Origin of the sequence: Alteriqipengyuania abyssalis (genome assembly GCF_019857185.1) — a bacterium.
Lineage (GTDB): Bacteria > Pseudomonadota > Alphaproteobacteria > Sphingomonadales > Sphingomonadaceae > Alteriqipengyuania > Alteriqipengyuania abyssalis.
The window spans coordinates 56428-169385 of record NZ_JAHWXP010000003.1 but is presented as its reverse complement, the minus strand read 5'-3'; the positions used below and the strand labels follow the sequence as shown (position 1 = coordinate 169385).

Annotated in this window: 106 protein-coding genes and 1 other RNA gene (2 of these 107 only partly in view); 52 read left to right on the top strand and 55 right to left on the bottom strand. The window is 65.4% G+C overall.

Annotated features, from left to right (window positions below; translation table 11 throughout):
* Positions 1 to 808, top strand: the 3' portion of a protein-coding gene (clpX, locus tag KYN89_RS10695; protein WP_054524909.1) for an ATP-dependent Clp protease ATP-binding subunit ClpX. Its footprint begins 467 nt before the window's first position; only the last 808 of its 1275 coding nucleotides appear in the window; its start codon lies beyond the left edge, outside the window; its stop codon occupies positions 806 to 808.
* 14 nt (positions 809 to 822) lie between these two features.
* Positions 823 to 1167: a hypothetical protein gene (locus KYN89_RS10690; RefSeq protein WP_222825069.1), complete on the top strand. Its 345-nt coding sequence runs from the start codon at positions 823 to 825 to the stop codon at positions 1165 to 1167.
* Positions 1168 to 1304: 137 nt separating this feature from the next.
* Here the strand turns inward: KYN89_RS10690 and KYN89_RS10685 are convergent, their stop codons facing one another.
* The 6 genes from KYN89_RS10685 to mtgA form a co-directional block, all read right to left on the bottom strand.
* The gene (locus tag KYN89_RS10685) at positions 1305 to 1901 is read right to left on the bottom strand and encodes a fasciclin domain-containing protein (protein WP_248285178.1); all 597 of its coding nucleotides are present in this window, start codon (positions 1899 to 1901) and stop codon (positions 1305 to 1307) included.
* A 92-nt stretch (positions 1902 to 1993) separates the two neighbouring features.
* Positions 1994 to 2728, bottom strand: coding sequence for an anti-sigma factor (locus KYN89_RS10680; protein ID WP_346727231.1), 735 nt, complete (start codon positions 2726 to 2728; stop codon positions 1994 to 1996).
* Positions 2725 to 3294 (bottom strand): sigma-70 family RNA polymerase sigma factor, encoded by a 570-nt coding sequence (locus KYN89_RS10675; RefSeq protein ID WP_222825068.1) that lies wholly within the window; start codon positions 3292 to 3294, stop codon positions 2725 to 2727. The genes KYN89_RS10680 and KYN89_RS10675 overlap by 4 nt, the downstream gene beginning before the upstream one ends.
* Positions 3291 to 4016 carry a polysaccharide deacetylase family protein gene (locus tag KYN89_RS10670; protein ID WP_222825067.1) on the bottom strand — a complete coding sequence of 242 codons (726 nt, stop codon included), beginning with the start codon at positions 4014 to 4016 and terminating at the stop codon, positions 3291 to 3293. The genes KYN89_RS10675 and KYN89_RS10670 overlap by 4 nt, the downstream gene beginning before the upstream one ends.
* On the bottom strand, positions 4016 to 4933 hold the full coding sequence (locus KYN89_RS10665; protein ID WP_222825066.1) for a cation diffusion facilitator family transporter: 918 nt from the start codon (positions 4931 to 4933) through the stop codon (positions 4016 to 4018). Before KYN89_RS10665 ends, KYN89_RS10670 begins: the two co-directional genes overlap by 1 nt.
* Before the next feature lie 182 nt (positions 4934 to 5115).
* A complete protein-coding gene (gene mtgA, locus KYN89_RS10660) occupies positions 5116 to 5787 on the bottom strand; it encodes a monofunctional biosynthetic peptidoglycan transglycosylase (protein WP_222825065.1) in 672 nt (223 codons plus the stop codon).
* A gap of 137 nt (positions 5788 to 5924) precedes the next feature.
* Here mtgA and KYN89_RS10655 point away from each other — a divergent pair, with 137 nt between their 5' ends.
* The gene (locus KYN89_RS10655) at positions 5925 to 6668 is read left to right on the top strand and encodes an SDR family oxidoreductase (protein ID WP_222825064.1); all 744 of its coding nucleotides are present in this window, start codon (positions 5925 to 5927) and stop codon (positions 6666 to 6668) included.
* A gap of 65 nt (positions 6669 to 6733) precedes the next feature.
* Here the strand turns inward: KYN89_RS10655 and rpoH are convergent, their stop codons facing one another.
* Both rpoH and KYN89_RS10645 read right to left on the bottom strand, forming a co-directional pair.
* Positions 6734 to 7639, bottom strand: a complete 906-nt coding sequence (gene rpoH / locus KYN89_RS10650; protein WP_222825063.1) for an RNA polymerase sigma factor RpoH — start codon at positions 7637 to 7639, stop codon at positions 6734 to 6736.
* Positions 7640 to 7773: 134 nt separating this feature from the next.
* Positions 7774 to 8724, bottom strand: coding sequence for an RluA family pseudouridine synthase (locus KYN89_RS10645; RefSeq protein ID WP_222825062.1), 951 nt, complete (start codon positions 8722 to 8724; stop codon positions 7774 to 7776).
* 144 nt (positions 8725 to 8868) lie between these two features.
* Here KYN89_RS10645 and KYN89_RS15490 point away from each other — a divergent pair, with 144 nt between their 5' ends.
* From KYN89_RS15490 to rnpB, 4 genes are all read left to right on the top strand, one after another.
* Positions 8869 to 9627 carry a Mov34/MPN/PAD-1 family protein gene (locus tag KYN89_RS15490; RefSeq protein WP_346727230.1) on the top strand — a complete coding sequence of 253 codons (759 nt, stop codon included), beginning with the start codon at positions 8869 to 8871 and terminating at the stop codon, positions 9625 to 9627.
* A 129-nt stretch (positions 9628 to 9756) separates the two neighbouring features.
* On the top strand, positions 9757 to 10449 hold the full coding sequence (locus KYN89_RS10630) for a histidine phosphotransferase family protein (RefSeq protein WP_222825061.1): 693 nt from the start codon (positions 9757 to 9759) through the stop codon (positions 10447 to 10449).
* Positions 10446 to 11180 carry an N-acetylmuramoyl-L-alanine amidase gene (locus tag KYN89_RS10625; RefSeq protein ID WP_429699544.1) on the top strand — a complete coding sequence of 245 codons (735 nt, stop codon included), beginning with the start codon at positions 10446 to 10448 and terminating at the stop codon, positions 11178 to 11180. Before KYN89_RS10630 ends, KYN89_RS10625 begins: the two co-directional genes overlap by 4 nt.
* A 50-nt stretch (positions 11181 to 11230) precedes the next feature.
* An RNA gene (gene rnpB, locus KYN89_RS10620) (RNase P RNA component class A) lies at positions 11231 to 11612 on the top strand.
* A 15-nt stretch (positions 11613 to 11627) separates the two neighbouring features.
* Here rnpB and KYN89_RS10615 read toward each other — a convergent pair.
* From KYN89_RS10615 to nhaA, 3 genes are all read right to left on the bottom strand, one after another.
* Positions 11628 to 12950 carry a UDP-glucose dehydrogenase family protein gene (locus tag KYN89_RS10615; protein WP_222825060.1) on the bottom strand — a complete coding sequence of 441 codons (1323 nt, stop codon included), beginning with the start codon at positions 12948 to 12950 and terminating at the stop codon, positions 11628 to 11630.
* 3 nt (positions 12951 to 12953) lie between these two features.
* Complete coding sequence (locus KYN89_RS10610) at positions 12954 to 13751, bottom strand: metallophosphoesterase family protein (protein WP_222825059.1); 798 nt, start codon at positions 13749 to 13751, stop codon at positions 12954 to 12956.
* 104 nt (positions 13752 to 13855) lie between these two features.
* Entirely contained in the window at positions 13856 to 15085 is a 1230-nt protein-coding gene (gene nhaA / locus KYN89_RS10605; protein WP_222825058.1) for a Na+/H+ antiporter NhaA, read from the bottom strand.
* 89 nt (positions 15086 to 15174) lie between these two features.
* Between nhaA and KYN89_RS10600 the strand changes: the two genes are divergently transcribed.
* From KYN89_RS10600 to KYN89_RS10580, 5 genes are all read left to right on the top strand, one after another.
* Positions 15175 to 16572 carry a glycosyl transferase family protein gene (locus KYN89_RS10600; protein WP_222825057.1) on the top strand — a complete coding sequence of 466 codons (1398 nt, stop codon included), beginning with the start codon at positions 15175 to 15177 and terminating at the stop codon, positions 16570 to 16572.
* A complete protein-coding gene (locus KYN89_RS10595; protein WP_222825056.1) occupies positions 16569 to 17738 on the top strand; it encodes a hypothetical protein in 1170 nt (389 codons plus the stop codon). Before KYN89_RS10600 ends, KYN89_RS10595 begins: the two co-directional genes overlap by 4 nt.
* A gap of 64 nt (positions 17739 to 17802) precedes the next feature.
* The gene (locus KYN89_RS10590) at positions 17803 to 18717 is read left to right on the top strand and encodes a sulfite exporter TauE/SafE family protein (RefSeq protein WP_222825055.1); all 915 of its coding nucleotides are present in this window, start codon (positions 17803 to 17805) and stop codon (positions 18715 to 18717) included.
* 2 nt (positions 18718 to 18719) lie between these two features.
* Positions 18720 to 19490, top strand: a complete 771-nt coding sequence (locus tag KYN89_RS10585; RefSeq protein ID WP_248285242.1) for a TIGR02186 family protein — start codon at positions 18720 to 18722, stop codon at positions 19488 to 19490.
* Positions 19491 to 19592: 102 nt separating this feature from the next.
* Positions 19593 to 21284: an ATP-binding protein gene (locus tag KYN89_RS10580; RefSeq protein ID WP_222825054.1), complete on the top strand. Its 1692-nt coding sequence runs from the start codon at positions 19593 to 19595 to the stop codon at positions 21282 to 21284.
* A gap of 123 nt (positions 21285 to 21407) precedes the next feature.
* Here the strand turns inward: KYN89_RS10580 and KYN89_RS10575 are convergent, their stop codons facing one another.
* From KYN89_RS10575 to KYN89_RS10565, 3 genes are all read right to left on the bottom strand, one after another.
* Positions 21408 to 22142, bottom strand: coding sequence for a 7-carboxy-7-deazaguanine synthase QueE (locus tag KYN89_RS10575; RefSeq protein WP_054522930.1), 735 nt, complete (start codon positions 22140 to 22142; stop codon positions 21408 to 21410).
* A 189-nt stretch (positions 22143 to 22331) separates the two neighbouring features.
* Complete coding sequence (locus tag KYN89_RS10570) at positions 22332 to 23147, bottom strand: M90 family metallopeptidase (protein WP_222825053.1); 816 nt, start codon at positions 23145 to 23147, stop codon at positions 22332 to 22334.
* A gap of 52 nt (positions 23148 to 23199) precedes the next feature.
* Entirely contained in the window at positions 23200 to 25938 is a 2739-nt protein-coding gene (locus tag KYN89_RS10565; protein WP_222825052.1) for a valine--tRNA ligase, read from the bottom strand.
* A gap of 93 nt (positions 25939 to 26031) precedes the next feature.
* On the opposite strand from KYN89_RS10565, the gene KYN89_RS10560 reads away from it, so the two are divergent.
* The 4 genes from KYN89_RS10560 to KYN89_RS10545 are packed head-to-tail and all read left to right on the top strand — an operon-like array spanning position 26032 to position 29587.
* Positions 26032 to 27144, top strand: coding sequence for an MlaE family ABC transporter permease (locus KYN89_RS10560; protein WP_222825051.1), 1113 nt, complete (start codon positions 26032 to 26034; stop codon positions 27142 to 27144).
* Positions 27141 to 27977 (top strand): ABC transporter ATP-binding protein, encoded by an 837-nt coding sequence (locus KYN89_RS10555; RefSeq protein WP_222825050.1) that lies wholly within the window; start codon positions 27141 to 27143, stop codon positions 27975 to 27977. The genes KYN89_RS10560 and KYN89_RS10555 overlap by 4 nt, the downstream gene beginning before the upstream one ends.
* Before the next feature lie 42 nt (positions 27978 to 28019).
* Positions 28020 to 28973 carry an MlaD family protein gene (locus KYN89_RS10550; protein ID WP_222825049.1) on the top strand — a complete coding sequence of 318 codons (954 nt, stop codon included), beginning with the start codon at positions 28020 to 28022 and terminating at the stop codon, positions 28971 to 28973.
* Positions 28974 to 29002: 29 nt separating this feature from the next.
* Positions 29003 to 29587 (top strand): ABC-type transport auxiliary lipoprotein family protein, encoded by a 585-nt coding sequence (locus KYN89_RS10545; protein WP_248285177.1) that lies wholly within the window; start codon positions 29003 to 29005, stop codon positions 29585 to 29587.
* Positions 29588 to 29634: 47 nt separating this feature from the next.
* Here the strand turns inward: KYN89_RS10545 and KYN89_RS10540 are convergent, their stop codons facing one another.
* From KYN89_RS10540 to crcB, 6 genes are read right to left on the bottom strand one after another with little or no spacing between them, the layout of a single operon-like run.
* Positions 29635 to 30336, bottom strand: coding sequence for an ATP12 family chaperone protein (locus KYN89_RS10540; protein ID WP_222825047.1), 702 nt, complete (start codon positions 30334 to 30336; stop codon positions 29635 to 29637).
* The gene (locus KYN89_RS10535) at positions 30333 to 30575 is read right to left on the bottom strand and encodes a hypothetical protein (protein WP_222825046.1); all 243 of its coding nucleotides are present in this window, start codon (positions 30573 to 30575) and stop codon (positions 30333 to 30335) included. The genes KYN89_RS10540 and KYN89_RS10535 overlap by 4 nt, the downstream gene beginning before the upstream one ends.
* Positions 30565 to 31224: an HAD-IA family hydrolase gene (locus tag KYN89_RS10530; protein ID WP_222825045.1), complete on the bottom strand. Its 660-nt coding sequence runs from the start codon at positions 31222 to 31224 to the stop codon at positions 30565 to 30567. Before KYN89_RS10530 ends, KYN89_RS10535 begins: the two co-directional genes overlap by 11 nt.
* Complete coding sequence (locus KYN89_RS10525) at positions 31221 to 31820, bottom strand: FMN-binding negative transcriptional regulator (protein ID WP_222825044.1); 600 nt, start codon at positions 31818 to 31820, stop codon at positions 31221 to 31223. The genes KYN89_RS10530 and KYN89_RS10525 overlap by 4 nt, the downstream gene beginning before the upstream one ends.
* On the bottom strand, positions 31820 to 32986 hold the full coding sequence (locus KYN89_RS10520; protein WP_054524888.1) for an RluA family pseudouridine synthase: 1167 nt from the start codon (positions 32984 to 32986) through the stop codon (positions 31820 to 31822). Before KYN89_RS10520 ends, KYN89_RS10525 begins: the two co-directional genes overlap by 1 nt.
* Before the next feature lie 3 nt (positions 32987 to 32989).
* Positions 32990 to 33400, bottom strand: a complete 411-nt coding sequence (crcB, locus tag KYN89_RS10515; RefSeq protein ID WP_222825043.1) for a fluoride efflux transporter CrcB — start codon at positions 33398 to 33400, stop codon at positions 32990 to 32992.
* Between the two features lie 224 nt (positions 33401 to 33624).
* Here crcB and rpsU point away from each other — a divergent pair, with 224 nt between their 5' ends.
* The 9 genes from rpsU to KYN89_RS10470 all read left to right on the top strand — a co-directional run bounded on the left by rpsU (position 33625) and on the right by KYN89_RS10470 (position 41202).
* Complete coding sequence (gene rpsU, locus KYN89_RS10510; protein ID WP_010239009.1) at positions 33625 to 33828, top strand: 30S ribosomal protein S21; 204 nt, start codon at positions 33625 to 33627, stop codon at positions 33826 to 33828.
* 162 nt (positions 33829 to 33990) lie between these two features.
* On the top strand, positions 33991 to 34599 hold the full coding sequence (locus KYN89_RS10505; RefSeq protein ID WP_222825042.1) for an FKBP-type peptidyl-prolyl cis-trans isomerase: 609 nt from the start codon (positions 33991 to 33993) through the stop codon (positions 34597 to 34599).
* Between the two features lie 39 nt (positions 34600 to 34638).
* Positions 34639 to 36333 (top strand): DUF4153 domain-containing protein, encoded by a 1695-nt coding sequence (locus KYN89_RS10500; protein WP_222825041.1) that lies wholly within the window; start codon positions 34639 to 34641, stop codon positions 36331 to 36333.
* 44 nt (positions 36334 to 36377) lie between these two features.
* Positions 36378 to 36680 carry an Asp-tRNA(Asn)/Glu-tRNA(Gln) amidotransferase subunit GatC gene (gene gatC, locus KYN89_RS10495; RefSeq protein WP_197636814.1) on the top strand — a complete coding sequence of 101 codons (303 nt, stop codon included), beginning with the start codon at positions 36378 to 36380 and terminating at the stop codon, positions 36678 to 36680.
* A 122-nt stretch (positions 36681 to 36802) separates the two neighbouring features.
* Complete coding sequence (gene gatA / locus KYN89_RS10490) at positions 36803 to 38284, top strand: Asp-tRNA(Asn)/Glu-tRNA(Gln) amidotransferase subunit GatA (protein ID WP_222825040.1); 1482 nt, start codon at positions 36803 to 36805, stop codon at positions 38282 to 38284.
* A gap of 22 nt (positions 38285 to 38306) precedes the next feature.
* Positions 38307 to 38462, top strand: a complete 156-nt coding sequence (locus KYN89_RS10485; RefSeq protein WP_222825039.1) for a hypothetical protein — start codon at positions 38307 to 38309, stop codon at positions 38460 to 38462.
* Positions 38462 to 39958: an Asp-tRNA(Asn)/Glu-tRNA(Gln) amidotransferase subunit GatB gene (gene gatB / locus KYN89_RS10480; RefSeq protein ID WP_222825038.1), complete on the top strand. Its 1497-nt coding sequence runs from the start codon at positions 38462 to 38464 to the stop codon at positions 39956 to 39958. Before KYN89_RS10485 ends, gatB begins: the two co-directional genes overlap by 1 nt.
* Positions 39955 to 40716: a GDSL-type esterase/lipase family protein gene (locus KYN89_RS10475; protein ID WP_222825037.1), complete on the top strand. Its 762-nt coding sequence runs from the start codon at positions 39955 to 39957 to the stop codon at positions 40714 to 40716. The genes gatB and KYN89_RS10475 overlap by 4 nt, the downstream gene beginning before the upstream one ends.
* A 15-nt stretch (positions 40717 to 40731) precedes the next feature.
* A complete protein-coding gene (locus KYN89_RS10470; protein WP_222825036.1) occupies positions 40732 to 41202 on the top strand; it encodes a tRNA (cytidine(34)-2'-O)-methyltransferase in 471 nt (156 codons plus the stop codon).
* Here the strand turns inward: KYN89_RS10470 and KYN89_RS10465 are convergent.
* The 4 genes from KYN89_RS10465 to KYN89_RS10450 all read right to left on the bottom strand — a co-directional run bounded on the left by KYN89_RS10465 (position 41183) and on the right by KYN89_RS10450 (position 47621).
* Positions 41183 to 41956: a hypothetical protein gene (locus tag KYN89_RS10465; protein ID WP_248285176.1), complete on the bottom strand. Its 774-nt coding sequence runs from the start codon at positions 41954 to 41956 to the stop codon at positions 41183 to 41185. The genes KYN89_RS10470 and KYN89_RS10465 overlap by 20 nt on opposite strands.
* A gap of 154 nt (positions 41957 to 42110) precedes the next feature.
* Complete coding sequence (locus KYN89_RS10460; protein WP_222825035.1) at positions 42111 to 42416, bottom strand: hypothetical protein; 306 nt, start codon at positions 42414 to 42416, stop codon at positions 42111 to 42113.
* Positions 42417 to 42486: 70 nt separating this feature from the next.
* On the bottom strand, positions 42487 to 45327 hold the full coding sequence (locus KYN89_RS10455; RefSeq protein WP_222825034.1) for a M16 family metallopeptidase: 2841 nt from the start codon (positions 45325 to 45327) through the stop codon (positions 42487 to 42489).
* A gap of 77 nt (positions 45328 to 45404) precedes the next feature.
* Positions 45405 to 47621, bottom strand: a complete 2217-nt coding sequence (locus KYN89_RS10450) for an acylase (protein ID WP_222825033.1) — start codon at positions 47619 to 47621, stop codon at positions 45405 to 45407.
* A 213-nt stretch (positions 47622 to 47834) separates the two neighbouring features.
* Between KYN89_RS10450 and clpB the strand changes: the two genes are divergently transcribed.
* Positions 47835 to 50414 (top strand): ATP-dependent chaperone ClpB, encoded by a 2580-nt coding sequence (gene clpB / locus KYN89_RS10445; RefSeq protein ID WP_222825032.1) that lies wholly within the window; start codon positions 47835 to 47837, stop codon positions 50412 to 50414.
* A gap of 455 nt (positions 50415 to 50869) precedes the next feature.
* On the opposite strand, the gene KYN89_RS10440 is transcribed toward clpB, so the two are convergent.
* Both KYN89_RS10440 and KYN89_RS10435 read right to left on the bottom strand, forming a co-directional pair.
* Complete coding sequence (locus KYN89_RS10440) at positions 50870 to 54049, bottom strand: TonB-dependent receptor domain-containing protein (RefSeq protein ID WP_222825031.1); 3180 nt, start codon at positions 54047 to 54049, stop codon at positions 50870 to 50872.
* Positions 54050 to 54340: 291 nt separating this feature from the next.
* Positions 54341 to 54865 (bottom strand): hypothetical protein, encoded by a 525-nt coding sequence (locus KYN89_RS10435; protein WP_222825030.1) that lies wholly within the window; start codon positions 54863 to 54865, stop codon positions 54341 to 54343.
* 221 nt (positions 54866 to 55086) lie between these two features.
* Between KYN89_RS10435 and KYN89_RS10430 the strand changes: the two genes are divergently transcribed.
* Positions 55087 to 58047: a TonB-dependent receptor plug domain-containing protein gene (locus KYN89_RS10430; protein ID WP_222825029.1), complete on the top strand. Its 2961-nt coding sequence runs from the start codon at positions 55087 to 55089 to the stop codon at positions 58045 to 58047.
* A gap of 252 nt (positions 58048 to 58299) precedes the next feature.
* Here KYN89_RS10430 and KYN89_RS10425 read toward each other — a convergent pair whose 3' ends face one another.
* Genes KYN89_RS10425 through KYN89_RS10415 form a run of 3 tightly spaced genes read right to left on the bottom strand, consistent with a single transcriptional unit; the run spans position 58300 to position 61656 of the window.
* Complete coding sequence (locus KYN89_RS10425; protein WP_222825028.1) at positions 58300 to 59214, bottom strand: class I SAM-dependent methyltransferase; 915 nt, start codon at positions 59212 to 59214, stop codon at positions 58300 to 58302.
* Positions 59180 to 60910 carry a 2OG-Fe(II) oxygenase family protein gene (locus tag KYN89_RS10420; RefSeq protein ID WP_222825027.1) on the bottom strand — a complete coding sequence of 577 codons (1731 nt, stop codon included), beginning with the start codon at positions 60908 to 60910 and terminating at the stop codon, positions 59180 to 59182. Before KYN89_RS10420 ends, KYN89_RS10425 begins: the two co-directional genes overlap by 35 nt.
* Positions 60910 to 61656 carry a 2OG-Fe(II) oxygenase gene (locus KYN89_RS10415; protein ID WP_222825026.1) on the bottom strand — a complete coding sequence of 249 codons (747 nt, stop codon included), beginning with the start codon at positions 61654 to 61656 and terminating at the stop codon, positions 60910 to 60912. Before KYN89_RS10415 ends, KYN89_RS10420 begins: the two co-directional genes overlap by 1 nt.
* 123 nt (positions 61657 to 61779) lie before the next feature.
* Between KYN89_RS10415 and KYN89_RS10410 the strand changes: the two genes are divergently transcribed.
* Both KYN89_RS10410 and KYN89_RS10405 read left to right on the top strand, forming a co-directional pair.
* Positions 61780 to 62952, top strand: coding sequence for an acetyl-CoA C-acetyltransferase (locus KYN89_RS10410; RefSeq protein WP_197636788.1), 1173 nt, complete (start codon positions 61780 to 61782; stop codon positions 62950 to 62952).
* 24 nt (positions 62953 to 62976) lie between these two features.
* Complete coding sequence (locus KYN89_RS10405; RefSeq protein ID WP_222825025.1) at positions 62977 to 63762, top strand: SDR family NAD(P)-dependent oxidoreductase; 786 nt, start codon at positions 62977 to 62979, stop codon at positions 63760 to 63762.
* Between the two features lie 31 nt (positions 63763 to 63793).
* Here KYN89_RS10405 and KYN89_RS10400 read toward each other — a convergent pair whose 3' ends face one another.
* Genes KYN89_RS10400 through KYN89_RS10390 form a run of 3 tightly spaced genes read right to left on the bottom strand, consistent with a single transcriptional unit; the run spans position 63794 to position 66142 of the window.
* On the bottom strand, positions 63794 to 64780 hold the full coding sequence (locus tag KYN89_RS10400; protein WP_222825024.1) for a lipase family protein: 987 nt from the start codon (positions 64778 to 64780) through the stop codon (positions 63794 to 63796).
* 13 nt (positions 64781 to 64793) lie between these two features.
* Positions 64794 to 65603: a glycosyl hydrolase family 18 protein gene (locus KYN89_RS10395; protein ID WP_222825023.1), complete on the bottom strand. Its 810-nt coding sequence runs from the start codon at positions 65601 to 65603 to the stop codon at positions 64794 to 64796.
* Positions 65600 to 66142 (bottom strand): hypothetical protein, encoded by a 543-nt coding sequence (locus KYN89_RS10390; RefSeq protein ID WP_222825022.1) that lies wholly within the window; start codon positions 66140 to 66142, stop codon positions 65600 to 65602. Before KYN89_RS10390 ends, KYN89_RS10395 begins: the two co-directional genes overlap by 4 nt.
* 350 nt (positions 66143 to 66492) lie before the next feature.
* Between KYN89_RS10390 and KYN89_RS10385 the strand changes: the two genes are divergently transcribed.
* Complete coding sequence (locus tag KYN89_RS10385; RefSeq protein ID WP_222825021.1) at positions 66493 to 67380, top strand: crotonase/enoyl-CoA hydratase family protein; 888 nt, start codon at positions 66493 to 66495, stop codon at positions 67378 to 67380.
* Complete coding sequence (gene mtnP, locus KYN89_RS10380) at positions 67377 to 68246, top strand: S-methyl-5'-thioadenosine phosphorylase (protein ID WP_197636781.1); 870 nt, start codon at positions 67377 to 67379, stop codon at positions 68244 to 68246. The genes KYN89_RS10385 and mtnP overlap by 4 nt, the downstream gene beginning before the upstream one ends.
* Before the next feature lie 126 nt (positions 68247 to 68372).
* Here the strand turns inward: mtnP and KYN89_RS10375 are convergent, their stop codons facing one another.
* The 7 genes from KYN89_RS10375 to KYN89_RS10345 form a co-directional block, all read right to left on the bottom strand.
* Entirely contained in the window at positions 68373 to 69401 is a 1029-nt protein-coding gene (locus tag KYN89_RS10375) for a type II secretion system F family protein (RefSeq protein ID WP_222825020.1), read from the bottom strand.
* Positions 69401 to 70372 (bottom strand): type II secretion system F family protein, encoded by a 972-nt coding sequence (locus KYN89_RS10370; RefSeq protein ID WP_222825019.1) that lies wholly within the window; start codon positions 70370 to 70372, stop codon positions 69401 to 69403. Before KYN89_RS10370 ends, KYN89_RS10375 begins: the two co-directional genes overlap by 1 nt.
* Before the next feature lie 59 nt (positions 70373 to 70431).
* Complete coding sequence (locus KYN89_RS10365; protein WP_248285175.1) at positions 70432 to 71715, bottom strand: CpaE/TadZ family protein; 1284 nt, start codon at positions 71713 to 71715, stop codon at positions 70432 to 70434.
* A 51-nt stretch (positions 71716 to 71766) separates the two neighbouring features.
* A complete protein-coding gene (locus tag KYN89_RS10360) occupies positions 71767 to 72411 on the bottom strand; it encodes a CpaD family pilus assembly protein (protein ID WP_222825017.1) in 645 nt (214 codons plus the stop codon).
* Positions 72412 to 72425: 14 nt separating this feature from the next.
* Entirely contained in the window at positions 72426 to 74000 is a 1575-nt protein-coding gene (locus tag KYN89_RS10355) for a type II and III secretion system protein family protein (RefSeq protein WP_429699543.1), read from the bottom strand.
* 20 nt (positions 74001 to 74020) lie between these two features.
* Positions 74021 to 75082: a Flp pilus assembly protein CpaB gene (cpaB, locus tag KYN89_RS10350; protein ID WP_222825016.1), complete on the bottom strand. Its 1062-nt coding sequence runs from the start codon at positions 75080 to 75082 to the stop codon at positions 74021 to 74023.
* A gap of 137 nt (positions 75083 to 75219) precedes the next feature.
* Entirely contained in the window at positions 75220 to 75714 is a 495-nt protein-coding gene (locus tag KYN89_RS10345; RefSeq protein WP_222825015.1) for an A24 family peptidase, read from the bottom strand.
* Between the two features lie 93 nt (positions 75715 to 75807).
* On the opposite strand from KYN89_RS10345, the gene KYN89_RS10340 reads away from it, so the two are divergent.
* Together KYN89_RS10340 and KYN89_RS10335 are read left to right on the top strand one after the other, a co-directional pair.
* Positions 75808 to 76773: an alpha/beta fold hydrolase gene (locus KYN89_RS10340; protein WP_222825014.1), complete on the top strand. Its 966-nt coding sequence runs from the start codon at positions 75808 to 75810 to the stop codon at positions 76771 to 76773.
* A gap of 9 nt (positions 76774 to 76782) precedes the next feature.
* Positions 76783 to 77880 carry an NAD(P)/FAD-dependent oxidoreductase gene (locus KYN89_RS10335; protein ID WP_222825013.1) on the top strand — a complete coding sequence of 366 codons (1098 nt, stop codon included), beginning with the start codon at positions 76783 to 76785 and terminating at the stop codon, positions 77878 to 77880.
* Between the two features lie 96 nt (positions 77881 to 77976).
* Here KYN89_RS10335 and rnhA read toward each other — a convergent pair whose 3' ends face one another.
* The 3 genes from rnhA to ispH are packed head-to-tail and all read right to left on the bottom strand — an operon-like array spanning position 77977 to position 80385.
* Entirely contained in the window at positions 77977 to 78411 is a 435-nt protein-coding gene (gene rnhA / locus KYN89_RS10330; protein ID WP_010238944.1) for a ribonuclease HI, read from the bottom strand.
* 11 nt (positions 78412 to 78422) lie between these two features.
* Positions 78423 to 79394 carry a homoserine kinase gene (locus tag KYN89_RS10325; protein WP_222825012.1) on the bottom strand — a complete coding sequence of 324 codons (972 nt, stop codon included), beginning with the start codon at positions 79392 to 79394 and terminating at the stop codon, positions 78423 to 78425.
* Between the two features lie 19 nt (positions 79395 to 79413).
* A complete protein-coding gene (gene ispH, locus KYN89_RS10320) occupies positions 79414 to 80385 on the bottom strand; it encodes a 4-hydroxy-3-methylbut-2-enyl diphosphate reductase (protein ID WP_222825011.1) in 972 nt (323 codons plus the stop codon).
* A gap of 122 nt (positions 80386 to 80507) precedes the next feature.
* Between ispH and KYN89_RS10315 the strand changes: the two genes are divergently transcribed.
* The 9 genes from KYN89_RS10315 to tatC all read left to right on the top strand — a co-directional run bounded on the left by KYN89_RS10315 (position 80508) and on the right by tatC (position 88163).
* Positions 80508 to 81158, top strand: coding sequence for a hypothetical protein (locus KYN89_RS10315; RefSeq protein ID WP_222825010.1), 651 nt, complete (start codon positions 80508 to 80510; stop codon positions 81156 to 81158).
* Positions 81159 to 81236: 78 nt separating this feature from the next.
* Positions 81237 to 82982, top strand: coding sequence for an arginine--tRNA ligase (argS, locus tag KYN89_RS10310; RefSeq protein ID WP_222825009.1), 1746 nt, complete (start codon positions 81237 to 81239; stop codon positions 82980 to 82982).
* A gap of 2 nt (positions 82983 to 82984) precedes the next feature.
* Positions 82985 to 83959: an SPOR domain-containing protein gene (locus KYN89_RS10305; protein ID WP_222825008.1), complete on the top strand. Its 975-nt coding sequence runs from the start codon at positions 82985 to 82987 to the stop codon at positions 83957 to 83959.
* 98 nt (positions 83960 to 84057) lie between these two features.
* A complete protein-coding gene (nagZ, locus tag KYN89_RS10300) occupies positions 84058 to 85080 on the top strand; it encodes a beta-N-acetylhexosaminidase (protein ID WP_222825007.1) in 1023 nt (340 codons plus the stop codon).
* A gap of 56 nt (positions 85081 to 85136) precedes the next feature.
* The gene (locus KYN89_RS10295) at positions 85137 to 85910 is read left to right on the top strand and encodes a segregation and condensation protein A (RefSeq protein WP_222825516.1); all 774 of its coding nucleotides are present in this window, start codon (positions 85137 to 85139) and stop codon (positions 85908 to 85910) included.
* Positions 85907 to 86530, top strand: coding sequence for an SMC-Scp complex subunit ScpB (gene scpB, locus KYN89_RS10290; RefSeq protein WP_222825006.1), 624 nt, complete (start codon positions 85907 to 85909; stop codon positions 86528 to 86530). Before KYN89_RS10295 ends, scpB begins: the two co-directional genes overlap by 4 nt.
* 99 nt (positions 86531 to 86629) lie before the next feature.
* The gene (gene tatA, locus KYN89_RS10285) at positions 86630 to 86890 is read left to right on the top strand and encodes a twin-arginine translocase TatA/TatE family subunit (protein ID WP_010238925.1); all 261 of its coding nucleotides are present in this window, start codon (positions 86630 to 86632) and stop codon (positions 86888 to 86890) included.
* A 23-nt stretch (positions 86891 to 86913) separates the two neighbouring features.
* The gene (tatB, locus tag KYN89_RS10280) at positions 86914 to 87366 is read left to right on the top strand and encodes a Sec-independent protein translocase protein TatB (protein WP_222825005.1); all 453 of its coding nucleotides are present in this window, start codon (positions 86914 to 86916) and stop codon (positions 87364 to 87366) included.
* 2 nt (positions 87367 to 87368) lie between these two features.
* Positions 87369 to 88163: a twin-arginine translocase subunit TatC gene (gene tatC, locus KYN89_RS10275; protein ID WP_222825004.1), complete on the top strand. Its 795-nt coding sequence runs from the start codon at positions 87369 to 87371 to the stop codon at positions 88161 to 88163.
* 87 nt (positions 88164 to 88250) lie between these two features.
* Here tatC and KYN89_RS10270 read toward each other — a convergent pair whose 3' ends face one another.
* From KYN89_RS10270 to KYN89_RS10255, 4 genes are all read right to left on the bottom strand, one after another.
* On the bottom strand, positions 88251 to 88505 hold the full coding sequence (locus KYN89_RS10270; protein WP_248285174.1) for a hypothetical protein: 255 nt from the start codon (positions 88503 to 88505) through the stop codon (positions 88251 to 88253).
* A 211-nt stretch (positions 88506 to 88716) separates the two neighbouring features.
* Positions 88717 to 88932, bottom strand: a complete 216-nt coding sequence (locus tag KYN89_RS10265; RefSeq protein WP_222825003.1) for a hypothetical protein — start codon at positions 88930 to 88932, stop codon at positions 88717 to 88719.
* A 155-nt stretch (positions 88933 to 89087) separates the two neighbouring features.
* Positions 89088 to 89303 carry a hypothetical protein gene (locus KYN89_RS10260; RefSeq protein WP_222825002.1) on the bottom strand — a complete coding sequence of 72 codons (216 nt, stop codon included), beginning with the start codon at positions 89301 to 89303 and terminating at the stop codon, positions 89088 to 89090.
* A gap of 195 nt (positions 89304 to 89498) precedes the next feature.
* The gene (locus KYN89_RS10255) at positions 89499 to 91154 is read right to left on the bottom strand and encodes an amidohydrolase (RefSeq protein ID WP_222825001.1); all 1656 of its coding nucleotides are present in this window, start codon (positions 91152 to 91154) and stop codon (positions 89499 to 89501) included.
* Positions 91155 to 91297: 143 nt separating this feature from the next.
* Here KYN89_RS10255 and KYN89_RS10250 point away from each other — a divergent pair, with 143 nt between their 5' ends.
* The 6 genes from KYN89_RS10250 to KYN89_RS10225 all read left to right on the top strand — a co-directional run bounded on the left by KYN89_RS10250 (position 91298) and on the right by KYN89_RS10225 (position 100844).
* Positions 91298 to 92536 (top strand): threonine ammonia-lyase, encoded by a 1239-nt coding sequence (locus KYN89_RS10250; RefSeq protein WP_222825000.1) that lies wholly within the window; start codon positions 91298 to 91300, stop codon positions 92534 to 92536.
* Positions 92537 to 92684: 148 nt separating this feature from the next.
* A complete protein-coding gene (locus tag KYN89_RS10245) occupies positions 92685 to 93506 on the top strand; it encodes an arginyltransferase (protein ID WP_222824999.1) in 822 nt (273 codons plus the stop codon).
* 1300 nt (positions 93507 to 94806) lie between these two features.
* Positions 94807 to 95685: an autotransporter assembly complex protein TamA gene (locus KYN89_RS15510; protein WP_429699550.1), complete on the top strand. Its 879-nt coding sequence runs from the start codon at positions 94807 to 94809 to the stop codon at positions 95683 to 95685.
* Entirely contained in the window at positions 95685 to 99872 is a 4188-nt protein-coding gene (locus KYN89_RS10235) for a translocation/assembly module TamB domain-containing protein (RefSeq protein WP_222824997.1), read from the top strand. The genes KYN89_RS15510 and KYN89_RS10235 overlap by 1 nt, the downstream gene beginning before the upstream one ends.
* 115 nt (positions 99873 to 99987) lie before the next feature.
* Positions 99988 to 100194, top strand: coding sequence for a helix-turn-helix transcriptional regulator (locus tag KYN89_RS10230; protein ID WP_054524850.1), 207 nt, complete (start codon positions 99988 to 99990; stop codon positions 100192 to 100194).
* Positions 100191 to 100844, top strand: coding sequence for a hypothetical protein (locus tag KYN89_RS10225; protein WP_222824996.1), 654 nt, complete (start codon positions 100191 to 100193; stop codon positions 100842 to 100844). The genes KYN89_RS10230 and KYN89_RS10225 overlap by 4 nt, the downstream gene beginning before the upstream one ends.
* A gap of 77 nt (positions 100845 to 100921) precedes the next feature.
* On the opposite strand, the gene glnA is transcribed toward KYN89_RS10225, so the two are convergent.
* From glnA to KYN89_RS10200, 5 genes are all read right to left on the bottom strand, one after another.
* On the bottom strand, positions 100922 to 102331 hold the full coding sequence (gene glnA / locus KYN89_RS10220; RefSeq protein WP_222824995.1) for a type I glutamate--ammonia ligase: 1410 nt from the start codon (positions 102329 to 102331) through the stop codon (positions 100922 to 100924).
* A 61-nt stretch (positions 102332 to 102392) separates the two neighbouring features.
* Entirely contained in the window at positions 102393 to 102731 is a 339-nt protein-coding gene (locus KYN89_RS10215) for a P-II family nitrogen regulator (protein ID WP_010238891.1), read from the bottom strand.
* A gap of 134 nt (positions 102732 to 102865) precedes the next feature.
* A complete protein-coding gene (gene argC, locus KYN89_RS10210) occupies positions 102866 to 103798 on the bottom strand; it encodes an N-acetyl-gamma-glutamyl-phosphate reductase (protein WP_222824994.1) in 933 nt (310 codons plus the stop codon).
* Between the two features lie 13 nt (positions 103799 to 103811).
* Positions 103812 to 104150, bottom strand: coding sequence for a hypothetical protein (locus KYN89_RS10205; protein ID WP_222824993.1), 339 nt, complete (start codon positions 104148 to 104150; stop codon positions 103812 to 103814).
* A 104-nt stretch (positions 104151 to 104254) separates the two neighbouring features.
* Positions 104255 to 105649: a leucyl aminopeptidase family protein gene (locus KYN89_RS10200; protein WP_222824992.1), complete on the bottom strand. Its 1395-nt coding sequence runs from the start codon at positions 105647 to 105649 to the stop codon at positions 104255 to 104257.
* A 71-nt stretch (positions 105650 to 105720) separates the two neighbouring features.
* Here KYN89_RS10200 and KYN89_RS10195 point away from each other — a divergent pair, with 71 nt between their 5' ends.
* Together KYN89_RS10195 and map are read left to right on the top strand one after the other, a co-directional pair.
* Positions 105721 to 106539 carry a DUF4163 domain-containing protein gene (locus KYN89_RS10195; protein ID WP_222824991.1) on the top strand — a complete coding sequence of 273 codons (819 nt, stop codon included), beginning with the start codon at positions 105721 to 105723 and terminating at the stop codon, positions 106537 to 106539.
* Positions 106540 to 106577: 38 nt separating this feature from the next.
* Complete coding sequence (map, locus tag KYN89_RS10190; RefSeq protein WP_010238879.1) at positions 106578 to 107405, top strand: type I methionyl aminopeptidase; 828 nt, start codon at positions 106578 to 106580, stop codon at positions 107403 to 107405.
* 20 nt (positions 107406 to 107425) lie between these two features.
* On the opposite strand, the gene KYN89_RS10185 is transcribed toward map, so the two are convergent.
* Both KYN89_RS10185 and ccmA read right to left on the bottom strand, forming a co-directional pair.
* Positions 107426 to 108082 carry a heme exporter protein CcmB gene (locus KYN89_RS10185; RefSeq protein WP_222824990.1) on the bottom strand — a complete coding sequence of 219 codons (657 nt, stop codon included), beginning with the start codon at positions 108080 to 108082 and terminating at the stop codon, positions 107426 to 107428.
* Positions 108079 to 108657, bottom strand: a complete 579-nt coding sequence (gene ccmA / locus KYN89_RS10180) for a heme ABC exporter ATP-binding protein CcmA (protein WP_222824989.1) — start codon at positions 108655 to 108657, stop codon at positions 108079 to 108081. The genes KYN89_RS10185 and ccmA overlap by 4 nt, the downstream gene beginning before the upstream one ends.
* Positions 108658 to 108722: 65 nt before the next feature.
* On the opposite strand from ccmA, the gene KYN89_RS10175 reads away from it, so the two are divergent.
* Entirely contained in the window at positions 108723 to 109010 is a 288-nt protein-coding gene (locus KYN89_RS10175; protein WP_222824988.1) for a 4a-hydroxytetrahydrobiopterin dehydratase, read from the top strand.
* 45 nt (positions 109011 to 109055) lie between these two features.
* Here the strand turns inward: KYN89_RS10175 and KYN89_RS10170 are convergent, their stop codons facing one another.
* Together KYN89_RS10170 and KYN89_RS10165 are read right to left on the bottom strand one after the other, a co-directional pair.
* Entirely contained in the window at positions 109056 to 109862 is an 807-nt protein-coding gene (locus tag KYN89_RS10170; protein WP_010238872.1) for an SDR family oxidoreductase, read from the bottom strand.
* A gap of 85 nt (positions 109863 to 109947) precedes the next feature.
* Positions 109948 to 111918, bottom strand: coding sequence for a S9 family peptidase (locus KYN89_RS10165; protein ID WP_222824987.1), 1971 nt, complete (start codon positions 111916 to 111918; stop codon positions 109948 to 109950).
* A gap of 224 nt (positions 111919 to 112142) precedes the next feature.
* On the opposite strand from KYN89_RS10165, the gene KYN89_RS10160 reads away from it, so the two are divergent.
* Positions 112143 to 112958, top strand: the 5' portion of a protein-coding gene (locus tag KYN89_RS10160; protein ID WP_222824986.1) for an IS1595 family transposase. The gene runs 114 nt beyond the window's last position; 816 of the gene's 930 nt are visible here — the first part of the coding sequence; its start codon is at positions 112143 to 112145; its stop codon lies beyond the right edge, outside the window.

The window sequence follows — 112958 nt, the reverse complement described above, 5'->3', positions numbered from 1 at the left end:
GGATGTGGAGAACATCATCCTCAAGCTGCTGCAGGCGAGCGACTACAACGTCGAAAAGGCCCAGCACGGCATCGTCTACATCGACGAGATCGACAAGATCACGCGCAAGGCCGAGAACCCCTCCATCACCCGCGACGTGTCGGGTGAGGGCGTGCAGCAGGCACTGCTCAAGCTGATGGAAGGCACCACCGCCAGCGTTCCGCCGCAGGGCGGGCGCAAGCATCCGCAGCAGGAATTCCTGCAGGTCGACACCACGAACATCCTGTTCATCTGCGGCGGTGCCTTCGCCGGGCTCGACAAGATCATCGGCGACCGGTTGCAGAAGCGCTCGATCGGTTTCGGCGCACATGTCGCCGACCCGGACAAGCGCCGGATCGGCGAACTGCTCGAAAAGAGCGAGCCGGAAGATCTGCTCAAGTTCGGGCTGATCCCCGAATTCGTCGGCCGCCTGCCGGTGATCGCCTCGCTGCACGACCTCGATGTCGATGCGCTGGTCACGATCCTGCAGGAGCCCAAGAACGCGATCGTCAAGCAGTATGCCAAGCTGTTCGAGCTGGAAGGCGTGGAACTGACCTTCAACGATGACGCGCTGCGCGCGATTGCCGAGCGTGCGATCAAGCGCAAGACCGGTGCCCGTGGCCTGCGCTCGATCGTCGAGGGCCTGCTGCTCGACACGATGTACGACCTGCCCGATCTGGAAGGCTGCAACGAAGTCGTGATCGACAAGGACGTGGTCGAAGGCCGCAAGGAACCGATCCGCGTGTTCGACGGCGAAGGCAGCAAGCGCACCGCGTCGGACGCGGCATAGGATTGCAGACTTGGATGGGCGCTCTGATAGCTTCGGTTGTCTTCGCGCTCGTCTGCTGTCTCGCAACCTTCGTTCTGGCGCGCCGGGCTGATCGACGCCTGGCGCGCTTCGATCGCATTCCCTGGCAGTTCTCGCTTGCTGGCGAGCCGACCTATTTCGGTCCGCGCGGAGTGTTTCTCTATTTCACGCCCTGGCTCGGAGTCCTGCTCCTGGGCCTGACGGGCCTCTCGCTCGCCTTCCTTCCCGCCAATGGAAACCCTGCGGTGGCCTTCCTTGCGATCGGTGCGTTCTGTCCCGCGCTGCAGCTGCTGCTGATCTGGCTTGTCGAACGCTGGGCGCGGACGCAGCACCGCCCGTAGCCAAGACCGGCCCAGTACCGAAAACCGGCAAAGAAAAACCCCGCCCGGCAGGAGGTAGTGCCGGGCGGGGCCCTGGTGCGACACCGGTGCTGGATAGCGGGGGTGCGCTTTCCGGTGCCGCTAGGGGAGGAAGAGGATCAGTTCGGCATCGATACCGTGTCGGTCACGTGGATCACGCCGTTGGACTGGAACACGTCGGCCTGCGTGACGGTAGCCATGCCGCCCTTTTCATCGACCAGCACGACCTTGCCGCCCATCATCTTCGCGGTCAGCGTGCCGCCTTCCACGGTGGTCAGCTTGGCCATCCCGCCGCCCTGCCTGATCTTCATCATGAGGTCTTCAGCGGATACGCGACCGGGGACCACGTGGTAGGTCAGGATCTTGGTCAGCATCGCCTTGTTCTCGGGCTTCAGCAGCGTGTCGACCGTGCCCGCAGGCAGCTTGGCAAAGGCGGCGTTGGTCGGCGCGAACACGGTGAAGGGGCCGGGGCCGGACAGCGTGTCGACCAGACCGGCGGCCTTCACTGCGGCGACCAGAGTGGTGTGATCCTTCGAATTGACGGCGTTTTCGATGATATTGCGCGTCGGATACATCGCCGCACCGCCCACCATCACCGTCGTATCGGCACTTGCGCTGGCCATCTGACCGTCGTCCATATCGTAGGAAGCGCATGCGCCCAGCAGGGCAGCACTGGCAGCAAGCATCAGGGCAGCTTGGGTTTTCTTGGCGAACATCGTCGATCTCCTCATTTCCGTTTTCCCGTCGGTGAGGAGTTACGAGGCGGCTCGCGCCACGGATGCAGCGCGAGCCGGAAATCTTTTTGTGCTCAGGTTTTCGCCAGAGTTCCTTGGGCCACCACCGGCCCCGGCGCGGACTTGTCCGGCGCGCCGCCGAGCGGTTCCTGGCTGAGCAGGATCTGCGCACCCTGCCGCATCGAGCGGGCAAGCGCAGGGTCGAGCGACACGCGTTCCTGCGTGCCCGGCGCGACCACGCCCAGCGATCGCGGCTGTGCGCCTTCGCCCGGCGGAATCAGCCACAGCTCGTGATCGTGAGCCCCGTCTGCGGTCAGGCCATCGGCGGCGACCAGCAGTTCCTCCCGCTCGGGCAGGAAGGTCAGGCCGATGCGCAGCGGGGTGTCGGCAATCGGGATCGAGGCGACCAGTGGCGGCGCATCGGTCGCGGGAGCAGGCGTGTTGCCTAGGGGCACGAACAGCAGGGCGACCGCAGCAACCGCTGCGACCGCGCTGCCCGCAGCGATCCGCTGCCACACCGCGACCCGGCGCTGGAGCAGAACCACGGGGCTGGGTGCCTCGTCCCGCTCCTCCAGCTCGCCTGCTATCCGGCTCCACACCTCGGGCGAAGGGGCGGCGTGCGCAGGTTCGTCCAGCAGCGGAGCCAGCCGCGTCTCCCATTGCGCAACCAGCCCGGCAAACGCAGTCTCGCGCGCCATGCGACCGCGCACGGCGAGCAGGTCTTCGCCTTCCAGCAGACCCATCGCGTATTCCGCAGCGAGCAGGTCTTCGCCGGAGAGTTCTGGCATATCGTGTCCGGGCGTGCTCACTCACCGCCCTCCATGCAGGTGCGCAGCTTCAGCAGGCCGCGCCGGATCCAGCTTTTCATCGTCCCCAGCGGCACTGCGTTGCGCTCCGCCAGCTCGGCATAGGTGCGCCCTTCGAGGAAGGCGGTGCGGATTGCCCCGCGCTGCGGCTCGTCGAGCGTGTCTAGGCAGGCGTGGACCCGCGCGGTCCGCTCCGCATCGATCAGCAGATCGTCGGCGGACGGGTCGCCATCGGGCAGCTCTGCCGCCGCTTCCACGGGCACCGCGCCGCGCCGCACCTTGCCGGTACGCAGCCGGTCGACCGCGCGGTTGCGCGCGAAGGTTGCCAGCCACGCGATCGGACTGGCGCGCTTCGCGTCGTAGCGGGCGGCATTGCGCCAGAGGGTGATGTAAACGTCCTGCAAGGCGTCTTCGGCTTCTTTCCTGTCTCCCAAGATACGCAGGCAAATGCCGAAAAGCTTCACGCTGGTGAGGCGATAGACCACTTCGAGCGCATCCCGGTCGCCCTTCGACAGGCGGAGCATGGCCGCCTTCAGCTGCTCACGGCGTTCTGGGCTGGCCGGTGTCATTGCGGCGAGGCAGAGGACTGGTGGTTCAAAAGTTCGCTCACGGTGACGATGTCATATCCGCGATCGCGCAACTGGGCCAGAATCATCGGCAGGGCTTCGCGCGCGGTCGCATTGCCGCGATACATCGGGTGGATCAGGATGATCGATCCGGGGCGCACCCGCTCCACGATGTCGCGTGCGTAGTCCGCCGGTTCGGGGAACTCTTCGGCCCGGTCAGCGACATCCCAGGTGATCGTCTTCAACCCCGCCCGCTCCACCTCCAGCGGCAGGCCCGCCAGCTTGCGGCCATAGGGCGGGCGAAACAGGTCGCTGTCCGATCCGACGGCCCGCAGCAGCTGACCGGTTGAGTCCAGCTCCCCGCGATAGAACGCTCGGGACCGGCCGACATTGCGCTGGTGGCTGTAAGTGTGGTTGCCCAGTTCGTGACCCGCAGCAAGGATCTGGCGCGCGGCCTGCGGGTGACGTTTCAGGTCTTCACCGATCAGGAAGAAGGTGGCCCTGGCATCGTACCGGTCGAGAATCGGCAAAATGGCAGCCACGCCCTGCGGCGTCGGGCCATCGTCGAAGGTCAGGGCGACGATCTTGTCATCGGTCTCGACCCGGCAGGTCAGATCGCCGATAAGTTGCAAGCACGGGGCTTTGGAGAGGCTGTTGAGGCCGACCAGCAGGGCCAGGACGGCGACGATTCCCACACCGCCCCCGACAACAAGCTTTCTTCCCATCAACACCCACCCTCGCAGTTGCGCGTCCGCTCGATCTGCAAGGTGGTATGGCCGATCTTGTGCTCATGGGCGAGCCGCTGTGCGACCAAGGCGAGGAACGCGTCGCCCGGATGGCCCTCCGGCATCACCAGATGCGCGGTCAGCGCGGTTTCGGTGGTCGACATCGGCCAGATATGCAGGTCGTGCACCTCGGTGACGCCGGGCTCGCTTTCCAGCGTGGCGCGCACTGCGGATTCGTCTACCCCTTCGGGAACGGCGTTGAGCCCCAGCTTCAGGCTGTCGCGCGCGAGGCCCCAGGTGCCCCAGCCGATCACAGCGAGGATCACGAGGCTGGTGACGGGATCGAGCCACACCGCGCCGGTCAGCAGGATCGCTACCCCGGCTATCACTACGCCGACCGAGACCAGCGCATCCGCCGCCATGTGCAGGAACGCGCCCTGGATGTTGAGATCGTCCTTGCGTCCGCTGACGAACAGCAGCGCGGTCGCGGTGTTGATGACGATGCCCACGCCGGCGACCCAGATCATCGTCCAGCCTTCCGGCTCCACCGGGTTCATCAGCCGGTCGACCGTCTCGAACAGGATCGCGCCGATGGCGATCATGAGCAGCGCGGCATTGGCCAGCGCGGCGAGGATCGTGGAGCTTTTAAGGCCGTAGGTGAAGCGCGGGGAGGGCGGCCGCTTGGCCGCCGCGCTCGCCCCCCAGGCGATCAGCAGGCCAAGGACGTCCGACAGGTTATGGCCCGCATCCGCGACCAGCGCCATCGAGCCCGAGATATAGCCGAAGCTCGCCTCGACCACGACGAACACGGTGTTGAGCGCAACCCCGATCGCGAAGGCGCGCCCGAAATCGGCTGGCGCGTGGGAATGGCCGTGCCCGTGCCCGTGCGCATGGTCGTGAGAATGATCGTGACCCATCGATCGATTGCCCTTCTGCCGGCCCCTGTCTGCCAAGGGCGGACTAGGCGGAGCTTTCGCCTTCAAGCAAGAAAAATCTCGCAAAATCAGCTAGATATGGAATATCATTCGACAAGATCGAAGAACCCGCAGGGACGCCGAAAGCGCCCAAGTCGCTGAAAGTGCCAGCTATTCGCGGGCCGCTATTGATAGACACACGAGTCCAGCCCTTCGCGCGCCATGGTGCCGATCGCGCGCGCGGTCCGGTCGCCGTGGCGGCGCAGCCAGCCTTGCGGGTTCTTGACCTCGCGCTTCTTAGGGCTGGGCAGGGCGACCGCCATACGCGCCGCCTCGCTATTGCTCAGCCGGTCGGCACCGTGGCCGAAATAGCGGAGCGATCCGGCTTGCGCGCCATAGGTGCCGATGCCCGTCTCGGCGACGTTGAGGTACACCTCCATGATCCGCCGCTTGGTCCACAGCCGCTCGATCAGCACGGTGAACCACGCCTCCAGCCCCTTGCGGAAGAAACCGCCGCCCTGCCAAAGGAACACGTTCTTGGCGGTCTGCTGGCTGATCGTGGAGCCGCCGCGCAGCTTGCCGCCCTTCATGTTGTTCTCCATCGCGGCCTGCAGCGCGGCGTAGTCGAACCCGTTGTGCTCGCAGAAATTCTGGTCCTCCGACGCGATCACCGCGCGTACCAGGCTGCGGTCGATATCGTCGAGGCTGCGCCAGTCCTTGGTGTAGCCGTTTTCGTCCATGATCATCGTCCAGGTGACGGGCACGGGCACGAAACGGAAGGCGAGCGTCAGGAACAGGCTCAGCCCGATGAAGGTCGCGATCAGCGCGGTCAGGATCTGGAAGGCACGGAAAAACACGACCGGCTATCTAGAGGCTGCGCCGCGAGGCGACAATCACCCGCGTTCGCGCGGCCGGCAAATCCGCATCGACCCCTCCCGCGGCGGCGCGCGCGACCTACATGGCAGGTCAGCAATCCATGAAAGGCGAGCGTGCTATGAAACTATCGGGCAACACCATCCTCATCACCGGCGGCGGCAGTGGCATCGGGCGCGAGCTTGCCCGCCGCTGGCACGATCTGGGCAACACGGTGATCGTCGCCGGGCGCACGCGCGATGCCCGGGAGGAGACCGCACAGGGCTACGACAACATCCACGCGATGACGCTCGACGTGGCGCAGCCGGGCGAGGTGGAGCGCTTTGCGAAGGAAGTGGTCGAACGCTTCCCCGAGCTCAACGCGGTGTTCAACAATGCCGGGATCATGAAGTACGAGGACATCACCGCCTCGCGCGATCTCGGCGATGCCACTGCGGAAGTGACGATCAACCTGCTCGGTCCGATCCGGTTGACCGATGCGCTGGTCGACCATCTCAAGACCCGCGACAACCCGGTCATCGTCAACGTCACCTCGGGCCTCGCCTTCGTGCCGCAGCCCAAGGCCGCGACCTATTCCGCGACCAAGGCGGCGCTGCACAGCTACACGCTGTCGCTGCGCCAGCAGCTCAAGGGCAGCATCGAGGTGATCGAGCTGGTCCCGCCGGGCGTGCAGACCGAGCTGACTCCGGGGCAGTCGGAGCGTGAGGGGTACATGCCGCTCGACGCCTATATCGAAGAGGTGATGACGCTGTTCCAGCAGCAGCCGACGCCTGAGGAAGTGTGCGTCGAGTTCGTCCGCCCGTTCCGTAATGCGGAGAAGGACGGCAAGGTCGGCGAGTTCATGGAAATGCTCGCCAACCGCTGACACGAAAAACGCCGCCCTGCACGATGGCGGGGCGGCGTCTTTTCGGGTTCAGCGATGCGAGAGCGTCAGGCCGCGACGGGCATCAGCTTCTCGCTCGCGATGCGCTGCATCGCCTTCTGCAGCTTCTCGAACGCGCGCACCTCGATCTGGCGGATGCGTTCGCGCGACACGTCGTAGACCTTGCTCAGCTCTTCGAGCGTCTGCGGGTCTTCGGTCAGTCGGCGTTCGGTCAGGATGTGCTTCTCGCGATCGTTGAGCGACTCCATAGCTTCCAGCAGCATGGCGTGGCGCACCTGCGCCTCCTGCGTGTCGGCGGTGGTTTCGTCCTGCAGCGGGCGATCGTCGGTCAGCCAGTCCTGCCACTGGCTGGCGTTTTCCTCGTCCCCGCGCATCGACACGTTGAGCGAGCTGTCGCCGCCCATCAGCATCCGGCGGTTCATGTTGATCACTTCCTGCTCGGGCACGCCGAGGTCGGTTGCGATCTTGGTCACGTCATCCGGATGGAGGTCGGTGTCCTCGTAGGCGTCGAGATTGCGCTTCATCCGCCGCAGGTTGAAGAACAGCTTCTTCTGCGCGGCGGTGGTGCCCATCTTCACCAGGCTCCACGAGCGCAGGATATATTCCTGGATGCTCGCCTTGATCCACCACATCGCATAGGTCGCGAGGCGGAAACCGCGATCGGGCTCGAACTTCTTGACGCCCTGCATCAGGCCGACGTTCCCTTCGGAAATCAGGTCGGACACGGGCAGCCCATAGCCGCGGTACCCCATCGCGATCTTCGCGACGAGCCGCAGATGGCTCGAGACCAGCTGGGCCGCAGCCTCGGGGTCTTCGTGCTCTTCGTACCGCTTGGCGAGCATGTATTCTTGCTCTGCCGTCAGCACGGGGAATTTCTTGATTTCCGACAAATAGCGGTTGAGGCTTTGCTCGCCGCCGAGGGCCGGAATGGCTACTGCCTTGCTTTTACTCACTTCGTCCCTAACCTTTCTGTGTCAGCCCATCCCCCCGTTTGGGCCCCGAACCCCTGCTGGGCATTCGGGATGCTTGGGCCACACGTCTTCATATAGGCCACTTCCCGGAATTTTTCGAGTTGTGTTCATCGATTTCAACGAGCGATTTCGTCGATCAGTTCCCCTATGTCCCGGGGCAAGTCGGCCTGAAATTCGAGCCGTTCGCCGGTCGCGGGATGGATGAAGCCGACGCTGGCGGCGTGGAGCGCCTGCCGGCGGAAGCCCAATTTCTCGAGGATTGGCCGCAAGGCCTTGGGATCGCGTCCATATTGCGGGTCCCCCAATAGCGGATGACCGATTGACGCACAGTGAACGCGCACCTGGTGGGTGCGCCCGGTCTCCAGCCGGCATTCAAGAATGCTTGCGACACCGAAAGTTTTGGTTGTGCGATAATGCGTCACCGCGTGCTTCCCGCGGGTCGATTGGGGGTCGAGCACGGCCATTTTCTTGCGATCGCGGTCCGACCGGCCGAGGCGTGCGTCGATCGTCCCTTCGGGGGGCCGTGGCTGGCCTGCGCACACCGCGACATAGCGGCGCGAAATGCTGTGATCGGCGAACTGCCGCGTCAGCCCCTCGTGCGCGGCGTCGGTCTTGGCGACCACCAGCAGGCCGGAGGTATCCTTGTCGATCCGGTGGACGATCCCGGGCCGCTCGACCCCGTTGATGCCCGAAAGCTGAGCCCGGCAATGGTGCAGCAGCGCATTGACCAGCGTACCGTCGCGATTGCCCGCCGCCGGGTGGACCACCATCCCCGCAGGCTTGTCGACCACAATCAGATGTTCGTCCTCGTAGGCTACGACCAGCGGAATATCCTGCGGCTCCGCCTCCAGCGGGGTGGGGGCGGGCAGGGCGATGGTGAAGGGCGTTCCCGCTGCAACCTTGGCGGAAGGCGAAGTGGCGACCCTGCCGCCCACGCTCACCTGCCCATCCGCGATCAGCCCCTTGATCCGCTCCCGCGAAAGATCGGTGGCATCGGCCAGCGCCTTGTCGAGGCGGGCGGGGGCGGGGATGGTGCCGGTGAGGGTTTCACTCATGGTTGCCCCCATACCGTTCGCACCGGACTTGTCGAAGGGCGAACATAGCGCGGCGTCCGCGGTTCGACAGGCTCACCACGAACGGGCAGCGGCATGCCCCTCCCCGACCGTTCGTCCTGAGCTTGTCGAAGGGCGAACTGGCACTACACTCGCGGAATGCGTTTCTTCGTTTACATCCTGCGATGTGCGGACGGGTCTTACTATACCGGGCATACCGATAACCTTGAGATCAGGATGGCCGAGCATAAGGCGGGCCAAGGTTCGCAATGGACGAAAAGACGCTTGCCGGTCGAGCATTTGTGGTCGCAGGAATTCGTGACGCGCGAGGAAGCACTGGCTTCTGAGCGCCGAGTCAAGGGGTGGTCGAGAGCGAAGAAAGAAGCGCTGATTGCTGGCCGGTGGGATGAAGTTTCGCGATTGGCGAAATCGCGCTCTCCATTCGCCCTTCGACAGGCTCAGGACGAACGGGTAGGGCTGGCAAGTGAAGGCACAGCACCCAACGAATATATCGATGGGCGAGCGACTATCTCGATAAACGACGAAGCTCTCGACGCTATCGTCTCCCGCGCCGCGCGTGCCCACCCCAGCGAATGCTGCGGGCTGTTGCTAGGCGAAGGCTCTACGATCACGCACGTGCAGCCCACCACCAATGTCCACCCCGATCCATCTCGCCATTTCGAGATCGATCCGCATGCGTTGATCGCCGCGCACAGGGCTGCGCGGGGCGGAGGGCCGCAGGTGATTGGCTATTACCACTCGCACCCTACCGGCGATCCGACCCCGTCCGCCACCGACCGCGCCAGCGCCGCGCATGACGGGCGGGTCTGGGCGATCGTCGCAGGCCGCGAAGTCCGCTTTTTCAGGGATGGGGAAGAGGGATTCGTGGCGCTTTCCTACGCAGTCGCACCGCGCTAGGCAGGCGGCGATGACCAATCGCGCACCCACCGATCCGACGCCGCCCTTTTCACCCGTGAAGCCGGGCAGTTTTTCTCTCCCTGGACTGTGTGTCAGGTGTGTCAGGGCCATGCATGCGGGAGGCCTCGCATGAGCGGTATCGACGAAACCGATTCGCTGCTGCTCGCCAGCCAGCTGTGTTCGCGCCTGTGCCACGACATGCTCAGCCCCGTAGGCGCGCTGACCAACGGGCTGGAGCTGCTCGCGGACGAGAAAGACCCGCAGATGCGCCAGCGCTGTTTCGAGCTGCTGGAGCAGAGCGCGCGGACCAGCGCGGCCAAGCTCAAATTCTTCCGCCTCGCCTTCGGGGCGGCCGGCGGGTTCGGCGAACGGGTGTCGATCGATGAACCCAAGGCGGTGATCGAGACGCTGGCCGCCGATGCCAAGCGGGTCGAGCTCAACTGGGCGATCGAGGCGGCGAGCGTGTCGAAATCCGCCGCCAAGGTGATGCTCAACCTTGCTAATATCGGGCTGGATGCGCTGGTGCGCGGCGGCACGCTGGATGTGGGGATCGAGGTCCGCGACGACGCGACCGAGATCGTTGTCCGCGCAGCGGGCGCCAAGATCGCCTTCGATCCGCTGATCGGGGAGGCGCTGGGCGGCCGGATGGACCCCGCCGAGCTGACCGGCCGCACCGCGCCCGCGCATCTGCTGGCGATACTGGCGGACAGGCAGGGCGGTCTGATCCAGACCCATGCGGATGCGGGCACGCTGCTGATGGGCGCGACGCTGCCCAATATGGGATCCGATACCGGGCTCAACCCTCCAGAGTATGCGGGATGAGCGGGGCGGAGCACGACGGCGGCGGGATGGACGAACTGGTCCACGCAGAGCGGCTGTCCCCCAATTACGACGAGCGTACGGCGCCCGTCTCGATGGTCGTGCTCCACTATACCGAGATGGCAGGTGCGGACGCCGCGATCGAGCGGCTGACCGACCCGGAAGCCAAGGTTTCCGCGCATTACATCATCAGCGAAGCGGGTGAGGTGACCCGCCTGGTGCCCGAGGATAAGCGCGCGTGGCACGCGGGCGTCTCATACTGGCGGGGCGAGACCGATGTGAACGCGGTCAGCGTCGGGATCGAGCTCGACCATCCGGGCCATGCCTATGGCTACCGCGAATTCGCCGATGCGCAGATCGCCGCGCTGGTGCCCCTGCTGGCGGGGATCGTGGAGCGTTACGACATCCCGCGCGCCAATGTGGTCGGCCATTCGGACGTTGCTCCGCAGCGCAAGACCGACCCCGGCGAGCTGTTCCCGTGGGCGCGGATTGCGAAGCTGGGCCTGTGCCTGCCGCGCCCGACGAAGCTGGAGCTGGGCGATCCGTTCGACAATGACGGGGCGTTCTACCTCGCGCTGGAGCGGTTCGGCTATGACATCAGCGACGGGCGCAAGGTGGTCGAGGCGTTCCAGCGGCGCTGGCGGCCCGAGCTCATCAATGGCGAGATCGACGGGGAAATCCGCGCGATCCTGTTCCAGCTGCTGCTCGACCGCGACCGGGGGCTGGCGCGCTAGTCAGGCGCTGTGGTCTATCTATTCGCGATTTGAGCGCTATATCGGCCGCGCCAGGAGGCCGGGCAGCCGCGGGTATGCAAATACGCGAGGAAAGTCCGGGCTCCACGAAGTAAGGGTGGCGGGTAATGCCCGCCGTGGGCGACCACAGGGAAAGTGCCACAGAGAGCAAACCGCCGACGTTCCTGCACAGGAGCGGGCAAGGGTGAAAGGGTGCGGTAAGAGCGCACCGGGGGCCTGGTAACAGGACCCGTCATGGCAAACCCCACCCGGAGCAAGGCCGAATAGGGACCCCGCGCCATTCGTGGCAGGAGCGCTTCGCTCTTGAGGGTCCGGGTTGGCTGCTCGAACCGTCTGGCAACAGGCGGTCTAGATGAATGGCTGCCACCCGTCGCAAGACGGGTACAGAACCCGGCTTACAGGCCTCCTGGCACCGCCTGCTCCGGCGCGCTATTCGCGTCCGACGCTGGTGTACTCGAACCCCGCCTCGCGCATGTCGGAAGGCTTGTAGATGTTGCGCAGGTCGACCAGCATGGGCGCCTTGGCCAGCTGCTTGACCCGGTTGAGGTCGAGCGCGCGGAACACGTTCCACTCGGTCACGATGACGACCGCATCGGCACCCTCGATCGCGGCGTAGGGATCGTCCTTCATCTCGACCTCGGGCATCAGCGGACGGGCCTGCTCCATCCCTTCCGGGTCGTAGGCCGCGACGGAAACCCCGGCATCGACCAGCGCCTGGGCGACGCCGATCGCGGGGGAATCGCGCATGTCGTCGGTATTGGGCTTGAAGGTCAGGCCCAGCATCGCGACCCGCTTGCCTCGTGCCGCATCGAGACCTCCGAGTGCGTCGATCACCTTGCGGCCCATCGCGCGTTTGCGGGTGTCGTTGACCTTCACCACCGCCTCGACGATCCGCACAGGGCTCTCGTAGTCCTCGGCGGTCTTGAGCAGCGCGAGCGTATCCTTGGGGAAGCACGAGCCCCCATAGCCGGGCCCGGCGTGAAGGAACTTGGAGCCGATCCGGTTGTCCATCCCGATTCCGCGGGCAACGTCCTGCACGTTCGCGCCGACCTTCTCGCACAGGTCGGAGATCTCGTTGATGAAGGTGATCTTGGTCGCGAGGAAGGCGTTGGCGGCGTACTTGATCAGCTCGCTGGTGCGCCGCCCGACGAACAGGATCGGCGATTCGTTGAGGAACAGCGGACGATAGACTTCGTGCATCACCTCGCGCCCGAAATCGTCCTCGGCCCCGATCACGATCCGGTCGGGCCGCTTGAAATCGCCGATTGCGGCACCTTCGCGCAGGAATTCGGGGTTGGAGACCACCGCCACCTTCAGCCCGCGCTCGGTCACGGCGGGGCTTTGCGAGAGGATCCTCTCGACCTCGTCGCCGGTGCCCACGGGCACGGTCGACTTGGTCACCACGACCGCGTCGTTGGTCAGCGATTCGCCGATCTCGCGCGCGACGGCGTAGACGAAGGAGAGGTCTGCATGGCCATCGCCCCGGCGGCTGGGTGTGCCGACCGCGATGAAGATCGCGCCGGCACCGGCAATGCCCTCGGCCAGATCGGTGGTGAAGGACAGGCGGCCCGCCTTCGCATTCTTGTCGACCAGATCGTCCAGGCCCGGCTCGTAGATCGGCATGACGCCCTCGCGTAGGCGCTGGATCTTGTCCTCGTCCTTGTCGATGCAGACCACGTCATGGCCGAAATCGGCAAAGCAGGCACCCGAGACCAGGCCAACATAGCCCGAGCCAACCATTGCGATTTTCATGGCTTAATCATCCCATTGTTCGATCGCGATATCTCCGTCGCGATCGACTGCCTGAATATAGCGGCGCGTTTCACCGTCGAGCACAAGCGCGGTCAGGCGCCCGTAGCGGAAAGCACCGGTGTCGATGCCGATGCGGTTGGGCCGCTGTTCGACATCCTCGAAGATCGTATGTCCGTGGACGATGACTTTTTCGAACGGTTCGCCGTGCGCGAGAAAGCGTTCGCGAATCCACAGCAGATCCTTGCGCTTCTGCTCGTCCAGCGCCTGTTTCGGATTAACCCCTGCGTGGACGAAGGCGTAATCGCCGGCGACGATGATCTCTTCGAAGCTGGCCAGAAAATCGCGATGTTTCTTCGGCACGAGCGTGTGGAGCCGCTTGCGCAGCTGATCCACTTCCAGATCGTTGTACTCGGCTTTGGAGATCCCGTAGCTCAGGATCGTCTCGCGCCCGCCATGCTTGAGGAAGTGCTTGAGCACCTCGCGATCCTCGAAGCTTTCGAGAAACATTTCCTCGTGATTGCCGGCCAGATAGCGGACCTTGCGCCGCTTGCCCCAGGCACGAGCGGTGTCGATCACCTGCGCGCTGCCGGGCCCCCGGTCGACCAGATCGCCCAGCAGAACCACCGTGGTCTTCGCCTCGGGTGCCTGGGCATCGTCCGCCTCGATCGCTTCGATCAGCGCTTCGAACAGCCGATCGCACCCGTGGATGTCGCCGATCGCGTAGAAGCGCTCGCCCGGAGGCGTAGAGGCGCTGGGGGCCGCTGGCGCTTTGCGAAAGAGGGTACGAAGGGGGTTTAGCATCGCTTTATCGGTAATGGTGAACGCGATCGCGAGCGCGCGCCTTGTGCCGTGCCCGGATGGGCCGCGAGATAGGCCCTCGCCGGTGTGACCGCAAGCGCTGCCCGTCAGGGCTTTGCCTGACGCGCCTCCTCCAGATGCTCCGTTTCTTCGGGGTGCTGGGTGGTTACGCGCAGGGCGACATAGCCGATGACGGCCGAGATGATCGAACCTAGCAGGATGCCGATCTTCGCCTCATCGACCAGCAGCTGCGAGTTGCCGAAGGCCAGCCCGCTGATGAACAGCGACATGGTGAAGCCGATCCCGGTCAGGATCGTGACCCCCCAGATTTCCATCCAGTTGGCGTTTTCGGGCTTCTTCGCGATGCCCAGCTTCACCGACAGGAACACGATCGTGAAAATGCCCAGCTGCTTGCCGAGGAACAGGCCGGTCGCGATCGCAAGCGGGAGGGGGGCGAAAATCTGTTCGACCGTCATGTCGAGGATGTGGACCCCGGCATTGGCGAAACCGAAGATGGGCACCACGAGATAGGCGCTCCACGGTGCGAGCGCATGCTCTGCCTTCTCCAGCATCGAATGTCCGTTGGCATCGCGCATCGGAATGGTCAGCGCGGCCAGCACGCCCGCGATGGTCGCATGCACGCCGGAGAAAAGGACTGCCAGCCACAGCGCGATCGCACCGAGCAGGAAGGGCCAGAAGCTCTTCACTCCGAAGCGGTTCATGCCGACCATCGCGCCGAACACGACGAACGAGATCGCCAGCCACATGACGTCCAGATGGGCGGTATAGAACACCGCGATGACCAGCACCGCGCCGATATCGTCGACGATCGCGACGGTTAGCAGGAACAGGCGCAGCGAGGCGGGGACGCGGCTGCCGAGCAGGCCGAGAACACCCATCGCGAAAGCAATGTCGGTTGCCGCCGGGATCGCCCAGCCGCGGATCAGCTCCGGATTGCTGCCCGCGATGGTAACGAAAATAAGTGCCGGCACCGCCATCCCCGCGCCTGCAGAGATGATCGGCAAGGTCCGCTTGTCCGCACTGGAGAGCTCACCCGCGATGAGCTCTCGCTTAACCTCAAGCCCGACGACGAAGAAGAAGATGACCATCAGGCCATCATTGATCCAAAGGTGCAAGTCGTTGAGGTAGAAGACCTCTTTGGGCCACCAATAGGTGTAGAGCAGGTTATGGTAATCCTCTGCCAGGGGCGAGTTCGCCACTACTAGCGCGGCCGCAGCGACCAGGATTAGCAGCACGCCCGCCGAGGCATCGCTGACGAAGAGGGCGCGCACCGGAGCGATGGCACGGCGGATCGGTTTGCGGATCGGTTCGAGCATGGGGCCCCTTTTTCTCAATCTTTCGCGCGTTGCAAGGCCCCGAACGCTTCGATAGGTTGCTACCTGAGGGCAAGGGGGGACCGGGCAGCATGCTAGCGGCGGAACTATCGCCAGTCGACTGGCTCGTCCTGCTCCAGCACGAACTGCTTCTGTTCGCGAGCCTTTTCTTTCTTCTCGGCACGCTCGACGAGCTCGCGATCGACGCGCTCTACATGGTCGGACGCGCGCGCGGGCGTATTCGTACGCCTCGGATCGATCGATCCACTGTCGAAGGGCGCGCGATTGCGGGGCCTGCCGCAGTGATCATCCCTGCGTGGCACGAGGACGATGTGATCGGCGCGACGATGCGGCACCTGCTGGATGCATGGCCGCAGGCTCAGCTGCGCCTTTACGTCGGCTGCTATGCCAACGACCCGGCGACCATCGCGGCAGCAACGCGGGCCGCGCGGGGCCAGTCTCGGGTGCGCATCGTGGTCCATTCGGCATGCGGCCCGACGACCAAGGCGGACTGCATGAACAGGCTCTATCGCGCGATAGAGGGGGACGAGCGGCGCGAAGGGCTGCGCTTCCGGATGGTGGTGATCCATGATGCGGAAGACATGGTCGACCCTGCCGCCCTGCCGCTACTCGATGCGGGGCTGGCAAAAGCCGAACTGCTGCAATTGCCCGTGTTGCCGATGCGCCAGCGCCGGTCGCGCTGGGTATCGGGCCACTACATCGACGAGTTTGCCGAGGCGCATGCCAAGGCGATGGTGGTGCGCGACTGGCTGCGCGCAGGCTTTCCCTCGGCAGGCGTGGGCTGTGCGGTCTCGCGCGAGCGGCTTGCCCTGCTCGACCTTCAGGCTGGTGGCAGCGGACCGTTCGACGCTAGTAGCCTGACCGAGGATTACGAATTGGGGCTCAAGGTCGCGGAAGCCGGCGGCGCGACCAAGTTTGTTCGGGTGCGGGGAGATGACGGGCGGCTGATCGCCACGCGTGCCTTCTTTCCCCGCACGCTGGAGACCGCAGTCCGGCAGAAGACCCGCTGGGTGTGCGGCATCGCGCTTCAGGGGTGGGATCGGATGGGCTGGAGTGGGCGGCCGCTCGACGGCTGGATGCGTGTGCGCGACCGTCGTGGGCCGCTCTCGGCGCTGGTGCTGTTCGTCGCCTATCTGCTCGTCTTCCTGACTGGTGGGTTGGCAATCGCCCACCAGCTGGGGTTGGCGCGCGCGCCGGTTGTGACCCCCGCAACCAAGGCGCTGCTGATCGCGAACGCGGCAAGCCTTGGCTGGCGGGCGGCGTGCCGCGCGCTGTTCACCGCGCGCGAGTACGGGCCGAGCGAAGGCGTGCGCGCGGTTTTTCGCATCCCCTTGAGCAACATCATCGCCATCATGGCCGCGCGCCGCGCGGTCGCTCAATATGTGTTCAGCCTGCTGGGCGGGACCCTCCGGTGGGACAAGACCGAGCATCGCGAACATCCTGCGGTCTCGCAGGAGATGCTGGCATGATCGGGTCGGGCCGCAGGGGAGGGCGCCCGCTGATGGCGATGTTCGCCATCCTCGCGGCGTGGATCGGCGTTCGCGCCTCATTCTGGGAGCTGCCCTTCGCTTTGCCACCGCCCGGCGGGTTGTTCGCCAATGTCCAGACGGATGCGGGCGTGAAGACGCGCCGCTTCCCGATTGCGGATAGCGGGCGGTCGGGCAGCTTCGGTGGTGTCGAGGCCGATGCCTTGCAGCAATTGCACAAGGATCTGGTCGCAGTGCAGCGGGGCGCGGTCCTTCCCGGGGTAGCAGGGCGGGACGGCGTGATCGGTGGATCGCGCGCTGTGCTGCCGGATCGCGCCGCAGGGCAACTCGCGCGATCGAACCTCTCTGCCAGTCACCAGTTGCTCTACGCCGCCGCCTTCGCCTTCGCGCCGACCTATGATCGCCTGCCCGGGGCCGCGCCGGAGGACCGAGACGCCCAGCGCTGGGACATCGTTTCTCCGTTATCGCAGCCTCGATCAGGGCCTTCGCGGGCAGACCGCTGGGCTGCCGATGCGTGGCTTCTGGTCCGCCAGGGTGGCTCCGGCCCCCTGCTGGCGAGTGTCGATCCGGCAAGCTACGGCAGCAACCAGATCGGCGCGGTGGTGCGCTACTCTCTTGCCCCGAGCTCTGCGCTGCAGCCCCAAGCCTATGCCCGCGCGAGCAAGGCGCTGGTGCCCCGCGGCGAGAGCGAGGCGGCAGCTGGTGCCAGCATAGGCCTGGCACGCAGCTTCCCGCTGCGCCTGCATGGCGAACTGCGCGTGACCGATCGCCCCGGCGGCACCGAGGTGCGCCCTGCCGCCTTTGTCGTCACCGGACTGCCGCGCCGTAAGGTCGGCCCGATGATCGAGGCAGAAGGATATCTTCAGGCGGGCTATGTCGGCGGCGACTACGCCACCGGCTTCGTCGACGGCAAGGCGATCGTGGAAGCCCCCGTGATTCGGAGCGAGAGGGGGCAGGTGGCGATCGGCGGCGGCGCATGGGGCGGGGCGCAGCGCGGTGCCACCCGGCTCGATCTCGGCCCGACGGCGAGCGCAACCCTGACCACGGGGAGGACGACCCTGCGCGGCTCGGTCGACTACCGGTTGAGGGTCGCGGGCGACGCGGTGCCGGGCGATGGACTGGCGGTGACGCTGGCGGCATCCTTTTAGTGCCGAATTAAGCCGAGGAACGCTTTATTCGCAGGGGCGAAAGGACTACGGCTCGACCCCGAAAATGGATGTCTATCTTCCCATCGCGAATCTCTCGGTCAACGGGCTGGTCATCGTCGCGCTCGGCGCGCTGACGGGGATCCTGTCGGGCCTGTTCGGGGTCGGCGGCGGGTTCCTCACCACGCCGCTGCTGATTTTCTACGGCATACCGCCCACCGTCGCCGCCGCATCCGCCGCAACCCAGGTAACTGGGGCCAGCGTTTCCGGGGTGCTCGCGCACAACCGCCGGGGCGGAGTGGACTACCGCATGGGCGGCGTGCTGGTGGTCGGCGGTATTGTCGGCGCGCTGATCGGTGCCGCCCTGTTCAGCTTCTTCCAGTCGATCGGCCAGATCGACGTGGTCATCAACATTCTCTACGTCTTCATGCTCGGCTCGATCGGTGCGCTGATGATGCGCGAGGCGCTGGCTGCGCTGAACATCCGCCAGTCCAAGGGCCTCAAGCGCGCGGCCAAGCGTCGCCATCATCCACTGGTCGCCGCGCTGCCCTATCGCTGGCGCTTCTATCGCTCGGGCCTGTACATTTCCCCGCTCGCGCCGCTGATCCTGGGCACCGGCGTGGGCATCCTGACCATGCTGATGGGCGTGGGCGGCGGCTTCATGCTGGTGCCCGCGATGCTCTATATCCTCGGGATGAGCGGGAAGGTCGTGGTTGGCACCTCGCTGTTCAACATCCTGTTCGTGACCATGGCATCGACCATGACTCATGCGCTGACGACCAAGGCGGTCGACCTCGTACTGGCAGCGCTGCTGCTGGTCGGCTCGGTGCTTGGCGCGCAGTTCGGTACGCGGATCGCGCTGAAGCTGAAGCCCGACTGGCTGCGTCTTGCGCTGGCGACGATCGTGCTGCTGGTCGCGCTCAGGATGCTTTTCGGCCTCAGCATCCAGCCGGACGAGGTATACTCGGTGATCAACCTGTGACCTTGGCCGCGCCCTGGCGCTTCGCGTTCGCGCTCGCCTGCCTGTTCGCGCTGTGTGGCCAGAGCAATGGTTCGCCGGACCCGGTGCTGGTGCCCGAAGTGTCGCAAAAGGAAGTGCAGGTGCGGCAGGGCTTTACCGGCACCGAGCTGCTGCTGTTCGGCGCGGTGATCGACCCGTCGGGCCGCGAGAAGGACTTCGACGTCATCGTGGTTCTGAAGGGGCCGACACAGTCGATCCGCCTGCGCGAGAAACGCCAGATCGGTGGCATCTGGATGAACGCGGAAAGCACTGCGTTCCGCTCCGCCCCCAGCTATTTCGCGGTCGCATCCAGCCGCCCGATCGACCAGATCGTGGATGAGAAGACCGCGGCGATCTTCGAGTTCGGGACCGAGTTCATCCAGCTTAGCCCGGCCGGCTCGATCGATCCGGAAGAACAGGCGCGCTTTCGCGCCGGGCTGGTCGACCTGAGGGAGCGGCAGGGGCTCTACCGCACGATCGAGGATGGCGTGCAGGTGCGCGAAGGGGTGCTGTATCAGGCGCGGATCGGCCTGCCGTCGAATGTGCAGACCGGGCAGTACACGGCGGAAACCTTTGCAGTGCGCGACGGGCGCGTGCTCGCCAGCGCGGTGGCCGAGGTATCGGTGCGCAAGGTCGGGTTCGAGCGGTTCGTGGAGGTCTTCGCCGACCGTGAACCGCTGTTCTACGGCCTGGTCGCAATTGCGCTGTCGCTGTTCATGGGCTGGCTCGCGGGGCGCCTTTTCAACAGGTCGTAATCCTGTTCGCGATGATTTTGACCGGTTTTTAACCCTGCCGCGGTTACCGCAGGCGCTGGTTCCGAGCGGACGGAGCCACGCAAAAAGGGCGGGAAATTCACGATGACCGATCTCGGGGGTCTTGATCTCGGACGCAGCGCGGAGCGTGCTGCACCGGTTGACCACGACGATACCGTTCGCGCGCCGGTAGCCAACAACGCGCTCCAGCCGATGGGTGTGGTACTCGACGTATCGGGCGCGGGCGCGATCGTCGCGCTCGATCCAGAACGGCTTTCCGAATGCGCGCAGGACACCGATCCGGCGATCATTGCCTCTGGCCAGGTCGGCAGCCAGGTGAAGATCCGCGCGGGCGAGAACTGGCTGCTCGCCACCATTCGCAGCCAGCGCCGCGACCGGCGCGGCACCGGCGGGATCATCGCGGAGATCGACTTTCTCGGCGAAGGCCGGGAAGAGAAGCTGACCGGGCGGATCCACGGATTCCGTCGCGGCATCACGCGCTATCCGGTGCCGGGCGGGATGGTCTTTCCTGCCAGCACCAGCGACCTGCGGCACATCTTCGCGAGCGACGGGCGCTCCTATATCGAAGTGGGTACGGTGTTCCCCACACGCGACATCCGCGCCGGGCTCTATATCGACACGCTGCTGGGCAAGCACTTTGCGCTGCTTGGCTCGACCGGAACGGGCAAGTCGACCGCCACCGCGCTGATCCTCCACCGCATCTGCGAAGCGGCGCCTCAGGGCCATGTCATCATGGTCGATCCGCACGGCGAATATGCGAGCGCGTTCAAGGAGAACGGCGCGACGCTGGATGTGAGCAACCTCAAGATGCCGTACTGGCTGATGAACTTCGAGGAACATTGCGAAATCCTGCTCACCAGTCGCGGGAACGAGCGGCAGGGGGATGCGGACATCCTTGCCAAGTGCCTGCTCGCCGCGCGGCTCAAGAACCGGATGGCGGAGGACTTGGGCAAGATCACCGTCGATTCCCCGGTGCCCTACATGCTCTCGGACCTCAGCGCCGCGCTCAACAAGGAGATGGGGGAGCTCGAGAAGGCTTCGGGTACCGCGCCCTACATGCGGATCAAGGCCAAGCTGGACGAGGTGAAGTCCGATCCGCGCTACCGCTTCCTGTTTTCCGGCATGCTGGTCGGCGACACGATGGCGGAGTTCCTGTCGCGCATCTTCCGCCTGCCGACCGATGGCAAGCCGATCTGCGTGATCGACGTCTCCGGCGTGCCGTCGGACATCACCAGCACCGTGGTCGCGGTGCTCAGCCGGCTGGTGTTCGACTATGCCGTGTGGGCGCGCGAGGAGCGCACCCGCCCGATCCTGCTGGTGTGCGAAGAGGCGCACCGGTACGTGCCGAACGAGAAGAATTTCGACAATTCCTCGGTCGGCAAGGTGCTCAGCCGGATCGCCAAGGAAGGGCGCAAATACGGCGTCGCGCTGGGCCTCATCACGCAGCGTCCGTCGGACCTCGCCGAGGGCGTGCTGTCGCAGTGCGGCACGATCATCTCCATGCGGCTCAACAACGAGCGCGACCAGGCCTTCGTCAAGGCCGCCATGCCCGAAGGCGCGCGCGGCTTCCTCGACGCGATCCCCGCGCTGCGCAACCGCGAGTGCATCATCTGCGGCGAGGGCGTGACGATCCCCATCCGCGCCGCGTTCGACACGCTGGAAGAGCACCGCCGCCCCGCCTCGGAAGACCCCAGCTTCAGCGCGCTGTGGAGCGAATCCGGCGGCGAGGAAGAGGCGATCGAGCGGGTCGTGCGTCGGTGGAGATCGCACGCGTAACTCTTGGGGTTCGCTGGCGCGAACCGGTCACCACCCGCCCCGCCTCCCCACCCGGCCACCAAGGGTACACCCATCATGTGGTGGCCGGGTGGGGAGGCGGGGCGGGCGGTCTGCATCGACACACTACGTCCCCCGCGTATCGCCGAACAGATGGATATGCAGCCGGTCGGACAGGCGGTAGCCGTGTTCGAGGCACAGCGGCACCAGCCAGTCCTGCCGCGCGCGTAGCGTTGCGCCATCGGTGCCTTCGGCCATCACGAACACGCGGCCGCGCGGCAGGGCATTGGCCCGCACGACCTCGCGGACTTCCTCGACATCGGCAGGCTCTGCGACCACGAACTTGAAGAACGCCCGCCCGTCGCTGGCGTAGCGGCGCAGCACTGCGGGCACGATCGCCAGTTCGCGGGCATTGCCCGAATGGGTGAGCTTGGGGCTGATATTGAACTGGTCGACCCACACTTCGAGCTTGGGCGGCGGGAAGGCGGTGCCGTTGGTCTCTATCTCCACCGTGACGTCGGGCAGCAGCGCGAGCAGCTGCGCCAGCGCGGGGGCCTGCAACATCGGCTCGCCCCCGGTTACCACCAGACGCCGCTGGCCCAGCGCCGCGATCCGCGCGGCGACGTCCTCCACCTCCAGCGTCACCTGATTGGCCTTGCGATCGAAGGTCTGGCCCGAGCGATGGGGGCGCTCATCACCCGCAAAGTGCCAGGTATAGGCGGTATCGCACCACACGCAGGCAAGGTTGCAGCGCGACAGGCGCACGAAAGCAGTCGGCTCCCCTGCGGAGGGCCCTTCGCCCTGTACCGAGGCGAAGATCTCCGGCCCGCCGGTGTCGTCGGTGGCTAGGACGAGGCTCATCGCGTTGTAGGGTTCCTGACACACCTGACACACAGTCCAGGGGTTGAAAAACTGCCCCCGTTGCGGGCGTATGCCGCGCGGATGCCGGTGGTGGAGGGAAGGGCGATCATCACTCGGTCTTGCCAGAAATCAGGGCAGTAGGAAATCGCGCGGCAGTCGGGCTGACGCAGATGCCGCTCGCCCGCGCAATCAGTTCCATTGGGCCGGGTCCAGCGCGAGCAGCCGTGCCAGCTGCTCGTACAGCGCCGGCATCTGGTCGCGCATCGCGAGGGGTCGCTCGAAGAAGGTCACGATCGCTTCGGCGAAAAACTCCTGATGGCTGGTCGCGCCATAGGGGTCGATCAGCGTGGATTGACCATTCTCGACCCGCCGAACCTGGTCCTGAAACGCATCGAGCATGGCCTTTTCCCAGCCCGCATAGGCCTGCCCCTTGCGCAGCAGCGGGATGCCGTTGGTGTGGCCCGAGAGGCCGTCCAGCTGGTGCGCGAATTCGTGGATCACCACATTGTGCCCGTCCTCGGCGTCGAGGCCGCCCTGCAGCGCATGGTCCCATGCCAGGATCACCGGGCCACGGGCCCAGCTCTCACCCAGCGTTGCGTGCGTGTTCTCGTGCACGAACTGGCCGTCATGCGTGTCGCGGTTGGTGAGGAAGGCCGATGGATAGATCAGCACGTTGCGCAGCGTATCGTACCAGACCGGGCTGTTGACGATCAGCAGGCAGGCCTGCGCCGCGATGGACAGCCGCATGTCGTCACTGACTTCCAGCCCGTTCTGGCCGCGAAAGGTGATCTGGTCGAGGAAGAGGTTGATCTTCCCCTCCAGCGCGGCGCGTGTCGGTTCGGGCAGGCGACGCACAAGCGGCACCAGCCGTTCGACCGTCGCCCGCTGCTCCGCCGAGAGCGCGGACGCCAGCAACGCCCTGCGCCTGCGCCGCTTAGCGTAGCCTCGGTAAAGCACGAAAGCGGCACCGAGCAGCGCAATGCCGAGAATGATCCAGGGCGTCATTGGGCAGAAGTAGGATCGCTCTCACGGTTTTCGTAGAGGGCGATCCTCCGACTTACCCCAACCGTGCCAGCGCCGCGCGCAGCCGGTCGATCTCGCTGGCGTGGAACGCGGCGTCCGCCTTCGCCTTCTCGACCGCTTCGGGCTTGGCCTTTTCGACGAAGGAGGGGTTGGACAGCCGCTTGTCGAGCGATCCGAACTCCTTCTGGCTGGCCTCCATCGCCTTGGTCAGACGGGCCTTTTCCGCCTCGACATCGACGTGGCCTTCCAACGGGATGATGAACGCGTCCTCGCCAGCGGCGACCTGCATGGCCGCGCCTGCCGGAGCCTCTTCGCCCAGATGCAGCGGGGTCAGGCGGGCAAGCCGCTCGATCGCCGCCGCGCTGCGTTCGACCACACGGGTCGCGAGCGGGGAGGGGGCGGGCAGCCACGCCTCCAGCTTTACGCCCGGCGCGATACCCAGCTCGTTCTTGGCTCCGCGAACTGCGGTGGTGAGCGCGATGACCCAGTCGATCGCGGCGACCGCGTCGGTATCGAGCTCGGCCTGCGGATCGGGCCATGCGGCCAGCATCAGCTCGTACGGGCGTTCACCGCCCTGGAACTCGGCCTGTGCGTGCCACAGCTCTTCGGTGACGAAGGGCATGAAGGGGTGCAGCATGACGAGGATCTGGTCGATCGCCCAGCCTGCGACCGCGCGGGTTTCCTGCGCGGGAGGGCTGTCCGCATCCGCGCCATCGGCGGCGAAGACCGGCTTGATCAGCTCCAGATACCAGTCGCAGAAGCGGTCCCACACGAAGTGGTAGATCGCGTTGGCGGCGGCGTCGAAGCGCAGGTCGGCCAGCGCCTTCTCGATCGTCGCCTTGGTCTCGATCACCTCGCCGATGATCCACGAATTGACCGCGAGGCGGGCTTCGGGTGCGGCGATGGACTGCGATGCGCCGATGCCGTTGGTCTGGCAGTAGCGGACCGCGTTCCACAGCTTGGTCGCAAAGTTGCGGTATCCCTCGACCCGCTTCTCATCCATCTTGATGTCGCGACCCTGGCTTTCCATCGCCGCCACGAAGAAGCGCAGCGCATCGGCGCCGTACTGGTCAATCAGGATCAGCGGATCGACCACGTTGCCCTTCGACTTGCTCATCTTGGAGCCGTCCGCAGCGCGGACGAGGCCGTGGAGATACAGCTTCTCCCACGGCTTGCTGCCGGTGTTGAAATAGCCCGCCATCAGCATCCGCGCGTCCCAGAAGAACAGGATGTCGAACCCGCTGACGAGCAGATTGTTGGGGTAGTGCTTTTCGAGCAGGTCGGTCTTTTCCGGCCAGCCGAGCGTGGCGAAGGGCCACAGGGCGGAAGAGAACCACGTGTCGAGCACGTCGTCGTCCTGCACCAGCTTTACGCCCGGCCCGGCAAGGCTCTGCGCCGCGTCGGCATCCTCGGCCACGATCACGCGGCCATCGTCGGCGTACCATGCCGGAATGCGGTGGCCCCACCACAGCTGGCGCGAGACACACCACGGCTGGATGTTCTCCATCCAGTTGAAGAAGGTCTTCTCCCACGTCTTGGGGACGATTTCGACCTCGCCGCTACGCACTGCTTCGATCGGTTTCACCGCGAGCTTTTCGGCATCGACATACCACTGGTCGGTCAGCCACGGCTCGATCACCACGCCGCCACGGTCGCCGAAAGGAGTGGCGATCTGGCGCGGTTCGGCGTCGTGCTCGACCTCTTCGCCCTTCTTGGTCTTGGTCTTGAACGGGATGAGGTAGCCAAACTCCTTCATCCAGGCGACTACCAGTTCTCGTGCTTCGAAGCGGTCGAGTCCGAGATAAACCTCCGGAATCAAGCCGTCTGCCGTCTGACACACAGCAGCCTCAGCATCGAGCATGTTGAGCATCTCGCCTGGCGCTATCCCCGCGCGCTTGCCGACCTCGAAATCGTTGAAATCGTGCCCCGGCGTGATCTTCACCGCGCCCGAACCCAGTTCGGGGTCGGCATGCTCGTCCGCCACGATGGGGATGCGGCGCCCGGTGATCGGCAGGATCACATGCTTGCCAACGACCGATGCGTAGCGCTCGTCGGTCGGATGAACCGCCACGGCCATGTCGGCCAGCATCGTTTCGGGGCGGGTGGTGGCGACCTCGATATAGTCACGACCATCGGCCAGAGTTACGCCCTCTTCCAGCGGATAGCGGAAGTGCCAGAAGCTGCCGGCGATCGTCTGCTGCTCGACTTCGAGGTCCGAAATCGCGGTCTTCAGCTTCGGGTCCCAGTTCACCAGCCGCTTGTCGCGATAGATCAGCCCGTCGTTATAGAGGTCGACGAACACCTTGGTGACGGCTTTGCTGAAGTGCTCGTCCATCGTGAATTGTTCACGCGACCAGTCCATTGAGCAGCCCAGACGGCGCAGCTGGCCGGTGATGGCACCGCCGCTCTCCGCCTTCCACTCCCACACCTTCTGCACGAAGTCCTCGCGGGTGTAGTTGGTGCGTTTGTCCTGCTGCGCCTCCAGCTGGCGCTCGACGACCATCTGCGTGGCGATGCCCGCATGGTCCATGCCGACCACCCACAGCGCATCCTTGCCGCGCAGTCGTTCGTAACGGACCACGATGTCCTGCAAGGTGTTATCGAGAGCGTGGCCGATATGCAGGCTGCCCGTGACGTTGGGCGGCGGGTTGACGATGGTGAAGGGTTCCGCATCCGGGCGCTCGGGCCGGAAGCAGCCGTTCTGTTCCCAATGCGCGTACCAGCGCGCTTCGATGTCGGCGGGGTCGAAGGTGGTCGAGAGCGTGTTCGTCATGGTGTGTGCCATAAGCAGCGCGAGACGCGATTGTCACCACACCGCGTCCGTTAGGCTTGTGATAGACACGCTTTGCCCGCATAGCGTGGCCCGATGGTGACCGAGGCGGACTATACGCTCGACAAAGACGATGGAGGGCGCACCGTCCTGCGGCTGAAAGGCCCGTACCTGCTGTCGACCATCAGCGATGTCGACACCGGGCTGCGCAAGATCGACGAACAGATCGACGTGGTCGACCTTGCCGAGGTCAGCGAAATCGACACGGTTGGCGCCTGGTTCACCAACCAGGTCGCGTCCAATCACTCCGCCTCGATCGAGAATGCGGACGACCGGGCACAGCGCCTGCTGACCGCCGTGGGCGAGAGTTCCAACGATTCTACCGTTTCCGCCCCGCGGCTTCCGCTGCTGACGCGCGCGCCCGAAGCGATGGGCGAGAAGGTGTTCAACGCGGGCCACGGAATCGTCCAGGTGATCGGTTTCTTCGGCCAGATCCTGCTCGGTACGGCCAGCATCCTGCGCCATCCGCGCCGGTTCCGCTATCGCGCGCTGGTCCACCAGTTCGAATCGGTCGGCGTGAACGCGCTGCCGATCATCGGGTTGATGAGCTTCCTGATCGGGATCGTGATCGCGCAGCAGGGCGCGGTGCAGCTGCAAGCCTTCGGGGCCGAGGCGCTGACGGTCAACCTGGTCGGCCGAATCACCTTGCGCGAACTGGGCGTGCTGATGACCGCGATCATGGTCGCGGGCCGCTCCGGCTCGGCCTTCGCGGCGCAGATCGGGACGATGAAGCTGACCGAAGAGATCGACGCGATGCGCACGATCGGCCTGTCCCCGATCGAGGTGCTGGTAATCCCGCGCCTGCTCGCCTGCTTCTTCATGATGATCCTGCTCGGCTTCTACGCCTCGTGCATGGCGATCATCGGCGGGGCGGTCATTTCGGACCTGACGCTGGGGATCCCGTTCTGGACCTTCCTCTCGCGCATTCACGAAGTCGTGCCGGCGCACGATGTGTGGGTCGGGATGATCAAGGCGCCGGTGTTCGGCCTGATCGTGGCCATTTCGGGCTGCTATCAGGGCATGCAGGTGGAGGGGAATTCGGAAGAAGTCGGCCTGCGCACGACCAAGGCGGTGGTCCAGGCGATCTTCACGGTGATCGTGCTCGACGCCTTCTTTGCGGTGTTTTTCACCGAGATCGGGTGGGGATGAACAACATCGTCGACGAAATCTTCGGCGAGACCAAGCCGCAGCGCTACGAAAGGTTTCGGGGCGAATACCCGGTGCGCGTGCGCGGGCTGGTCAATGCGTTCGGCGATCAGGTGATTCACGACCATCTCGATCTCGACGTGAAGCGGGGCGAAATTCTGGGCGTGGTCGGCGGATCGGGCACCGGCAAATCGGTCCTGATGCGCTCGATCATCGGGCTGCAACCGCCGGTCGACGGGCATATCGAGGTGTTCGGCCAGGCGATCACCGATGCCGAACCGGACGAAGCGCTGGGCGTGCGCAACCGCTGGGGCGTGCTGTTCCAGGGCGGGGCGCTGTTCTCCACCCTGACCGTGGGCGAGAACGTGGAAGTGCCGATCAAGCAGTTCTACCCCCAGATCGAACCCGACATCACCCACGAGATCGCGGCCTACAAGGTCGTCATGGCGGGCCTGCCCAAGGAAGCGACGTCCAAGTTTCCCTCCGAACTGTCGGGCGGGATGAAGAAGCGCGCCGGGCTTGCCCGTGCGCTCGCGCTCGATCCCGAACTGCTGTTCCTGGACGAGCCGACCGCCGGGCTCGACCCGATCGGCGCCGCCGCCTTCGACTCGCTGATCCGCGAGCTTAAGGAAACGCTGGGGCTGACCGTGTTCCTGATCACCCACGATGTCGATACGCTGTTCGCAATCTGCGACCGGGTGGCGGTGCTGGCGGACCAGAAGGTGATTGCGGTGGGTACGATCCCCGAATTGCTGGAACTGGACCATCCCTGGATCCAGGAATATTTCAACGGCCCGCGCGGACGCGCTGCGCAGGGGAAACCTTCGGATGGTTAGCGCGATGGACAAGCCAGTCCATCCAAGGGCATAGGGACGCAGATGGAAACGAGAGCCAACCATGTCTGGGTGGGTGCGGTGACCTTTGTGTTGCTCGCCGCGCTCGCGCTGTTCATCGTCTGGATGGCGGGACTGGGGGAAAACGACCGCAAGGAATACGACATCTTCTTCAAGCAGTCGGTCGCCGGGCTTGCCAATGGCAGTTCCGTCTCCTTCGCCGGGGTTCCGGTGGGGCAGGTGCGCGACATCTCGCTGTGGGAGACCGATCCCGAATTCGTCCGCGTGCGCATCGCGGTGAAGCCCGAAGTGCCCGTGCTGGTCGGCACCACCGCCACCGTGCAGAGCTCTTTCACCGGGGTTTCCACCATCCTGCTGGATGGCGCGCGCAAGGGCCGCCCGCCGATCACCTGCGAAACCACCGCGTGCCCCGAAGGCGCGCCGGTAATTCCGCCCAAGGCCGGTGGGTTCGGCGAAATCCTCGCCAACGCGCCGCTGCTGCTGGAGCGCCTGTCGACCCTGACCGAGCGGCTGACCATGCTGCTGTCGGACGACAACCAGCGCGAGCTTTCCGGCATCCTGCGCAACACCAACCAGATTACCGCGGATGTCGCCGATGCCTCGCCCCAGTTGCAGGGTGCGCTGGCAGAGTTGCAGATCACCCTGCGCGAAGCGGGTGAGGCGCTCGATTCGATCGAACGGACCAGCGATTCGGCGAACGATCTGCTGACAAAGGAAGGCGCCTCGCTCGCCGACGAGCTGCGCGGGACGCTGAACAAGGCGAACAAGGCCGCCGACACGCTCAACAGTACGCTCGAACAGGCGCAGCCTGCGGTCCGCTCGCTCAACGAGAAGACCCTGCCGAGCGCGAATGCCACGCTGGAAGACCTGCAGGCGACCAGCCGTTCGCTGCGCAGCCTGACCCAGCGGATCGAGGACAAGGGCGCGTCCGACCTGATCAACTCGCCCAAGCTGCCCGATTACGAACCGGAGGATTGATCGACGTGCCCGCAACCCGCATGCCTCGCATGGCCAGCCTGCGCCTTTCGATCATGGCCACCGCCACGCTCGCGCTGGGCGGCTGCATAAGCTTCGGCGAAGATCCGCCGCCCGCGCTGCTGACCCTGACGCCGTCGGTCCAGATCGCCGAGGGTGCCGGGCCTGCCGGCGAGGCGAGCGGCGTGCTGACAGTGCGCCAGCCGGAGGTGCCGGGCAGCCTGTCCGTCACCCGCGTGCCGGTGCAGGTCGATCCCTCGACCATCGCCTATCTGAAGGATGCGGTGTGGGTCGACCGGCCGAGCAAGCTGTTCCAGAACCTGCTCGTCACCACGATCCGCGAGCGGACCGGGCGGCTGGTGCTTGACGATGTCGAGAGCCGCGCCGCTTCGGAAAGCGTGCTGCGCGGTACGCTGCGCGAATTCGGCTATGATGCGCGCAGTGGCGCGGTCGTGGTCACCTACGACGCGATCCGCGAGAATGGCGGAAAACTGCAGACCCGCCGCTTCACTGCGCGCGTGCCCGGCGTTGCGGCAGAGGCCGCCCCTGTCGGCATCGCTCTGAACGATGCGGCCAACCAGGTCGCGATCGACGTGGCCGACTGGATCGGTCGCTAGGGCGCAAGTGCTCTAGGGTACCCACGCAAATGCGATAGCGAGCGCGCCTAGTCCGCTGCGCGGGCGGCGCGCGCGAAGGCCAGCGCCTTGGTGAACTCGGCCTCGCGTTCGTTGCGGCGCGACAGCGCCTCTTCGTCGAAGCCCCAGCGCTCTGCCTGCCAGTCCTGCTCCAGGTTCGCCGCGGCCCATAGCGCCTGCGGGTCGGCATCCTCGTCCAGCCCGGCGAGCGCGATGCACAGCGACGCGGCCAGCGATGCGGCAATATCCAGCCCGACCAGCGCGAAGGCGTTTTCCTTTTCGAGACGACTGCGGATCGCAGCAAGGCTCTGCTCTGCCTGGGGGCGGTGGAGGATGCCGTGGGTGCGGGTCAGCCGGATGCCCAGATCGGCCTCGATCCTCCCGACGATCGGCTCCCACACCTCGGCCTGCCGGTGCGCTATCGCCTCGTCAGGTTCTGCGCGATAGCACAGCGTGTCGCCGTCAGCGAAGCCCAGCAGGCGGGTGACGATCGGTTCCGGCGCGGCGCGCGCGGTGTCGATCGCGCGGTCGGCCAGATCGCGCAGCGGCAGGTCTTCCGGGGCGAACTCCTCGCCCGCCGCGGCCCATTCGGCGCGCAGCACGTCGCCCAGCGCGCGGGTCGGCACCACCTGCGGCGCACCGCCACGCGTTTTTACCGCGCGCTCGTCCAGCCAGACCTGCCAGCCGCCATCGACTGCGTGCAGCGTCGCCTCTTTCCAGAATCGCTTCACGGGTTCTGCCGCTTCCAGTGCTTGGCGAGCAGGACGGGCACGATGAAGAACAGCAGCGGCCCGGCGACGAACAGGATCGGGCCCAGCGCGCCACCCTCGATCCGGCCCGCGACCATCATTGCCCCGGTGAAGGTGACGAAGATGCCCGCAAGGCGGATGAATTGCAGCAGCCAGTAACGGCGGGCGGCGCGTTCCTCCGCTGCGTGTTCGGGCGCATTTTCGGGAATGTTATCGGGCAAGGATCAACTCCGTCAGCTGGCTGGGCGCATCGGCCACCGACACCGCACCTGCGCGCAGCAGCTCGGCAGGCTCGTGATAGCCCCAGGCGACGCCGATCGGCGCTACGCCCGCGCATTTCGCCATGTCGATATCGAAGGAGGTGTCGCCGATCATCACCGCATCGCTCGCCTGCGCACCGCATTCGACCAGCGCCGCCTCGAGCATCGCGGGATGCGGCTTGGACGGGTGGCGATCGGCGGTCTGCAGGCTTTCGAACAGGTCGGACAGGTCGTTGGCGGCGAGGGTGGCGATCAGCCCGCGATCCGATTTGCCGGTCGCGACCGCAAGGCTCCAGCCCGCATCGCGCAAGGCGTGCAGCGTCTCGCGAATGCCGGGGTAGAGCGGTTCGCGCAGGGCGCCGCTTTCCCGCGTCGCGCGAAAGCTGGCCTTGTAGGCCTCGACCACTTCCACCGTCGTCTCGTGCTCCGCCTCGGGGACCAGCTGGCGCACCGCCTGCAGAAGGCTGAGGCCGACGATCCGGCGCACCGCGTTGCGATCCGGCTGCGGCAGGCCGACCTCGGCAAAAGCAACCTCCATCGAATCGCACACAGCCGCCTGCCCGTCGACCAGCGTGCCGTCGCAATCGAACACCGCGAGCCGCACGCTCATGCGCCGAGGCTCCGAATCAGCGCGGCGAGGGCGGGCCGGCCGGCGGCCTCCTGCCCATCGGCAATTCGCGCGCGTTCTTCGGGGCTCTTCTTCTGCGACAGCTTGAGGGTGGGGCGCCAGGCCTGCACTTCCATCTCGAACCCGGCGATGCCCCGGAACAGCCCGCCCCAGGTCGCCTCGCTCGATTCCTCCGCCCGCCAGGGCTCGCCCTCGATCCGTGCCTCGTGCTTGGCGATCGCGGCGTGGAGGAAGGCTTCCAGCCCCTCGTGCGCCATCCGCCGCACGCGGCCCTCCAGCTCCAGCGCGACGTAATCCCACGTCGGCACCGTATCGCGGTTGGCATACCAGCGGGGAGAGACGTAGGCGTCCGGCCCGTTCAGCGTGATCAGCGCGGTCGCGCCGTCGAGATGGCGGGTCAGCGCATTGCCGCGCGCGAGGTGGAACTGCACCGCGCCGTCTCCGGTCGAGAGCAGCGGGGTGTGCGCCACGCGCGGCCCATCCGGCGTGGTCAGGAACACCATTCCGAAGCCGATCTGGTCGATCAGCGTTTCGAACAGCTGGCGATCATCGGAACGGAACAGCGGGTTGGGGTGCATCAGCGCTTGCCCCCACCTTTGCCCTTCGGCTTGGCGCGCGCCTTGCTCTTGGCGGTGGCCTTGGAGACGGTGCGCGAGCGGCGTTCGCCCCGGCGCGCCTTGCGGTACTGCTTGGCGTGCTGCTTCGCGTCCTGCTTCTTTTCCGCCTTGGTCTTGGGCGGGGCCTCTTCGCGCAGCGGCTGCGCATCGCTCAGCGACAGGTCGAAGCCCATCTGCTCCATCGTCGCGGCGAAGTGCTCGGGCAGTTCGGCGGTCACGTCCAGCTGGCCGCCGCCGGGCTGGCTGATGATCAGCCGGCGGGCATGCAGGTGCATCTTGCGGCTGACACTGCCGGTCAGGAAGGCTTCCTGCCCGCCATACTTGCCGTCGCCCACGATCGGGTGGCCCATCGCCGCGCAATGCACGCGCAGCTGATGGGTGCGACCGGTGAGCGGCTCCAGCTCGAGCCATGCGGCACGGTTGCCCGCCCGCTCGACCACGCGGTAACGGGTCTTGGCGGGCTGGCCGCCTTCCGTGTCGACATGCATCTTCTCGCCGCCGGTGCCCGGCTGCTTGGCGAGCGGGGCGTCGATCTCGCCGACATGCTGTTCGGGCACGCCGACCACCAGCGCCCAGTACACCTTCTTGGCGCTGCGACCCGCAAACCGCTTGCTGAACGCCGCAGCACTCCCGGGTGTGCGCGCGATCAGCAGGACGCCCGAGGTATCCTTGTCGAGCCGGTGGACCAGCCGCGGGCGGGGGCCGTCACCCTCGACGAAGGCGTCGAGCAGGCCGTCGACATGGCTGAAGGTCTTGCTGCCACCCTGCGTTGCAAGGCCCGGAGGCTTGTTGAGCACGATCGCGTTCGGCGTCTCCTTGATCACCATCGCGCGTGCCTGCGCCTTCTGGTCCTCGGTCAGCTCGCGGCGGCGGGGTGGGGCCTTGGCGCGCGCCGGATTGCCCGGCGGAATGCGCAGGACTTGGCCTGTTGTGAGCCGGTCGTCGGGCTTTGCCCGGGCGCCGTCGACCCGGATCTGCCCGGTCCGCGCCCAGCGCGCGACGGTGGCGAAGCCGACTTCGGGCAGGTGACGCTTGAACCAGCGGTCCAGCCGCACGCCCTCGTCATCCTCGGCCACGGTGTATTGCCGGACCTCTCCCTTTTCGGGGCGTTTTTCATTTTCCGGCATTGATCAGAACACTCGTGTGATGGTGAGGCCGCAAACCAGCGCGGCGATCGACAGGACGACCGAGGCAGCGACATATAGCAGCGCGATGCCCAGCTGGCCGTCCTCGATCAGCAGCCAGGTTTCCAGGCTGAAGGAGGAAAAGGTGGTGAACCCGCCGAGCAGGCCGACGCCCAGCATCAGCCGGGCAGGCTCTTCGAAATCGCCGCCCAGTCCGCGTGCGAGGCACCCGACCAGCAGCCCCATGCCGAGCCCGCCGATGCCATTGGCAGCAAAAGTCGGCCAAGGGAAGCCGCCGACCGGCTGGATCGAGAGCAGCGCGGTCATTGCGCGGCCCAGCTGATAGCGCAGCAGCGCGCCCATTCCGCCGCCGAATGCGACGCATAAAGATGCTATGATGGGGGAAAGACTGGTCATTTTCGCGTGCAACCCTATCTTTGCGCGAGCCCCGCGCCAAGCGGGCACGCGCATGGCAGCGCAAATGAAACGCGCAGATGCTTGCGCGAGGGGCCTATTTTGGCTATGTAGCGCCCATTGAAGCTGGCCGCTTCGGCGTTGCCGGCCTCTTCCATGTGACAATTCCGGGCTTTTCGTGCTTCGGCGCGAATCGCAGGGCTATGAACTGAAAGGCGTTTCTTTTTATGCAAATCATCGTTCGCGATAACAATGTCGACCAAGCGCTGCGGGCACTCAAGAAGAAGCTGCAGCGTGAAGGCGTCTATCGCGAGATGAAGCTGCGCCGCCACTACGAAAAGCCGAGCGAAAAGCGCGCCCGTGAAAAGGCTGCCGCCGTTCGCCGCGCTCGCAAGCTCGAGCGCAAGCGCGCAGAGCGCGACGGCCGCTAGGCCCGGTGGGTGCTCTGCATCCGTGCAGCGTGCCCGCCCACAGCATTGAACGCCCAGCCTTGAACTGGTGAACGGCTTGCGCCAGATGGGCGCGAGCCGTTTGGCGTTTGTGCGCGCCATTCATCCAGTATTGCTTCAAACAGCCTTCCAGGATCCGACCAGATGACAGAAATTACGCGCGTCCCCCTCCGCCCGATTGCGAAGGGCTCGCTCGCCAAGCTGTGGATCGGCGTCATCGTCGCAGTCGCCCTGGCGGTGCTGCTCGCGTGGAGCCTTTCGCCCAAGGGTGTCGAACTGACCGTGGTCCAGCCGGGCACCGGCCCCAGCCCGAGCGAGGACGACGTAATTTTCGTGAACTATGTCGGCCGCCTCGACGACGGCACCGTGTTCGACGAATCGCGCCCGCTGCCGCTGCCCCCGCAGGCACAGGGCATCTTCCCCGAAGGCAACCCGCTGCCGCTCGGCAACATGATCCCCGGCTTCACCGAAGGCGCGAAGCAGATGCAGAAGGGCGGCAAGTACGAACTGCATATCCCCGCCGACCAGGGCTATGGCGCAGAGCCGCCCGCCGGCGCGCCGATCCCGCCCAACGCCGATCTGACCTTCGATGTCGAACTGATCGATTTCATGAGCCGCGAGGAATTCGACCGGCGCGTGGCGATGATCACCGCGCTGATGCAGCAGCAGGGCGCGACGCCGGGCATGGCCCCGGGCGACCTGCCGCCGCCGGACGCCGCGCCGATGCCGGAAGGGGCTGCCCCGCCGCAATAAGGCGCGTATAGACGCCGCTCCTTGATGGGGGAGCGGACGATGGGTGACAGCGAGACGATGGATGGTGGCGAGGCTGAGCCCGCCACCGCCCGCAACCGGGCCGAATCGCTGTGGCATCTGCGCCCCTGGCTGTTTGCAGGCCTGCTCGGCGTGGCAGGCCTCGCTATCCATCTCCTGCTCCACCATGCGAACGACAGCGGCCCGCGGGTGGCGGGGGCCGCGTTCATCGCCTTCGCCTGTGGAGCCTTCGTCTTCACTGCAGAGCGTGGGCGATACCTTGCCCCCGCGATTGTCTCTCTCGTCACCGGCCTGATCGTCGGCGGGCTGACCTGGCGTGCGGTCGGCGCGGGCAATGATATCGCAGATGGCGGCTATGCGATCGCCGCCGGGGTATTCGCCTGCCTGCTCGCGGTGCCGCTGTTCCAGGCCGATTTCCTCCATCGCCGGATGCGGACCGATTACAAGGACATCCACTATTTCGTGTGGACCGACGCCATCACCGGCGCGGGTGCACTCGCGTTCTTCCTGATCGCCTGGCTGCTGATCTGGCTGCTCGCATCGCTGTTCGATCTGGTGGGCATTCCCTTGCGCGATCTGGTGCAGCAGGACTGGTTCACCGCGACCTATGCCGGCCTCACGCTGGGTGCGGGGCTGGGCACGCTGCGCAATCAGCTGAAGATCATCGGCACGCTGCAATCGGTCGTGCTGCTGGTGCTCTCCATCCTCGCACTCCCGCTCGCAGTGGCCATCGCCGTGTTTCTCGGCGCGGTGGTCGTCTCGGGGCCGAGCGTGCTGTGGAACGCCACCGACAGCGCGACCCCGGTGCTGCTCTCGATCGCGATCGGCGCTTACGTGCTCGCCAATGCGGTGCTGCGCGATCGTGATACGGACATGGTCGGCGGGGCGGTGCTCAAATGGTCGAGCTATGCGCTGGCGCTCGGCATTCTGCCGCTGACGGTTTTCGCCGCGATCTCCACCGGCGTGCGGATCGACCAGCACGGCCTTTCGCCCGAACGCCTGTGGGCGGTGTGTTCGCTGATCGTCGCGGTCGCCTTCGGGCTCGCCTATTTCGTCGACGCGCTGGTGGGCGCGCGGGGAAGCTGGCGCGATCGGCTGCGGGCATCGAACCTCAAGCTGGGGCTGGGGACGGCTCTGTTCGCGCTGTTCCTAGCGCTGCCGATCCTCAATTTCGGCGCGATCTCGACCAGCGACCAGCTCGCGCGGCTGAAGAGCGGCGCGATTTCGGTGGAGGAGTTCGATTTTTCCGCCTTGCGCTGGGACTTTGGCGAGCCGGGGCGCGAGGCGCTGGAACGGCTCGCGAAGTCGGAGAACGAGGACGTCCGCGCGGCAGCCGTGCAGGCGCGCGACAGCGAAAGCCGCTATGCGTTGGAGGATCGTCCCGACGGGCCGGCGGAGGTCGACTATCGCTTTGCCGACCCGCAATTGCGCGATTGGGTCGAGGCGCAGATCGAGGAGCAGCCCTGGCTGTGCCGTCCCGAATGCGTGGCGATCGACCTTGGCGCGGATGGGACTCGTCGCCGGGTTGCGCTGGTTTCGATCCAGGGCGTGCAGCAGCTCAGCTTCAGGGACGACGGCGTGCTCGATCCGCTAACTTCTCCCGAACGTGCGATCGATCCCGCAACGCAGATCGACGAAGCCGAGGTCGAGGTGCGTGAATATCGTGGGCGGCAGATCTATGTGGACGGTATGCCGGTCGGCCAGCCTTTCGAGTAATCTGCCCGCTTGATGCTGCGCTGCGGCGCGGCTAACGCCAAGCCATGTCAATTACCCGCGAAGAAGTGGCCAAGATCGCCAGCCTCGCGCGCATCCGGATGGATGACGCGGAGCTGGATCGCATGGTCCCCGAACTCAACAATATCCTGGGCTGGGTCGAGCAGCTGGGCGAGGTCGATACCTCGCAGGTCGAGCCGATGACCGCCGTGATCCCGCAAGCCATGCGGCTGCGCGATGACGTGGTGGACGCCGATCCCTTGACCGCCGGTGGGCGGCGCGAGGATGTGCTCGCCAATGCGCCTGCGGCCGAGCACGGATTTTTCGGCGTGCCCAAGGTGATCGAGTGACGCCTGCGCCCCATCTCCCTTCCCCGCTCACCCTGAGCTTGTCGAAGGGTCGTTCTTCCTCCTTGTGCCGCGCCGAAAGAAAATACGGTGCTTCGACAAGCTCAGCACGAGCGGAGTTTTAAGTGTCCGATCTCACCAATCTCGGCGTCAAGGCCATCCGCGACGGGGTCGCCGGTGGCGATTTCACCGCGCGCGAAGTGGCCAAAGCTTTCAACGCCAATGTCGCCGCCGCGAAGGACCTGAACGCCTTCATCGTCGCCACGCCTGAAAAAGCGCTAGAAGCCGCCGACGCGATCGACGCGAAGCGGGCGAAGGGCGAAGAGCTGGGCAAGATGGGCGGCGTGCCGATCGGCATGAAGGACCTGTTCTGCACCGATGGCGTGCAGACCACCGCCGCCAGCCACATCCTCGAAGGCTTCGTGCCACAGTACGAAAGCACCGTTTCCGCCAACCTGTGGAAGGCGGGCGCGGGGATGCTGGGCAAGCTCAACCTCGACCAGTTCGCGATGGGTTCGTCGAACGAGACCAGCTATTTCGGCAATGTCCTCTCGCCGTGGAAGAAGGCGGGCAGCAATGCCGCGCTGATTCCGGGGGGGTCTTCGGGCGGCTCCTCCACCGCCGTTGCTGCGCGGCTGGCTCCGGCAGCGACGGGTACGGACACCGGCGGCTCGATCCGTCAGCCTGCGGCAGTGACCGGCATTACCGGAATCAAGCCGACCTACGGGCGCTGTTCGCGCTGGGGTGTGGTCGCCTTCGCATCCAGCCTCGACCAGGCGGGGCCGATGGCGCGCGACGTCACCGATTGCGCGATCATGCTCGAAGCGATGGCCGGGTTCGATCCGAAGGATTCGACCAGCCTCGATATGCCCGTGCCCGAGTGGGAGAAGGGCCTGAACCCGGACCTCACCGGCAAGAAGGTCGGAATCCCTCGCGAATATCGTATGGAGGGCACCGACCAGGCGATCCTCGATAGCTGGGAGCGGGGCAAGGAATGGCTGCGCGATGCAGGCGCGGAGATCGTCGATATCTCGCTGCCGCACACCAAGTACGCGCTGCCCGCCTATTACATCATCGCCCCCGCAGAAGCCTCCTCCAACCTCGCGCGCTATGACGGCGTGCGTTACGGCCTGCGCGACCTGCCCGAAGGGGCGGGCCTGCAGGACATGTACGCGGCGACCCGCGCGGCGGGCTTCGGCGACGAGGTGAAGCGGCGCATCCTGATCGGCACCTATGTGCTGAGCGCGGGCTTTTACGACGCCTATTACACGCAGGCGCAGAAGATCCGCACGCTGGTGGCGCAGGACTTCGAGAAAGCATGGGGCGAGTGCGACCTTATCCTCGCGCCCACCACCCCCAACGCGGCCTTCCCGCTGGGCGGCTTCGATGGCGATCCGCTGGCGATGTACCTCAACGATGTCTTCGCCGTGCCCGCCTCGCTGGCAGGCCTGCCTGCGATGAGCGTGCCCGCGATGCTCAACGGCGACGGGTTGCCGCTGGGCCTCCAGATCGTCGGCAAGCCGTTCGACGAGCAGGGCGTGCTCAACGCCGGGCTGGCGATCGAGCAGCGATCCGGGTTCGATGCGAAGCCGGAGAAGTGGTGGTGAGATGAGAGGCTGCCTGAACGCCTTGACGTTCCTGGTGATCCTCGCGGTGGCGGTCTTCATCGTCCTCGCGCTGATCGGCTGGATCAGGGATGGTGGCAACTCGACCGACGCGGCGAGCGATCAGGCAGGCAGGGCGACCGGGCTTCCGGCCGCAGTTAGAGTTTTAGAGGTTTACTGATGAGCACTTACCGCATCCAGGGCGCGACGGGCGAATGGGAGGTCGTGATCGGCCTCGAAGTCCACGCGCAGGTCACCTCCAACGCCAAGCTGTTCAGCGGCGCGTCGACCGAATTCGGCGCGGAGCCCAACACGCAGGTCAGCCTGATCGACGCCGCGATGCCGGGCATGCTGCCCGTGCCCAACCGCGAGTGCATCCGGCAGGCGGTGCGCACCGGCATGGCGATCGAGGCGCAGATCAACGCTTGGAGCCGGTTCGACCGCAAGAACTACTTCTACGCCGATCTGCCGCAGGGCTATCAGATCAGCCAGCTCTACCACCCCATCGTGGGCGAGGGGCAGCTGCTGATCGAAGCGGACGAGAAGGCTGGCATTCCCGAAGACAAGATCATCGGGATCGAGCGCATTCATGTGGAGCAGGACGCGGGCAAGCTGATGCACGATCAGCATCCGACCATGAGTTACGTCGATCTCAACCGCGTGGGCATCGCGCTGATGGAAATCGTCAGCAAGCCGGACATGACGTCTCCCGCCGAAGCAGGCGCTTACGTGCGAAAGCTCAGGTCGATCCTGCGCTATGTCGGGTCGTGCGACGGCAACATGGAAGAAGGATCGATGCGCGCGGACGTCAACGTCTCGGTGCGCAAGCCGGGGGAGGAATTCGGCACCCGGACCGAGACGAAAAACGTCAACTCGGTGCGCTTCGTGATGCAGGTCATCGAATACGAGGCGAACCGGCAGGTCGATGTGCTGGAAAACGGAGGCACCGTCGACCAGGAAACGCGCCTGTTCGATGTCGCCACCGGCACCACGCGCACCATGCGCAGCAAGGAAGACGCGCATGATTACCGCTACTTCCCCGATCCCGACCTGCTGCCGCTCGAACTCGACGATGCCTTCCTGACCGAGTGCCGCGAGAGCCTGCCCGAACTGCCCGACGCCAAGCGCGCGCGGTACGAAGGCGAGCTGGGCCTCACGCCCTACAACGCACGCGAACTGACCGCCGAGGTCGAGACCTTCGGCCGCTTCGAAACGCTGCTCTCGGCCACCGCGGCGAAGATCGGCAAGCCCGAGAAGGCGGTCGCCACGCAGGTCGCCAACTGGGCGCTGTCCGTGGCGCCGGGCGTGATGAAGTCGCTCGGTGACGAAGCCGATCCCGCGCACGCCACCGCAGAGGCGCAGGCGAGCATCCTCGCGATGCAGGACAAGGGCGAGATTTCGGGCGGACAGGCGAAAGAGATCTACGAGATCGTTCTCAAGACCGGCCGCGACCCCGAGGAAATCGCCGATAGCGAAGGCCTCAAGCAGGTTTCGGATACCGGCGCGATTGAGGAAGCGATCGACGCGATCATCGCCGCCAACGAAGACAAGGTGGCGGAGTATCGCGGCGGGAAGGACAAGCTGTTCGGCTTCTTCGTCGGGCAGACGATGAAGGCGATGCAGGGCAAGGCCAACCCCGCGGTGGTCAACCAGATACTGAAGGACAAGCTGGGGTGAGCTTCGCTATAGTCCGGCGATACTGGGCCCGCGCGCTGGTTGCGCTGGGGCTGGTGGCGCTGGGCTATCTTTGGGGCCATGTCGCGGTCACACGCGGCGTGTTTCCCTATCCGCAATATGTCGATCTGAAGCTGGCGACGTTCGGGCCGGATGCCGATCCGCTTGCGCTTCAGGATAAGGAACGGCCCGCAAGTTACCGCGAACAGGTCGATTTCTTTGCAGCTGCGGCAACCCCGGCGGACATCGTGATGGTCGGCGACTCGATCCTCGGCCGGGTGCAGTGGCGCGACTGGCTGCCGGGGGTGGAGGTCTCCAACCGCGCGATCCCCGGCGACTATGCCGCCTGGCTGCCCGATCGGCTGGATTCGGTGATCGCTGCAAGGGCGGATCGGGCGATCCTTCTGGTGGGCATCAACGACGCGGTCGCAGGGCGATCTGCCGAAATGATCCATCGCGATATCCTGACCACGGTTGCCAGGCTCGACGGAGCGGGTATCGCGGTCACCGTGCTCTCGCCCCTGCCATGCACAGCCTCTGCGGATTACTGCCTGGACGCCAACCGGACCATCGCCGCGCTCGACGCGATGCTGGCGACAAACCCCGGCCCGAACGCACGCTTCGTCGATCTGCGCCCGGTTCTGGCTCCCGGTGGTGCATTGCGCGAGGAATTCTCCGAGGATGGCACGCATCTCAATCCGCGTGGGGTGGAGGCGCTGGTGCGTGCCTTGCCTGCGGATCTCCACAAGACTGCGAACTGAGCGCGACAAGACAAGATGACCTCCATCGTCCTCGTCAATCCGGAGATTGCCGGGAATACCGGCGCGGTCGGGCGCACCTGCGTGGCGCTCGACATGGAACTCGTGCTGATCCATCCGCTTGGCTTCACGATCACCGATACGCGGCTGAAGCGGGCGGGGCTGGATTACTGGCAGCATATCCGGCTGGCGGAATTTCGTAGCTGGGAGGCATTTTTGGACGAGCGCAGCCCCCGCGCCGACCAGCTGTTCCTGTTCGAGGAATATGCTCCGCACGATTTCTATCAGCCCGATTATCCGGCCGATGCCTATCTGGTGTTCGGGCGCGAGACCAAGGGGCTACCGCCCGGGATCGTCGAGGCGCATCGCGAACAGATGGTCAGCCTGCCGATGAAGAGCGACAAGGTGCGCTCGCTCAATCTCGCAAACACGGTCGCTGCAGCGGCCTATCAGGCCATGCGCGGGCAGTTTACCGGGGCTGGTTCGTGATTGTGTAGGTCGCCGTGCAGGTCCATGCGGCATCGCCGGTCCCGGTTTCGCGGCAGCTGACCCGGTTGCCATCGGGGCGCTGTCCGACAGGTTTGCCGTAGTCGGTCTCCGCCTTGAGCGACATGCGCGTGGACGCGACCACCTGTGTCGGGCCTATAGCGCTCACCTGCACCGTGCGGTTTTGGGCGGTGTCATCCTCCTCCACGTAGGGCTCGTCGGAGTCCTGCGCACCGCTCGCGTCGACATAGCGGCTGGCGACCCAGCCGGTCAGGCAGTCGCCCGAATAGGCGCGGGGGCTGCCGACCGAGTTCTCCAGCCCGCAGCGGTCATCCGCGGGCAGGGTGCCATCGCTCAGATACACGATCCCGAACCAGCCGCCCTGCCGGTCGCACAGGTAGAAGGGCGCGTCATCGCCCAGTTCGTCGATCATGGTTGCATCGGCGCTGGGTGCTTCGCGCACGGCGAGGAAATCGTCAGCTCCGCGGGGCAGATTGGCGACCCGGCCGATCCGTTCGCAGGCGCTCGCGTGCGGGCCGTCGCGCCCGATCCTGACCGCGAGTGCGGGCGGGGGTGTGGCCTCCGCCTCCGGGGTTTCCACCGCGTATGGATCCCGCGAGGAAATGATCGCGCTGTCGGTGGGCGCAGGCTCCGGCTCGCTGTCGGGCGAGCTGCGCTGACCGAGCAGGAAGGCGACTGCGCCGACCAGCAGCACGACCAGCGCGATCAGCACGGCCATTGTTCGATTGATCTGCATCCAGCCCTCCCGCGACACGACGCCGCATCGGCGGCGGCCCCTCGCGCCCTTCTAGCCACGAAATCGCGCCGACGGGAAGCCCCGGAAGGTGCCCACGAAAAAGGGCCCCGAACCCATCGGTTCGGAGCCCTTGTCGTCTTCGCAAAAAGCGGACTTAGCCCTGCTTCTGACCGGTCAGCGGTATGTCGCCGAAGGCACCGGCGTTGACCTTGCCGGTCATCTGGTCGCCGTCGACGGTCGCTTCGCAGTTGAGCTCCATCGGCATCGGGACAGTCATGTCCATCTTCCACTTGAGCGTGTTGCCGTCGATGGTGCCGTCCTTGACGTCCATCGAGCCCATTCCGCCGGCCATCGAGCCGGTGAAGGTGTTGCCATCGTCGCCCGGGACGACGGTGAAGGTGCCCTTCTGGTCGCCCATGGGGCTCTTGACGACGGTGTCATAGGTTCCGGCTACGGACATAAGCGTTACTCCTCTCGCGTGTGTCGGTAGGACGGGCCATTGCCCGTACCTACACTCGTGTCAATAAACGTTACTCGACCTCGATGGTTTCCACCGGCAGGCCGAGCTGGTCGAGCTGCGGCCGGACCTTTTCGGCATCGCCGACCACGACCCACACGAAGCCATCGGGGTTGATCGCCTTGCGTGCCGCGGCATTGAGGCTTTCGGCCGTCTGCGCGCGATACTTGTCTGCGAGCGTTTCGTAGTAGTCCATCGGGCGATCGAGCATGACGTTGCGCTGCATCGCGCCGAGCACCGCGCCCGAAGTCTCGAACTGGCCGGGAAGCTGGCGGATCTCGTTGTTGACGTTGCGGGTCAGCTCTTCCTCGGTCACGCCACGGGTGGTGACGAATTCATCGACCTCGCGGATCATCTCCGCCAGCGCATCGCCCGTGCGGTCGGCCTGAACCGGTGCCTGGATGAAATAGGCGACCGCGTTCTCGTCGAGCCGCGGTGCGCCGCGCACGCCATAGCTCCAGCCCTTGGTCTCGCGCAGGTTCATGTTGAGCCGGGCGAGGAAGTTGCCGCCCAGCGCGTTGTTGGCGTTGGTCAGGTCGACGATCGACTCATCACTCGAAGAGAACGGCGTGATCTCCCCGCCGACGATGAAGCTCTGCGGCGAATTGGGCCGGTTCACCAGCACGATCCGCGCCGATTCGGGCACCGTGGCGAGCGAGCTGAAGTCCTTCTTGCCCTTCGGCGTTGCCGGAGCCGACCAGTTGCCGAACGCTTCTGTAAGGTCGGGCATGACCTCATCCAGCGAAAGGTTGGAAACGACGAAGATCGTCGCGTTGTCCGGGCGCAGCCAGGTCTGCTTGAAGTTCACCAGATCGTCGCGGGTCAGCGCGCCGACCGACTCGACCGTACCCGAGCCGCCATAGGGATTGTCTTTCCCGTACACGAGCGGGGTGGCGACGTAGTAGGCCATGCCGCTGGGGCTCTTGAGCGCCTGCTGGATGCTGGTGACGGTCTGCGTGCGCACCCGCTCGAGCTCCTGAGGGTCGAATGCGGGGTTGCGCACCACGTCGGCCAGCAGCTCGAGCGAGGGTTCGAGGTTGGCGCTCAGCGAAGAGAGCGTGAAGCTCGACCGGTCGACGCCCCCGCCGGTGCTGATGTTCGCACCCAGCCGCTCCTGCGCCTCGGCGAGTTCGCGCGAATTGAGGCTGGTGGTGCCTTCTTCCATCAGGCCCAGCGTCATGCCTTCGAGCCCGCGCTTGTCGAGCGGGTCAGCCGCAGAACCGGCATCGAAGCTGATCGTCACGCGGGTGGCAGGCACAGTGTCGCGCTGCGCGTAATAGACCTTGATGCCGTTGGGCAGTGCGGCTTCGGTCACGTCGGGGAAGTCGAGCGCGGTGAGCTGGGAAATCTCGGGTGCCGGGCGAACCTTGGTCACCGTGATTTCGCTGGCGGCGGGCGCTGCCTCTTCCGCCGCGTCGTCGGATGCGCCGACGCTGGCCGCTTCTTCATACTCGCCTTCGCGTTCGCCGGGTTCGAGCACCAGGGTCATCGCGGGGCGGGTCATCCACTTCTGCATCGCCGCCTTGACTTCACCCGGGGTCAGCGTGGCGAGGATGTTCATCTGACGCTCGAAGAAACCGGGATCGCCGGCAAGCACTTCGCCCTGCGCCAGAGTGACCGCCTTGCCGCCGAAGCCGCCGACCTGTTCGAGCCCGCGGATCGTGCCGGCGAGGTTCGAGGTCGCTGCACGGCGCACTTCGTCTTCGGTCGGGCCGTTTTCGATGAAGTCGGCAAGGATCTCGTTCAGGCGCTTCTCGACAACGGCGGGATCGACGCCGGGCTTCACGGTCGCGCCGACGTCGAGGATGCCGACCCGCTGGAAGGCGTAGTTGCCCGCGTTGACGCTGATCGCTAGCTTTTCGTCACGGACCAGCGCATTGTCGAGCCGGCTGGAGGACAGCCCGCCGAGGATCTGCGCGCCGACGGACAGCGCGGTCAGATCGCGATCGGTGATGCCGGGCACGGAATAGTACTTGTCGATGCTGGTCGCAGCGACCTGGTCCTTCATGACCTTGCGGATGTCCTGCTTGAGCACGGGGACATCGGCCTCAGCCGGATTATTGACCGGGCCGCGCGGGATCGCGCCGAAATACTTTTCGACCAGCGGCTTCGCTTCGGCGGCTGAAATGTCGCCGGCGAGCACCAGAGTCGCGTTGTTGGGGCCGTAATTGTCGCGGAACCACTTCTGCACGGTGTCCAGCGTGGCAGCGTCGAGATCGGCCATCGAACCGATCACGTTGTGGTCGTAGGGGTGCCCTTCGGGGTAAAGAGCCTTGATGATTTCGTAGAACACCAGGCCGCCGGGCTGGTTATCGCCCTGACGCTTCTCGTTCTGGACGACGCCGCGCTGGTTATCGAGCTTTTCCTGGGTGATCGCGCCCAGCAGGTAACCCATGCGGTCGCTTTCCAGCCACAGCGCACGGTCCAGCGCGCCGGTCGGCACGGTCTGGAAATAGTTGGTGCGGTCGAAATTGGTGGTGCCGTTGTAATCGGTCGCGCCCATTTCCTGCAGGTACTGGAAATAGTCGTTGGGCGCGTTTTCCGACCCGTTGAACATCAGGTGTTCGAACAGGTGGGCAAAGCCGGTTTCGCCCTTGGGTTCGTCCTTGGAACCGACATTGTACCACACCGCCACGCCGACGATCGGCGCCTTGCGGTCTTCGTGGACGATCACGGTCAGACCGTTGTCGAGTTCGAACTGGGTGTAGGGGATCGCGACCTGATCGACCAGATCGTCGAGCGGGGCAGCCTCGGCGCTCTCGGCATCCTGCGCGAAGGCCGGAGTTGCGACCAGAGCGGGTGTGGCAAGCGCGACCGCAAGCGCGGTCAGGCTGGTCTTGGTGGTACGAAGCATGTCTGTGTCCCCTAATTCGGAAAGAAGCAGTCTCGGCGAAATCAAAAGCCTGAAATCCGGTGGCTAAATAAGCACTTTCAGCGTTGGCTGGAAACCGTTTTGCGGCTGGTCGCGTGGGTCAAGGCGTCCTCCCGCCAGAAATGAACCGGTTTCAAGCGATGCTGGATGAACAGCGTAGCCTGATCGACGAAGTGCGGGCTGTCAGGCCGGGTGGTTGCCGCGCCGTATGGCTGGATCGAGCGCGAGGTGACGCGCTGGCCCGGCAGCCATTCGACCCACTGGATGAAGCTGTCGCCATGCTTGACCGACAGCCGCCCGTCATCATCGACATCCCAGGTGGTCGAGGCGCGCAGCGTGTCCGATCCGCCGTCCAGCGGCAGATCGACATCGCCTTGCCGCAGACGCAGCAGTTCGCTCATCGGTGGGGTCAGGCTGCCGAAGTACTTGAGCAGGTGATCCTTCGAGTGGCGCAGTTCCTCGGCGGCGTCGGGCCAGGGAGACTTCTGGTAGCTCGAGGCCATGAACTCGCGGACCATCAGCAGCGCGATCGCATCCGCACGGCCGATATTGTCGGCGGTGAGATCCCATTCCAGCATCAGCCTGCGGGCCTCGGCGAGGTCGGGATGCTGCTTCGGGTCGATCGCGCGGACATCGTCCATCATCCGCTTGATATAGCCCGCGTCCTCATACGCGGTGTCGTACTTGATCCGCATCAGCGTATCGCTGTCGAGCCGGTCGGCCTCGCTCATCAGCTTCCATGCGCGCAGCCCGCGATTGGTCATCTTGAGCTCGACCCCCATGAGCGGGGAGACGCTGTCGGGCGACAGGTCGCTGCCTTCGCCCGCGGCCAGGAACGGCGTGTTGTTGGCGTTCATCAGCCAGCCGCTCGCCGGATTGAGATATTGGGGCAGCGACGCGTAATCGACCGTGTCCTGCCAGATCAGCGCGCTGTCGTCGCCGGGCAGCACCGTGCGCCAGTCGGGCCCGGCCTGTCGCTCGGGGATCGCGGCGTTGTAGACATAGGCGATATTGCCCTCCGCATCGCCGTAGATGAAGTTGGTCGAGGGTATCTGCCCGCGAGACAGGATGGCGTACCACTCGTCATAGGTCTTCGCCTTGTTGAGCCGGTAATAGGCGTCGAGCTGGCCGATGCTGCCGATCCCGCCGTAACGGATGGCAAAGGCACCTTTGTCGTTCTTCACCGCCGGCCCGTGCACGCTGCGATAGACCGTGCGGCGGATAGGCAGGGTGAAGGGGCCGACGCGCACCGGCAGGGTGATGTCGGTCGCCTCCAGATCGCGCCACTCGCCGTCGAGGCGATAGCGGGTGCCGCTGTCGTCCAGCACCAGCTTGTAGATATCGATCATGTCGGGCGTGTTGACCGTGTTGGTCCAGCCCAGCGTCTCGTTATGGCCGAGGAAGGGGAAGGGGCTGCCGGGGAAGTTGGCGCCCGCATAGTGCCATCCCTCGTCGCTCTGGACGATCAGTTCATACCACGCGACCCCGCCGCGCCAGGGCTGGTGCGAATTGGAGACCAGGATCGTTGGCCCGCCTGACTTCTCCGGCGCGACTGCGAAGGCGTTGGAGCCTGCGTATTCCGCATCCTCCCCCATCGGGATCGGTCCGGCATCGGCGGTCTTGCGCGGCTCCTGCGCAGCATCGTCCATGATCCGGGGCGCGTCGTCGATGGTCGAAGTGCCGCTCAGCGAAGGGCCGTATTCGGGTGGCAGCGGCTTGCCTTCGACCAGCGGGCCCAGATAGCGGTCGAGCCCGAAGAAGAACGGCTGGCGCAGCGCGAAGCCCGCGGCAATGTCGATCCCGTTGACCGGGAACAGCTTGCCCAGCTTGATCTCGCCCGGATGATCGCGCGCGTAATCGTTGAGGCCGACCGCATAGGCATCCAGCAGCGCGCGCGTATCCGCGGGCAGCTTGGGCCACTCGCGCTCCGCTGTCTCGCGTGCGCCGGTCAGGTGGTAGGCATAGTCGACCGCCGCGCCGTCCTGTCCCGCGATCGCGCCGTAGCGCCCGCGGCTCATCGCGACGACATCCTGCAGGGTCGTGAAATCGTCTTCGGCATGCGCGATGGCGACGCCGTAGGCGACGTCGGCATCGGTTGTGCCGTAGACATGCGGCACGCCGAACTCGTCGCGCACGATCTGGGCGGTGTAGGTCCGGTCGCCATCGGGAGCGACGCCCTCGCGCGCGAAAAACGGCTCCCACGTCATCAGCCCGATTGCCACGATCAGCACGATCGCGAGCAGGGCCAGGCCGAAGCCCCCCAGTACCTTCTTCATCCCGAATCCCATCTTCTTTTTTAATTACTTGCTGGGGGACATGCGCGATTTCGATTGCATGTGGCAACCCTTCGCACCGGGTTGTGCGGCCTCGTGTTGTTCGTCCCGCCGCGACACTCCGAGGTCGATCGACTATGCAAAAATTTGCAAGAGACCCTTACGTGGCCGGATGGCAACACTATTTCAGGGCGGCACGGAAAAAGGGGACCGCACATGAACCTCGAAAACTTTACCGACCGCGCGAAAGGCTTTCTCCAGTCCGCGCAGACCACCGCAATCCGCCTGAACCACCAGCGCATCACGCCGCTCCACATCCTCAAGGTGCTGCTCGACGATAGCGAGGGGATGGCTGCAGGGCTGGTCCAGCGCGCGGGCGGCGATCCGGTGAAGGCCGAACAGCGCGTCGACGACGAACTGGGCCGCATTCCAGCGGTCAGCGGCAGCGGCGCGCAGGCGAGCCCGGGGCTCGATAACGACTCGGTGCGCGTCCTCGACCAGGCGCAGCAGATCGCGGAAAAGTCCGGCGACAGCTTCGTCACCGTCGAGCGGCTGCTCGTCGCGCTGGCGCTCGCCTCCAACAGCAAGGCGGGCAGCGTGCTCGCCGACGCAGGCGTCGATGTCAAGGCGCTGGAGCGCGCGATTGCCGACCTGCGCGGCGGGCGCACCGCCGACAGTGCCAATGCCGAACAGGCTTACGACGCGATGCAGAAATACGCCCGCGACCTGACCCAGGCGGCGCGCGACGGGAAGCTCGATCCCGTGATCGGCCGCGACGAGGAAATCCGCCGCACCGTGCAGATCCTCGCCCGGCGGACCAAGAACAACCCCGCGCTGATCGGCGAACCCGGCACCGGCAAGACCGCGATCGCCGAAGGCCTCGCGCTGCGCATCGCCAATGGCGACGTGCCCGACAGCCTCAAGAACCGCACGCTGATGGCGCTCGACATGGGCGCGCTGATCGCGGGTGCGAAATATCGCGGCGAGTTCGAGGAAAGATTGAAGGCCGTGCTCGACGAGGTGAAGGGCTCCGACGGGCAGATCATCCTGTTCATCGACGAGATGCACACGCTGATCGGGGCGGGGGCCTCCGAAGGCAGCATGGATGCGTCCAACCTGCTCAAACCTGCGCTGAGCCGCGGCGAACTGCACTGCATCGGCGCGACCACGCTCGACGAATACCAGAAATATGTCGAGAAGGACCCGGCGCTGCAGCGGCGCTTCCAGTCGGTCTATATCGACGAGCCGAGCGTCGAGGACACGATCTCGATCCTGCGCGGGATCAAGGAAAAGTACGAGCTGCACCACGGCGTGCGGATCACCGACGGGGCGATCGTGGCCGCCGCGCAGCTTTCCAACCGCTACATCCAGAACCGCTTCCTGCCCGACAAGGCGATCGACCTGATGGACGAGGCGGCGAGCCGCATTCGCATGGAGGTGGAGAGCAAGCCCGAGGAGATCGAACAGCTCGACCGGCGGATCATCCAGCTCAAGATCGAGGAGCAGGCACTCGCCAAGGAAAGCGACGAGGCCAGTGCCGAGCGGCTCGAGAACCTGCGCGAAGACCTCGCCAATCTCGAACAGCGCTCGTCCGAACTGACCACGCGCTGGCAGGGCGAGCGCGACAAGATCCACGCCGAGGCGCGGATCAAGGAAGATCTCGACGCCGCCCGGCTGGAGCTGGAACAGGCGCAGCGCGCGGGCGACCTCGCGAAGGCGGGCGAGCTGCAATACGGGCGCATTCCGGAGCTCGAGAAGAAGCTCGAAGATGCCGCCGGTCACACCGCCAATGCGCTGCTGCGCGAGGAAGTGACCGAGGAAGACATCGCGGGCGTCGTCGCACGCTGGACGGGCATTCCGGTCGACCGGATGCTGGAAGGCGAGCGCGAGAAGCTGCTCAAGATGGAAGAGGTGCTGGGCAAGCGCGTTATCGGCCAGACCGCCGCGGTCGAGGCGGTCTCCAAGGCCGTGCGCCGCGCGCGTGCGGGCCTCAAGGACCCGGGCCGCCCGCTCGGCAGCTTCCTGTTCCTCGGCCCCACCGGCGTGGGCAAGACCGAGCTGACCAAGGCGCTTGCCTCGTTCCTGTTCGACGACGACAACGCAATGGTCCGCATCGACATGAGCGAGTTCATGGAGAAGCACGCGGTCGCCCGCCTGATCGGCGCGCCTCCGGGCTATGTCGGCTACGAAGAAGGCGGCGTGCTGACCGAGAGCGTGCGGCGCAGGCCCTATCAGGTCGTGCTGTTCGACGAGGTCGAGAAGGCGCACAGCGACGTGTTCAACGTGCTGCTACAGGTGCTCGACGATGGCCGGCTCACAGACGGGCAGGGCAGAGTGGTCGATTTCTCGAACACGCTCATCATCCTGACGTCGAACCTCGGCAGCCAGTACCTGTCGAACATGACCGACGACCAGCAGGTGAGCGATGTCGAGCCGCAGGTGATGGACGTGGTGCGCGGGCATTTCCGCCCCGAATTCCTCAACCGGCTGGACGAGATCATCCTGTTCCACCGCCTGAGCATGGAAAACATGACGCCGATCGTCGAACTGCAGGTGGCGCGTGTCCAGAAACTGCTCGCCGACCGCAAGATCGAGCTCGAACTGACCGATGCGGCGAAGCGCTGGCTGGGTCGGGTCGGATATGATCCGGTCTATGGGGCGCGTCCGCTCAAGCGCGCGGTCCAGCGCTACGTACAGGACCCGCTCGCCGAGAGACTGCTGCAGGGCGAGATTCCCGACGGCAGCACTGTCAAGATCGACGAGGGCGATGGCGAGCTGTCGATCACGCTGGGCTGAGCGACAGGCCGCTCAAGGCAGGTTCTCGCCGTCCTACCGCCAAGGCGGCGGCACGATCGTTCTGAACAACTGCTAAAGAACGCGCCCTCCCGCCGGACATCGCGTCCAGCGGGAGCGGAGCATTGCGAGCAGCACAGGATTTAGCCGGGCTGGTTACCAGTTCCTGGCCGCGCCGCCTTGCTGTCTGCGTGTCATCAATACCATCCCGGTTACACAAATCTGCTTGCGGACTTTCCACACCGCTCGTCACCGCGCGTCAAACAAAGAGCTGCTTGCGCGAGCTTCGATCGCAGCGGCGCAAGTCCCGCGGGCCTGACGGGGGCAGGCAATCGGGAGCTGGGTCTCGCTATGGCCGGCGTATCTCGCCACGCCCGGTGCGATTTCCCTCATTTTGACCCACCAACAAAAAAGGCCCCGGTTTCCCGGGGCCTTTCCTGTTTGGTTCGATATCGCGCTTAGAAGTCGGCGCGGATACCGGCGTAGAAGTAACGACCGAAGGTGTCGTACGGATCGCCACCGGCGGTGCCGAGCTGGCCGAACGGCGGCTGCTCGTCGAGCAGGTTGTCGACACCAACGTAGAAGTTGAACGCATCGTCCACATCCCAGTCGATCCGCACGTTGTGGTAGATCTTCATCGGGAAGGTCGGATCAGCGTACTGGTCGACGTTCGACGGGTCGAGCGTGGTCAGTTCGCCCGGGGTACAGGTGCCGCCGGTGTAACCGGTCGAGCCCGAAGCGGGGCAACGGCCGATGTACGGGAAGGCACTTTCGTATGCACCCTTGGTCATCTCGTCGAGGAAGCGCATCGACCAGGTGAACTCGACATCACCGATGTCGTAGCTCGCGCTGAACGAAGCTGCCCATTCCGGATCGCCAAGTTCGCCGCGGATGCGGTTGGGAACTTCGCTGTCATCCGGGTTCTCGAAGAAGTCGAGCTTCAGGAGGTGCGTAGCGATTGCACGAACCCGCAGGCGGTGATCGTTTTCGAACGTGTAGTTGTACTGCAGATCGAAATCGATGCCTTCGGTCTTACGCGACGCGAAGTTGATCCCGCTCGACAGCAGCGCCGGATCGTTGAACAGACCGGTCGTCGGGTCACGCGAAATCGACACACAGTACGGGTTGTTGATCCCGTTCGCGTCGTTGTAGCAGTTGTTCAGGATCGTCTGCGGACCCAACGTCGCGATCTGATCTTCGATCTCGATGTTGTAGTAGTCGACCGTGAAGCTCAGGCCCGGCACGAAGCGCGGCTGAAGCACCACACCGAGGGTGAGCGACTTGCCCTTTTCCTCGATCAGGTTCGGGTTGCCGCCCGAGGTGTAGGCAGTCGACGACGACCGAGCCGTACAGTTCACGAACGGATCGCCGATGTCCAGCAGGCTGGGATCGACAATGCCGGCGCAAGCTGCTGCGATCGCCGGGGTGATCGTCGTGGGGACGCCGGCCGCGGCACAGTTGGCAGCCCGGTTCGGGTTGTTGGTGATGTTCTGCGCATCGCAGGGATCGGCCAGCTGGCCGAAGTTCTGCGAAGCGGGCGAGAACAGGTCGCTCTGGGTCGGAGCACGCACCGAGGTAGCGTATGCCGCACGGAACCGGATGTCCGGGATCGGGGCGTAGATACCGTTGATGTTGTAGGCCCAGACGGTGCCCGTGGCGGTGTTGTAGTCCGACACGCGCGCCGCACCCGAGATCGTCAGCTCATCCGCGAACGGAAGATCGGCGAGCAGCGGGATCGCGACTTCGGCGAAGCCTTCCAGAACTTCGAGCTTCGGCGGGTCGAAGGTCGGGATCTGGTTGAGGAAGGTACCACCTGCCTGCACCAGATCGTCGAACGCACTGTAAGCGGTTTCGGTACGATACTCGCCGCCGACCGCGAAGGCGATCGGGCCGCCCGGCAGTTCGAACAGCTGCGAGAGATCGCCCGAGACGCTCGCCAGAACGTCGAACTCTTCCGCCTTTTCGTCGCGGGTCGTCGTGGTGTTCACGAAGTCCAGCGCGGCCTGGCTCGGTGCGCCGAAGCCGAACACGTTGATCGGCACACAGTCCGGACGCGTCACGGTGACCTGGTTCACGCGGCAGACGATTTCGCCCTGAGCGTTACGCGCAGCGTCGAGTGCCAGCAGGAAGCCGTCTTCGTTGCCGTCGAGGTCGAACAGCACCAGGTTGTTGAGCGACTCGAGATGCGATTCGAAGCGGCCATAGTTGACCGAAACTTCGTACTGCCAGTCTTCGTTGAACGTGCCTTCGACGCCGGCGACGACGCGGTAGGTGTCACGGCTCTGGAATTCGCCGCGGCCACCGAAGTCGACGTTGAAGCGGCCGATGGTGAACGGCGTGGCGTCAGGGGTCGCGTTACAGAAACCGATCCCGGCCAGCGTGTTGAACGCCTGGTCGGTCAGGAACGGGTTGTCGCAGCGCAGGTTGGAGCCGCCGCCGAAGAAGCCCGGGATGGAACCCTGGAAGAAGCTCGGCTGGCCTTCCTGAATTGCGTCCACGTGAGCGTACTTGGCTTCGATGAAGGGCTGGAAGCCCTCGCTGAACTCGTAACGGGCCAGCAGGTTGACCGTGTAGCGTTCGAGGCCGGCAGCGAGCTGGCCGGTGTTACGCAGGGTCGAACCTGCGCCGCCGATCACGTTGCTGGTGTACGAACCCAGCGCGTCGCGCGGGCGCGAGCGGATGATCGAGCCGTCCGGCTGGAACACGAGGATGCTGCGATCGCCGTACGCGCCAAGGAAGCCGCCATCGGAGATGTTGTTGTTGGTCACGCCGCACAGCGGAGCGGTATCGATGATGCCGTCGGTGCCGTTGGGCTCACCACCGGTCGGTTCGACCGTGTTGTACTGGCAACGGCCGCTGAAAGCGCCGGTCAGTTCGTCGCGGTCGCGGAAGTAGAGCGGATCGGCATTCGCGTATTCGGCAGCGATCGCGATGTTACCGCGACCGTCGGCGAAGTTGGTGCCCCACACACCGGCGACGAACTGCGTCGCGCGATCGCCGCGCTCCGAGATGCCGGCCTGGCCGCGCAGCGACAGACCGTCGTAGTCGCGCTTGAGGACGAAGTTGACGACGCCGGCAACCGCGTCCGAACCGTAAATCGCGGAGTTACCGCCGGTCACGACGTCAACACGCTCGAGCAGGTCGGTCGGGATGGTGTTCACGTCGACCAGGTAATCGCCCGGCAGCGCCGTGATGTGGCGACGGCCGTTGACGAGAACCAGCGTGCGGCTGGTGCCGAGCCCGCGAAGGTCGAGCAGGTTGAGGCCTGCGGTACCGATGAAGCGGGTCGAGTTGCCCTGGCTGAAGGTGGTACGCAGCGACGGAAGGTCATTCAGCGCGTCACCGAGCGAGATGTCGCCCTGGTCGGTCAGTTCGCCGGCGGTGACCGAGGTCAGCGGCACGGGCGAGGAAATGCTGGGGCGCGCGATGCGCGAGCCGGTAACGACGATCATGCCTTCCGCAGGAACGGCGGCGCTGGAATCGACGGGCTCGGATGTGTCGCACACGCCGTTTTCATCAACGTCGACGCAATCGGTGTCCTGCGCAAAGGCAGGCGCGCCGAAAGCAAGTGCCGCAACGCCGGCGGTCGCAAAAAGCGCCCCGCGACAACGTGCGACGGTGGAGTAACTGGTTTTCATCTGATCTTTCCCCCAAGAAAGAGCCGGCTGCGACCCGGCGAAATGAGTTGCGCAAACTTCCAAAAGCAGGTGGCCCCGTTTTTGTGACTTTCGGCCATGCTGAAGGGCGTGCCCTGGCGCAATCGAAAAGCTTGCGTGTGAGAGGCTTTGTTGGCCCATGTTGCACTTTCGCAACATCGGGAAGTCGGCTCGGTGACACGACTTGCGAAGGCGCCGGTAGCCGGGGCTTTTCGTCCGCTGGATCGCCGGTGCTGGCGCGCTCGCAGCGGGCGACCTTCGCTGACCGGATGGCTATTCGATCCGGACGCCCTTGACCCCGAGCTGGCCGTTGACGCGGATGAAGAAGGAGCCGAGCGCGGCGCGCTTGAACACGACGGTTTGACCGGTCTTTGGTGGATTGAAGCGCATCGGCGGGTTGGAAATCTGCCACACCGAGCCTTCCTCGGTGGTGATCAGATAGCCGCTGCGGCCATAGGGAGCGACGCGGGTGATGGACGTCTCCAGCAGGTCCATGTCTTCCTTGTCGTCTCCGCCGAACAGGCCCTTGGGAATGGTGAAGCCGAAGAGCTTGCGCTTCGTCTGGCGGACTTCTTCGCGGTCGACCAGGCGGACCTCCCCTTCCTCGCTCGCGGCGACCACTGCGCCCACCTCGCGGTCGTAGCAGGCGAGACGGGCATCGGGCTCCTCGATCGCGCGGCACGTGGCGAGCCGGTCGAGATAGCCGGGCGAATCATCCTGGGCGAGGGCCGGTGCGGCCAGGCCGGCAAGGGCGATCGAGAGGGCTGCCGCGGGGAGGGAAATATTCGGTCCTGTCATGGGTCTGCGAAAGCCTCTTCGTTTCGATTTCTGGCCGCTTGGTAGCACGGCGTGTCGCGTGCGAAACTGTCACCGAAAAGTCACAGGGCCATGCTCTCAGGGCGGGTTGGTACGCGGTCCTTATTGAAAGCGGGCCGTCCGGTGACCTAGAGCGGTCCTATCGGAAACAAGCTCCGAGAAATTTGTGCGCTCATTGGCGCATTCCTACGAAGGGGACTTCAATGACCAACCGTTTTAACAAGGCGGCCTTGCTTGCTGGGACCGTGATGGCCGGGGCGGTGTTTGCCACGCCCGCCATGGCGCAGGGCACCCCAGACGAGCCCGCACTCGAAACCGGTGCATCCAACCCCGATGGCGAACTGATTGTCGTCACCGGTTCGCGCATCGCCCGTCGCGACCTCGAAACCGCGGCTCCGGTCGCGGTCGTGAACTCGGAAGAGTTCGAACTGTCGGGTTCGGTCAACGTCGAAAGCGTGATCAACACCCTGCCGCAGGTCGTGCCGGGCACGACCTCGTTCTCGAACAACCCGGGTGATGGCACCGCGACGCTGAACCTTCGCGGTCTTGGTGCTGCGCGCACGCTGGTGCTGGTCAACGGCCGTCGCTGGATGTTCTACAACACCGCGCAGGTCGTCGACCTCAACACGATCCCGCAGTTCCTGCTCGAATCGGTCGACGTTGTGACCGGTGGTGCTTCGGCCGTTTACGGTTCGGACGCGATCGCCGGGGTCGTCAACTTCCGCCTCAAGGACGTGCAGGGCGTCGAAGTCGGCGGCCAGTACTCGCTGACCGAGCGCGGCGATGGTGCCCGCTATGAAATCCACGGTGCGATCGGCAGCGAATTTGCCGATGGTCGCGGTAACGCGACGGTCTATGCCGAATATTACAACCGCGATTCGATCTTCCAGGGCGACCGCGCATTCTCCAACTTCGCTCTGGGCGGCGAAACCGATGGTGCTGATCTGCAGCAGTTCGGTTCCTCGACCCTGCCCAGCGGTGTGCTCCGCTACCTCGGCGGTGCGCAGGGCAACACCGGCCTTCCCGCCGGGACCGAATTCGGTGCAGCGGGCGCTTCGGGCTTCGGCACCGGCGTCGTCTTCGACGAACCGGCCAACTTCCGTCGTCGCGCGGGCGACCTCTACAACTACGCGCCGGTCAACTACCTGCAGCTTCCGCAGGAACGTTACCTGCTCGGCGGCTATGCCGACTATGAACTGGGCGGCGGTCACCGTGCCTACGCCGAAGTTTCCTACGTCAACAACCAGGTCCAGGCCGCGCTGGCCGCAACCCCGGTGACGGGTGAGTTCAACGTCGATCTGGCAACCGTGCAGCCGTTCCTCGTGGCAGGCGACTTTGCTCAGCTGCAGGCGATCGACGCGGCGGAAACCGCACAGAACGCGCTGGACGGCGTGGCTGACGATCCGGGCGTGGTGAACTTCTACGTTCAGCGTCGTATCGTTGAGACCGGGCTTCGCGAAAACCTTGACGAGCGCAATGCATTCCGCGTGCTCGGCGGGATCACCGGCCCGATCGGCAGCTACCTGAACTACGATGCGTACTACATGTATTCGCGTACGCGGAACGCCAACATTCAGCAGGGCAACATTTCCGCCTCGCTGTTCCAGGCGGGTCTCGACGGCACGGGTACCCCGATCAACATCTTCGGTCCGGGCACGCTGACGCCTGAGATGGTCGATGCGATCACGATCCAGGCGCAGAACGGCGATGTCTCGTCGCTTCAGGTCGCTACGGCGGTGATTTCGGGTACCTTCGGCGATTTCGCCATCACCGAAGCATCCGACCCGGTCGGTTTTGCCTTCGGTGGCGAATACCGCAAGGTTGCCGCGCAGTTCATTCCGGACACCGCGCTCGCTTCGGGTGACGTCATCGGCTTCAACGCCGGTGAGCCCACCGATGGCAGCTACGACGTTCGCGAACTGTTCGCCGAACTCGCGATCCCGGTCCGCTTCGGTACCGCAGCTCTCGATATCTCGGGTGCGGCGCGCTACTCCGACTATTCGAGCGGCACGATCGGTGGCGTGTGGACCTATGCGGGTGGTGTGGAGTTCGCTCCGATCCCCGATATCAAGTTCCGTGCCCAGTATCAGCGTGCGGTGCGCGCTCCGAACGTGGGCGAGCTGTTCGGCGGTCGGTCGATCGGCTTCCCCGGTGCTACCGATCCGTGCGCGGTGGCGGGTGCGCAGAACGACGCTACCCTCAACGCATTGTGCATCGCGACGGGCGTTGCTCCGGGCAGTGTTGGCGACCCCAACATCCGTCCGAACACGCAGGTCCCGGCTCTCTTCGGCGGTAACGCCAACCTGAGCGAAGAAACCTCCGACAGCTATACTGTTGGTTTGGTGGTGCAGCCGCGGTTCATCCCGGGCCTGTCGATCACTGCCGACTACTTCAATTTCAAGATTGAAGACGCGATCGCTACTCGCGGTGGCGGCCTGAACAGCACGCTGAACCTGTGCTACAACGTGGTGCAGGACATCAACAGCCCGTTCTGTCAGCTGATCGTCGGATCGCGTGCCGGTAACGGTGCGATCACCACGGCGAACCCGCCGGTTCTGGTCCAGGACAACACCGCGAAGCTTGAAGTGTCGGGTATCGACCTTCAGATCAGCTACGGCACGAGCATTCCGTTCTCGCTCTTCACCGACACTGGGGAGCAGCGCCTGCAGCTCTCCTTCATCGGCACCTGGAACGAGAAGAATGACCTGTATCCGGTGCAGGGCTTCGACACCGTCAACGAATGTGCGGGCCGCTTCGGTGCGACCTGTGGCGAACCGACGCCTGAGTTCAAGTGGACCAGCCGTGCCTCGTTCATCGATGGTCCGGTCACCACTTCGATCCGCTGGCGCCATGTTGGTTCGGTCACTGACGACGATGATGGTCTGGATTACACCCAGTTCAACGGCATCGAAAAGATCGACGCCTATGACCTGATGGATCTCACCTTCTCCTATGCGGCGAACGAGAGCCTGACGATCACCGCGGGTGTGAACAACCTGTTCGACACGCTCCCGGGCGTGCCGCTGTTCGACGCGAACGGTATCGTCACCAACCGTCCGAACAGCCTCCTGCTTGGCGACAACCAGGAACAGGCCAACACCTACCCAAGCACCTACGACGTGCTGGGTCGCGACTTCTTCGTCAGCGCGCTGGTCAAGTTCTAGTCACGCGCGGCGAAAGCCGAAAAAAGGCGGCGGGCTCTTCGGAGCCCGCCGTTTTTTTGTGCCCGCGACTGACGCAGGCACTTTTGCGGAGAAGGGATATGTCGCGCGAGCGGATGACTCCCCGGACCGCAGGCGTGCCCTGGGAAAGAGCGCGCGCGCAGGTCTACCCGCTCGTCACGCCGCAGGCCGGGGAACGGAGCCTCGATTGATCCAGTAACCGCTGTCCGCGCCGGCAAGGAAGCTTGCTGCGCGTCAGGCGCGTCTGAGCGCAATCATCTCCGCAAAGACCCGACCGGCAGCATCGCTCAACTCGTCGGTTTCGCTCACTGCGAGCCCGGCGGCGGCGAACGCCCCGAAGAAGCTGTCTCGCGCATCGGCCGTCGCGCAGGCGGCCTCCAGCGAGGCGATCCGCGCGAGCTCGTTGCGCGCCTGCGCCTCGATCCGGTCGAGCAGGGCGGCAAGGCCCGCAACAGTATCGCCCGCCTGTGCGCCCATCAGCAGGGAGCGCCGCACGGCCTCGGGTATCTCCCAGGCGGCCGATCGGTCGCCATGCTTCGCCCGCCCTTGCTCGACGATCGCGGCGACCATCGCGGTCGCATCGGGCCATGGCGGCTGCTCGTCATTCAGCGCGGCCTTGGTCTTGGCCATCAGGCCCATCTCATCGACGACCCAGCGGATCTGTTCGGCCCGAGCGAGGTTGTGCGACAGGATTGCGCCGTCGCCACGGTGGATCACCATGCCCACTGCCGCGTCATCGCTCGCCACGCGGGCAATCTCCTGCGCCACTTGCGGCGTGTCGCCATACTCGACGCCGAACTGACTGACGATCGCATCGAAGCTTGCGTCTGGGAAGGGAAGGTCTTCCATCGCGGTCGCCGGACGAAGATCCACGCCCGGCGGTGGCTGGGGCAATTGCGGGGCCAGATCAATCCCGGTCAGCACTGTATCCGGGCGAGTGGTGCCGATCCAGTGCAGCACGCGCGCATCGCCGGTCGCAAGGTCGAGCACCGACGCGCCCTGCGGCAAGCGCGAGGCGAACGTACGCCACGTCCTCTCAAGTGTCGCGAAGACCGATTGCCAGCGCGCAGGCAGGCAGCCGGTGCTGCCATGCGGCCCCTGCTGCGCCCAGAATTCACTCCAGGCGTGATCCGTCGTCGTCTGTCCCATCGCCCAAGCCCCCCCTGGCGATTACATCGAACGCGGTTGTCATCCGCATTCCCGACCCGAATGCGGTTGTGCCATGATAAAGCGTGCTTGGGAACAGGGCGAGATGGCCTTCTTTGGGGGCGATCCGATGCAGCGGCGGCAGGTCCAGCCGCAGGTCGGGAGCAGGGCGACCGAGTTCGAGCGTGCCCTGTGAGCCGTCCTTATCCGGCGGCGGCAGCATCAGGTACAGCGCCGACGAGAGGATGCCCTGGGGGTGGATATGCGGCGCGTGGTGATCGCCGCCCGACCTCAATCTGACTGACCACGATCCATTCAACCGCCATTTGGTGGAGCGATAGCGCAGTAGCGGATGCGTCGGGTCGCGTGCAGGCAGGGTTTCCCGATAGCTCTCCACGGTCGACAGGATCGCGCCTTTCAGATCGGCGAGGGTGGGTTCGGTCCGGTCGAACAGGATGCCCCGCGTCTGCGTGCCCCCGCGCAGCGACTGGCCGAGCGGGAAGGCCGAGCTATCGTGCAGCCGGCCGAGCAGTGCGATCGCGGGTGGCATGACCGCGTCGCCATCGACGAGGGGCAGCAGCTGGACCAGCCCCTCCTGCTCGTGCAGCCAGGCGGCCTTTTCTGGATCGGTCACGCGCCACAGCAGGCCGGTCAGCGCCCATGCGCTGACGTCGAAAGGCGCAAATTCGCGCGCGCGCGCCAGCGCCGCCTCTGCGCCGACCCAATTCGCGGTTCGCAGCGCGTGCCGCGCTTCGTGCAGGGCGCGGTCGAGACTGTCGGTGGAGAGTGCCGCCATTGCCCGCTCGGCCCGCTCGTCCTCGCCGACCGCGCTCGCGTACACCGCTTCGAGTAGTGCGAACTGCTCGATCCCGGGAAAGGCTGCGCGCGCCGCGGTCGCCCGCTCTCTGGCGGCGAGCGTCTCGTCCCCAGCGCCCAGCGCCGCGATATGCGCGATCGCAATATTGGGGTCGCCGGGCGCCTTGCGCGCCGCGTCCTCGAAATGGCTGGCAAAGTCGCTCTCGCCCGCGCCGAGGCGCAGCTGCGCCAGAAAATCGAGCCCCGGCTGCCATGACGGCGCCTGATCAGCGATCTGCTGCGCCAGCGCGCGCGCCTCCGCCGTGTGGCCGGTCGCGTCGAGCGCTTGAGCGCGGCTCAGCCACAAGTGCGGATCGCTTTGCTGGCTGCGCAGGGCGAGGTCGATGCGCGCGAGGGCATCGCGCTCGGCCCGCTCGAGCGCGACGCGCGCGCGCCCCGCGAGCCCGCGCGGGTGATTGGGGTCGAGCGTCAGGCACAGATCGTACCAGCGCGCCGCCTGCGCCAGATCGCCTGCCAGCCGCGCGGCATTGGCGCGGGTCGAGCAATAGCGCGCGTCGCGGCGCCCCGCCTGCTCATGCGGGACGAGCGCGGCAAGCGCCGCCTCGGGCGCACCCGCCTGCGTCTGGGCGATTGCCACATTGATCGCAAAGGGGAGGTGGCTCGGCGAGAGGCGGGCGGCGGCGGCAAAACGCTGCGCCGCGAGCGCGTATTCACCCCGCCGCATCGCGAGATTGCCCGCGCTGTCGTGCAGCGCCGCCTCGTTCGGATGTTCGCCGAGGCCCTGGGTGATGATCCGCTCGGCTTCGTCCTTCGCGCCGCGCTGTTCGGCCGCGATCGCGCGTTCGTACCATTCGCGGGCAGAGAGCGAAGGAGTGCCCGTCATCAGCGGTCGCGGAACCAGCCGGTGATCGCCAGCCGCCCGGCGGGGGCGAAGGGGGGAACGAAGCTGACCAGATGGCTCTGCGGGACGGCGAACATGTTGAGCGCGTTGAAGCGTGGGCGAAAGCCTTCGATCACGTCGCCATCATCGTCGAGGAACAGCAGATAGCCCCCCCAGTCAGGATGCCAGTCCTCGCGGGCGAAGTTGAGCACGTAGGCGACCTTCCAGCCTTCCGCGACATGGCTGTCGCTATGCCGCCCGAGGTAGTGCTGGGGCGCAAACATGGTCGCCTGTCCATCGGCATTGGACAGCGTGTCGAACCCGGTGATCTCGCGTACCAGCTCCATGAACGCGTCCGCGTTGATATGTTCGAGCAGCAGCTCGTGCGGGCCGCCCGGGTTCCAGCCCTTCTGGACAGCCTCGACCAGCGAGAACTGGGCGTAGCGGAAGCCATAGTCGCCCCGCGCGGTCGCCTGCGCCGCCGCATTGGCCATTCTATTGACTTGGTCAGCACCGCCCGGGGCCATGATTTCCGCGTTGGAAAAGCCGCGCGGCGGCGTGTCCGGGCTGTCGCCCGCGCGCACCGCCATGCCCCACGGCGTGCCCTTCATCAGGATGCTCTGGATTTCCTCCGCCGCTTCACGCGTCAGCACGTCGCGCACCTGTACGCGGCCCGTCTGGGCGAAGCGTTTCGCCAGCGCGGCGCGGTCGAGGTCGGGGTTGATTTCGAAGAGTGTTCTGGTGGTCATGGCTGGGGGCAGGGCATAGGCCCATGCCCACCTGTGAGGCAAGCTAGGCGCGCGCAGCCATGCTTGACACCGCGCAGCCTGCCCGTCACTTCGGTTGCGAAACGAAACTTGGGAGAGTGACTTATGGCTGATGCTTATATCGTCGATGCGGTGCGAACCGCAGGGGGCAAGCGCGGCGGCAAGCTGGCGGATGTCCATCCGGTAGACCTTGCCGCGCAGACGCTGGATGCGCTGATCGAGCGCACGGGAATCGACCCCAAGGTGGTCGACGACGTGATCATGGGCTGCGTCAGCCAGGGCGGCCAGCAGGCGATGCAGGTCGGCCGCAATGCGGTGCTCGCGACCAAGCATCTGGGCGAGGGCACTCCGGCGGTAACGATCGACCGTCAGTGCGGCTCCAGCCAGCAGGCGATCCAGTTCGCCGCGCAGGCGGTGATGAGCGGGACGCAGGATGTCGTGATCGCCAGCGGCGTCGAAAGCATGACCCGCGTGCCGATGGGCTCGACCGCGATGTTCCACATGAAGGAAGGGCTGGGCAATTATAAGTCGCCGGGCCTTGAGGAGAAATATCCCGGCGTCCAGTGGAGCCAGTTCATGGGCGCCGAGATGATGGCCAAGAAGCACGACATCTCAAAGGACGAGATGGACCGTTTCGCACTTGCCAGCCACGAGAAAGCCGCCGCCGCGACCAAGGCGGGCGCGTTCGACAAGGAAATCGTGCCGATCCCGATCGAGACGCCCGAAGGTTCCGAAATGCACACGGTGGACGAAGGCATCCGCTTCGACGCCACGCTGGAAGGGATCGCCGGCGTCAAGCTGCTCAGCCCCGAAGGTCGGCTTACCGCGGCGCTGGCCAGCCAGATCTGCGACGGGTCGAGCGCGGCGCTGATCGTCTCCGAAGCAATGCTCAAGGAACACGGCCTCACGCCGCTGGCGCGGATCGTCGACCTGACGGTGACTGCGGGCGACCCGGTGATCATGCTCGAAGAACCGCTGTTCGCGACCGACAAGGCGCTCAAGAAGGCGGGGCTGAGCATCAACGATATCGACCTGTACGAAGTCAACGAAGCCTTCGCCCCGGTGCCGATGGCATGGCTGAAGCACACCGGCGCGGACCCTGACAAGCTCAACGTCAATGGCGGCGCGATCGCGCTGGGCCACCCGCTGGGGGCTTCGGGAACGAAGCTGATGTCGACGCTGATCCACGCGCTGCACGCGCGCGGCAAGAAGTACGGCTTGCAGACGATGTGCGAAGGCGGCGGCGTCGCCAACGTGACCATCGTCGAGGCGCTCTAACAACACCTAACCGGAGAGAGATTGATGGAAATTTCCGCAAACACCCCTGCCGTCGTCACCGGCGGCGCATCCGGCCTCGGCCTTGCCACCGCGCGCGCCATTGCCGCGAAGGGCGCCAAGGTCGCGATCTTCGACATGAAGGAAGATGAAGGCCAGAAGGTCGCCGAAGAGCTCGGCGGCACCTTCTGCAAGGTCAACGTGACCAGCGAGGACGATGTTGCCGCGGCCTTCGCCAAGGCGCGCGAAGCGCACGGTCAGGAGCGTATTCTGGTCAATTGCGCCGGCATCGGCAACGCGATCAAGACTGCCAGCCGCTCCAAGGAAGACGGCAGCATCAAGCACTTCCCGCTCGCCGCGTTCGACTTCGTGATCCAGGTGAACCTCGTGGGCACGTTCCGCTGCATCGCGCACTCGGCGGCGGGCATGCTGACGCTCGACCCGCTGAACGACGACGGCGAGCGTGGCGCGATCGTCAACACCGCCAGCGTCGCCGCCGAAGACGGCCAGATCGGCCAGGCGGCCTACTCGGCCTCCAAGGGCGGCGTCGTCGGCATGACCCTGCCGATCGCGCGCGACCTGATGGGCGAGGGCATCCGGGTGAACACGATCCTGCCCGGCATCTTCCACACCCCGCTGCTGATGGGCCTGCCCGAAAAGGCGATCGAAGCGCTCAACGCCTCGGTCCCGTTCCCCAAGCGCCTCGGCAAGCCGGAAGAATACGCCAAGCTGGCGATGGTCATGCTGGAGAACAGCTACTTCAACGGCGAGGACGTCCGCCTCGACGGCGCGATCCGCATGGCGCCGCGTTAGGCGCGACGGTCTCCGCGTTCGCGTTGAGGCTTCAGATGTGAAACACAGGCATGGCCCTGTCCTGCGGATGCACTTCCGGCGGGGCGGGGCCATCGCTTGTCACCGCACCGAACAGGATCGAGAACGGCAGCGGTGGAGCGCCCAGCAGCGCGAGATAGGTATCCGGCATGTGCTGGTGCAGCGTTTCGATGACGAAGCTGACCAGGCCGTGCTTGCTCGAAGCGTTCTGCACGGTTCCTGTCAGCGCCACGCTCTCGCCGATCGGGGTGAAGCCATAGCCGCCGATCTTCAGCCGCAGCCAGGCGATGAACAGGAACAGTGTCACCAGCGGTCCGCCGCGCGGTGACGGGGTGAAGAAATTGCGCGTGGCGAGCACCGTGTTCCATCCGTAACTGACGGAATCGATCGTGTTGAAGACCCGCCGCGTGCGCCCCGACAGGCCACCGTCTTTTTCGAAAAGGGCTGCGAACGCGGCATTGCCCGGGGTCATCCCGGCGAAGCTGACCGAATAGATCGCGCGGTCCGGTTCCCGGCCGACCAGATCCAGCGCCAGCACCGGGGCCAGCGTGCCGCCAAGGCTGTGGCCGGTGACGCACAGACTGACACCCGGATCGAGCGCTGCCACGGCTTCCGCGATCGTCCTGCCGTTGGCATCGAGTAGGCCTGAGAGGTTCGTGTATCCGGTGTTGGTCCCGCCAGAGATCTTCGCGGATGCGCTATCCTTCCACGCCACCATGGGCCCGAACGGACTGTCCTGCTGGCCATTGTTCCAATAGATCGGCGAGAGGGGATCGGGGTAGGTACCCCGGATCGCCAGAACAACAGATCCGGCTTGCTCGTTCAGCGCGATATAGGCCAGATTATCCGGGTTCTGCCCGACTGCCGGGATCCAGATGATGGACCATTCACCGGCCAGCAGCTGGGCTTCGGCAAGATAACGGGGAATCTTCCCGACCGCGCCGTAGGCAATTCCGGCGAATGTCATCAGCCGGGCATCGTCGATCGGGAATTTGCGCATCCCTGACCCGTCCCTATGCCATGTTCTCGTGGATCGCCCTGGTCCACGATCCGTCGGGCTGGCCGGTCACCGCTTCGATATCCTGCGACAGGTTCCACAGCATCATCCCGGCCTTTTGCCCTGCGCTCGGGTTCCATTTCGCCAGAGCGATCGTGTCTTCCAGCGAGGTGCCCTGCGTGATCGGCCCGACCTTGTCCGCCTTGACGCCGATCGAAATCTTGCCCGGCGCGATCACCCCGGCGTACTGCTCGACCAGCTCCGTCATCGATGTGAAGTCGAGGAAATAGGCCATCGTGCTGATCGACGTCAGGTCGTCGGCAAGCTCTGCGATGACCTCCTGATCGCGTTCGAACAGATAGGTGTCGAGGGTGATGATCTTGTCCGGGATGCTTTTTCGCATCGCCTTGACCGTGTCGACGAACTGCTGGCCCGGAAACGAGTCCAGATCTTCGTTGTCGATGTCGATCCCGTCGAAACCCTGCTCTTCGCAGACATAGGCGAGCCACTGGCCGAATGCGTCGGGATCGGTGATGCCGGTGTTCCAGCCGACGGCGGGGTTGGGTGTGCCGATGATCGACAGCATCACCTTGGTGTCCGGAGAGTTCGCCCTGAGCGCCTTCAACCCTTCCGCGATCTTGTCCCCACTATTCGACTGCCTCAGGAAGGCATCCGAAGTGACGTTGCCGGGGAAGAGGTTGGAAAAGGCTAGAACCACGCGGTCGACATAGCCGGGCGTATCGCCGAGCAAGGGGCCTTCGCCAGCACCGCCTGAGGGCACATAGCCGAGCCAGAATGCGGTGAAGGTCGGCGGCGGCTGGCTCACAGCACGGTCCCACCCGATGCGGTCGGCACTCCGTAGACCGATGCGGTGATGACCGAATCCGACTTGGGATTGGGGCCGGTGTAATAGACCAGCCGCTGGGTCGGGGTCGCGATGATGGCGCCCGATGGCGGACCGTCCAGCCGGACGGTACCGCGCCAGCCCGTGCCGCCCTGTGGAAGAAGGCTCTCATCTTCGTCTGCCCCGACCAGCTGCGGGAGACACTGCACGCCGAAAATCAGCGTCTGCCCGCTTGCGATGCCAATATTCAGGAACCCTCGGCCGGTCGAGGCGAAGAAATTGTTGTATGGGTTCACATTGCCGCCGGAATCGATGATCTGCGCAAACAGCGCCTTGGGGCCGAGGCCCTGTTTGAAATCGGTCGTTTCCTGGAAGATCAGGTTGAACCCGGCCGACTGGGCGAGGCACGACACCTCGACAAAGAAACCCTGAATCAGGAAAGGGTTCTGCGGGCCCGACGGAATAATAGCGGTCGGGACGAGATTTTCAGCCAGGATTTCAAAAGAGGAAACATAGGTCATATAATCTCTCCCGAGTGTGTTCTCGAACATTTTCGCAGTCTCGTTTTGAGAAGCGTTAGCGCTTTGTATTTGAAGAAGAAAATATGAAAAACTATACGCGCGAATACAGTGCCTGGCCGATCTTTAACGGTCCAAAACGGACTACGAATATTTCGGGTTGCCAGAGTTTTTCCTTGCCATCATGGGTGGCCGACAGCCTGGACTGTCAATTCGTGACGAATACGTGCCCGCCTGCTTGCGGCGGCAGGGCTCGGGGCGCTCCACCGTCCGACGGTCCAAAACCCTCCGGCCGGCCCCGGCTGCCTGGTTTGGCGTTGATATCTGCCCTCCCATGCGTACCGTCCGGCGACATGACCGACTTCAGCCAGATCAAGCTCGCCATCGACGGGCCCATCGCCACCATCACCCTGCATCGCCCGGAGAAGATGAACGCCTTCACGCGCGACATGATGCGCGAGCTGATCGAGGCGATCGACATCACCGATGCTGAGGATGCGGTGCGCGCGGTGATCGTGACCGGCGAGGGAGAGCGGGCGTTTTGTGCAGGTGCCGACCTGACGCCCCCGCAGAACGAGGACGGCACGCCCAGGCACGTCTTTTCCGATCCGACGACGGTGGACGACCTGTCCGATCCGCTGGTGCGCGATGGCGGCGGGCAGCTGGTGCTGCGCCTGTTCAATTCGCAAAAGCCGCTGATCGGCGCGTGCAATGGCGTCGCGGTTGGCGTGGGCGCGACGATGCAGCTGCCGTTCGACATGCGGCTGTGTTCGGACAATGCGCGGTTCGGCTTCGTGTTTGCAAAGCGCGGCATCACGCCGGAGGCATGCTCAAGCTGGTTCCTGCCGCGTCTCGTCGGTATGTCGATCGCGCTCGAATGGTGCATGACGGGCCGCATCTTCGATGCACAGGAAGCACTCGACGCGGGGCTGGTCCGCTCGGTCCACCCGCAGGGCGAGCTTATGGATGCCGCGCGCGCACTGGCGCGCGAAATTGCCGAGAACGCATCGCCGATTTCGGTCGCGATGACCCGCGCGATGCTGTGGCGGCTGTCGGCGGAAGATCACCCGATGAAGGCGCACCGAATCGACAGCCGCTCGATCTATCGCCTCTCTCGCGGGGCCGATGCCAAGGAGGGCATCGCCAGCTTTCTCGAAAAGCGCCCGCCCGAATTCACCGGCAAGGTCAGCACCGACATGCCCGATTTCTATCCCTGGTGGCAGGAGCCCGAATATAAATGAGTGAAGCTTGGCATATCGGAGTCCTCGGCGGCTCGGGCCTCTACGAAGGGATCGAGCTGGAGAACCAGCAGCAGATCGAGGTATCCTCGCCCTTTGGTGAACCCTCGGGCCCGGTAACGACGGGCACGGTCGGCCATGTCCGGCTGACCTTCATGGCGCGGCACGGGGCGGGGCACGCGAAGTCGCCCGACACGGTCAACTACCGCGCCAATATCGACGTGATGAAGCGCTGCGGCGTGACCGACCTGATCGCGATCAGCGCAATCGGCTCTCTGCGAGAGGAAATGGCGCCGACGCACTTCGTGGGCGTCGACCAGTTCATCGACCGGACCAGCGGGCGCGCGAGCAGCTTTTTCGGGGAAGGGCTGGTGGCGCATGTTTCCCTGGCCGATCCTGTCTGCCCGCGGCTTGCGGCGCTGGTCGCCAATGCGGCGGAATCGAGCGGATCGACCGTCCATCGCGGCGGGACCTACGTGGCGATGGAAGGCCCGCAATTCTCGACCCGCGCGGAAAGCCGCATGTATCGCGGCTGGGGCGGGGACGTGATCGGGATGACCGGGATGCCCGAAGCGCGGCTCGCCCGCGAAGCAGAGCTGCCCTACGCGCTGATCGGCATGGTCACCGACTATGACAGCTGGCGCGATGAAGAGGCCGGGGTCGAGGCGTTCGATATCCTGTCCGTGCTCAAGGGCAATGCCGACCGCGCGCGCGCGATGCTGGACGAACTGGTCGCGACGCTGCCCGATACGCGCGCACCGAGCCCGGTGGATACCGCGCTCGAACACGCGATCATCACCGCGCCCGAAATGCGCGACAAAACGCTGATGGCAAAGCTGGATGCGATTGCCGGGCGGGTGCTTGGGTAGGGTAGTCGCTTAGGACCGACATCCGCTCGCCTCCCCGCCCGGCCACCATATTGTGGTTGTACCCTTGGTGGCCGGGCGGGGAGGTGGGCGGATGACTGCCGGAGGTTCGCGTTAGCGAACCGGAGGTTAGTTCGAAAACGCGTCGGCGATCGAGCAGCCTGCCGGGCCGAGGATGACGATGAACAGTGTCGGCAGGATGAACAGGATCAGCGGCACGGTCATGATGGCGGGCAGGCGCGCGGCCTTCTCTTCGGCGCGCATCATCCGCTCGTTGCGGAATTCGGCCGAGAGGACGCGCAGCGCCGATGCCAGCGGGGTGCCGTAGCGCTCTGTCTGGATCATGGTGGTGACCACGCCCTGCACCGCTTCCAGATCGACCCGGTAGGCGAGATTGTCGAACGCCATCTTGCGGTTGTTGAGGAAGGAAAGCTCGATCGAGGTGAGCAGGAATTCGTCGCCCAGCTCGGGATAGGCGCGGCCCAGTTCCTTCGCCACGCGGGTGAAGGCGGAATCGATGGTCAGGCCGGCTTCGGCGCAGATCACCAGCAGGTCGAGCGCGTCGGGCAGGCCCTTACGGATCGCATCGGTGCGCTTCTTGGCCTTGTTCGCGATGTAGAGTTCAGGCCCCTTGTAGCCGATGAAGACCGCGATCGAGAGCGCACCGAGGCGCTTGAAGCTGCCCCAGTCGGCGAACATGTCGGACAGGTAGAAAAGGTAGAACGCGACGAGGCCCAGCACGATCGGCAGCACCGCACGCGCGCCGATCACGTAGACCGCATATTCCTTGTTGCGGATCCCTGCATGGGCGAGCTTCTGCTGGACGACTTCCAGCTGGCTCTGCTGCAGGACCTTGAAGTTGGCCAGCGTGTCCTTGACCTTGTCGGTCTTCTGGGTCCGGCGGACCAGGCTTTTGCGCTTGCGCGCGCTCTCGCGCACGATCCCGGCCTTGAGCTCGTCGCGCCGCTCGTTGAGGGCTTTGATCCGCTTGGCCATCGGGTCGCGTACGGTCACCGCGGCGTAGATCGCCAGCATAACCGCCAGCGCCGCAATCCCGGCCAGCACCGTGGCCACAGCGATCACGTCCACGCCCATCAGGGTGGGGTTGGCGGGCGCGCCGAACAGGAAGCCGGCAGAAAGGGAAATTGCGCCGTTCATCAGATCTCGAAGCTCACCATCTTGGCCATGATGAACACGCCCAGGCTCATCCAGATCAGTCCGCCGATACCGGCAATCATCAGCCGCTCATCGATGAAGAACGCGCCGAGATAGGTGGGATTGACCCACCAGATCATCGCGAAGACGATAAACGGCAGCGAGCCGACGATATAGGCCGATGCCTTGGATTCAGAGCTCATCGCCTTGATTTTCAGCTTCATCTGCGCGCGCTTGCGCAGCACGTCGGAGAGGTTGGAGAGCGTTTCGGCAAGGTTGCCGCCGGTCTCCCGCTGGATCGCAAGGGAGATGACGAAGAAGTTGAATTCGGCGATACCCAGCCGGTCGGCGCTTTCCTGCATCGCTTCTTCCATCGAACGGCCGATCTTGATCCGCTCGATAATGCCCTTGAACTCGATCCCGACCGGACCGGGGATTTCCTGTGCGACCACCGCCAGCGTCTCCGTTACCGGCAGGCCAGATCGCAGGCCGCGAACCAGCAGGTCGATCGCATCGGGGAAGCGCGCGTTGAACTGCGCGGTGCGCCGCTTCATGAAGAAACCGACCGCCAGGTGCGGCACGCCCGCGCCGATCAGCAGACCGGCAATGGCAGAAAGCAGCGGCACGCCGGTCTGCAGATAGATGATCAGGCCGACCATCACCGTCAGGCCGATGGTGGCATAGACATATTGCTTGACGGTCCAGCCCATGCCGGTCGCCTGCAGACGCAGAGCGAGCGCCTGCGAGCGTGAGCCGTTGCCGGCGGCCTTCTGGATCTTCGGCTTACGCGCGGCCAGCGCCTTCTTCATCTGGCTTTCGACGCGCGCGTTCGCGTCGTCGGTGTGGCGCGTGCGCACCCCGCTTAGCCGACGCTGCAACTGCTTGCGGGTCGACGGACCGGCCAGTGCGGAGGCCACCAGGCCGAGCGCGGCCAGGAAGCCCAGCGACAGAATGAAGAGCTGGATGACGTCCATGATGGCTTGCGTTCGTACGCGCGCGGGGAGTTACGCGACCCTTGCGGGCGCGCGTGCCCTTATGCGTCGACCTTCGCGGCTCCCTTCTTCGATTTCGCCTTGGGCTTGCCCTTCGAAGTGGACAGCAGGTTCTTGAGGTCGATCGAGCCGAGCAGCGATTTCTTGTCGGTCGGTGCGCCGGGCTCGATGTCTTCGTCGCTTGCGGTGAGGATGCGGTCCGCGACGGTACGCAGCTGTGCGGTGACCTTGCTCGACTTGTTCGCTTCCACAAGAGCCTGGCCCAGCTTGGCGGCAGTGATCGCCGCCTTGGGGTCGTAGGGAATGACGAAATCGACCTTGCGCTCGACCGACGCTTCGTAATCTCCGCGGGTGATTTCGCTGAGCCCGTTCTGCACCTTGTTGGCGAGGATCAGCGGCTGGGCATGCGGGGCATGCGTCTTCAGCCAGCTGAGAATGCGGATCGTGTCGCGCGCCGATGCCAGCGTGAATTCGCACACCAGTGCCACCACGTTCACATCCGCCAGCAGTTGGGGGAAGTTGATCAGCATGTTGCGCGGCAGATCGATCACGGTCATTTCGAACGCCTGCCGGAATTCCTCTTCCAGCTGCACGAAACCCGCCCCGTCGGTCATCAGGGGGGAGTTGATCGGCGCCTCGGCAGAGAGCACGGACAGATTGTCGTTGGCGCGGATCATCGCGCGTTCGATGAACAGGCCGTCGATGCGCCCCGGATTGTCGATCGCATCGGTCAGCCCGCGGCCCGGCTCGAGATCGAGCGTGAGCGCGCCGGTCCCGAAATGGACGTCGAGATCGAGCATTGCGGTCGGCAGTTTCTGCTCGTCGCTGAACAGCCACGCGAGCGAGGTCGCGATGGTGGAGGCGCCTGCGCCGCCGCGTGTGCCCACGACTGCGGTCGAGATATGGCGGCGCGCGGCCTGCGGATCGACCGCCTTGGGTGCGGAAAAGACCGCCTGCGCTTCGTTGAGCGCATCACGAACCTGGCCCGAGGCGAGCGGCTTGAGCAGATAGTCGTGAATTCCGCTGGCGAGCAGATCGCGATAGAGACGCACATCGTTGACCTGGCCGACCGCGATGACAACGGTGCCGGGCTCGCATACTTCGGCGAGCGCGTTGATATCGGTCAGCGGGTCGCTGCATTCGGAAAGATCGACCACCAGAATATTGGGACTGGCCGAGACCGCGAGCGACTGGATCGCATTGCGCAGGCCGCCCTTGGCGCATTTTTCCGGCGCCCAGCCCAGTTCGGCGACGACCGGCCGCAGCGTATCGATTGCGGTGTCATCGCACAGGAAGGCGGCGAAGGGATCGCGATTGCCTGACATGCCTGAATTCCACGGAGCGTTCATCGTGTGTCCTCGTTCAATCGCTGTGGCTCAGTCCGGGCTGCCCGAACCCGTGGCGGGCGCGCTGCTCGCGGACGGCGAACCGCCGCTGCGATAGGCCTCGATCGCGCGGGTAGAGCCGTTGACGCTGGAGCCGCCCCTGCTGGACTGTCCCCGCACGAGGTCTTCCGGATTGGCGACCATCGCGGCGTAGTTGCTGTTGGTGGCGCAGCCGTAATTGCGGCTTGTCGCATTGGCGAAATTGCCATCGCCGTCGTCGCTCCAGTTGGGGCAGGTCGGCACGGTGGCGACCGAACGGGTGACGACCACCCGGGTGCGTCCGGGCTCGACGAAGCCCTCGGTCACCGGAGCCTGCTCGCTCAACAGCAGGCCGTAGCGTTCGACGATTCCCGCGACCGCCGCGATCGTGGCCGGGCTGGCGGTGTCCGCCTCGACCGCGACGCGATCGCCGTAATCCAGATCGAGCGCCTCGAACCAGCCCGCCAGGCGGCGCTGTTCGGGGATCGGCAGCCCGCCCGGGCCGGCGGCCACGTCGAGCGTGTAGTGCGTCCGCTCCACCACCGGCTGGTTGAGGCTGTAGAGGCTGCGGTTGAAATCGGGTGCGCTGCATCCGCCTAGGCCCAGCACGAGGGCCGAGGTGAGCATGGCGGCGGCAAGACGGGCGTTGCGTTTCATGGTCGCTGGTCCTCTCAATCGTTCAGGCTGAAGCCCGGCGCGGCAGATGCGCTGCGCTGCCGCTTGCGCGGCTGTTCGGCGCGCTGTTCGCGGGGCTGCTGCCCTTGCGAGATCTGCGGCCCGCGCGACTGGCGGTCGCTGGTGGTGGGGCCGGGGCGCCCGGGTACGCCGCCTTGCGGGACGGTTTCCTTGAAGCCCAGCTGGCTGAGTGTGTCGGGGCTGTTGTAGCCGTCGGTCGGCAGGCGGATGTCGTTGCCGTCGACCGGCTTGACCAGATAGGGAGTGATGACGATGACCAGCTCGGTCTCGCCCTTGCGGAAGCTGTTGGAGCGGAACAGGTTGCCCAGGATCGGCACGTCGCCGAGGCCCGGCGCCTTGTCGATCGTGCTCTGGGAATTGTTGGTCATCAGCCCGGCGATCATGAAACTCTGGCCCGAACCAAGCTCGACCGTGGTCGATGCGCGGCGGGTGATCAGCGCGGGGATCTGCACCCCGTCGAGCGAGACCGCGCCTTGTGACGACAGCTCGCTGACTTCAGGCGACACGCGGATCGAGATGCGGCCATTGGCCAGCACCGTGGGCGTGTAGGTCAGCTTGACGCCGTAGTTGCGATATTCGACCGAGGTCGCGCCGAGCCCCTGGCTGATCGGAATCGGGAACTCGCCGCCCGCGAGGAAGTCTGCGGTTTCACCAGACAGCGCGGTCAGGTTGGGTTGCGAGAGCGTGCTGACGAGGCCGTTCGTCTCGGCAAGATCGAGCGCTGCAGCAAGGTCCATGCCGAACAGGCTGCCGAGCCCCGCGATGGTGGCTCCGGTGCCGTTGCCGGTGATGACGGTCGTGCCGTCGCTACCGCCGGTCACACCGACTCCGACGGGGCCGCCGGGCGTGTATTGCGGCGCGAAGTTGCGCCCGCGGGTGACGCCGAACTGGAAGCCGTTGGTGGCATCCGAGCTAAGCAGGTTGGCGCCGATCGCGCGGACCAGCGAACGGCTGACCTCTGCGAAGCGGACCTGAAGGTTGACCTGCAACGGCGTCGCCGTGGTTAGCCGCGCGATAACATTGGCTTCATCGCCCAGGAAGGCGGAAACCAGACGTTCCGCCTCGGCGGCGTCTTCCGGGTTGGCGACCGTGCCGGTCAGCAGCACGGTGTTGCTGCCCATCGTGGCGACGGAGATCTTCGCCTGCGGCATTGCGAGCGCGAGCATCTGGTCGAGGCTGCCGATATTGGAGCCGACCCGCACATTGGCGGCCCAGATCACGTCGCCCGCGGCATTGCTGGCATAGACGGTGGTCTCACCGCCCGACTTGCCGAAAAGGTAGAGCTGGCGCTGCGACTTCACCTGAATGTCCGCAATCGAATCATTGGCGATGAACACGTCCGCCATCGATCCGGGCACGTTGATCAGCTCGCCTTTGCCGATCGACAGGACGATGTCCTGCGTCGGGCGGACGACCGATTGCGCATCGGCCATCGTCGGGACGATCGAAAGCGGTGCGGCGCATAGTGCGGCACCGAGCAGCATGGGCCGCAGCCGGGGCCGCGTCCGCTTGCCTGCGGGGCGCGATGCAGTGCTTGTGGTGGCGTTCATTATGCTTGCCTTTTCCATGATCAGTCCCGCCTGAGCTGGCTGGTCTGCGCGGTATCCGTCTTGACCGTGCCGGTCTTGCCGGCGGTGACGGCGGTGCTTTCCTGGCCGCGCATCACGCGCACGACGGGTCCGCTGAAAGCGGGCGGTCCGGCGGGAGCGCCATTGGACACGGCAACCGGTCCTGCAGCGACCTGCGGGGCAGATCCGCCGTTGTTCTGCGGTTGCGGCACGCGCCGCTCGAAACGCGAGACGTCGGCGCCGGTGACGAAAGAGGCGCCGGTATCGCTCGGCATGTTGCGTGCACGGGCGAGCAGGCGCGCTTCTTCCTCGGGCGTGGCGTTGTCGGGGATGGCGATATCACCCGAAGCCAGCGCACGCTCCAGATCGGTGCTGTTGTCGGCGATCGAGCGCAGCGAGAGGCTGAGCGTGCCGACCGTCTGCGCGACCGCGATCTTCTCGGCGATCTTGGGCGTCACCTCCAGAGTGACGGTGCTGAAACCATTGACGACGGTCTGGCCGTCGACGGTGTTCTGCGAGGTCGACTGGTCGGTCGCGAGTACCCGCAGATTGCGCAGGATCGTCTCGGTGGCTTTCACGCCGTCGGTCTCGTGGGTCATCATCAGGTCGACCCGGTCGCCGGGGAAGACGAAGCCTGCGACGCTGGTCTGGGCGTTTACCGGCACGGTGATTGCGCGCATGCCGGGGCCAAGCGCTGCGGCGAGGAAGCCGCGATCGCCCGGCGCGACCAGCGCGCCCTGGGTGACCGGTTCGCCGGCGGTGATCTGGTAGCGTACGACGGTGCCCAGCAGTTTGGACACGTCGGACTCTCCGTCGATGAAATAGGCGTCGCGAACCAGTTCCTGAGGCCAGGCCTGATAGCTGATCGCATCCTGGGTGATGATCGTGCCGACCGGCAGGCTGCGCTGGGCGACCAGCACGCGCGGGCCGGTGGGCTCCACCGGGCCGGTTGCCGCGGCAACTTCCGGGGCGGACGCGCCGGCAAACATGCTGCGCGCGATGAACGCTGTGCCCGCTGCGATGACCAGTGCCGCCAGCAGCAGAACCAGCTTCTTCCTATCCATGACTTAAAAGTCCCCCAGATCGAACATGTCCACGCCAAAGGGCGGGATGGCTCGGTTGATTATGCGACAACTGGTTAAAATGGAGTTCATTGAACTTCTCGCGCTTTGCTGCGGCATTGCGAGCAGGGCCTGCATCTTCAGGCGGTTAGGCCGATCGCTGCACCGGCAGCGGGGAAGTAGTGGACGCTCAGGATCCATAGCCCGGCAGCGGAGATCGCCACGCCATAGGGGATCGCCAGCCGCTCCTTGCGGCGGCGCATGATGTGCCACGCGCCGAACACCAGCGTCAGTACGCCGCCCAGGATCGCCATCAGGAACACCAGCTGGAGGAAGGGGAGCGGGGCGATCCACAGCGCGAGCGCGGTCAGCAACTTCACATCGCCGCCGCCCATCGCGCGCAGCGCAAACAGCACGGCGAGGATCGCGAAGGCCGCCAGCGCGACCGCAAATTGCAGCGCCACGCCGGGCCACAGCGACAGGCCGCTGGCCCACCAGAACAGCGGCGCGCCCAGCGCAACTCCGCCGGTCAGCCAGTTGGCGATCCTGCGCGATCTGAGATCGGTGATCGCGGCCGTGACCAGCGCGATTGCCAGTGCAATCAGCAGTGCATAGTGCAGATAGTCGCTCAGCATGGACGGGCCGCAGGCCTCCCTAGTGGTGGACAAACCTGCTACCCGTCCGCGCTTACCAAAAAGTAACCACGAACCTCCGGATCATTCAGACCAATGTCGCCAGAACCGAGCACATCCTTCGATCGCCGCGCCATCCCCGACACCGCGCGCGAGAGCCACTGGGAAACCGCCGATGGCGCAAGCATCCGCCGGATCGACTGGCCGGTTGCGGCGGAAAACGCGCGGGGATCGATCCTGTTCATGCCCGGACGCGGCGATCACTACGAGAAATACCTCGAAACGCTGGACGAGTGGGCGCGCGAAGGCTGGCACGTCACCGCCAGCGACTGGCGCGGGCAGGGCATCTCGGGCCGTCTCGGCAAGGACGGATTGACTGGCCATATCGACGATTTCGGCATCTGGACCGCCGATCTGGCGGTGCTGTGGGACAAGTGGGTTGCGGAAACGCCTGGCCCGCACGTTCTGATCGGCCATTCGATGGGTGGGCATCTGGTGCTGCGCGCACTGGTCGAAGGGCGCGCAACGCCCGATGCTGCGGTACTCTCCGCCCCGATGCTCGGCCTGGTCGGCACGCCGGGGCCGCTGTGGCTGCTGAGTGCGGTCTCGAAGGGCATGGCGCGGCTGCGCGGTCCGCGCCAACCGGCATGGAAGACAAGCGAGAAGCCCGGCGCACTGCCCGAAGATCGCGGCGCGCTGCTGACGCATGATCCGGATCGCTATGCGGACGAGTTGTGGTGGCGCAATGCGCGGCCCGATGTCGCGATGGGCCCGGCAAGCTGGGGCTGGGTGGCCGCCGCGATCGCTTCGATGCGGGTGATCGAGGCGAAGGGGGCGCTGGAACGGGTCGATACGCCGGTGTTCCTGTTCGGCACCACCAACGACCAGCTGGTGGCGTGGGACGCAATTGCGCGCGCGGCGGCGCGGCTGCCCTTTGCCGAACTGCTGCAATTCGGCGACGAGGCCCATCACGAGATTTTCCGTGAGGTGGATGAGATACGCGGGCGCGCAATGGATGGCATCGCCGACTTTCTCGATCGCAAAGCGCCGCACCAATCCTAGATAGCGTCCATGGCCGAATATGATCTTGCGATTATCGGCGCGGGGATAGCCGGGGCGAGCCTTGCCGCGGAAATCGCGCCGCATGCCCGCGTCCTGCTGCTGGAGGGCGAAGATGCGCCCGGTTACCACACGACCGGGCGTTCGGCGGCGTTCTGGGAGGAATGCTACGGCGGGCCTGAGTTGGTACCGCTCAGCCGTGCGTCGGAAGCTTTTTTGCGCGAGGGCGGCTTCCTCAGTCCGCGCGGCGCACTGTATATCGGGCGGGCCGAAGATGCGGGGAAGCTGGACGCGTTTGCCGCGCGCTTTGCAGATAGCGGCGCGCGGTTCGATCGGCTGGCGACGGGTGCGGCCCGCGATTACGTGCCCACTTTGTTGTCCGACTGGTGCGAGGCGATCTGGCAGCCGCACTGCGCCGATATCGACGTAGCGGCGCTGCATCAGCATTACCTGAAGGCCGCGAAGAAAGCCGGTGCACAGCTGGAGGTTCGCGCGCAGGTGCAATCGCTGGAACAGAGCGGCGAGGGCTGGCTGATCCGCTGCGCCGACGGACGCGAATGGCGCGCGGCGGCAATCGCCAACGCGGCAGGCGCGTGGGCCGATACGCTCGCCGAGATGGCGGGTGCGCGCGCGCTGGGCATCCAGCCGCTTCAGCGCACGATGTTGCAGCTCTCCGTCGAGCCGCCATTGCCCAGGGACGGCCCGCTGACGCTCGACATATCCGGGCGGTTCTATTTCAAGCCGGAAGGCGGTGGCAGCCTGTGGCTCAGCCCGCATGACGAAACCCCGGTGCCGCCCGTCGATGCTGCGCCGGAGGAGCTGGCGGTGGCGCAGGCGATTGACCGGTTTGGCGGAGTGGTCGACGGAGAAATCCGCAGGGTCGAGCGGACCTGGGCCGGGCTGCGCAGCTTCGCGCCCGATCGCAAGCCGGTCTATGGCTGGGACCCGCGGCTGCCCGGCTTCTTCTGGTTTGCAGGGCAGGGCGGCTTCGGCATCCAGACCGCACCCGCCGCCGCGCGGCTCGCCAGCCAGCTGTTCCTCGAGAGGCCGCGCGATGCGATGACGCAGGCGCTGGACGAACAGAGCTTCTCGCCCGCGCGCTTCGGGTAGGGACGAGCGCGCACAACGCGTTCGCTTCGATCAAAAACAAAACAGCCCGAGTGCCGAGGTGATCGACAACTCCTGAGGCCGGTTTATGCTGGGGCTCTAGCGCAGGCTTTCCGCAGCGTCGCTGGCGAGCCTGTCGACCCGCTCGTTCTCCGCATGGCCGGAGTGGCCCCTGACCCAGTGCCAGGTGACGGAGTGCGTTGCGGTCAGCTCCGCCAGCTGGCGCCACAGATCCTCGTTCTTGACCGGCTTCTTGTCGGCGGTGCGCCAGCCGCGCTTCTGCCAGCCGGGCAGCCACTTGGTGATCCCGTCGATCAGGTACTTGCTGTCGGTATACAGATCGACCGTGCAGCCCCGCTTGAGCGCGGAGAGCGCCCGAATCGCGGCGGTCATCTCCATCCGGTTGTTGGTCGTGTCGGGCTCTGCGCCGGAAAGCTCCTTCTCGGTCTTTCCCTTGCGCAGCAGCGCGCCCCAGCCGCCCGGGCCGGGATTACCCTTGCAGGCCCCGTCGGTGAAAATCTGTACGTCGCTCATGATTGACCCGTCTAACTCTGGAACGCGGCTTCGCCCCGGTCACGGTAGAATGCAAGCCGCTGCGCGAACTGCATCGGGTTTTTGCGGCGAACCAGCCCGTCAGCCGGGGTGGCGAACCAGTCTTCCACCCGCGTGGCGACGAACCGCAGGCACGCACCCTGGGCGAGGATCGGCAGTGCCTGCCGCTCTTCCTGGGTGAGCGGGCGCCTGCTCTCGTACCCCGCCAGCAGCGCGCGGCCGATCGAGGGACGAAAGTCGTTCCCTGTTGCGGTGAAGCTCCATGCTGCATGAGTCACCGCCAGATCGAAGGCCAGCAGGCCGGTGCAGGCGAAGTAGAAATCGATCAGTCCGGTGACCTGCTCGCCCACGAACAGGACGTTGTCGGGGAACAGATCGGCGTGGATCGTGCCGCCGGGCAGGCCTTCGGGCCATGATTCCAGCAATGAAGCGCCGCAATCGGGCAGGATATCGGGCAGCGCCGGATCGACCTCTCCCAGCCGCTCCGCATGGTCGCGGACCATCCCGACGCAGGTCGGGATGCCGAGCGACGTCTGCCGCGTCTGCGTGAAATCGCGTGTCGCCAGATGCAGGTCCGCCAGCGCGACGCCCACGGCGTGGGCCTGCGCCTCGTCCGGGTCGTCGATCGAGACGCCGGGCAGGAATTCGATGAGTGCGGCGGGCTTGCCGCGCACCAGCGTCATGTTGGCATCGTCACGAGTGTGGATCGTGCGCGGCACCGGCTGACCCTTGCTTGCCAGGTGATCGAGCAGGGAGAGAAAGAACGGCAGGTCCGCCGCATCCGTGCGCGCTTCGAATACGGTCAGGATAAATCGGTGCGCTGCGCCATCCCGCTCGGTCTCGATCAGCCAGTTCGAATTGGACACGCCCTCGGCAATGCCCTTGGCAGAGCGCAGCGCGCCGACATCGAACCGGGCGATAAACTGGGCGATCTCGCCCGCGGTGAGGTGTGTGTAGACGGCCACTATCGCGGCGAGGCGCGCGTCAGTCTGCCAGCTGGCGGGGCAGCTTGAAGATCATCTTCTCCTCGGTCACCAGCACTGGGCGTTCTTCGATCGTGCGCCATTCGGCAAGCTTGTCGACCACTTCGCGGACCAGCGTTTCCGGCGCGGAGGCACCGGCCGTCAGGCCAACGGTGCCGACGCCTTCCAGCCAGACCGGGTCGATCTCGTCCGCCCGCTGGATCAGCTTGGCGGTGGTGCCGCAGCGCTCCGCCACTTCGACCAGTCTGAGCGAATTGGAAGAATTCGGTGCGCCGATCACCAGCACCAGATCGCTGCCCGGCGCGAGTTCCTTGACCGCAGCCTGCCGGTTGGACGTGGCGTAGCAGATGTCCTCTGCCTTGGGGGCGGCGATCGAGGGGAAGCGTGCCTGCAGCGCCGCGATGATTTCTGCCGTATCGTCGACCGAGAGCGTGGTCTGCGTCAGGAAGGCGAGATCGTCTTCGCTGGTGAAGGGCAGGTTTGCGACGTCCTCAACCGTTTCGACCAGCGTCATCTCGCCCTTCGCGACCTGACCCATGGTGCCGATCACTTCGGGATGACCGGCGTGGCCGATAAACAGGATGTGCTTGTCTTTTTCGAGCAGCCGTTCCGCCTGGCGGTGAACCTTGCTGACCAGCGGGCAGGTCGCATCGACATAAAGTAACTCGCGCCGCTCGGCTTCTTCTGGCACCGACTTGGGCACGCCATGCGCGCTGAACACCACCGGCGCATCGTCGGGCACTTCGTCCAGTTCCTCGACGAAAATCGCGCCCTTGGCCTTCAGGCCTTCCACGACATAGCGGTTGTGAACGATTTCATGGCGGACGTAGACCGGCGCGCCGTATTTTTCGAGCGCACGCTCGACGATCTCGATCGCGCGGTCGACCCCGGCGCAAAAGCCGCGCGGCGCGGCGATCAGGATCGTGAGGCCGGGCCGGTCGCCCCCCTTGGCGGGAGTTTGATCGGCGGGCATCTGTTCAGCGGGAAATGCGGCGTTCATAAGCCGCTATCTAGCCATTCTGCTCGCGCGCCGCTAGGTGCCGGGACGAGTTTGACGCGTTCGATGCTCGATCGAGTGAGGGATACGACCGAAATATGCATGCTGCCGTTCGCCTTATCGCCCCCGCTGTTGCGGTTCTCGCGCTGTCTGCCTGCGCCAAAACCGGCGATCTGGTCGTCAACCAGGGCGTCGGGGTCACCGCGGTTCGCAGCCTGTGCCCTGCGGTGGGCATCCCGGACTACACCGGCGATATCACCACCTTCAGCTCGCCGACCAGCCGCCTGGCGCGCGACATGGACGTCGAAGCGACGATGACCAACCTGCGCACCACGTGCGACGAGCAGGGCGAGCGGATCTATGCCAACGCCACCTTCGATGTGTACGCGACCCGCCAGGACACCCGCGGCGCACGTACCGTAGAGCTGCCCTATTTCTCCGTCGTGCTGCGCGGCGGCAGCTCGGTGGTGACCAAGAAGGTCGGCACGGTGCGGATCGCCTTTGCCGACGGACAGGATCGTGCAGTCGGGCAGGGGCAGGCGGGTGCCTTCATCAACCGCGCCGACGCGACCTTGCCCGCCGATGTGCGCGAGCGGATTACGCGCGAACGCAAGGCAGGCGACGAAGACGCCGCGCTAGACCCGCTGGCCGATCCCGAAGTTCGCGCAGCGGTGCAGGCCGCCAGTTTCGAACTGCTGGTCGGCTTCCAGCTGTCCGACGAGCAGCTGGCCTACAACGCCACCCGCTAGGGCCTGACAGGGCGGGAGCGCACCGCTCCCGCTTGCAGCGCTCTTGTCCCCGGCGTCAAACCGGCTAAGCGGGCGCTCATGTCAGATATTGCCACGATTTACGCCGCCTATGCAGAGCGGATCGACGCCGTGCTTTCCGCGCTCGAAGCCGAAGGCACGCTGCCTCCCGAGGTCAGCCGGGCCAATGTTTCGGTAGAGCCGCCGCGCGATCCCTCGCACGGCGACATTGCGACCAACGCTGCAATGGTTCTGGCCAAACCGGCCAAGACCAACCCGCGCGCGCTCGCCGAGCAGATCGTCGAGCATCTCAAGCGCGATCCCGACATCGAAAGTGCCGAGATCGCCGGGCCGGGCTTCATCAACCTGCGCATCGCGGGTCGCGCCTGGATCGATGAGATTCGTGCGATCGGCTCGCTTGCGGAAGGCTATGGCCGCTCGGGCGTGGGCAAGGGCAGCCGCATCAACGTCGAATATGTTTCCGCCAATCCGACCGGCCCGATGCACATGGGCCATTGCCGCGGCGCGGTGGTGGGCGACGCGCTCGCCAGCCTGCTCGATGCGACGGGGCATTCGGTCACCCGCGAATATTACGTCAATGATGCGGGCGGTCAGGTCGATGTGCTCGCGCGCTCGGCACACGTCCGCTATCGCGAGGCGCTGGGGGAGAATGTCGGCGCAATCCCCGAAGGGCTCTATCCCGGCGAATACCTGATCCCGGTCGGCAAGGCGCTGGCCGAGGAATTCGGGGACAAATATTCGGCCGCGCCAGAGAGCGAATGGCTGGCGCTGTTCCGCCCCCGCGCGGTCGCGGCGATGATGGACCTGATCCGCGCCGACCTCGCCAAGCTGGGCATCGCGCACGACGTCTTCGCCTCGGAGGCCGAGTTGCAGGCCGCTGGTAAGCCCGCTGAGGCCGAGAAATGGCTGCGCGAGCAGGGCCTCGTCTATGATGGCGAGCTGGAAAAGCCCAAGGGCAAGACGCCCGAGGACTGGGAACCGGTGGAACTGCCGCTGTTCCGCTCCACCCGCTTCGGGGACGATCAGGATCGCCCGATCAGGAAATCCGACGGCAGCTGGACCTATTTCGGCGCCGACCTCGCCTACCACATGGAGAAGGCGGAGAACGCGGACGCGCTGATCGACATCTGGGGCGCGGACCACGCGGGCACGGTCAAGCGGATCAAGGCCGCCGTCGCCGCGCTGGGCGAAGGGAAGGGCACGCCGGTGCCGTTCGATGTCAAGCTGGTCCAGATGGTCCAGCTGATGCGCGATGGCGAGCCGGTCAAGATGTCCAAGCGTTCGGGCAATTTCGTCACGCTGGCGGACGTGGTCGACGAGGTCGGCAAGGATGTCGTGCGCTTCACCATGCTGACCCGCAAGCCCGAAGCGCAGATGGATTTCGACTTTGCCAAGGTGGTCGAGGCGAGCAAGGACAACCCGGTCTTCTACGTCCAGTATGCCCACGCGCGCATCTGTTCGACCATGCGCAAGGCGGCGGAGGAAGGGCTGGCCCCGTCCGACGAGGCGCTCGACGCGCTGACCGCCGAGGATGTCGCGCTGGTCAAGCTGGCCGCACAGTATCCGCGGCTGGTCGAATCGGCGGCGCAGGCGCGGGAGCCGCACCGGATCGCCTTCTACCTCTACGACCTTGCGGCCGCCTTCCATGCGTTCTGGAACGCCGGAAACGATGATCCTTCAAAAAGGGTCATCCTGACACAGGACCGCAAGCTTAGCGGGGCAAGGCTTTATTTGGTCGCTCAAATAGGTCAGGTTATCCGCAATGGGCTGGGTCTCCTCGGGGTGGAGGCCGTTGAGGAGATGTAACGATGATCGATCGGGATGATCGCGAGGGGGGTCGCGACGGGGACGATCGTTCCCAGGTCGAGCAAAATCAGGCTGAAACGACGCCGGTCGATGGCGCGGCGAATGGTGACGAATCTGCTCCGGCCGACGAGGCTGCGGTTGCGGATGAAGCGCCGCGCGAAGATGCTGCACCTGAAGAGCAGCCTGCGATGCAGCTTGCCGGCGGTTCGGACGAAGGCGGTACTGTCAGCGAGGCTGGCGAACCGGAGGGCGAACAGCCCGCAGCGGATGATGGCGTCGAAGATGTCAGCGAAGATGCCGTTGATGAAGACGAGCCCGGCTTCGACGGCAGTGATCTCGGCCTGGTCAGCGACGATGATGCGCTGCCGTGGCTCGAATCGTCCGATTACGAGGAAATCGAGAGCGTCGATGCGTGGCGCGTCACCGGCTTCGTGGTGCTCGGGCTGGTGCTGCTCGCCGTGCTGGTCGGCGGGATCTGGTACTTTACCGATCGGACGGGCGATAATGCGCCGCAGGCCGATGGCAGCGTGATCGCGGCCCCCAAAGGCCCTTACAAGGAGCGGCCTGAGAACCCCGGTGGCAAGACCTTCGAGGGGACCGGGGACATGGCCCCGGCAGTGGGCGAGGGCGAGAGCCGCGAGGGCCGTCTGGCTGAGAAATCCGCCACGCCCGAACCGATCGCCGAACCTTCGCCCGCCGACGAGCCCGAGGCTGAATCGAGCAAACCCGCAGCTTCCGACAACCGGATCGCGGTGCAGGTCGGTGCCTATCGCGATCAGGCGACCGCGCGGGCAGGCTGGGCTGCGCTCCGCCGGCAGACCGATGCGCTTTCCGGTGTCGAATACCGGATCGTGAAGGGCGAGGCGGATATCGGCACGGTCTATCGCCTGCAGGCGCTGCCCGGCGATATGGCGGCAGCGCGCCGCCTGCGCGATGCGCTGCAGGCCGATGGGGTGGCGAGCCAGATCAAGCGCTAGGGGAACGCCCGGGCGGGCATGCGCTCGCCCGGATTTCCACCGTCATGGACCCTCCCGTTCTTGCAGCGGGGCAGCTTTCCGGCCACCTTTCCCATGTCATGACGCCAGCAATCTTCGGCTGTTCCGGCCCCGAACTGACCGCCGACGAGCGGGCATTTTTCCTTGAGGCCGACCCGGCAGGTTACATCCTGTTCAAGCGCAACTGCGAGAATCCCGAGCAGCTGCGGCGGCTGACCGATAGCTTGCGGGAAATCCACGGTCGCGATCGCCTGCTGGTCTCGATCGACCAGGAAGGCGGGCGGGTCGCCCGGCTGGGCCCGCCGGAATGGCGCAAATGGCCCGCGCCTGCGCGCTTTGGCGAGCTTTACGAGAAGGCGCCTGCCTCAGGCATAGAGGCGATGCGGCTCAACAGCGAGGCGATGGCAACCGAACTCGCAGCTTCCGGGATCACGGTCGATTTCCACGCGCCCTGCGACGTCGCCCGGCCCGAAACCGACGACGTGATCGGCGATCGTGCGCTGGGTGCCGAATCGATGCAGGTTGCCGCGCTGGGCCGCGCGATCCTCGACGGGATGGCCGCGGCGGGCGTGGTTGGCTGCCTCAAGCACATGCCCGGCCACGGCCGCGCGACGGCCGACAGCCACAAGCACCTGCCGGTGGTCGACGCGCAGGATGCCGACCTCATGATCGATATCGCGCCGTTCGAACATCTGGCAGGCCGCGCCACGATCGGGATGACCGCGCATATCGTGTTCACGGACTGGGACGATCAGCGACCTGCGACGCAGTCGCCATGGGTGGTCGAGAACATCATCCGCCAGCGGATCGGCTTCGACGGTCTGCTGCTCACCGACGATATCGATATGCAGGCCCTCGACGGGACGATCCCGGAACGTTCGGTCCGCGCGCTGCAGGCGGGGTGCGATCTGGTGCTCAACTGCTGGGCGAAGCTGGACGACATGGCCGGCATCGTCGAGGCCTGTGGCACCATCAGCAGCGAAAGCGCAGCGCGGCTGGACCGCGCGCTTGCCAGCGTCGAGGTGCCGGAAAGCCCGGCCGATCCCGACGCGCTGGTCGCGATACGCGACGCGCTGTTCGCAGCGACGGACGTGACGCTGTGATCGATCCGCCACCTGCCGATTCCGAGGGCGGCACGCTACTCGATTTCGGGGAGGCGCTGGACGAGGAGGGCGACTGGCGCGGGATTGCCGCGTCCGACGGGCCCGAGCAGGGCGCGCTTCACCTCGCGCTCGACGGGTGGGAAGGTCCGCTCGACCTGCTGCTGGAGCTGGCACGAAAGCAGAAGGTCGACCTGCGCGAAATCTCGATCCTCGCACTGGTCGACCAGTATCTCGATTTTCTGGAAGGCGCGGAACACCTCAAGCTGGAGGTTGCTGCCGATTATCTGGTGATGGCCGCGTGGCTCGCCTACCTCAAATCCGCGCTGCTGCTGCCGAGGGACGAGCAGGAAGACCCGAGCCCGGAAGAGCTCGCCCTGCGCCTGCAGCTGCGGCTCCAGCGGTTGGGTGCGATGCGCGAGGCGGCAGGCCGCCTGATGGGCCGCGACCGGCTGGGACGTGACGTGTTCCTGCGCGGCAAGCCTGAGGGCCTGCGGACCGATCGTACCGTCAGCTGGCAGGTCGGCTATTACGATCTGGTGCGCGCCTACGGGCAGGTGAAGCTGCGCAACGCTCCGGCGCTGCACACGGTGCGCGATCGGCAGGTGATGACGCTGGAAAGCGCGCTCGACCGGGTTTCCAGCATGCTCGGCGTGGCGATGGACTGGATGGAACTGCGCGACTTCCTGCCCCCCGGGGCGGACCGGCGGCTGCGCAAGTCCGCGCTGGCGAGCAGCTTCGTCGCCGCGCTCGAACTCGCGCGCACGGGCCGTGCACAGCTGGCGCAGGACGATATCTTCGGCCCGCTGCGGCTGCGCCGGGCAGCGACATGAGCGGACAGCCCGAATCGCTCGATCGCTCGTTGGAGGCGGCGCTGTTTGCTTCGGAAGAAGCGCTGAGCGTGGACCAGCTCTCCACGCACCTTGGTGATGCGGACAAGGGCGAAGTGCGCGCAGCTTTGGCCCGCCTGGCCGACTTCTATGCGCCGCGGGGGATCCATCTGGTGGAGCGGGGCAAGCGCTGGCATTTCCAGACCGCACCCGACTGCGCGCACCTGCTGCGCCGCGAACGCGAATCGCTGCGCAAGCTGAGCCGCGCAGCCACGGAAGTGCTCGCAATCATCGCCTACCATGAGCCGGTGAGTCGGGCTGAGATCGAATCGATCCGCGGGGTGCAGACCTCTGGCGGTACGCTCGACGTGCTGATGGAGGCGGGCTGGGTGAAGCCTGCGGGACGGCGCGAGGTGCCCGGGCGCCCGTTGATCTATGCCACCACGCCCGAATTCCTGCGCCATTTCGGGCTCGAATCGCGCAGGGATCTGCCGGGAATCGACGAATTGCGGGCGACCGGCATGCTCGACCCGGTGCAGGAGGCCTTCGAGGCGGAGATGGCGGGCGACGACGCGGAAGAGGCCGCCGAAAGCACCGCAGGCACCTCCGACGGCGAGCGCTGAGCCCCTCGCGCACGACGATCGCGCGCAGCTCGTCGTTGGCGGGTGGAAGTCCGTCGCCGCAACGCCTATATGCGGGCCGAAGATCACACAGAGGCAGTTATGTTCGGACAAGTCGGTATCTGGCAGATTCTCATTCTCGCGATCGTCGTGCTCGTCCTGTTCGGGCGCGGCCGCATTTCCGAGATGATGGGCGATTTCGGTAAGGGGATCAAAAGCTTCAAGGAAGGCATGAACGAAGACAGCAGCTCTTCGTCGGACAAGCCTGCCGCGCGTATCGAAGGCCCTGCCCACGACGCCAAGCCCGCCGGGGAAACCGTCAGCGAGAGCAAGACGGCCGAGCCGACCGACCGCGCTTCCTGATTTAATAGAGGGCTCCGCAACCGATGTTCGATATCGGAGCCTCCGAGCTGCTGATCATCGCGGTCGTCGCGATCCTCGTGATCGGGCCGAAGGACATGCCGCTGGCGCTGCGTACTGCGGGTCGGTGGATCGGCCAGATCCGCAAGGTGTCGGCCCATTTTCGCGCCGGGATCGACGCTATGGTGCGCGAGGCCGAGCTCGAGGAAATGGAAAAGAAGTGGCAGGAGCGCAACGCGCAGATCATGCGCGATCATCCCGGTGAGATGACCGAGCTTCCGCCTGCACCGCCCGCCGACAGCGCGCACGATCCGCATGCCGATGATCCCGTGCCGGGAGCAACGCCGACGATATCGGCATCCGCCGAGGCGCGACTAGGCACGGAGAATGCTCCAGCGCCCGCAGAGAAGCCTGATAGCGCCGCCGAGCCGCGCCTGCCGCTCGACCAGGACGAACCCCGTCGGAATCGCGAGGCCTGAGAATGGGTATTTTGCGCGACATCGACGAGACGCAGGCACCGCTGATGGAGCACCTTGTCGAGCTGCGCACGCGCTTGCTGCGCTCGGTCTTCGTGCTCGCGATCGCATTCGGCGTGTGCTTCTATTTCGCCGACCAGATCCTCGCGTTTCTGGCCCGCCCGCTGGCCGAGGCATTTCCGCCGGGGCAGGGGAGGTTGGTCTACACCAAGCTGTACGAGGTCTTCTTCGTCGAGATGAAGGTCGGCCTGTTCGGCGCGTTCTGCGTCAGCTTTCCCTACATCGCGAACCAGCTGTGGGCCTTCGTCGCGCCGGGCCTGTACGCGAAGGAGAAGAAGGCGTTGCTGCCCTTCCTGATCGCGACCCCGATCTTCTTCATCGCCGGGGCGAGCCTGGCCTATTTCGTCGTCATGCCCACCGCGTTCCGCTTCTTCCTGGGCTTCCAGGGCAGTGCCGGCGGGCTCCCGATCGAGGCGCTTCCGAGCGCGGGCGAGTACCTCAGCCTGGTCATGCAGTTCATCCTCGCCTTCGGGATCAGCTTCCTGCTGCCGGTGCTGCTGCTGCTGCTCGAGCGTGCGGGATTGGTCCAGCGCGCCACGCTGGCCAAGGCGCGGGCCTATGTCGTCGTGGGCGTGCTGGCGCTTGCTGCGGTCGCCACCCCGCCGGACCCGGGTTCGCAGCTGATCCTGGCCATTCCGCTCTACCTGCTGTTCGAAGGATCGCTGCTGGTCATGCTGATCCTGCAGAAGCGGGAGAAGCGTGCGTCGGGTGACAAGACGGAGACCTCCGAAGTCGCCTAGGCTGTCGGCCGCCGACCGGGATCGTGGACACAAAAAGAAAGGGCCCCCGAAGCGGGAGCCCTTTCAGCATTCGAACTGATGTCCGACTTAGGCGCTGACGGGATCGTCGTCGTCGTCGGAGATTTCGATGATGCCGTAGATGATCAGACCCAGGCCGATGGCACCGAGAACATAGGCACCGGCACCCAGGCCGGCGAGTTCGCTCTCTTCAGCGATCGGAGCTGCAACGCGTTCGGCGCTGACTTCGGCGACTGCGGGAGCGGCGGTAAGCGTAAGTGCGGCGGCGGCCGCAGCGAGCGTGCGAATCTTCATACGATATTTCCCCTTCTTCTTCTTTTCCAAGCGACTTGCGCCGAACCGTACAGATATTTGTGGGATTTGCAACAGTGCGGACCTGACAATCGCTGTTAGGAAGGCGTGGAAGAGGAAACCAGGATGCCCATTCGCAAGATCGGCAGGTTCGCGGAGCCCGATCCTAAAGTATATCGTCCATAAACGCAAAAAGGGCCCCCGAAACGGGAGCCCTTTCTTTATGCAATAAGTCGCGAAAGACTTAGCTGCTGACCGGCGTATCGTCGTCGGTGTCAGCAGCGATGATGATGCCGCCGATGATTGCTGCGATCGCCAGTGCGCCGATGATGGCGCCACCGCCGAGTTCGCTTTCGCCTTCAACCGGAGCAGCGGCACGATCAGCGCTGATTTCGGCAACCGCCGGAGCGGCGACAAGCGACAGAGCGGCTGCAGCAGCGGCCATGGTACGGATCTTCATAACTTAAGTCTCCTCAGGGTATCGAGTAAGCTGTCGAAACTGGTTCGCGGCGAGTAATGATTGGGTTTGGGCGCTATTGCAACCCGGAAAACTCAAAAAAAAGAGGGCAGGGCGTGTCATGTTGCCATTTGGCAACGACCACTCTTTACCCGTCCTTAGTTGCTGACTGAAAGGTCCGGATCGTCGTTGCCGTCGGTCACCAGAATGACGGTGGCGATCACCACAGCGATGCCCATGGCGGCCAGAATGCCGCCAGTGCCGCCCAGCTCGCTCCCGCTTTCGACCGGCGCCGTATCCCGGCTGCCGGCCAGCGCTCCGACCGGAGCGGCTGCGAGGCCGAGAGCAGCAGTCAAAAGAGCAATCTTGCGCATTCTTCGATCTCCTTCCGGCAGGGCGAGATGGCCCCGCGATCCTGACGTAGACCACCTCTGGCAAGCAAAACCCCCGCGGTTTGCACGCAGGGGCTAGCGTCCCGTGGACTTTGTGGAGACCGCCCTAGGTAAGAGTTATGAAACTTTGATTACCGGCGAAACAGGCGGGCATGCAGCGAGAACTGATGCGTTGCGTCACTGCCCCCGGCGGTAGGCGCGCACGCCGCCGACCCAGGTTTCGATCACCTGCGTCTGGCGGATGGCTTCCGGGCTCGCACGCGAGATATCGCGATCGACAACCACGAAGTCGGCCCGCTCGCCTTTCACCAGTCGCCCGAACCGGCCTTCGGCGAAACCTGCAAAGGCGGCGTCGCTGGTGAAGCCGCGCCACGCCTCCATCCGGGAGAGGCGCTCGTCCGGCATCCACCCGCCCAGCGGGAGCCCGTCCGCGTCCATCCGGGTCATCGCGACCGCCATGCCGACGAAGGGATTGGCAGATTCGACCGGAGCGTCCGATCCCAGCGCAAGCCGCGCACCGCTTTTGGCCAGGCTCGCCCACGCATAGGCCCCGAGTAGCCGATCCGGCCCCAGCCGGGCCTCGGCCATCACCCGGTCGGAGGTCTGGTGGACCGGCTGGACCGAGGCGATGATACCGTATTCGCCAAAGCGCTCGATATCGAGCGGATCGACGATCTGCGCATGCTCGATCCGCCAGCGGCGATCGCCGCGATAGCTTTCCGACAGTTCCTCGATCGCGGCGAGCGCTTCGGCATTGGCGGCATCGCCGATCGCGTGCACCGCGATCTGATAATTCTCCATCGCCGCGCGGCTCATCAGATTGCGCAGCTGCGTGTCGGACAGCAGCGGCAGACCGGTGTTCTGAGGATCATCGGCATAGGGCTGCTTGAGCCAAGCCCCGCGCGAGCCGAGCGCGCCGTCGAGGTAGAGCTTCACGCCGTTGAGGCGCAGACGGTCCTGGTACAGCCACGGCGTCGGCCCGGTCCCGCCGATCACCTCCATCGCCTCGATCCCGGCGGCGTAGGACATGATCCGGATGCGCAGCTGGTCCCTGTCGCCCGCACGGCGATAGGTCTGCCAGTCGAGCAGGGTGGTCCCCATGTCGGCGACTGCGGTGATCCCTTGGGCGAGCAGGATCTGTTGCGCTTCCTGCAGCGCCGCATCGCGGTCGACCGGGCGCGGCTCGGGCACCACCTTCTGCACCAGATCGGTCGCGGCATCGACGAACACGCCCGCAGGTGCGCCCGCAGCGTCGCGTTCGATCCGCCCGCCCACCGGATCCTTGGTGTCCGCGTCGATCTTCGCGGTCTCGATCGCGAGCGTGTTGGCCCAGCCGGCATGGCCGTCCACCCGTTCAAGGAACACGGGCCGGTCGCTCACCGCGCGGTCCAGTTCCTCGGCGGTGGGGAAGCGTCCCAGGCCCCATTTCTCCTGGTTCCAGCCGCGCCCGAGGATCCACGGGCGACCCGGATTCTCGCGCGCGAACTGTGCGATCAGCGCGAGCGCCTCTTCCAGCGAGTTCGTCTCCGAAAGGTCCAGCGTCAGCGCGCCGAAGCCGATTCCCATCACATGCAGATGCGCATCGATCATGCCCGGCACGATGATCTGTCCGTCCATGTCCGATAGGTACTTGGGATGCTCGGGCCGCTTGTCGCCCTTGTCGAGCACCTCCAGAATCGTGCCGTCGTCATCGACCCACAGGCCGGTGAAGCGATCGACCTCGCCATCCTCGTCGATCCGGACGCCTTTTACGTTGTCGATCAGCACGTCGGCTGCTGCCGAGGTGGAACACAGCAGCGCAAGAGTTGCGCCGAACAGGGGCAGAAGCTTCATGGAAGGTATGGTCTTCTTTGTAACGAAGGAGTTACGCGCTGGACTAACGCCAAGCCGGCGGCCTGCCAATGGCGTGCACGCCTATCGGGCAGGCAAGCGCGTCTATGTTGCAGGGGAGGCAAGCTGCCTCTAGGCGTCGACGCATGACCAAGCCCAACGCTTCCGCGCTCGACCAGCTGACTCTCGACGATGTGCGTGCCGCGCACGCAAGGATCGGGGATGCCGTCGTGCGCACGCCGATGCTGAAATCGCAGACCCTGTCGCAGATTGCCGGCGCGGAGATCTGGCTCAAGTTCGAGAACCTGCAGTTCACCGCGGCCTACAAGGAGCGTGGAGCGCTCAACGCCCTGCTGCTGATGTCGGAAGAAGCGCGTGCGCGCGGTGTGATCGCGGCTTCGGCGGGCAATCACAGCCAGGGCCTGTCCTATCACGGAAAGCGCCTCGGCGTGCCGGTCACCATCGTGATGCCCAAGACCACCCCTGCGGTGAAGGTCATGCAGACCGAAGCGGTCGGCGGCGATGTGGTGCTGGAAGGCGATAGCTTCGATGAAGCCTATGCCTATGCGCGCCAGCTGGAAAAAGAGCGCGGGCTCACCTTCGTGCACCCGTTCGATGATCCCAACGTCGCGGCGGGTGCGGGCACGGTCGCGCTCGAAATGCTGGAGGACCAGCCCGATCTGGACTGCATGGTCGTGCCGATCGGCGGGGGCGGGCTGATGAGCGGAATGGCGACGGTCGCCAAGGCGATCAATCCCGACATCCACATGGTCGGGGTCGAGGCTTCGCTGTTCCCGTCGATGCACAATGTCCTGTCGGGTGCGGACAATCCCACCGGTGGCGATACGCTGGCCGAAGGTATTGCGGTCAAGGAGCCGGGGCAGTTCACCCGCGCGATCATCGCCGAGCGGGTCGACGAGATCCTGCTGGTGGGCGAGCCGGATCTGGAACACACGGTCGCGCTGTTGCTGCAGATCGAGAAGACCGTGGTCGAAGGCGCGGGTGCTGCCGGCCTGGCCGCGGTGCTGGCGAACAAGGAGAAGTTCGCGGGCAAGAAAATCGGTCTGCCGCTGTGCGGTGGCAATATCGATTCGCGCCTGCTCGCCACCGTGCTGCTGCGCGATCTGGCGCGGCAGGGGCGGCTCGCGCGGCTGCGGATCGCGCTGAAGGATCAGCCGGGCGCGCTGCACAAGGTCGTCTCCCTGTTCGAACGGCACAACGTGAACATCATCGAGGTCTATCACCAGCGGGTGTTCACCAAGCTGCCGGCCAAGGGGCTGATCACCGAAATCGAGTGCGAGGCGCGCAACAAGGAGCAGGTCGACGCGCTGATCGCCGACATGCGCCAGACCGGGTACGACGTTCATTCCGTGGAACTCGCCTGATCCGTTTTGCCACAGATGTGCAAAATAAGGTCTCGTTAACCCTGCTTTGTGGTTAAGGCCCTTCTAAGACGGTGGCTGGTGAGGCATATCCTTTGGCCAGCCGCCGATCGATAGATTTACGCCATCGCCAGGAGCGCCAGGCCTAGCCGTGACTGCCCCCGTTCGTTTCCCTCGCTTTTTCGTGACCAGCCCCGCGCCGTGTCCCTATCTGGCCGACCGGATGGAGCGGAAGGTTTTTACCGAGCTGAAGGGGCCACACGCGGACCAGCTCAACGAAGCACTCGGGCGGATCGGTTTTCGTCGCAGCCAGACCGTCGCCTATCGGCCCAGCTGCGTTAACTGTCAGGCCTGCGTCTCGGTTCGGGTGGTGACCGCCGAATTCGCGCCGTCCAAGGCGCAGAAGCGGATTCTCAAGCGCAACAGCGATCTGGTCGCGACCGAATGCCGCCCGTGGGCGACCTCGGAACAATTCGAGCTGTTGCGGGATTATCTCGCGAAGCGCCATCCAGAAGGCGGGATGACGCGCATGGACGAGGTGGACTATGCCGACATGGTGGAGCATACGCCCGTGTCGAGCTATGTTATTGAATACAGGGAGCCGACAGACGACGGCTCCACGGGTCGCCTGGTTGGCGCCTGCCTGACAGACAGGCAGGGTGATGGGCTGTCGATGATCTACAGCTTCTACGACCCGGAAAACGAGGTACGGTCGGGTCTTGGCAACTACATCATTCTCGATCACATCCGCCGCGCTGCCGAAGAAGGCCTGCCCTACGTCTATCTCGGCTATTGGGTCGAAGGCTCCGCGCGGATGCAGTACAAGATCCGCTACCGCCCGCTCGAACGGCTCGGCCCGCGCGGATGGCGCCGGCTTGGAACCGAAGAGCAGGATCGTCTCATCCAGGAAGCCGTGCGCGAAGGCGGCGCTGCTGCCGGAGCAGGCGACAAGGCGCTCGCAGTCACCCGCTAGGTTCGCGCGCGGTGCGTGCATCGCCGCGCTTGCCGCGGTGCTCGCCGGCCAGCCCGGATACGCCTTTGCACAGGATCGTTCGGCCAGCCCCGAGCTCGAAGCGCTGATCCCCGACGAAGCGATCGACAATGCGCAGGAATGGGCCGCCGATGGCGTTCCTCCCGAGGAGCCGACGCCGATCGACGGGCCCAACCCGTTCCCCGCCGATGCCCCCGCGCTGGAGCCCGAGAGTCCACTGGACGATCTGCCCGGGCTGACCATCGACTGGCCCGATCCGCTGGAACTGGCGCCGGTCGAGCAGGTCGAGGACGACGGCACGGCAACCTTCGCCGACGACAATCCGCTCCAGTCCGGTCCGCTGCTGATCGATCCGGTGGTGATCGATCTGACCGATCAACTAGCGCTCGCCTTCCCGAGCGAGCCGGACGCGTTCCCGCAGATGGACGATTTCGTCGACCAGTTCACCAGCCTTTCCACCATCGAGGCCTATGGCGACAGCGAGACCAATGTCGGCCAGCTGGGCGCCCGTGCACGAGAGGACGAGGAACTGCTGGTGCGCCTGCTGCGCGCCTACGGCTATTACGATGGCGAGATCGTGCGCGAGGTCGGCCCCAATCTGATCGACGGGTCTGACGAGCGGCCGCAGGTCCGCTTCAACGTGCTGCCGGGCGAGCGTTACACCTTCGGCACGATCGATCTGGGCGATCTCGATCAGGCACCCAACTACCAGGAACTGCGCGGCGCGTTCGAGCTCGAGCCCGGCGACTATGTCGACAGCTACGACATCGTGCGCGAGCGGGGCGATCTGGACACCGCGCTGGGCAATACCGGCTATCCCTTCGCCGAGATCGACGCGCCCGAATTGCTGATCGATCATGCGGGGATCGAAGGCGATCTGACGATGCCGGTGCGCCCCAACGGGCGCTACGTCTTTGGCAAGGTGATCTCCGAAGAGCCGGACTTCCTCTCCGGCAGGCACCTCGGCTCGATCGCGAGGTTCGAGCCGGGCGATATCTACAACCGCGACGACGAGCAGGATCTGCGCCGCGCAATCATCGCCACCGGGCTGGTCTCCTCGACAACCATCACCCCGGTGGAGGCTCAGGCACCCGCCGATGGCGAACCGGGCGTGGTCGACATGAAGGTCGGCCTAACCAAAGCAAAGCTGCGGACCATCGCGGGCGCTATCGGCTACGGCACCGAAGAGGGCATCCGGGTTGAGGCCAGCTGGGAACATCGCAACCTCTTCCCGCCCGAAGGCGCGCTGAAGCTGCGCGGCGTTGCCGGTACGCAGGAACAGCTGGCAGGCATCACCTTCCGCAAGAGCAATTTCGGCGGGCGCGACCGCATCCTGACGATCGACGCCTTCGCCAGCTCGCTCGACAACACCGCCTTCGCCGCGGACACGGCCAGCCTGATCGCGACCTACGAGAAGCTATCGACCCTGCTGTTCCAGAAGCCGTTCAGCTGGAGCATGGGGCTCGAACTTGTCGCATCGGACGAGCGGCTTGCGTACGACATCGACAACAGCAGCCTCGACGATGCCACACCGCCGCCGCGCCAGACCTATTTCGTCGCCGCGCTGCCCCTTTACGGCCAGATCGACACCACGGACGACCTGCTCAATCCGACCGAGGGTTTCCGCGTCTCGCTGCGCACATCCCCCGAAGTTTCGCGTACCGAGGGGATGCAGAGCTTCTATCTGCGCAACCAGGCGGACGCTTCCTATTACAAGCAGATCGGTGAGAACGGCCCGATCCTGGCCGGGCGTGTCGCGGTCGGCTCGATCACCGGCGCGGCGCTGGATGATGTCGCGCCTTCGCGGCGGTTCTTCGCCGGGGGTGGCGGCTCCGTGCGTGGCTTCGGCTATCGCGCCATCGGGCCGCGCAATGACGATAATGATCCGATCGGCGGGCGCTCGCTGGTCGAGCTCTCGGCCGAAGTGCGTATTCCCACCCCGCTGTTCGACGGCGCGGTGCAGGTCGTGCCCTTCGTCGATGCAGGGTCTGTCGGGGTCGAGCAATATCCCGACTTCGAGGACATTCGCGTCGGCGCGGGTGTCGGCGTGCGCTACCTGAGCGGCTTCGGCCCGCTGCGGCTGGACGTCGCCTTCCCGATCAATCCACGATCGACCGACAGCTTCGTCGCGGTCTACGTCTCGCTGGGGCAGGCCTTCTGATGAGCGAAGAGGCGATCCGGGAAGAGGCGACCGCAGACGCGCCGCGCAGGAAGAGCGCCACTGCGCGCATTGCCAAGTGGGCGGTGGGTATTGTGGTCGTGCTGGCACTGCTGGGCGCGGCGCTGGTCGCGGGCCTCAACAGTCCGATCGGCAAGCGCTGGATCGTCGACCAGGTCGCCAAGATCGAGCCCAAATCGGGCCTGCGCATCTCGATCGGGCGGATCGAGGGCAGCATCTACAGCGATCTCGTCCTGCACGACCTCTCGCTCGCGGACCCGCAGGGCGTGTTCCTGACCGTGCCCGAGGTCGATCTCGACTGGAATCCGTTCGCCTGGCTCAGCAGCGGGCTCGATATCGACTCGGTCGAAGCGCGACGGGGCGAGCTCAAGCGTTTGCCGAAGCTCAATCCCGGCGATCCGGATTCGCCGATGCTGCCGGGCTTCGACATTCGCATCGACCAGCTCGAGCTGGTGGACTGGACGCTGGCCCCCGGTGTCGCGGGCGATGCGCGGCGGCAGGTCAATCTGGTCGGCAGCGCGGATATCCGCAACGGTCGCGCGATGGTGAAGGCCAACGGGCGCTTCGGGGAGGGCGATCGGCTGGTGCTCGACCTGACTGCCGAGCCCGATGGCGATCTCTTCGATGTCGACATGCGCGTGGACGCGCCCGCAGGCGGGGTCATCACCAGTCTGGCCAATCTCGATGGAGATTATGTCGGGCGGATCGATGGTGACGGGACGTGGAAAGACTGGTCGGGCGACATGCTGCTCAACCGCAACGGCGAATCGCTCGCCCGCTTCCGGCTGAGCGCGAAGAACGGGAAATACGGCATTGTCGGGCGGGCCGATACGACACCGTTCCTGACCGGAATTCCCCAGCGCGCGCTGGGTCGCGACACGCGGATCGAGGCCGCCGGTACTTTCGCCGACCGGGTTCTCGACGGCAAGGTCGAGCTGATCGGGCAGGGCCTCTCGCTGATCGCCGAAGGCGGCGCGAACCTTGCGGACAATCGCGCAGACGGCATCACGTTCGAGGCGGCGGTGCGCGATCCGCGGCTGTTTGGCGAGAACCTGCAACTGGTCGGCGCGCAGGCGAGCGGCACGATCGACGGGCCGTTCCGTGACCTCACCATTCCCTTCAAGCTGGTGGCGCAGCGCTTCGATGCGGGCAGCGCCACGATCACCAATATCGCGCAGGAAGGCACCGCGACCTATGATGGCAGCCGCTGGGTGATCCCGATCGACGCGCGCGTGGGGCGGATCGAAACCGGCAACGCGCTCGCCGATCCACGGCTGATCGGCGGCACCGCCAACGGGAGGCTGGTGTTTACCGGGCGCGAGCTGGTGTCCGACAGCATCCGGATCAACTTCCCCGATGCCAGCGCGCAACTCTCGCTCAACGGCAATCTTGCGGAAAACCGCTGGCAGGTTCGCGGGCCGGTCGCGGTCAACGGGCTGACGTTCGAGCAGATCGGGCGGGTCAACGCGGGCGGTTCGATCGACTTTCTCTATAACGGCGCATGGCGGCTGACCGCCGATGTGCGCGGGCAGGTGCCGCGCGTCACCAATGATACGCTGGTCAATCTGGCGGGGCCGGTGATCGACTTTTCCGGCGGGGTGTCGCTTGCGCAGAATGCGCCGATCGATTTCCGGCAGGTGCGGCTCGACTCGCGCAAGCTGAACATGGTGCTCGACGGGCAGGTTGCGCCGGGGACCACACGCGTAGCCGGGCGCGGACGGCAGGCGCAGTACGGGCCGTTCACGGTCGAGGCTTCACTGACAGACCGGGGCCCCGAAGCGGTGCTGGTGTTCGCAGAGCCGCTGCCCGCCGCGGGCCTGCGCGACGTGCGCGTGGCGCTGAGCCCGATCGACGAGGGCTTCCGGATCGAGACCGAGGGCGATTCTACGCTCGGCCGGTTCGAAGGCACGCTCGGCCTGTTCTCCCCCCCGGGCGGGCCGACCCGCCTTGCGGTGGAAACTCTGACCGTCTCGGAAACCAGCGTGACCGGCGATCTGACGCTGGGCGGCGGCGCTGCCAGCGGTACGCTGGCGCTGACAGGCGGCGGGCTCGACGGGACGATCATGCTCGCGCCGCGCAGTGGTGGGCAGGGCTTCGACGTCGCGCTGGCGGCGCGCAACGCGCGCTTCGGCGGGGCTACCGCACTCGAGATCGCGCAGGCCGACATTGATATGAGCGGCCAGATCGCGGACGGTGATACGACCGTCCAGGGTACGGCCAGCGCGCAAGGAATCGTCTATGGCAACCTGTTCATCGGGCGGATGACCGCCGATGCGCGGCTGGTGAACGGGCGCGGCGATGTGAACGCGGCGATTGCCGGGCGGCGCGGGCGCGGGTTCGCGCTGCAACTCGCAGCCGATATCGCGCCGGACCGGATTGCGCTGGCCACGCGCGGCAACCTTGCCGGACGAGAGCTGACCATGCCGCGCCGCGCGGTGCTGACCAAGATCGATGGCGGGGGCTGGGCGCTCCAGCGCTCGCAGATCAGCTACGGCGACGGCTTCGTGATTGCCGAGGGCCGGATGGGTGGCGAAGCGACCCGGTTCGACCTCAATGTGCGCGACATCCCGCTCTCGCTGGCGGATATCGTGATGGGCGATGCGGGGCTCGGCGGATCGCTGTCGGGCACGATCACCTATGCCGCACCCAAGGACGGGTTGCCCACCGGGGAAGCGCGCGTGAGGGTCGACAAGTTCACCCGCTCTGGCGTGATCCTCGCCTCGCGCCCGGTCGACCTCTCGCTGGTCGCGCGGCTCGAAACGGACCGGCTTCAGGCGCGCGCCATCCTCGACGATAACGGGACCGAAGGCGGACGCGTGCAGGCGCTGATTTCCGACCTGCCGCGCAATGGCAGCCTGTTCGAAAGGCTGCAGGCGGGCGATCTGTTCGGTCAGCTGCGCTATCGCGGGCCTGCCCAGTCGCTCTGGCGGCTGGCGGCGATCGACCTGTTCGATTTCTCCGGGCCTGTTGCCGTCGCTGCGGATATTCGCGGTACGCTGGCCGATCCGCGTGTGCGCGGTTCGCTGTCGAGCGATAATCTGCGCGTGCAGAGTTCGGTTTCCGGAACCGACATCCGCGATGCGCGCGTGCGCGGTGCCTTTGCCGGGTCGCGTCTGCAGATCACCGAGTTCCGTGGCACTGCGCCCAATGGCGGCGTGGTCAACGGCAGCGGCGTCGTCGATCTGGCCAATCTGGGCCCCGGTCGCGGGCCGGAGATCGATATTCGTGCGGCGGCGCAAAAGGCGCAGCTGATTAATGCACGTGGATTGCAGGCGACCGTTACCGGCCCGCTGCGGATCGTGTCCAACGGATCGGGCGGGACCATTGCCGGGCGCCTGCTGGTCGAAAAGGCAAGCTGGCGGCTGGGCAATGGAGCGCAGACTGCGAGCATTCCCACGATCACCACGCGCGAGATCAATCTGCCGCGCGACCGTTACCAGCCGTCCGCGCCGGGCGCGCCGTGGCGCTTCCTCGTCGATGCGCGCGCGCCGAGCCGCGTCGATGTCGACGGCATGGGGCTGGACAGCGAATGGAGCGCCGATGTGCGCGTGCGCGGCACCACGCAGGAGATGCGGATCGGGGGCGAGGCGAACCTGATCCGGGGCGATTACACCTTCGCGGGCGCACGCTTCGAGGTCACCCGCGGGCGGATCGAGTTCGACGAGACTCGCGCGATCGACCCCCGGCTCGACATCGTCGCGGAGACCGACAACAACGGGATCGATGTGACGGTCAGCGTGCAGGGCAACGCTCAGCAGCCCGAGATCACCTTCAGCTCCAACCCCTCGCTGCCCGAGGAGGAGATCCTCTCGCGACTGCTGTTCGGCGGTTCGATCACCAGCCTCTCTGCCACCGATGCCTTGCAGCTCGGCGCGGCGGTCGCCTCGCTGCGCGGGGGCGGCGGGCTCGACCCGATCAACCAGCTGCGCAGCGCGATCGGGCTCGACCGGCTGCGGATCGTCTCGGCGGACCCGGTGCTCGACCGGGGCACCTCGATCGCGCTGGGCAAGAATATCGGACGGCGCTTCTATATCGAGCTGATCACCGATGGCCGCGGTTACAGCGCGACCGATGCCGAATTCCGGATCACCAGCTGGCTTTCGCTGCTGGCCACGGTCTCGACTGTCGGGCGCAACAGCGTGTCGGTGGAGGCGAGCCGGGATTACTAGCCGACCCGCTGCGGCCCGCACCGCGACCTGACAAGAGCTCTTGACTGACAAGAGTTCTTGACTGTAAAGAGCTCTTGTCAGCACCCGAGGTGGGTGCTGCCGGGAGAATGATCGGTTGCAAAATCGTGTGAAGCACTACCGCGAAGGGGCGGGCTGGAGCCAGGGCGAGCTTGCCCGACGGCTCGGCGTGTCCCGCCAGACGATCAACGCGGTCGAAACCGACAAGTACGATCCCTCTCTCCCGCTGGCACTGCGCATGGCGAAGCTGTTCGCCGTCGACGTGCCGGATCTGTTTATCGACGACTGGGAGCCTTCCGAATGATGACCGATATCCAGCAAAAGCCGATGTGGCGTCGGCTTGCAGTCCCGCTGATCACCGGCGCGATCGCCGGCGGACTGGGGTCCTTCGCCTTCCTTCAGCTGGCCGAGATCGACGGTGGCGATGGGCTGGGTACCTCGCGCGAAATCGCCGGCCTCGTCGGGGTCCTATATGTCTTGTGCGGAGTGGCCGTGTTGCTCGGCGCTCTTAACCCGGCGGTGGGTGCCAAATTTCTCAATGTCGAGGATGCGGACGAACTGCGCGAACAGTCGCGCATGCTGGTCTATAGCGGGATGGCGACGGTGCTGATCGGCCTCGCGCTGGGCCTGCTTGCGCTATCGGGGGAGGGCGGCTTCGTCGCCGCCGAGATCGGAGCGATCGTGGCTGTCGCCTCTATCATTGCCGCCTCTATTTTGAGCATCGCCATGCAGCGCCACATCGACGAGCTGCAACGCGCCCTGTCGAACGATGCGGTCGCAAGTGCCTTTTACCTGATGGCGTTCTTCGGCGGCGGCTGGGCGTTGCTTGCCCATCTCGACTATGTCGCGCCGCCTGCGCCGCTCGACTGGCTGACCATGTTTTCCGCGACCCTGCTGATCGGCGCCTTCTGGCAGACCGCGCGACGCGGACTGATGATGCGCGGACCCAATTGAGGGCGGGGTGAAAGGCAAACAAAAGGCCGCCGGATTGCTCCGGCGGCCCTCCTGGTGATCTTGATGATCCGGCGTGATTACGCGCTGTAGTACATGTCGTATTCGACCGGGCAGGGGGTGGTTTCGGTGCGCATCACCTCTTCCCACTTCAGTTCGGCATAGGCGTCGATCTGGTCCTTGGTGAAGACGTCGCCCTTGAGCAGGAACTCGTGGTCTTCCTCCAGCGCGACCAGCGCTTCGCGCAGCGAACCGCACACGGTCGGCACGTCGGCCAGTTCGGCCGGCGGCAGGTCGTACAGGTTCTTGTCCATCGCCTCGCCCGGGTGGATCTTGTTGGTGATCCCGTCGAGGCCCGCCATCAGCAGCGCCGAATAGGCGAGATAGGGGTTGGCCATCGCATCGGGGAAACGGAACTCGACGCGCTTCGCCTTTTCGCCCGCACCATAGGGAATGCGGCACGAGGCCGAGCGGTTGCGGGCCGAGTAGGCCAGCAGCACCGGTGCCTCGAAGCCCGGGACCAGTCGCTTGTAGCTGTTGGTGGTCGGGTTGGTGAAGGCGTTGAGGGCCTTGGCGTGCTTGATGACGCCGCCGATGTAATAGAGGCAGTTGTCCGACAGACCGGCATAGCCGGTGCCCGCGAAGGTGGGGTTGCCATCCTTCCAGATCGACATGTGGGTGTGCATGCCGCTGCCGTTATCGTCCTTGATCGGCTTGGGCATGAAGGTTGCCGACTTGCCGTAGGCATGCGCGACTTGGTGCACGACGTACTTGTAGATCTGCATGTTGTCGGCGGTTTCGACCAGGGTCGAGAAGGTCAGGCCCAGCTCGTGCTGCGCGGCGGCCACCTCGTGGTGATGCTTGTCGCAGTTGAGGCCCATTTCCTTCATCGTGGCGACCATCTCGCCGCGAATGTCGACCGCGGAGTCGACCGGCGCGACGGGGAAGTAACCGCCCTTGGCGCGCGGACGGTGGGCCATGTTGCCCGCGTCGTATTCACGGCCCGAGTTGGTCGGCAGCTCGATATCGTCGATCGAGAAGCCCGAACCGGCATAGCCGTCTTCGAAGCGGACATCGTCGAACATGAAGAATTCGGCTTCGGGGCCGACATAGACCGTATCGCCCACGCCGGTCGTCTTGAGATAGGCTTCCGCACGCTTGGCGGTGGAGCGCGGATCGCGGGCGTACCAGTCGCCCGTGTTCGGCTCCACGATGTCGCAGAAGATGATCATCATCGGGGTCGCGCTGAACGGATCGAGATAGACCCGCTCCAGATCCGGGCGCAGGATCATGTCGGATTCGTTGATGACCTTCCAGCCGGCGATCGACGAACCGTCGAACATCAGCCCGTCTTCCAGTTCATCCTCGGTCAGGACATCGGCGACCATGGTCAGGTGCTGCCACTTGCCCTTGGGATCGGTGAACCGCAGGTCGACCCACTCGATATCCTGTTCCTTGATCTGTTTCAGAATGTCGCTGGCAGTTGACATGATGCTCCTTTCGGATGGTTTTCGGGCGGAAATGCCCGGGAAATCTTATCGCAGGTGACCGCTAGATCGCGTCGTCGTCCCGCTCGCCGGTGCGAATGCGGAGCGCGGAATCGATCGTGGAGACGAAGATCTTGCCATCGCCGATGCGGCCCGTCTGGGCGACGCCCGCGATCGCTTCGACCACCCGTTCGGCCAGCGCGTCGGCCACGACGACCTCGAGCTTCACCTTGGGCAGGAAATCGACGACATATTCGGCACCGCGGTAGAGTTCCGTATGGCCCTTCTGGCGTCCGAAGCCCTTGGCCTCGATCACGGTGATGCCCGAGACCCCGACCTCGTGCAGCGCTTCCTTCACCTCGTCGAGCTTGAAGGGTTTGATGATCGCTTCGATCTTTTTCACCGCGTGCCGTGTCCTTCCCGTTCGGGTCTGCCGCTGCGAGTCGGCGAATTGTCACACGAGCCTAGTGCAATGTTGCACTGCGATAAAGGGGCAACCTCATTGCGCGAAATCGGGCCTTCGCGCTGCATTTGTGCTTATCGCAGTTGCAGCGACGCAGTTTCAGGAAAGCCTGCCATCAGGTTGAGGTTCTGGATCGCGGCACCGCTGGCCCCTTTGCCGAGGTTGTCGAGCAGGGCGACGAGACGCGCGTTCCAGCCGCCTTCATTGCCGAAGACGTGGAGCCGCATTCCGTCATCCGGCGCAGCATCGCGGTGCAGCAGCAATTCGCCCGGATCGCCCTTGGCCATCACCTCGACGACCTCGGAATCCGCGTAGAACCTGGCCAGCTCGTCGCGAAGGGCGTCGGCGCTCGGTTCGGTCCGCATCGCGCCAAGATGCAGCGGCACCTCGACCAGCATTCCGCGATAGGCGGGCACGACGCTGGGCGCGAAGAGCACGCCGTGTTCGAGGCCCGCGTGACGCTGCATCTCGGGCAGGTGCTTGTGGGTGAGGTTGAGACCGTAGGTGCGAAAGGCGATGTCGGGCTCGTCCGCAAACCGTTCGATCAGCGCCTTGCCGCCGCCCGAATAGCCGCTGACCGCGTTGACGGTGAAGGGCCAGTCGGCGGGCAGAAGTCCCGCACGTACCAGCGGCGCGACCAGCGCGAGGAAGCCGGTCGGGTAGCAGCCGGGGTTGCTCACGCGGGCGGCGTCCGCAATCCGTTCGCGCCCGATCAGCTCGGGAAAACCATAGGTCCAGCCGTCGGCGACGCGGTGTGCGGAGGAGGCATCGACGATGCGCGTCTTCGCTGCCGGGTCGACCAGCTCCACCGCCTCGCGCGCGGCATCGTCGGGCAGGCACAGCACTGCGAAGGGCGTGTCGTTGAGCGCCTCGCGCCGCGCCTCGGCATCCTTGCGCCGCGCCTCGTCGAGAACGACGGGCGTGAAGTGGGGATGTGCTTCGAGCCGGGTGACGATTTCCAGCCCGGTGGTTCCGGCAGCGCCATCGACGAAAACTTCGGTGGTCATGACCAGCGGCCCGTCAGGGGAAGGCCGAGCGCCGGACATAGCCCGACGGACCTTCGGGTCCGAGGCAGCCCCATACCCAGCTTCCGGTGACGTCGAGCGCCTGAAACGTCGCCCCTGGCTCCAGCGTGGTGATCACGTCGGCCTCTTCGAGGGTCGAGCGCACCAGCGGCGCGGATGTCTCACCGATCTGCATCGGCACCGGCACCGCATAATTGGCGACGAGAAACCGCGGCGCGAGGTCGATATGCGCAAGGTCGCGGCGCAGCGGCAGCGTGCCCTTTTCAGGCCACACGACGGGGCCGGTCAGGCCGATCTGGCCTGCATGCGGGTGACTGGAAGGAAAATCGCTCACTAGAGTGGTTCGGTCATCATGTTCTGTTGTTTCTGGCCGCTTAGCCTGTGCGCCGTGGCTGAACAACCTCGGCGCGCCTCGCGACCCCTTATGGCGCTGTTTCCCTAGGCTCCGAAACGCTCGCGCAGCATGTGCCAGCTGGCGCGCAGGCCGTAGGCGTCACCGCCCTTCGGCCGCCCCGGCCGGGCAGTCGGCCGCCACGCGTAGGTATCGAAATGCGCCCAGTCGATGTCTTCGCCGACGAACTGGTCGAGGAACAGGCCCGCCACGCTCGCCCCGGCAAAGCCGTTGGTGGGCGCGTTGATGCAGTCGGCCAGAGGGGAATCGAGCCATTCGCGATAGAGGGCGGGCAGTGGCAGCCGCCACGGCTCGTCATCATGGGCCTTGCCCGCAGAAATCAGCGCTTCGGCGGTTTCGTCGCGTCGGGTCATCAGCGCGGGATAGTCCGGCCCCAGCGCGACCCGCGCCGCGCCGGTCAGCGTTGCGAAGTCGATCAGCAGCTCGGGATTTTCCTCGCTGGCCCGGTCGAGCGCGTCGGCCAGGATCAGCCGCCCTTCGGCATCGGTATTGGTGATCTCGACCGTCAGCCCCTTGCGGCTCTTCACGATATCGCCCGGGCGCAGCGCGTTGCCCGAGATCGCGTTTTCAACCGCGGGCACCAGCAGGTGCAGGCGCACCGGCAGGTTGTGCTGCATCACCAGCTTGGCGAGGGCGATCGCGTGCGCCGCGCCGCCCATATCCTTCTTCATCAGCGCCATGCCGGTGGAGGATTTGATGTCGAGCCCGCCCGAATCGAAGGTGACGCCCTTGCCGACGATCGCCACGACCGGCGCGTCTTTCTTGCCCCAGGTCAGGTGCATGATCCGCGGCGCATGGTGCCGCGCGGCGGCGCGGCCTACCGCGTGGACCAGCGGATAGTTCTGCTCCAGCTGATCGCCCCGTGTCACTTCGAGCTTGGCGTCGTGATCCTTCACCAGCGCTTCGAACTCGGCCTCGATCCCTGCCGGGCCCATCACCTCGGGCGGAGTGTCGACCAGCCGCCGCACCAGATTGACCGCCTGCGCCTCGGCAATCGCGGGTTCGATCGCCTTGGCGTTCTGGGTCAGCAGCACGCGTGCGCCGGGCGCTTCGGCATCGCTGCGGAAGGCGAGGTTCTTGTACTGGGCGGTCTGCCAGCCGTGCAGGGCGGGGCCGGGCTCGCGCCCTTTGAGGCGATATGTTCCAGCAGGCAGCACTTCGGCCAGCCGCGCGAGGCACCAGCTGGACAGCGAATCCGGATCGGCCACGCCGCCGACCGCGAACCACGCATTGCCTTCACCCGGCGTCGCGGGGACGATCGCGGTTTCGTAGCCCTTGCCGGTGAAGTTCTGCGCCTCCAGCATGGCGCGCTGGCCGTCGTTCAGGCCCTTCGCCCAATCGGCGAAGCCTGCATCGTTGACGAGGTGGAGGTCGGTTGCGTTCTGGCCCTTGTCGGGCTGTATCAAAGCCGTATCATTCATCCTATTATGCATGGCGACGAAGGCGCGCCGTGCCAACCGGATTCGCGCCGCGACAAGGGATTGAGATGATAATGGCCGCAGGTTTTGCGAAGCTTGTGCTGGTGATCGGCCTTGGTGTGGCGGGCTGTTCATCGCCCGAAGACATGCAGCGCGATGTCGGGGTCGACCAGGACAAGGCCGCCGCCACCGCTTCGGCAGATGACGCGAAGGATGGCGAGAAGCCCGCCGGGCAGGGACGCGAGATTTCCGAAGAAAACGATCTCTACGCCTTTTCCTTCACCTATCCCGAAACGCTGGGCGCGATCCCCGCGCTGAAGGACCGGCTCGACCAGCAGGCCAAGCGCGAGGAGGCCGATCTGCAGCGCGTCGCCCGCGAGGCGAGCGAGGAAGCGCGCGAGAACGGCTTCCCCTACAACCGCTACATGGTCACGATCGAGTGGAAGCTGGCCGGACAGACCGACGAATGGTTCAGCCTGATCGAAAACGGGGCGACCTATTTCGGCGGTGCCCACGGCAATTACGGGCTCAGTTCGGTGTTGTGGAACAAGGGATCGCAGCGCCTGCTCGAACCGATCATGCTGTTCGAATCGCAGGCCGCGCTGTCCGAAGCTCTGGGCGAGAGGTTCTGCGACGCGCTCGATACGCAGCGCATGGCCCGGCGCGGCGGAGAGCTGGACAAGGATGACGATACCTTCAACCGCTGCCCCGACCTGGAAGAGCTGGAGCTCGTGCTGCTGTCCAACGGGAACAAGTTCGACCGGATCATGCTCTACGCCGCACCTTACGTGGCCGGGCCTTACGTAGAGGGCGATTACGAGGTCGAACTGAGCGTGGACGATGCGATCCGCGCGGCGGTGAAAGAGCGCTATCGCGACGATTTCGTCGGCTGACCTCGCTTTTTCGCGCGGTCGTGCGTATCTAGAGCGGCATGACCGAATACCAGACCATCGAAGCCGATTCCGACGTCTACCGCGACGGTACGATCAAGCTCCACGGGCCCGAAGGGTTCGAGGGGATGCGCAAGGCCGGGCGACTGGCCGCCGAAATCCTCGACCAGATGCCCGAGCTGGTGAAGCCCGGCGTCACCACCGCGAGCATCGACGATGCGATCCGCGGGATGATGCTGGATGCAGGCGCGGTGCCCGCGACGCTCGGCTATCGCGGCTACACGCACAGCAGCTGCATCTCGGTCAATCACGTGATCTGCCACGGCATCCCGGGCGAGAAGACGCTGAAGGATGGCGACATCCTCAATATCGACGTGACCCCGCTGCTCGACGGATGGCACGGCGATACCAGCCGCATGTTCTTCGCCGGCGATCCGCCGCTCAAGGCGAAGAAGCTGGTCGAGGCGACGCACGAGGCGCTGATGATCGGGATCGACGCGGCGAGCAAACCCGGCGCGCGGCTGGGCGATATCGGCGCCGCGATCGAGGCGCATGCCAAGCAGCACCGCTATGGCGTGGTCCGCGAATTCTGCGGGCACGGGGTGGGGCGGCTGTTCCACGACGCGCCCGAAGTGGTCCATGTTGGCGTGGCGGGCAGCGGGCCGGAGCTAAAGCCCGGCATGTTCTTCACCATCGAGCCGATGCTCAACGCGGGCAAGCCGTGGGCCAAGGTGCTCGGCGACGGCTGGACCGCAGTGAGCCGCGACAAATCGCTCTCCGCGCAGTTCGAACACTCGCTCGCGATTACCGAGGATGGGGTGGAGATCTTCACGCTCAGCCCCACGGGCCGCGACAAGCCGCCTTACTGAGCCTCGCCAGGCATTGGTGCCTAATCCCGCGCCGCCCGAATAGCCGCAGCGGCGGCGAAGGGCGCGATTGCGCATAGGACCAGGCTGAAGGCACCGGCGAACAGCGCGCCGCTCATGTCCACGCGCGCGAGATGGCCTGCGCCGAAGATCACCAGCGGCACGGCCAGCGGCGCGAGCATCAGCCCGGCGAGCGCGGTCCCTCCACGCAAGCTCGCCAGCAGGGCGGCGATCATCAGGCCGATCGCGGCGAGACCCGGCGTGCCCGCCAGCAGGCTGGCCAGCAGGCGCCAGAAGGTCGGCCCGCTCAGCGATAGCAGTGCCGAGGCGGGCAGGGTTGCGATCAGGATCAGCGGGCCAAAGCTGAGCCAGTGCGCGATCAGCCGCGCGGTCATCGCGACCTCTTCGCTAATCCCGCGCAGCCGCAGCTGGTCGAACACGCCTGCGTCGCGGTCCGCCGCAACCAGCCGGTCGAGCGGGAGGATGCTGGCGAGCAGCGCGGCGACCCACAGGACTCCGCCGCCCGTGCGCGCGAGCAAGCTCGGCTCAGGCCCGACCGCGAAGGGGAATAGCACCGCGACCAGCAGGAAGAAGATCAGCGGCAGGAAGGCGGAGCCACGCGCGCCGCCGGGCAGCAGGATCGCGAGGTCGCGGCGCAGCAGGATCGCGAAGGCGCTCATGCCGCGTACTCCGCCAGATCGAGCACTGTTGCGGGCAGATCGACCGGCTGGTGCGAGACGTACAGGCACAGCCCGCCATTGCCGCAATGCTCCGCGATCAGATCGGCGAGCAGCGCCTGCGATGCGGTGTCGAGCCCGGCGAAGGGCTCGTCGAGCAGCCAGATCGCGCGGGCCCGCAGCAGCAGGCGGGCGATCACCGCGCGCTGTTTCTGGCCGGTAGAAAGATAGCCGGTCGGGATATCCGCCAACGCATCGACACCCAGCCGCTCCATCGCGCTCGTCGGATCGCCCGCGCCATCCAGCCGGGCCCAGAACCGCATCGCGTCAGCCAGTTCGCGGTCGAGATCGAGCGCGTGGCGTCCGTCGACCAGGCCAACCTCGCCGGTGCGCTCAACCTCGCCCGCAAAGGGCGGCGCGAGCCCGGCGAGGATACGCATGAGGCTGGTCTTGCCCACGCCATTGTGCCCGCGCACATGCAGCATGTCGCCGGGGCCGAGATCGAGCGTCAGCTTGCGGAAAAGCAGGCGCTCGCCGCGACGGCAGGCGAGATCGCGAGCGGAGAGGCGGGCTTGCATGGCTGCGCGGGTTAGGCGAGGGGGCGCGTGACGGCAATATCATCCGGTAGCGAAAGGACATTCCCATGGCGGTCGAGAAACTGAGCGAAGAGGAACGTGGAAGCTGGCTGGAAGCGCTCGAAGGGTGGGAAATGGCGAGCGACCGCGATGCGATCGTGCGCACCTTCAAGTTCGAGGATTTCAGCGAGGCATGGGGGTTCATGAGCCGTGTCGCGCTGATCGCCGAGAAGAACGATCATCACCCCGAATGGTCGAACGTGTACAACACGGTCGAGATCACGCTGACCACACATGATGCGGACGGTCTGTCGCATCGCGACGTGCACATGGCGCAGGCGATCAATGCGCTCTAGATTTACAGCGTTCAGGTGACCGGTTCACGGAAGCGAACTTACAGGTCAGGGTCCGCCCATCGCGCCTGCGTTGCGGCGGACCTGTTTGCGCATCTGCCCCCGCAGAAAGCGAGAGGCGAAGCCGACGCGTTTGGCGGTCTTGCCGACCAGCGTGTGCAGCTTGTCGCCATTGACCGCAGCCCACGCGGCCTCTCCGACATCGGCGACCGGGGTGATCTCTAGCCCGGCGGCCTTCACCCGGTCGCGGATGGCTTCGTTGGTCTGCCCATTGGGGAGCTGGTCGATCAGCGGGGTTTCGATGAAGCTGGGCATGATCGACCGCACGTTGATGCCGTATTCGGCCCATTCGCCATCGAGGCTTTCGGTGATCGCGCGCACGCCGAACTTGGTCGCGGAATATACGCTGGCGCCCGCAGTGCCATAAAGGCCCGCCGCGCTGGCGGTGTTGAGCAGGCACGATCCGGGCGCGGTCTTCTTCAGGTGCGGCAGCGCGGCCTGCGCGCCGAACAAGACGCCCTTCAGATTGATGTCGAGGCAGCGTTCGATCTCCTCGACGCTGTTCTGGTCGAGCGAGCCGCCCAGCGGGATGCCCGCATTATTGGCGACCACGTCGATCCGGCCGCCCGAGGCCATGGAGAACGCATTGAGCGCTTCGTCCCACGCATCCCGGTCGCGCACATCGAAGGTGTGGCCGAAGCTGAAGCCGAGCCCGATCAGGTGCTGGGTTTCGACCATCCCCTTTTCGTTCACATCGCCGAGGCCGACGAACCAGCCTTCCTTGGCGAAACGCTGCGCGATGGCGCGCCCGATGCCGGACGCGCCGCCGGTGATGAAGATCGCTTTCCTGTCCATGAGGCTTCCCGTCTGCTTCCGTTGCACCTGACCTCATGCCCACCCCGGGCCCCTCCCGCAAGCGGCGGGAGGGGAGGGTGTCGGCTCAGTCCCCGTCGATCGCGGCCTTGAGGCCCTGAACGAAGTCCGCGCCTTCCTCGATCTGGGCGGTCGATTCCTCGATCGTGTCGCCGATCGGCTCGGCGCGCCCGCCAAGGCAGGTGGCGAGGAAGTTCTCGGTCACCGCATTGAAGGCGATGTTGTTGGAAGGCTTCGCGAAGCCGTGCCCTTCGTCGGGGAACAGAACGTAGGTGACGGGGATGTTCTTGGCCTTCATCGCCTCGACGATCTGGTCGCTTTCCGCCTGGTTGACGCGCGGGTCGTTCGCCCCCTGGCCGATCAGCAGCGGCTTCACGATCTGGTCGGCCTTGTACAGCGGCGAGGCGTCGATCAGCAGCTGCTTGCCCTCGGGCGTGTTGGGGTTGCCCATCCGCTCGTGGAACTGTGCGACCACCGGGGCCCAGTAGGGCGGAATGGTGGAGAGCAGGGTTTCGAGGTTCGATGGGCCGACGATGTCGACCCCGCAGGCGAAGGTTTCGGGCGTGTAGGTCAGGCCCACCAGCGTGGCATAGCCGCCATAGGAGCCGCCCATGATCGCGACCTTGTCCGGAATCGCGACGCCTTCGTCGATCGCCCACTTCGTGGCGTCGATCAGGTCGTCGTGCATGGTCTTGGACCATTGCAGGTTGGACGCGTTGATGAAGTCCTTCCCGAACCCGGTTGAGCCGCGGTAATTGACGCTCATCACCGCATAGCCGCGGTTCGCGAGCCACTGGTGGTAACCGTTGAAGCCATAGGCGTCGCGCGCCCACGGTCCGCCATGGACCAGCAGTACCATCGGCACCGGCTTGTCCGGCACGCCGTCGCCATCGCTGTCGCTGCCCGGCGGCAGGGTGAGGTAGGAGGGCAGGGTGAGCCCGTCGCGGCTCTTCAGCTCCAGCGCGTGCATCGGCTGCAACGGCGCGCCTTCCAGCTCGGGCCGGGTGACGTAGAGTTCGGTCAGCGTGTTGGCGGTGCGGTCATAGAGGAAGCTCTTGGCCGGGCCGACCACCGGATCATTGCCGACGATCCACTTGGTGTCGTCCTCGGTGCGCGAGGAAATACCGAACTCGCCGGTCAGGTTGGCTTCGAGGAAATCGAGCGAGGCCTTGATTTCCGGGTCCAGCGCGACCCATTCGTTCTTGAGGTAATAGACCGAATAGGCCTCCACCTCGCCGGTCTTCCGGTCGCGGATCGAGCCGCCGATATCGGCCTTCTCGTCCTGCGCGATCACCCGCGTCTCGCCCGTCTCGACGTCCATCGCGGTCAGCGCGGCGGTGTTGCGACCGCGGCTGTCGAGCCAGTAGAGCGTCTTGCCGTCGGTGGTGAAGCCCGCCGGGCTGGTGGTCAGCGAATCTTCGAGGCCGGTACTGCCGAAGGGCTCTGCCTCCACCTCGTTGTCGACCACCTTGAAGAAATCCATCCCGCCTGCAGCGTTGGGTTTCAGCGCCAGGCGCACGTCGAGATTGTCGTCCGCGACGAACCCGGCATAGCCGTTGTTCTCGATCAGCTCGGTCAGCTCGCCCGTGTTGAGGTCGAGCATGTAGACATCGTGATACTGCGGATCGCGGTTGTTGAGGCCGATCAGGATCTTGTCCTTGATCCGGTCGGACCCGCCGACCACCATCACCCGCGTGTTCTCGAAATCGGTCAGCGTGGTTTCAACGCCGGTTTCGACATTGACGCCGTAGAGCAGGAAATTCTCGTCCCCGCCTTTATCCTGAATGTACAGCAGGCTGGCGCTGTCGGGCGCCCAGAAATACTGGCGGATCGGGCGGTCGGTCGCCTTGGTCATGACCTTCGCGTTGTCGAGATCGTCCGCCGGGGCCATCCACACGTTGAGCACGCCGTTCGACGGGGCGAGCCAGCTGATCCACTTGCCGTCGGGGCTGATCTGACCGCCTGCGCGGGTCGGATTGCCGAACAGGCTTTCGCGCGGGATCAGGGGGGCTTTGGCGGCGGGGGTGGCTGCGGTCATGCTATCGTCCGTATGAGCAATGGATGGTGCGGCGGCTAGCGTGAGCGCGGCTGCGGCGCAACCGATGGCCAGACTCGTGCTCAGGGCGATCTTGCGGGTACGGAACATCAAACCTCTCCTCCTCAGGTCAATGATCGCAACCGTAAATGAACCTTGTCATCATGTAAAGGGACATGGACATTATATACTTGACAAAGCAGCCCGTATGCCGCAGTATTCTGGGCATGACAGACGCAAACCTCTTTGAGCCTCGCTTCCAAAACGCCGATGCGGCCCGCGAACACCTTGAAGCCATCCATTGGCCGACCGGTCCCGTGTGCCCGCACTGCAAGAGCAAGAACGCGACCCGGCTTGAAGGTGGCAAGCACCGTCCCGGCCTTGTCCAGTGCAATGACTGCCGCAAGCAGTTCACCGTCACCGTGGGCACCGTCTTTGAACGCTCCAAGGTTCCGCTCAACAAGTGGCTGCTTGCCACGCACCTTATGTGTGCCAGCAAGAAGGGCATCAGCGCCCACCAGTTGCACCGTATGCTGGGCGTGACCTACAAAACCGCGTGGTTCATGGCCCACCGCATCCGCGAAGCCATGAAGCCCACGGACGATGGCCCGATGGGTGGCCCCGGCGGCACCGTCGAGGTGGACGAGACCTACTTTGGCCGCGACAAGACCAAGCCGCAGTCGCGTATGCCCATGCGCCACATGAACCGTATCGTGTCGCTGGTAGATCGCGCCACCGGGCGTTCGACCAGCATCGTCTTTACCGAGACCTTCAACGCCGAAAACGTCTCGCGTTTGCTTTACACCCGCGTAGATCGCGCCTCGCGCCTCATCACCGACGAAGCGCACTCCTACAAAGGCCCCGGCAAGCAGTTCGCCAAGCACGAAAGCGTCAACCATATGCGCGGCGAATACGTGCGCGGTGACGTGACCACCAACACCGTCGAAGGCTTCTTCGGTATCTTCAAGCGCGGTATGCGCGGCATCTACCAGCACTGCGGGCAGCAGCACCTCAACCGCTACGTTGCCGAGTTCGACTTCCGC

Coding starts and splice junctions, on each gene's coding strand:
- KYN89_RS10690 (WP_222825069.1), top strand. CDS start 823: ATGGGCGCTCTGATAGCTTCGGTTGTCTTCGCGCTCGTCTGCTGTCTC.
- KYN89_RS10685 (WP_248285178.1), bottom strand. CDS start 1,901: ATGTTCGCCAAGAAAACCCAAGCTGCCCTGATGCTTGCTGCCAGTGCT.
- KYN89_RS10675 (WP_222825068.1), bottom strand. CDS start 3,294: ATGACACCGGCCAGCCCAGAACGCCGTGAGCAGCTGAAGGCGGCCATG.
- KYN89_RS10670 (WP_222825067.1), bottom strand. CDS start 4,016: ATGGGAAGAAAGCTTGTTGTCGGGGGCGGTGTGGGAATCGTCGCCGTC.
- KYN89_RS10665 (WP_222825066.1), bottom strand. CDS start 4,933: ATGGGTCACGATCATTCTCACGACCATGCGCACGGGCACGGGCACGGC.
- KYN89_RS10655 (WP_222825064.1), top strand. CDS start 5,925: ATGAAACTATCGGGCAACACCATCCTCATCACCGGCGGCGGCAGTGGC.
- KYN89_RS10645 (WP_222825062.1), bottom strand. CDS start 8,724: ATGGGGGCAACCATGAGTGAAACCCTCACCGGCACCATCCCCGCCCCC.
- KYN89_RS15490 (WP_346727230.1), top strand. CDS start 8,869: ATGCGTTTCTTCGTTTACATCCTGCGATGTGCGGACGGGTCTTACTAT.
- KYN89_RS10630 (WP_222825061.1), top strand. CDS start 9,757: ATGAGCGGTATCGACGAAACCGATTCGCTGCTGCTCGCCAGCCAGCTG.
- KYN89_RS10625 (WP_429699544.1), top strand. CDS start 10,446: ATGAGCGGGGCGGAGCACGACGGCGGCGGGATGGACGAACTGGTCCAC.
- KYN89_RS10615 (WP_222825060.1), bottom strand. CDS start 12,950: ATGAAAATCGCAATGGTTGGCTCGGGCTATGTTGGCCTGGTCTCGGGT.
- KYN89_RS10610 (WP_222825059.1), bottom strand. CDS start 13,751: ATGCTAAACCCCCTTCGTACCCTCTTTCGCAAAGCGCCAGCGGCCCCC.
- nhaA (WP_222825058.1), bottom strand. CDS start 15,085: ATGCTCGAACCGATCCGCAAACCGATCCGCCGTGCCATCGCTCCGGTG.
- KYN89_RS10600 (WP_222825057.1), top strand. CDS start 15,175: ATGCTAGCGGCGGAACTATCGCCAGTCGACTGGCTCGTCCTGCTCCAG.
- KYN89_RS10595 (WP_222825056.1), top strand. CDS start 16,569: ATGATCGGGTCGGGCCGCAGGGGAGGGCGCCCGCTGATGGCGATGTTC.
- KYN89_RS10590 (WP_222825055.1), top strand. CDS start 17,803: ATGGATGTCTATCTTCCCATCGCGAATCTCTCGGTCAACGGGCTGGTC.
- KYN89_RS10580 (WP_222825054.1), top strand. CDS start 19,593: ATGACCGATCTCGGGGGTCTTGATCTCGGACGCAGCGCGGAGCGTGCT.
- KYN89_RS10575 (WP_054522930.1), bottom strand. CDS start 22,142: ATGAGCCTCGTCCTAGCCACCGACGACACCGGCGGGCCGGAGATCTTC.
- KYN89_RS10570 (WP_222825053.1), bottom strand. CDS start 23,147: ATGACGCCCTGGATCATTCTCGGCATTGCGCTGCTCGGTGCCGCTTTC.
- KYN89_RS10565 (WP_222825052.1), bottom strand. CDS start 25,938: ATGACGAACACGCTCTCGACCACCTTCGACCCCGCCGACATCGAAGCG.
- KYN89_RS10560 (WP_222825051.1), top strand. CDS start 26,032: ATGGTGACCGAGGCGGACTATACGCTCGACAAAGACGATGGAGGGCGC.
- KYN89_RS10555 (WP_222825050.1), top strand. CDS start 27,141: ATGAACAACATCGTCGACGAAATCTTCGGCGAGACCAAGCCGCAGCGC.
- KYN89_RS10550 (WP_222825049.1), top strand. CDS start 28,020: ATGGAAACGAGAGCCAACCATGTCTGGGTGGGTGCGGTGACCTTTGTG.
- KYN89_RS10545 (WP_248285177.1), top strand. CDS start 29,003: ATGGCCAGCCTGCGCCTTTCGATCATGGCCACCGCCACGCTCGCGCTG.
- KYN89_RS10530 (WP_222825045.1), bottom strand. CDS start 31,224: ATGAGCGTGCGGCTCGCGGTGTTCGATTGCGACGGCACGCTGGTCGAC.
- KYN89_RS10525 (WP_222825044.1), bottom strand. CDS start 31,820: ATGCACCCCAACCCGCTGTTCCGTTCCGATGATCGCCAGCTGTTCGAA.
- KYN89_RS10520 (WP_054524888.1), bottom strand. CDS start 32,986: ATGCCGGAAAATGAAAAACGCCCCGAAAAGGGAGAGGTCCGGCAATAC.
- crcB (WP_222825043.1), bottom strand. CDS start 33,400: ATGACCAGTCTTTCCCCCATCATAGCATCTTTATGCGTCGCATTCGGC.
- rpsU (WP_010239009.1), top strand. CDS start 33,625: ATGCAAATCATCGTTCGCGATAACAATGTCGACCAAGCGCTGCGGGCA.
- KYN89_RS10505 (WP_222825042.1), top strand. CDS start 33,991: ATGACAGAAATTACGCGCGTCCCCCTCCGCCCGATTGCGAAGGGCTCG.
- KYN89_RS10500 (WP_222825041.1), top strand. CDS start 34,639: ATGGGTGACAGCGAGACGATGGATGGTGGCGAGGCTGAGCCCGCCACC.
- gatC (WP_197636814.1), top strand. CDS start 36,378: ATGTCAATTACCCGCGAAGAAGTGGCCAAGATCGCCAGCCTCGCGCGC.
- gatB (WP_222825038.1), top strand. CDS start 38,462: ATGAGCACTTACCGCATCCAGGGCGCGACGGGCGAATGGGAGGTCGTG.
- KYN89_RS10470 (WP_222825036.1), top strand. CDS start 40,732: ATGACCTCCATCGTCCTCGTCAATCCGGAGATTGCCGGGAATACCGGC.
- KYN89_RS10465 (WP_248285176.1), bottom strand. CDS start 41,956: ATGCAGATCAATCGAACAATGGCCGTGCTGATCGCGCTGGTCGTGCTG.
- KYN89_RS10460 (WP_222825035.1), bottom strand. CDS start 42,416: ATGTCCGTAGCCGGAACCTATGACACCGTCGTCAAGAGCCCCATGGGC.
- KYN89_RS10455 (WP_222825034.1), bottom strand. CDS start 45,327: ATGCTTCGTACCACCAAGACCAGCCTGACCGCGCTTGCGGTCGCGCTT.
- KYN89_RS10450 (WP_222825033.1), bottom strand. CDS start 47,621: ATGAAGAAGGTACTGGGGGGCTTCGGCCTGGCCCTGCTCGCGATCGTG.
- clpB (WP_222825032.1), top strand. CDS start 47,835: ATGAACCTCGAAAACTTTACCGACCGCGCGAAAGGCTTTCTCCAGTCC.
- KYN89_RS10440 (WP_222825031.1), bottom strand. CDS start 54,049: ATGAAAACCAGTTACTCCACCGTCGCACGTTGTCGCGGGGCGCTTTTT.
- KYN89_RS10435 (WP_222825030.1), bottom strand. CDS start 54,865: ATGACAGGACCGAATATTTCCCTCCCCGCGGCAGCCCTCTCGATCGCC.
- KYN89_RS10430 (WP_222825029.1), top strand. CDS start 55,087: ATGACCAACCGTTTTAACAAGGCGGCCTTGCTTGCTGGGACCGTGATG.
- KYN89_RS10425 (WP_222825028.1), bottom strand. CDS start 59,214: ATGGGACAGACGACGACGGATCACGCCTGGAGTGAATTCTGGGCGCAG.
- KYN89_RS10420 (WP_222825027.1), bottom strand. CDS start 60,910: ATGACGGGCACTCCTTCGCTCTCTGCCCGCGAATGGTACGAACGCGCG.
- KYN89_RS10415 (WP_222825026.1), bottom strand. CDS start 61,656: ATGACCACCAGAACACTCTTCGAAATCAACCCCGACCTCGACCGCGCC.
- KYN89_RS10410 (WP_197636788.1), top strand. CDS start 61,780: ATGGCTGATGCTTATATCGTCGATGCGGTGCGAACCGCAGGGGGCAAG.
- KYN89_RS10405 (WP_222825025.1), top strand. CDS start 62,977: ATGGAAATTTCCGCAAACACCCCTGCCGTCGTCACCGGCGGCGCATCC.
- KYN89_RS10400 (WP_222825024.1), bottom strand. CDS start 64,780: ATGCGCAAATTCCCGATCGACGATGCCCGGCTGATGACATTCGCCGGA.
- KYN89_RS10390 (WP_222825022.1), bottom strand. CDS start 66,142: ATGACCTATGTTTCCTCTTTTGAAATCCTGGCTGAAAATCTCGTCCCG.
- KYN89_RS10385 (WP_222825021.1), top strand. CDS start 66,493: ATGACCGACTTCAGCCAGATCAAGCTCGCCATCGACGGGCCCATCGCC.
- mtnP (WP_197636781.1), top strand. CDS start 67,377: ATGAGTGAAGCTTGGCATATCGGAGTCCTCGGCGGCTCGGGCCTCTAC.
- KYN89_RS10375 (WP_222825020.1), bottom strand. CDS start 69,401: ATGAACGGCGCAATTTCCCTTTCTGCCGGCTTCCTGTTCGGCGCGCCC.
- KYN89_RS10370 (WP_222825019.1), bottom strand. CDS start 70,372: ATGGACGTCATCCAGCTCTTCATTCTGTCGCTGGGCTTCCTGGCCGCG.
- KYN89_RS10365 (WP_248285175.1), bottom strand. CDS start 71,715: ATGTCAGGCAATCGCGATCCCTTCGCCGCCTTCCTGTGCGATGACACC.
- KYN89_RS10360 (WP_222825017.1), bottom strand. CDS start 72,411: ATGAAACGCAACGCCCGTCTTGCCGCCGCCATGCTCACCTCGGCCCTC.
- KYN89_RS10355 (WP_429699543.1), bottom strand. CDS start 74,000: ATGAACGCCACCACAAGCACTGCATCGCGCCCCGCAGGCAAGCGGACG.
- cpaB (WP_222825016.1), bottom strand. CDS start 75,082: ATGGATAGGAAGAAGCTGGTTCTGCTGCTGGCGGCACTGGTCATCGCA.
- KYN89_RS10345 (WP_222825015.1), bottom strand. CDS start 75,714: ATGCTGAGCGACTATCTGCACTATGCACTGCTGATTGCACTGGCAATC.
- KYN89_RS10340 (WP_222825014.1), top strand. CDS start 75,808: ATGTCGCCAGAACCGAGCACATCCTTCGATCGCCGCGCCATCCCCGAC.
- KYN89_RS10335 (WP_222825013.1), top strand. CDS start 76,783: ATGGCCGAATATGATCTTGCGATTATCGGCGCGGGGATAGCCGGGGCG.
- rnhA (WP_010238944.1), bottom strand. CDS start 78,411: ATGAGCGACGTACAGATTTTCACCGACGGGGCCTGCAAGGGTAATCCC.
- ispH (WP_222825011.1), bottom strand. CDS start 80,385: ATGCCCGCCGATCAAACTCCCGCCAAGGGGGGCGACCGGCCCGGCCTC.
- KYN89_RS10315 (WP_222825010.1), top strand. CDS start 80,508: ATGCATGCTGCCGTTCGCCTTATCGCCCCCGCTGTTGCGGTTCTCGCG.
- argS (WP_222825009.1), top strand. CDS start 81,237: ATGTCAGATATTGCCACGATTTACGCCGCCTATGCAGAGCGGATCGAC.
- KYN89_RS10305 (WP_222825008.1), top strand. CDS start 82,985: ATGATCGATCGGGATGATCGCGAGGGGGGTCGCGACGGGGACGATCGT.
- nagZ (WP_222825007.1), top strand. CDS start 84,058: ATGACGCCAGCAATCTTCGGCTGTTCCGGCCCCGAACTGACCGCCGAC.
- scpB (WP_222825006.1), top strand. CDS start 85,907: ATGAGCGGACAGCCCGAATCGCTCGATCGCTCGTTGGAGGCGGCGCTG.
- tatA (WP_010238925.1), top strand. CDS start 86,630: ATGTTCGGACAAGTCGGTATCTGGCAGATTCTCATTCTCGCGATCGTC.
- tatB (WP_222825005.1), top strand. CDS start 86,914: ATGTTCGATATCGGAGCCTCCGAGCTGCTGATCATCGCGGTCGTCGCG.
- tatC (WP_222825004.1), top strand. CDS start 87,369: ATGGGTATTTTGCGCGACATCGACGAGACGCAGGCACCGCTGATGGAG.
- KYN89_RS10265 (WP_222825003.1), bottom strand. CDS start 88,932: ATGAAGATCCGTACCATGGCCGCTGCTGCAGCCGCTCTGTCGCTTGTC.
- KYN89_RS10260 (WP_222825002.1), bottom strand. CDS start 89,303: ATGCGCAAGATTGCTCTTTTGACTGCTGCTCTCGGCCTCGCAGCCGCT.
- KYN89_RS10255 (WP_222825001.1), bottom strand. CDS start 91,154: ATGAAGCTTCTGCCCCTGTTCGGCGCAACTCTTGCGCTGCTGTGTTCC.
- KYN89_RS10250 (WP_222825000.1), top strand. CDS start 91,298: ATGACCAAGCCCAACGCTTCCGCGCTCGACCAGCTGACTCTCGACGAT.
- KYN89_RS10235 (WP_222824997.1), top strand. CDS start 95,685: ATGAGCGAAGAGGCGATCCGGGAAGAGGCGACCGCAGACGCGCCGCGC.
- KYN89_RS10225 (WP_222824996.1), top strand. CDS start 100,191: ATGATGACCGATATCCAGCAAAAGCCGATGTGGCGTCGGCTTGCAGTC.
- glnA (WP_222824995.1), bottom strand. CDS start 102,331: ATGTCAACTGCCAGCGACATTCTGAAACAGATCAAGGAACAGGATATC.
- argC (WP_222824994.1), bottom strand. CDS start 103,798: ATGACCACCGAAGTTTTCGTCGATGGCGCTGCCGGAACCACCGGGCTG.
- KYN89_RS10200 (WP_222824992.1), bottom strand. CDS start 105,649: ATGAATGATACGGCTTTGATACAGCCCGACAAGGGCCAGAACGCAACC.
- KYN89_RS10195 (WP_222824991.1), top strand. CDS start 105,721: ATGGCCGCAGGTTTTGCGAAGCTTGTGCTGGTGATCGGCCTTGGTGTG.
- map (WP_010238879.1), top strand. CDS start 106,578: ATGACCGAATACCAGACCATCGAAGCCGATTCCGACGTCTACCGCGAC.
- KYN89_RS10185 (WP_222824990.1), bottom strand. CDS start 108,082: ATGAGCGCCTTCGCGATCCTGCTGCGCCGCGACCTCGCGATCCTGCTG.
- ccmA (WP_222824989.1), bottom strand. CDS start 108,657: ATGCAAGCCCGCCTCTCCGCTCGCGATCTCGCCTGCCGTCGCGGCGAG.
- KYN89_RS10175 (WP_222824988.1), top strand. CDS start 108,723: ATGGCGGTCGAGAAACTGAGCGAAGAGGAACGTGGAAGCTGGCTGGAA.
- KYN89_RS10170 (WP_010238872.1), bottom strand. CDS start 109,862: ATGGACAGGAAAGCGATCTTCATCACCGGCGGCGCGTCCGGCATCGGG.
- KYN89_RS10165 (WP_222824987.1), bottom strand. CDS start 111,918: ATGACCGCAGCCACCCCCGCCGCCAAAGCCCCCCTGATCCCGCGCGAA.